Here is a 100,997-nt window from a genome sequence, read left to right as displayed (position 1 = left end):
CGATGGTACTTGGACCGAAGGGTCCTGGGAGAGTAGGACGCCGCCAAGCAATATTCCCTGATAGCTCAGTTGGTAGAGCACTCGACTGTTAATCGAGTTGTCACAGGTTCGAGTCCTGTTCGGGGAGTCCATCCTGGAAGGAAGCATGTATGCATTGCATATTTGCTTCTCTTCTGGGGAAACCAACTCATATGGAGAGGTGTCCGAGTTGGCCGAAGGAGCACGATTGGAAATCGTGTAGGCGTCACAAGCGTCTCGAGGGTTCGAATCCCTCTCTCTCCGCCAGCAAGGACTTTGTTTGTGGCCCGTTGGTCAAGGGGTTAAGACACCTCCCTTTCACGGAGGTAACAGGGGTTCGAATCCCCTACGGGTCATTCTTTATCTTCCCAGATATGGAGGCTTAGCTCAGCTGGGAGAGCATCTGCCTTACAAGCAGAGGGTCGGGGGTTCGATCCCCTCAGCCTCCACCATATCGATTCTCTTTTACTGACGCGGGGTGGAGCAGCCCGGTAGCTCGTCGGGCTCATAACCCGAAGGCCGCAGGTTCAAATCCTGCCCCCGCAATTATCCTCGAATGAGGATGGCATGATCCAAGTGTGGAGCCGTGGTGTAGAGGCCTAACATGCCTGCCTGTCACGCAGGAGACCGCGGGTTCGAATCCCGTCGGCTCCGCCATTATTTTATGCCTCTTTGTACGAGCCATTAGCTCAGTTGGTAGAGCACCTGACTTTTAATCAGGGTGTCGAAGGTTCGAGTCCTTCATGGCTCACCAGTTTCATATTCTTTATGCGGACGTGGCTCAGCGGTAGAGCATCGCCTTGCCAAGGCGAGGGTCGCGGGTTCGATTCCCGTCGTCCGCTCCATCTAAATACGCGCCCTTAGCTCAGCTGGATAGAGCGTTTGACTACGAATCAAAAGGTCAGGAGTTCGAATCTCTTAGGGCGCGTTTCCTTGCCGGTGTGGCGGAATTGGCAGACGCGCGCGACTCAAAATCGTGAGGGAAACCGTGGGGGTTCGAGTCCCTTCACCGGCATCAAACCAAACAGATTTATAAATTCACCCTAGTGTGATATTTATGAATCTGTTTTTTATTTTGCCTTTTTTCATGTTCCAAGCAATGTTTCTTCAGAAGGTGAATCGAATCATCCCCTCCCCATTTCTCCAAATCTGACAATGGCCATCCGGAGAGTGGAGGGTGCCCGCCCACTCCTTATCAGACTTTTCTTTATTGAAAAATCAAATCGTACAAGCATATAATGAAGACTCAAAGCAGATCAAGTCGTTATGGGTCAGGCTTGGATGAAATCGTAAATGATTACAGGGGGAAGCTGCTTTGTTAAGTAGTTGGTATCAGACTTTTATTAAAGACAAGACGCTCTCAAAGATGGTGGTTATATATAGTCTGATAGCCATCGTTACTGTGATAGGCATCGCCCAAGCGATCTTTAGGAGCATGTTGGATTCGGCCGTGCAAAGTCAGATGGAAATCCAACGCAGAGCCTTGGACAGTATAAATGACTACGTGCAGAAAAATGTGGACTATGTGGAGCAGATTACAAACGAAATATATAGTCAATCAGCGCTTGCGGATAATGTGTCTTTTTTTCTCATGCACAACTACAACGAATATGTGAACTACAGATTGGAGAAACTCACCGGTTCCGGCGCCTCATACTGGGATGCCGCGAGTTTCTTTGTTAGGAAAATGGATGCCAATCCTGCGATTAAAGAGCTTATTCTTTATGGGGAGGATAGTCAGCAAGTATACGATTTCTGGCATGGGCGATTGAAGTCCTATCAAGTAAACGCCGAGAAGTCCTATGTGCCTGGAGCCATCATGAATGAATCCGCTCGAATCTCTGTTCCTAATCTATGGCTTGAGAAGCTCGTCGATAAGAACCAGGAGCGGATGTACACGGCGCGTACGAACATCACAAACCGGTACAATCTAAAGACGGTTGGACATCTGCTGGTATACTATGATTCCGACCAAATCGGCTCAGCCATAGCCCCATACGAAAATAAGCTTAAAGGTAATTTATTGGTGCTCACCCCAAAGGGCAAGGTGATTTATGATCGGTCCGGCCAATATTATAACGAACCGTATCCATATGGCGAGCAAGTTCTATCTTACAATGGTTCGGCCATTTTGAAGGAAAATTCATGGATTAGCGCTGTCCAAAATAATAATGGTTACATTGTGCTAAGTGTCGTTCCCAAGGCGGAAATCAATGCCGGATTAGTGGATATTCAGCGAACTATTGTGATTTTGAGCATGGCTTGCATACTTGTCATCATTTTGATTCCCTTTGGATTCGTGATGAATTATACCAAACAGATGCATCTGATTATCCATTCAATGCGCAGTGTTGAAACAGGGGAATTGAGCGTTCGCATTCCCGTTAAAAGGAAGGATGAATTAGGGCTGATCGCAGGCAGTTTCAACCAAATGCTGAATAAACTTACCCACCATATTAACCGAAGTTATAAGGCGGAAGCAGAGCAAAGCCGGGCGGAAATGACCGCGCTTCAGGCTCGCGTGAACCCGCATTTCTTGTTCAATACACTGGAAGTCATCCGAATGAGAGCCGTCTCGTTGGGCGTAACGGAAGTAGGGGACATGGTCTACAATCTGGCGAACTTATTTCGGAATCTAGTCGAGGAAGAGATGTTTGTAAGCCTTCAGCAAGAGATGGAGAACAGCAGGATGTATCTGGAATTGTTCAAGTCTCGTTACCAGGATAATTTCAGCTATGAGATCCGATTGGACCCTCGAACGGCGGACCATTGCATTGTAAAGTTGTCGCTACAGGTCATCATTGAGAACTTTATCGTTCACGGTTTGCGCGACGACGATATCATCAACCGCATTGAGGTGAGTTCCGAACTAAAGGACGAATTTGTATCAATTGTTGTCAGCGACAATGGAGTAGGGATGAGCGAGGAGAGGTTAAATGCAATCCGACAATCTTTGTCACAACCTGATTCAGGCAGCAAATCCTTCGGACTTCGTAGTGTATACCAACGGCTGATTTATATCTATGGCGATGAATGTACCATGGATTTGGACAGCAGGTATGGCGAAGGAACAACGGTAATAATCAGTATGCCTTACGTGAAGGGAGATTTATAGGTGTACAAGGTTCTTCTTGTAGATGATGAGAAATATATTCTTGAAGGTCTAAGCAGCTTAATCGATTGGGGAGCAATGGGACTGGAAATCGTGGGAATGGCAAAGGGAGGAAGGAAAGCCCTTGAACTGCTTGCCACCACGAAAGTGGATGTTTTGATTACGGATATCTCCATGCCGGGAATGAACGGGTTGGAGTTAATCCGCAAGGCACGTCAAGACGATGATCAACTCAAGGTCATCATTTTGAGTGGTTACAATGAATTCGACTATCTCAAGGAAGGGATGAGTCTGGGCATTGAGAATTATCTCTTGAAGCCGGTCAATGTGTCTGAACTCACCCAAACTTTGAGCACGCTCATGGACAAGTTGGAGGCTGCCAGACCCAATTACGATGATTTAAATGACATTTACATTATCAGAAATAACACCCTTCATCGCTGGATGACCAGGCAAATCGCGGCAGCTGAGTGGAAAGAGCGCTGTAAGCTGCTTCAGCTTGGCCCTACTCGCCAATACAGATTGGCCGCAGTTGCCAGGAAGGGAGACTATGACGACCGGTTATTTGATGAATTGGACGAGACGAAGGGCAATCAAGCCCCGTGGGTCTACCGCGATCTTGATGGGGATGTGGCCATCATATTTCAGTCGGACAATGAGGGAGGGTTGAGCGAGTTTGCCCAAAGGTTTCTGCAAGAGTGGTGCTCGAGAGTTGGACAGGAAGAGCGAAACGATATCCGGATCGGACTTGGACGAGTCGAGGCTACGGAGGACTCTGATTCTCTGAGCTATGACGAGGCGAAACAGGCATTGGATTATTTCCTGCTGTTTCCCAGAGAAACGATTTTCCAATATGAGAAAATGAACATGTCTAAAGTGTTGATACGTTCGGAAAGCAGCATCAGCTGGGAACAGTATATCCAATTGCTTCATACCCGGGACGCCGATAGACTGAAAGACGTGATTCAAGAAGATTTTGTCAAGCTGCAGCAACAGGAGGGCATGACGCCTCGGCACTTATGGAGAATTGCCGCTGAGGTTATGATCCGCCTTAAGCTGGCTGTGGAAGAAGTAAGACCTGCGGATCCTGCGCTGGAGGAGAAGTTTTCCGATCATCTTGATCTTCTTCATAACACAGTAGAATGGGCAGGATTTATGGAAATACTGAGAAATATGGCGCAAATGTCAGTGGACACGTTACAGGCGGCCAATTACAGCCCTGTGATCCAACAAGTATTAAAGCTGGTGAAAGATACGTATACCGAGAACTGGACACTCATGCAGTTGGGGGATCGGTTTCACACGCATCCTGTCTACTTGGGCCAACTGTTCCGCAAGGAAACAGGTGTGAGCTTTGCCGGATATGTGAACCGCTACCGAATTGAGCAGGCGAAGAGATTACTGCGAGAAACGAACCTGAAGGTCAATCAAGTGGCTCGTGAAGTCGGATATTGGGAAGTTGCTTATTTTTATAGGCAGTTCCGAAAATATGTCGGGGTCTCACCAATGGAATATAAATCACTCGTATGAAAACGGGTGAGCAACGAAACGCCGTTAACGTCGATACATAAACGGCGTTTTTATTATGAAGTGCTGCTATGCTCCGAGGGGTATCGCACCTTTCTTTAGTTTGGTTAAGGTATCTTAGTTTTGTCTTCTGTTGGAACGGACGGATTTTTGATAGCCTGAAAATGTAAGAGTAAAGCGGTTTCAAAACAAAAGGGAGGTTAACGCAAGATGAAAAAGAGTTTCAAACTATCTCTGATTTTGGTCCTCGTATTGGCATGTACGACAATCTTGTCGGCCTGCGGCGGAACCGGCAAAGAGAAGGAGGCCGAAGGCACCGGCAACAGCGGGGCTGCAAAGCCGGTGGAGTTGATCTGGTATAACATTGGCACGCCTCAGAAGGATACCGATATGGTCATGGCTGAAGTGAGCAAGTATACCGCGGAGAAAATTGGGGTCACCGTAAAGATGAAACAAATCGACTTTGGCGATTACACGCAAAAAATGCAGGTTCTGACGCAATCCGGTGAGCCCATGGATATTCTGTTTACGGCTTCGTGGGGGTTTGATTATGTACAGAACGCAAGAAAAGGCGCATTCATGGAATTGAATGATCTTCTGGATCAATACGGGCAGGGAATCAAGGAGACGCTGGATCCCGCATTTCTGGAAGGATCCAAGGTGGATGGGAAGAACTATGGGATTCCCGCCAATAAGGAGCTTCCCGCCCAGGATGTCTGGCGTTTCAATAAGCAATGGCTCGACAAGTACAATTTGGATATTTCGGGCGTAAGAAGCCTGGAAAGTCTGGAGCCGCTCTTGAAAACGATTAAAGAAAACGAGCCCGGCGTAGTTCCGTTCATGATTGACCGAAACTTTATTCCTAATCTTCCCTATGATTACGTTATTCAGAATCTCCCAATGGCTGTGAAGCTCGATACGAACGACTTTAAAGTGGTTAATATTCTGGAAACTCCTGAGTTGAAGCAGTCTTTGGCGACAATGCGCAAATACTATCAGGCAGGATATATCGATCCTGAGGTAGCAACGACGACAGAAACTTCAGACTTAACCAAAACAGGCAACTGGTTTGTAGACCGTCCAACGACCCAACCGTTTGCTGATAATTTGTGGACGGCTTCCCTCGGCTATCCGGTAGTTTCTACACCGGCGACGGATCCTATCATTTACAATTGGTCGGTTATGGGATCCCTGCAGGCGATTTCCGCAAATTCTAAGCATCCGGTAGAAGCCATGAAGTTCCTCAATCTGCTGAATACCGATGCGTATCTGCGTAACTTGGTAGACTCCGGCATTGAGGGCGTGCACTATGAGAAGATCGGAGACAATGTTGCTAAAAATTTGGACAAATCGAGAGATTACGATATGCCTTCGTTTGCCATTGGAAACATGATGCTGACTTACTTGACTGAGGGGGATCCTGCAGATAAATGGGATGGCTTCCGCGAATTTAATGAAGAAGGAGTACCTGCTCCACTCTTGGGCTTTAATTTTAACGGCAATGATGTGTTACCGGAGTTAGCCGCATTGAATAATGCTAAGGATCAATTCTGGGCGCCGTTGATGACGGGTTCCGTAGATCCGGACAAATATTTGCCAAAAGCAATTGAGGAGCTAAAAGCAGCCGGATTGGATAAGATCATCGAAGAAACTCAAAGACAGCTGGATGAATGGCGCGCGACGCAGAAATAATGAATCAGAAACGGAGACAAGCGAACCAGACTGGGGTAACCCCAGTCTGGTTCGCTCCTAAACATCGAATAAAGTTTGGCTAGGAGGAACGAAATGCATGCGATCCGCCATTTTTTTAAAGACTTTCACAAGAATTTACCTATTTTGCTAATGGTTCTGCCAGGAGCCATCGGTTTTATTATTTTTTCCTATTTGCCGATGGGGGGGACGTTGCTTGCCTTCAAGCAGTACCGATATAACGGTGAGGGCTTTTTGTCCAGCTTTTTAAGCAGCGAATGGGTAGGGATCAGAAACTTTACCTTTCTATTTGGTACCAATGATGCCTATATCATTACCCGAAATACGCTACTTTACAATATAGCCTTTATTACGCTAGGCACTTTAGCTGCTGTCATTATGGCGATCCTATTATCGGAGATCGTGAACAAGCGCTTGTCCAAGCTATATCAGACGGGAATGTTTCTTCCTCATTTCATGTCCTTTGTGATTGTCGGTTTTTTTGTTTACAGCTTCTTGAATGCGGATAAAGGACTACTTAACAGCGTGTTGAGCGGTTTCGGTTTGCAAGAAATATCGTGGTACGCTACGCCTGAATACTGGCCTTACATTCTCATTATAACGAACCTGTGGAAAAGCATAGGTTATACCAGTGTGGTCTATTTAGCGGCCATTACTGGATTTGACCGTTCATTATACGAAGCCGCCATGATTGATGGAGCCGGCAAGTGGAGGCAGATTCGCAGCATTACGATCCCCCTCTTAAAGCCGTTGATCATTATCATGACATTATTGGCTATCGGTAGAATCTTTTATGCGGACTTTGGATTGTTTTACAACGTTCCGCGCAACTCGGGCGCACTGTATCCAGTGACGAATGTCATCGATACTTATGTGTATCGCGGATTGAATGCTACCGGTGAAATGGGAATGGCGACGGCGGCAGGATTTTATCAGTCCATCATTGGGTTTATTCTGGTCATCACTTCAAATTACACCGTTCGTAAACTCGATAAGGACAGCGCGTTGTTTTAATAGATTTATGGAAGCGAGGAAAGCTTGTGGCTAGCAAATCCAAAACATATCGGGATATTCATAGTCTCTCGCCGCGTATGAACCTGATACTTAATGTGATCGTCGCAATATGTGCCTTAATTTGTGTATTTCCGTTTGCTTTTGTCGTGATTCTCTCCTTCACCGACGAAAAAAGCCTGGCCTATCATGGCTATCGCCTGATTCCTGAAAAATGGAGCACGTATGCGTACGAGTATCTATTTCAGAATGGCTCTCAGCTTTTGCGATCCTACGGAGTCACCATTACCGTAACGGTAGTGGGGACAGTGATTAGTCTTTTAGTCATTGCCTTGTATGCTTATGGAATCTCTCGATCCAGCTTTAAATACCGCAGTTTTTTTTCGTTTTTGGCGTTATTCACCATGCTGTTCAACGGTGGACTTGTACCGACTTTTATCGTGGTCACCCAGGTACTTCATTTGAAGGATACACTATGGGCACTGATCTTACCCATGGCGATGAATGCTTTCTATATTATGATCATGCGTACATTCTTCAAAGGCCTTCCGGATGGAATTATCGAATCGGGAAAAATGGATGGAGCCAGCGAGTTTCAAATTTTCGCCAGAATTGTGTTGCCGCTTTCCTTGCCGGGCTTGGCTACCATTGGTTTATTCTGCACGCTCGGGTACTGGAACGACTGGTTTAATGCCCTGCTGTATATCGACAATCCCGACCTGGTTCCGTTGCAATCCATGCTGATGCGGATTGAGAGCAGCATGGCCTTTATTCTGCAGAATGCAAAAAACAGCGGTTTAGGGAGCGTGGCAGCGAGCTTGCCTCAAGAGACTTCGCGTATGGCCATGGTTGTACTGGCTACAGGTCCGATCGTGTTGGCCTATCCGTTTTTTCAGCGTTTTTTCATCCAGGGTCTAACCGTAGGCTCTTTAAAAGAATAATGGAAATGCAGCAATCGCTGTACACCGGGAATGGAGTGCAATGATGAATAGAATTGATCGACTAATCCGCCATTTAAGCGAACTGCAATGGAAGGATTCGCAAACACTGACTACCTGGAAAATCAAGCGGGGACGCTACCTTCTCCCCGGCGAATATGATTGGAAAGAGGAAATATCAGTTGAGTTTGCGGGAGCTGCACTGAACGGGGCTGCCGGAACTACGTATTTGCTGCGAAAAAGCGTGGTTGTCCCTGCGGAGTGGACCGCCGAGGATGTAGGATTGGTGTTCGAATTCAGCGGTGAAGGACTGCTGCGAATCAACGGACATTCCTATCATGGCTTGGACAGTAATCATTGCTTTATTCCTATGGATCCGCGTGAGGTCGGGTACCTTCCGGAATTGGAAATTGAATTGATGGACCCGGAACCGAATCCGGATGATCGCCTGAACCAACAATTCAATCCGCGAAGACAACCGATAGCCGACTTAAACGTTAGGCTCGTCATAGTAAACCGGCCCATCCGAAGTCTGTTGTATACGATAACTGTGGCGGCGGGATCCACAGCGTTGCTGCCGGAACGGAGCCTTGAGAAGAACCGCCTGATGGAGGCGCTTTACAGGGTACATGACGCCTTTGCGTATTTGTCCGGGGACGCGGAGGAGGATCGGGCGGTGTTTCCGGACCCGGAAGAGGTCCAACGGCTTGAAGAAATGCTGCTCCGTGCACTCCGCGAGGACTCGACGGGCAAAAAAGCGGGCGTGATGCACATGGTAGCCCAGTCCCATATTGATATTGCATGGCTGTGGCCTAAACGGGAAACCGTGCGGAAAGGCAGCCGCACGTTCTCGACGGCTCTTCGTTTGATTGAGGAGTTTCCGGAGTTTCATTACGCCCAGAGCCAACCGCAATTGTATGCCTATGTCAAAGAGCATGATCCCGAGCTCTACGGCCGCGTCAGGGAACAGATAGCCAAGGGACGGTGGGAGCTGGTAGGGGGGATGTGGGTTGAGCCGGACCTGAACATTCCCAGCGGCGAATCCTTGGTGCGACAAAGTTTGTATGGACAGAAGTTTTATATGGAGGAGTTCGGCAAACGCTCCTTGATTGAATGGTTACCGGATACCTTCGGATATTGCGCTTCCCTGCCGCAGATTTTAAAGCTTTCAGGGGTCGAGTACTTTATGACCAGCAAGTTGAATTGGAGCGATACCAATCCGTTCCCTTACGACATTTTTCATTGGGTAGGAATAGATGGAACGAGTATTCTTTCTTACCTGAATCATGGTTTAGGCGAGGATACCCGCCCGAAGGATATCAGAGAGCATTGGGACTTCTTCCGACAAAAAGACGTTCATGACGAAGAAATGCTGCTCTATGGTCATGGTGATGGGGGCGGCGGGGCGACTAGAGAAATGGTCGAGTACGTTGCGCGATCCGCCAATCTCCCCGGATTGCCTGTCAGTAAGTTCAGTACAGCCGAGGAGTACTTCCGCGGACTGGACGCTTCGGCAGAATCGTTTCCTAAATGGTATGGTGATCTGTATTTGGAATATCACCGCGGAACCTATACATCCCAGGCGAGAAACAAGCAGATGAACCGGAAGATGGAGCTGTTATTCCGGGAAGCGGAGGTATGGAGCAGTTTGGCGACTAGCGTGAATAGTGAATCCGCATCGAATAGGGGGTTCGCGACGTCTTTGGAAGAAGGCTGGAAGCTGATTTTGCTAAATCAATTCCATGATATTATTCCAGGATCCTCCATTCCCGAGGTATACGAGACTTCTTCAAGGGAGTATGCCATAGTGGCTCAAATCGGCCATTCGGTTTTGAGAAGCGGGATTGCCAGTTTACTTTCGAAAATTAGCGTTGCGGGAGAGGGCATCCCTTACGTCGTTTTCAACAGTTTGGGCTGGGAACGAAATGCCGTGATTCAACTTCGGTTGGAAGCAGCGACAGTTGCGTGGGTGGTTGACAGTCAAGGGAGAACCCTGAAATCCCAAGTGATTGAGGACGAGAATGGACGCTTTCTGCTGACGGAACTGCCTGCGGTTCCCGCATTCGGTTATACAACGGTATGGCTGCGTACGAAGCCATTGGATGTTACGCAGAATCAGATTGACACTGAGCAGCAAGCGGGTGCGGTTCAGCCGTTACGCTGGGAAACGGATACCTACGTACTTGAGTTTAACGAGCGCGGAGAGATTACTCGCTGGCGGGATAAGGAAGAGAAACGCGAACTGCTGATAGGCGGAAGGGTAGCCAATGAATTTCAGTTCTTCCATGACCGGCCCGTGGAGTGGGATGCGTGGGACGTAGATCATCGTTACGCCAAACAGTCTGCCGGTACGGCGAAACTGGAATCTTTCGAGGTCATAGAAAACGGAAGCGTCAGAGATGTGCTGCGTTTACGCTGGTCTTGGAGCCGATCTACGATTGAGCAGGATATCGTCTTCCAAAAGGGCATGCGAAGAGTGGACTTCAAGACTTCTGTGAGCTGGCAGGAAAGTCATAAATTATGGAAAGTGGCTTTTCCCGTGGATCTTATTGCTACCAAGGCCACTTATGAGATTCCGTTCGGCGCTTTGGAACGTTCCACGACGAATAATACGAGTTGGGATCAAGCCCAGTTCGAAGTTTGCGGGCATCGCTGGGCCGATCTATCCGAGGGCGGTTACGGAGTCAGCCTCCTGAACGACAGCAAATACGGATATGACATAAAGGAGGGTGTCTTGAGGCTCTCCTTGTTGAGAGCACCGAAATGGCCGGACAAGCATGCGGATTTGGGGCAGCATGAGTTCACTTATTCGCTATATCCGCATCGCGGGAACTGGCGGGAGGCGAGTGTCGTACGTACCGCTGCGGAATTAAACCAGCCAGTGGTCGTTGAGCAAGCCAAGATTCAGGCAGGAATTCTGCCAGGCGATAATTCGTTCTTCCGTCTAGTTAGCGATCATGTCATATTGGATACGATTAAAATGGCAGAAGACCAAAAAGGAACGATTCTGCGCTTTTACGAGTCGTCAGGGGCTCGTGAACAAATTCGCTTGAACTGGAAGCTTCCTATGCTTAAAGCCATGGTGGTTAATCTAATGGAAGAAGAAATAGAAGAAGCATTGGTGCATGACGGAGAGCTCTATCTTGATTTTCGTCCTTATGAGATCAAGACCGTAAAGCTGATTCATGAAAATGGCTGCTAATGGCTGTTACTAAAGAACGAGGATTTCAAATGAGTTATTCGCAGGAGGCGGAACATGACATTAAAAGTTGGGTTTATCGGATGCGGTGGGATTGCAAAGGGCAAGCATATGCCAGCACTTTCAGAGGTCAAAGAGGTAGAAATGGTGGCATTTTGCGATATCGTTGTGGAGCGAGCAGAAGAAGCCAAAGAAAAATTCGGTACCCAGGATGCACAGGTCTTTGATGATTTCAAGCAAATGTTAGCGAACACCGATTTGGATGTGGTCCATGTTTGTACTCCGAACTCTTCTCATGCCGAATTATCCATTGCGGCCATGGAAGCGGGCTGCCACGTGATGTGCGAAAAACCGATGGCGAAAACTTCCGAAGAAGCAAGAAGCATGGTTGAAGCGTCCAAGCGCACCGGTAAGAAATTAACGATAGGTTATCAAAACCGGTTCCGGACGGATTCAAGATATTTGCATGAGGTATGCAGAGAAGGCGAACTGGGAGAAATTTATTTTGGGAAAGCCCATGCGGTTCGTCGCCGCGCCGTCCCAACATGGGGTGTTTTCCTGGATGAAGAAGCCCAGGGCGGAGGACCATTGATTGATATCGGCACACATGCCTTAGACCTCACTCTTTGGATGATGAATAACTATAAACCTAAATACGTGGTCGGAAAAACCTATCATGCATTATCCCAAACTCCTAATGCGGCGAATGCTTGGGGATCGTGGGATCCTGCTCAATTTACCGTCGAAGATTCGGCTTTTGGTTTTGTTGTGATGGAAAATGGTGCAACGATCTTTCTGGAATCAAGCTGGGCCTTAAATAGTTTGGATACCAAAGAAGCCAAAACCACGCTGTGCGGTACTAAAGCGGGGGCCGACATGAACCATGGCTTAACCATTAATGGCGAAGATCACAGCTTGCTCTATGAGAAGAACATAAAGCTGCAACCGGGCGGTGCCGATTTCTATGATGGGGATATTGAGCGGCCGGAATTTCTAGAAGCGAATTCTTGGATCAATGCCATTCTCAATGATGCCGAACCTGTTGTGAAACCGGAAGAAGCCTTGGTGGTTACTGAAATTTTAGAGGCACTCTATAAATCTTCCAAGCTGGGCGAGCCCGTTTATCTATAAAAGAGGACCAAAGATTCCATTCATCCGCGATGGCTATGAACCACGTGTCAAATAGAAGGGAGTACCAACCATGAAACTGGGCGTGTTTACCCCGTTGTTTAACCATTTAAGCTTTGAAGAAATGATCGAGGAAGTTTCAAAAAAAGGGTTGCAAACGGTAGAAATCGGTACCGGGGGCTCTCCGGGCAACGCTCATTTGAATATTGACGAATTATTGGGAAGCCGTGATGCAAGGAATGAGTACTTAGCTAAATTAGCCGACAGGGGATTGGAGATATCTGCCTTAAGCTGCCATCATAATCCGATCTCTCCGATCCCGGAAGTGGCGGCGGAAGCGGACGAATTACTCCGTAAAACTATAAAGTTGGCAAGTTTAATGAACATTCCCGTGGTGAACGGTTTCTCCGGCGTTTCGGGCGGGAATGCATCGGACACCCAGGTGAACTGGCCTGTATTGCCTTGGCCGACCGAATATGACGACAGCTATAATTATCAATGGGAACAAAAATTGATTCCTTACTGGAAAGAGATGAACGCGGAAGCGGAAGCCGCAGGCGTGAAGATCGGAATTGAGCTTCACGGCGGCTTCTTGGCCCATACGCCATATACGATGTTGAAATTGCGGGAATCGACCGGAAAAGCCATTGGCTGTAATTTGGACCCAAGTCATTTATGGTGGCAAGGAATTGATCCGGTAGCGGCCGTCAAAATTCTTGGCGAAGCCGGCGCAATCCACCACTTCCACGCAAAAGACACCTATTTGGATCAAGACAATATCAATATGCATGGATTAACGGACATGCAGCCCTACGGAAACGTGAAAACTCGTGCCTGGACCTTTCGCACAGTCGGCTGCGGCCATGATTTGAAAACCTGGTCGGATATCATTTCGGCTTTGCGGATCTATGGTTATGATTATGTTCTGAGTATTGAGCATGAGGATCCGCTGATGACCGTCGACGAAGGATTGACGCGTGCCGTAGCCAATTTGAAGTCAATTCTGATTCATGAACAACCTTCAGCAATGTGGTGGGCATAATAGTAGATAAACCGTATCAACAGGCAGGTTCAACGTTTTGCTTTCGGGCAAAGGGTTGATCCTGTTATTTTTTCTTGACTTCTTCCTTGAAGTCGCTATAATAGTAAAAGTGACCCGATTTTGTGCGGACACAACTTTAGTTAACGGGACGTAGCTCAGCTTGGTAGAGCACCTGGTTTGGGACCAGGGGGTCGCATGTTCGAATCGTGTCGTCCCGATCATGGAAACAGTCATCCTTTAAGGATGGCTGTTTTTGTTTTGCTTTTTTTTATGAGGCGCCGTTGTCTTCTAGAATTGAATAAACGCTCTCGCTATCGGCCACAATAGAGACAAAAGTCCGATAGAAGGGGATAACCGTGAATATCTTCCATATCAAAAAACATCTAAAAAAACGATGGAGAAGATGGAGACGCGCCATATGGACCGCCAGCGCCTTTTGTTTGATTGCGGTTATGGCCTGGATGGGGCTCCCATTATCTAATCAAATGGAAAAGCTGATGGCCCGAGAACCGATGGCGATCGAAACTTTGGGGAAGTGGCAGGAAGCTGCACCGGATGCCGATAAAGCGTGGTTGTTAGAGCTGGATGAGGATAAATCGCGAATCGTTCATTTGACGAAAATATATACCTGTGGCGAAGAAAGCACCGTTCTTGGAATTATGACCCCGGAGGAAATTACAACGCTCATGAAAGATCACCCTTCATGGGAGGGAAGACTGGGCGCAGGCGGCGACGTTTGGGTTGAGGAAAAAATCAATGGTCTTTCCGACACCTGCAAGACGAGGGGTTACATCGGTTTGGACAAGGATGGCAATTTGACGTTGTTTGACGGTCCACCGAAGAAGGAAAAGGTGATTCGTACTTTTTTCCAAATGGACGTGGAGATGATGGAGAGTGCGCTTCCGGCCGAAGTGATTCAACAACTACAGCAAGGAATTCGCATTCAGGATGTGGAAGAGTACAACAGCGTGCTGTCGACCTTTAGCGATTATGCGATTGAGCCCTCGGAAAGGGTCATGCAGCAGGATGATGAGGCATCGCGGTAGATCATCTCTCGTTGCTCCACTTTCCACCGTATGACAAGAAGGGCGTTACTCCGTAACGTCTTTTTTGTGCTTTCTCCGGCAGTGCTCTCCTCTACAAAGTTTTTCCTCAATCTTTGCGATCTTTTGCTATAATAAAGTGAATACATATGTTCGCTTTACGCTGGAAGGGCTCCGTCTTAGGATCATGAGGAGTTTAGCAACGATAGGGAGAGATCAGTCTTGCGTATACTTGGAATTGACCCCGGCATCGCGATTGTCGGGTTCGGATTTATTGATAAACAAGGCAGTAAGGTGACGCCGGTGCAGTACGGCTGCATCCAAACCGAGGCTCATACGCCGGACGAAGAGCGGCTCATGCATGTTTATGAGGCGATGGTTCAGTTAATCGACAAATACAAACCGGAAGCGGTGGCGTTTGAGAAGTTGTTTTTTAATCGGAACGTCACGACGGCGATGTCAGTTAGCCAAGCAAGGGGCGTGTTGGTACTTGCTGCGGTACAGAAGGGGCTGCCGATTGCGGAATATACCCCAATGCAAGTGAAGCAAGCGATTGTGGGTTACGGAAAGGCAGAAAAACGTCAGGTCCAGGAAATGACGCGCATGTTCCTGAAACTACAGGCGATCCCCAAGCCGGACGATGTGGCGGACGCATTAGCCGTAGCCGTTTGCCACGCGCATTCATACACATTAAATTCTAAAATAAACGAGGTATTGCGTTCATGATCGATTTTTTACGGGGGCAGATTGCCCATTTGGAAACAGAGTACGTCGTATTAGATGTGCAAGGGGTCGGGTATCGGGTGTTTTGTCCAAATCCGTACGCTTTGGCAGCCAAAGGGCAAGAAACGGTGACGGTCTATACCCATCACCACGTGCGTGAAGATGCCATTCTGTTGTTTGGTTTCCCGACCCGTGAGGAGCAGAAGCTGTTTCGAAAGTTGATTGAGGTGTCCGGCATCGGCCCACGTGTGGCGCTCGGGATCCTAAGCGGCGGTAGCCCGGACCATGTGGTGGCGGCGATCCATCAAGAGAATATCGCATTTCTGACCAAGCTGCCGGGAATTGGGAAGAAGACGGCACAGCGGATGATTCTAGACCTTAAGGACAAGCTGGAGGGCGTCGGCGGCACATTATTTGATCCGGTGCCTGCTGTCATTGGAGAGGCCGGGCTAGACGCCGGCAATCCGGGGTGGCCAGAGGCTCGCGAGGGCCTGAAGGCGCTGGGGTACACCGAGGCTGAGCTGGACAGGGTATGGCATCGTTTGAAAGACGATGTCGGGCCGGACGAGGCGGTGGATTCCGTTATGAAGAAGGCGCTCAAGCTGCTGTACGCCGGTTAAGGATAAGGACAGGAAGGGGAGCTTAGCGCATGATGGAGGACCGGATCATCTCCGCGAATTTGATGATGGAAGACCAGGCGGTGGAATTAAGCCTGCGGCCTCGTTATTTGGCGGAATATATCGGACAAAACCAGATCAAGGAAAACTTGAAAATATATATTGAAGCGGCGAAAATGCGTAAGGAAGCGTTGGATCACGTGCTGTTATACGGACCACCGGGGCTTGGCAAAACGACGCTTGCGAATATCATTGCGAATGAACTTGGCGTCAATTTGCGGACAACTTCGGGACCGGCCATTGAGCGGCCGGGGGATTTGGCCGCGCTGCTGACCAATCTGCAGGAGGGGGACGTCTTATTTATCGATGAGATCCACCGTTTGCATCGGACGGTGGAAGAAGTGCTGTATCCGGCGATGGAGGATTTTGCGCTCGATATCATGATCGGCAAGGGGCCAAGCGCACGCTCTGTTCGGTTGGATCTGCCGCCGTTCACGTTGGTTGGCGCCACCACACGGGCGGGGCTCCTGTCGGCGCCGTTACGTGACCGTTTCGGGGTGGTCAGCCGCCTTGAATTTTATAATATCGATGAACTCAGCTATATCGTATCGCGGGGCGCGGACATTTTCGGCATTGAAATGGTTGGAGACGCGGCTACGGAAATCGCGCTTCGTTCGCGCGGGACGCCTCGGATCGCCAATCGCTTGCTGAAGCGGGTTCGCGATTATGCACAGGTTCGCGGCGACGGCATGATTACCACGGAGATCGCCAAAGAAGCATTGCAGCTCCTGCAGGTTGATCCCATGGGATTGGATTTGATCGACCATAAAATGCTGCGAGCGATGATCATGAGCTTCCGGGGAGGTCCCGTCGGGTTGGATACCATCGCCGCAACCATCGGTGAGGAGAGCCAGACGATCGAAGACGTGTACGAACCGTATTTGCTGCAAATCGGTTTTCTGCAGCGGACCCCACGAGGGCGGATGGTAACGCCGGCGGCGTATCAACATCTGGGTTTGCCGATGCCGGAAACGCCTTAACCTTAACTTGATTTAGCCCAACGGCATCATGAAGGAGGAGAAGCGGGTTTGAAACGTATAAAACGGACATTATCGTTAGGTCTATGGGGGAAAGGGATTCTTGCCGGCTTGCTGCTGGCCGGGGCTATGCACATGCCGGCATCTGCCGATCAATCGGACACAACGCGCGTGCGCGTGGCCATGTACTTGGATTTAGGCAGCACGTACAAATCGACGACCCCGGCAGTCACACTGAAAACAACGGCGGCCGCAGAAGCAGGGTTTGCAAACAACTCGATGTTGGACCCTTGGCTCCAGCTGGGGGCGGGAGGAACCACAAGATTTAGCATCAGCGGCTATAAGGTCAAAGCCTTGGAATCCGCAGATTGGGCCACGGTCGCGGCTGCGGTCAAGAAGCTGCAAAGCACGTCGGATAAGCCGGTAGCCTACGCGGTAGGCCAAGCTGGGAGTACGGCATACCGCGTGTATACGGGGCCCTACGTCAGTGCGGCAGAAGCGCAGAAAGCGGCTGACCGGGTCAGCCAAACGTTGTCTGCTTCCTTGAAGGGCGGCAAAGCCGAAGCACGCGGACCGTTGTACGTATCCGCGGGTTCGTTTGCAAGTCAGGCGGAAGCCGTGAATCTTCGCCAAACCCTATCCGCGCCGCATGCGGAGGCGGTAGTGGCAATGACCGGACCGCAGCAATATGCGGTATGGGTTGGCGGCGCGCTAAGCGCATCGGAGCAATCTTCGCTGCAAACCGAGCTGTCCGGACTGTATCCGGGGATTTCCTGGGCCCCGGTGAACGAGAATGTCCCGGCCCTACTGCTGCACCGCGACGTGACGTTGAATTTGGACGCTCCTGCAGGCGTCGACCACTACGAGCTTAGCGGAGAAGGCACCAAGTTAACGATCCGGGACGACGGCAATTCCCCGATCCAGGTCGTGGAGCGTTTTGCACGTAGTTACCGTGGTGATTTTGAGATCAGTAAAATGAACGGTCAGCTGGCTCTGGTCAACGAGCTGCCCTTAGAACAATATCTGTATTCCGTTGTCGCCGGTGAAGTCCCGTCGTCGTGGCCTCAAGAGGCGCTAAAAGCCCAGGCGGTCGCGGCGCGCAGTTATGCCCTGTACAATGCAGGACTAAACAAATTTAAAGTAGCCGGGCTTGTGGACACAACCTTAAGCCAAGTTTACAACGGTACGGAGAAGGAAGTACCCAGTATTGTCCAAGCGGTTGATGCCACGGCCGGTGAGGTGCTGGTTGCGGCGAATGGACAAATCGTGGAAGGCATTTTCGCGTCCAACAGCGGCGGCGTGACGGCGGATTCGAGCGAGGTTTGGGGGAATGTCAATCCGATTTACTCCAGCGTGACAAGCGATGGGGATGAATCGGCACAAGCCTCATTGAAATCGTGGTATCATGTACTGCTGTCCAGTGGGGTTACAGGATATGTTCGGGAGGATAATACGGCGTTAAACGGAACGACGCCAGCGGGCTTGCAGAAGTTGACGGTGACTACAAGCAACGTCTTGGTCCGTAAGCTGCCGCTCATTCAATCGGAAGTTGATCCGGTCGCCAAGCTGAATCCAGGTGACCTGGCCATCGTTTTGGACAAGGTGCCTGAATCCAGCTCCTATGCTTGGATTCGCGGACCTTTCAGCTCGGATGATTTAGTGAAGTCCCTTAAGGGAAAAACGTCTACGGAAGCACCGTCCCCTATTTTGAATCTGGAAGTCACCAAGCGTGGACCGTCCGGACGAGTAACGCAGGTCAAAGCTAACGGGCAACCGCTTGACGTCAAATATCCGGATTCGTATCGCTCTGCCTTAAACAGCTTACCTAGCACTTTGTTTGATATCGTTCAAACCGGACGGTATACTGTACAAGGTGCAGGAGGAAATACAGGAACAGGTACTGCCACGTCGGCAACGACGATACAGTCGGCATCAGGCAAGACGACGGCAAACAGCGGTTTAGTCGTGCTGAGCGGCGACAAGACGGCGCGCGTGATTGGGTCGACAAACCAATTTGTCTTCGTTGGCCGCGGTAACGGGCACGGCCTGGGGCTCTCGCAGTGGGGGGCTAAAGGATTGGCCGACGGTGGGTATGATTACCGGCAAATCTTGCAACACTACTACCAAAATGTGACTATCGTTAAGGAATGAATAAACCGATGAATGTGGATCTTTATGATTTCGAGCTCCCAGAAGAGCTGATCGCTCAAACGCCGCTGGCCGAACGAAGTGCTTCGCGCCTGCTGACGTTGAATAAACAAACCGGGGAAATCCGGCATCATACGTTTTCTGATATTCTGAATTATTTACAGCCCGGCGATACGTTGGTACTGAACGATACACGAGTCATTCCGGCCCGTTTGTTCGGAATAAAAGAGGATACCGGGGCCAAAGCCGAAGTGTTGCTTCTCAAAAATCTGGGCGATGACCGTTGGGAAGCCTTGGTCAAACCCGGCAAGAAGTTGAAGTCTGGCGCGGTCATCGTCTTCAGTGAGGAATTGCGGGCCACGGTCGAGTCGGAAGGCGAGATGGGCGGACGCATACTTCGGTTCACCTATGAAGGGATTTTTAATGAGATCCTGGATCGGCTGGGTCAAATGCCGCTGCCCCCGTACATTAAGGAAAAGCTGGATGATCGCGAACGCTATCAGACGGTGTATTCCAAACACGAAGGATCGGCTGCCGCGCCTACCGCGGGCTTGCATTTCACGGAAGATTTACTGGAGCAGGTGCGGGCTAAAGGGGTGACCCTCGCGTTTGTCACGCTGCACGTTGGGCTTGGCACGTTTCGACCGATGTCGGTGGACCGGGTTGAAGATCACGTCATGCATGAAGAATATTTTGTCCTGCCCCAGGAAACGGCCGACGTGCTAAACGAGACGAAAGCCAGAGGCGGAAGAGTCGTAGCCGTCGGGACCACTTCGGCTCGAACGCTGGAGACGGTGGCCCAGCAATGCGGGGACGGACCCATCGTCAAAAGCAGCGGCTGGACGGGGATTTTTATCTATCCCGGGTATCGATTTGGGTTGGTGGACGCACTCCTCACGAATTTCCATTTACCGAAGTCGACGCTGGTCATGCTGGTCAGTGCGCTGGCGGGGCGGGAGCGAATCATAAGCGCTTATCAGGAAGCGATTGACCAAAGATATCGGTTCTTCAGCTTCGGCGACGCCATGTTTATTTATTAAAAGAAGAGGACGGTTGATCAGATTGGCAGCAGCAATAACCTATGAACATATCAAGACCTGCAAGCAATCCGGCGCTCGGCTTGGACGTGTGCATACCCCGCACGGTTCGTTTGACACGCCGGTGTTCATGCCGGTCGGAACGCAAGCCACCGTAAAAACGATGAGTCCGGAAGAACTGAAGGAAATGGATGCTCGGATCATCTTGAGCAATACGTACCATCTCTTTTTGCGGCCAGGACACGAGATCATTCGCCAAGCGGGCGGATTGCATAAATTCATGAACTGGGACCGGGCCATTTTGACGGATAGCGGCGGGTTCCAGGTGTTCTCTCTCAGCGAGATGCGCAAAATCACGGAGGAAGGCGTACATTTCCGCTCTCATCTGAACGGAGACAAACTGTTCCTCTCTCCGGAAGTGGCCATGGAAATCCAGAATGCGTTAGGCTCGGACATCATGATGGCGTTTGACGAATGCCCGCCGTATCCGGCGGAATACGACTACGTCAAGAACTCGCTGGAGCGCACGACCCGTTGGGCGGAACGTTGCTTGCAAAGCCATGCCCGTCCTCAGGATCAAGGGCTGTTTGCCATTGTTCAAGGCGGCATGTATGAGGACCTACGTAAGCAAAGCGCACGCGATTTGACTTCGCTAGATTTCCCGGGGTATGCTATTGGTGGACTGAGTGTAGGCGAGCCTAAGCCGCTGATGTATGAAGTGCTGGAATATACCGTTCCCCTGTTGCCGGCGAACAAGCCGCGTTATTTGATGGGGGTCGGTTCGCCGGACGCGTTGATCGAAGGAGCGATTCGCGGTATCGACATGTTCGACTGCGTCTTGCCGACTCGGATTGCGCGTAACGGTACGACGATGACCAGCCAAGGACGGCTCGTAGTACGCAACGCTCAGTATGCCAACGATTTCGGACCGCTGGATCCCGAATGCGACTGTTATACCTGCCGGAATTACTCCAGGGCGTATCTTCGCCACCTAATCAAAGCCGACGAGACGTTTGGGCTGCGGTTAACTACATACCATAATCTGCATTTTCTGATCAATCTGATGGGTAAAGTCCGTCAGGCGATTATGGACGATCGGTTGTTGAGTTTCCGGGATGAATTTTTTGAACAGTACGGTCTGTTTGGCAATGACAAAGGATTTTAAGCTATACCGTTAGCGATTTTAGAAAGGGGGATAAGACATGTTCTTTCAGTATGCCGCACAACAGCCGGCCGGCGGTTCGCTGGTCACCATGATCATTCCGTTTGTAATTATGATCGCCGTTTTTTACTTCCTACTGATTCGCCCGCAGAAGAAAAAGCAATCGCAGCGCTCTACGATGCTGAACGCTCTTAAGAAAGGCGACAAGATCGTGACGATCGGTGGTCTGCATGGGACGATTATGGAGCTTACTAACGACACGGTAGTGCTTCGCGTCAATGATGTAACCAAGCTGACGTTTGACCGCAGCGCGATCAGTCACGCCATTAAAGAGTCGGAAGGTTAATCGCGATAAAGACAAACCAAGAAAGAGCCTGTTGCGAACAGGCTCTTTTTCTTATATACCTCAGATTATTTCCGACCCCAATTTACCCCGATCATTCCCCCAATGGCACCAATGACAAACCCCGGCAGGATCAAAGCCCATTCCTGAAAGCCTAGGGACGTATCCATGGCTAGAAAGCTGATCAGCAGCAAAAGCAGCACATAAAGCGCTCCGGTCAGAGCCCCTTGATACCATCCTTTCTGTTTCGCGCGCTTGCCGGATACGATCCCCCCGAACAAGACGGCAGCTACATGCACGAGATAGGTATATAACGTCATTTCGAACTCTTCCAGCATGTCTCCTTGGAGTAATAAGGATAAAATCAATGCGCCAATCATCATCCACAAAAATCCATACCATAACCCGGCAACGGTGGGTTGAGACAAACGAATCCCGAAAAATCGGCGGAACAAATGCATTGTGGTCGGCCTCCTGTCTTCAATGTCTACGACAGACGTTTTACCCCATTTTATGGTCAAGCTTTCCCAGATAGACCTGACTTGGCCAAATTGAGCGAGGAAGATTATTGCAAGCTTCCCGCATTTTAACCTGTGATATTTCGCATGGAAAGGAGAAGGGGCGGTCAGAATAGCTATACCATGTCTTGTGCGAACTTCTAGATCGAGGAGGGATTGCCCATGGTTGAGCATATGGCAAACCATATCTTCCGAACCGTCCTGATGTATTTCATGGTGTTCGGAGTCATGCGTATTATGGGAAAAAGAGAAATCGGCGAGCTATCCATCTTCGACCTGGTGATCTCAGTCATGATCGCGGAAATCGCCGTTTTTGCCCTGGAAGATATCGATCGGCCGATCTATGACGGAATTGTCCCCATGCTGACGTTGTTGCTGATCCAAATTGCGATCGCGATGCTGTCGCTCCGGTTTCGCAGGGTGCGGTTGTGGTTTGACGGCAAACCGAGCGTCATCATTCGAAATGGGCAAATCAACCGGAAAGAAATGAGGCGTCAGCGCTACAATTTGGACGATTTGCTGATGCAGTTGCGCTCGCAAAAGGTCGATAGCGTAGCCGACGTCGAATTTGCCGTATTGGAAACGAGCGGACAACTAAGCGTGGTTCCCAAGGACAAGTCCGAACAAGGGAAGGGGGGGCAACAAGCCCCAAAACGGGAAGCCAGTCTGTCCGCGAAAATCAAATTCGAGGCGCTTCCATTGCCGCTCATTATGGATGGCAAGGTGAACGATGAGAACCTGAAGCAAATCGGGAAAACCCGCTTTTGGCTGAAAAATCAAATCCAGTCGAAGGGATTGACGGATTTTAAACAGGTGTTCTTTTGCAGCATCGATCATAAAGGAAAGCTTTATATCAATGCAATGGACGAGAAATAATCACAGCGGATTACATTCGGTTTCGGAACCATTTGCCAAAGATGGGAAGCCGCTTGAGGTCCTGAAGATCAAACAATCCCATGATTCCGGCAAGAGCTAAATACAGCAACCCGGACAGCATCGCCGCTATTAAGAATTGCCATCCCATCTGTGAACTGAGGACAAGGTTCTTATAGAAATAGTCAGCGGCGGCAGCCATAATGACCATTGCAGCACTAACCTTGAGCATATCAAGGAAGGGCAAACGGTAGCGAAGTGTCTTGGACACGCTGTACCCGTGCATGACTGTAACGATGATAAAGTTGACGATAATCGCGATAATCGCACCGTAGATACCTAGCGCTGGATTGGAGGCAAGGTAGAAGATCAGGGAAATTTTGATAATAGCCCCAACCAGCGTATTGATGAGCGCACGCCCCGGTTTGTCCAGAGCCTGCAACGTGGCCTGGAGCGGTGTTTGGATATACAGCAAGAGGGCAAACGGCGCCATGATCTTAAGCATGCCTCCGATGGAGTCATCGTTATAAACCAGCCGACAAATCGGTTCAGCTAGCACGAACATGATCGCGGCAAACGGAGCACCGGTAACGAGGGCAAGCCGTATGGATTGATGCAGTCGTAAATGGATCGTTTTGACATCTCCGCGTGCCTGGGCTTCGGCCAGGGAGGGAACCAGCGATACGGCAAGCGAAGACGTCAGCGCCCCGGGAAGCAGAAGCAGTGGGATGATCATCCCCTGCAGCGCTCCGTACTGGGAGGTGGCCACGGCGACCCCTACACCGGCGATTGCCAGACTTCGCGCGGTCGTGATCGACTCCAGCAGGTAGGATAACGAACCGACTAGTCGGCTGCCTGTCACCGGTATGGCGATGCGCAGAATCCGGCGCAGTGTGGCTCCAAACGGAGATTCGGTGGAGGTTAAAGGTTCGTCCGAGTTGGCGATGTCCGTGGGGAGATCCGCGATGGCGCTTGGTTTGGAGGACTCCAATCGCTCCCGCCGCTGCAGTCGGCGGTATTGCCACAGCAAGACGCCCATGCCGACCACTTCGCCGGCTACGACGCCAAGCATCGCCCCTGCGGCTGCGTAGGCGATCCCCATAGGGAGGAGCAAGTAAGAAAACCAGAGGACACCGATGATTCGGGCGACCGTCTCCATGATCGAGGAAACCGCCGAGGGGATCATATCCTGCTTCCCCTGGAAATACCCGCGATAGACCGATGATACCGAAACGATGATGATCATCGGACTCATGGCGATAAACGTATGATAAACACGTGGATCGGTGAGAACATACTTGGTGACCCAGGGGGCGCCAAATAAACAGAGAAAAGTAAAAAGAAAGCCGGCTGCCGTTGTAAACACCAAGCTTGTCCGCAAAATCGACACAGATCGCTCCGGTTTGCCCGAGGATTCCGCTTCTGCCACCAGCTTAGCCACGGCGAGAGGAATACCGCCGGTAATAATCGTAACCAGCACGAGAAAAAACGGATATCCGAGCTGGTACAGCCCAACGCCTTCGGCCCCGATCACACGGGGCAGCATGATGCGTGGAATGAAGCCCAGGAGGCGGTTCACGATCCCTGCCACCAACAGGATCATCGTACCCTGGATAAAGGTTTGTTTATTCAATCGAAACTCCACTCCTCCTGCAGCGCTCGTTGGATCTGGCAAAAACTCGATGCCGATAAGCTGCCTAATAAACTCGTAAACGAGGCTGTACAACCTCTCTCTTCATGGATATGACAAACCTGTCCCGGTTCATGACTTGTCTTTTTTGCAAGTTTTGAAAATGGAAGAACTCTTCTAAGCAGGATTCGGAGATTTAGGGTAGAATGTAATAAGACGGGTTTTCGAAGGAGGCTTGAAGCGTGGCTGAAGATCAAATGACGGACCAACAATTGAACGAGGCTGTCGAAAGCTTGTGCCGTAGCAAAGCCGAAGAATTCCAGCTAATCGGGTACGAGCATATCACTGGACCTGACATTTGGGAGTGTATCAGCCATAAATACGAGAAGGGCGGAGTCCCTCCCTTGTATCAACTGGTCAATGACATTCTTTCTCTGAAAGTAACCCAGTTTATGAACTATATGACGATGTCCGCTTATCGGGGATCCCGTTTAGATTGAATGGGATCTTTTTTTTCGTGCCGGTCGTTAATCAAATTGACAATATTAGATAAATTGACTGGTTTTTCGGCCATCGCTATAATAGGAATATTGAGAAATTGAAAGGGGAAAGAAGTACGGGATGAAAAGAATTATCGCATTCATAACCGTCGTGGTTGTCTCGTTTGGCATCATGGCATGGACAACCCCCGACCTGTTAAACAACGTACGTCTCGGCCTTGATCTGAAAGGCGGCTTTGAGATTCTATATGAAGCCAGTCCGCTTGAAGGCGGAGGCCAGGTCACGAAGGAGTCCTTGATCCAAACGGCGAAGAGCCTGGAGGACCGGGCCAACAAGCTAGGGACAAGCGAACCGGAAGTAACGACGGAAGGCACAAACCGGATCCGTTTGAAAGTGGCCGGTGTGACCGACGAAGAGACGGTACGCAAGACGATGAAAGAACCTGCTTCGCTGACGTTCCGCAGTAAGGACGGTACAGAGAAAAATGCCGACGAGTACAACAAGATCGAAATGATCGGCACGGACTTTGCCGCCAACGGGGCTAAACTGGAATTCACTCAAATGAATGAACCGGTTGTCAGCATTAAAGTGAAAAGCAAAGAGAAGTTTGCCGAAGTAACCAAACGCTTGCTGGGCCAACCCTTGGCGATTTATATGAACGAAGAACTGGTCTCCGATCCGGTCGTTCAAGCGGTTTTGACCGATGGGTCTGCGCAAATCAGCGTTGGCGGTGATTTGGATAAAGCGAAGGAATTGCGCGATAAGATTAACCTTGGTGCGCTTCCATTGAACCTGACGGAGAAATATTCCCAAAGCGTCGGAGCAACCCTGGGTAAACAATCGCTGGACAGAACGATCGAAGCCGGTCTGATCGGCTCGCTGTTCATCCTGTTATTCATGATTGGGATGTACCGGGTTCCAGGTTTGATTGCTGCGTTTACGCTGATCGTGCATACTTGGCTGCTCATTCTCGTGTTCGTTTGGGCGGACTTTACATTAACCCTTCCGGGGATTGCGGCTTTCATTCTCGGGATCGGGATGGCGGTTGACGCCAACATTATAACCAATGAACGGATTCATGAGGAAATGCGGACCGGCAAAAGCATTATGTCTGCTGTCAAAGCCGGGGACAAGCATTCCCTGCGTACAGTACTGGATTCGCAGATTACGACGATCATCGTTGCGGCCGTTATGTATGCGTATGGTACGGGGGCCGTCAAAGGCTTTGCCTTGGTGCTCATCGTGGAAATCGTACTTAGTATCGCCACGAATATCTATCTCTCCCGTTTCCTGCTGAACCTGCTGCTTAAAGCCGGCAAGCTGTTGAAACCGAAGTACTTCGGTGTGAAGGAGCGTGACATTCGTGAGCTTTAAAAAGAATTTGGATTACGTCCATCTGAGTAAATACTTCTACACCCTGTCAATCGTTCTGACGATTGCCGGCCTTATCTGTTTGTCGTTTTTCGGCTTGAACTATAGCGTCGACTTCAAAGCGGGATCTAATGTAGATATCTCGCTGTCCAAGCCGTTGACGGCTGAACAAATCAGCCCGATTCTAAAGAATCTGGGCATCGATGAGAATGAGGCGACCATCAGTCCCGGACAAGACCGGATGAACATCCGTTTTACGAAAGTGCTTAGCGAAGATAATGACGCGAAGCTGAAAGCGGAAATTACGAAATTGGACGATAAAGCTTCGTTCGAGGTGAATACGGTTGACCCGGAAATGGCCAAGGAGCTGGCACGCAACGCAATTTATGCCGTTTTGATCTCCTGCCTAGGGATTATCATTTACGTCAGCATCCGGTTTGAGTGGCGGTTTGCTGTGGCCGCGATCGTAGCGTTACTCCATGACGCCTTTATGGTCATTGCCGTCTTCTCCATTTTCCGGCTCGAAGTTGATTTGACCTTTATCGTAGCGGTATTGACGATTATCGGTTACTCCATCAATGATACGATCGTTATCTTTGACCGGATTCGGGAAAATCTGCGTTTCTCCAAGCAGAAGTCTCGCGAGGATCTGATCAAACTGGTAAACCAAAGCGTAGCGCAAACGATCATGCGTTCCTTGTATACCGCGTTAACGGTGTTCGTAGCTGCGTTCTTCCTCTTCCTGCTGGGCGGGGAGTCGATCCGGATGTTCTCGCTGGCGATGGTAATCGGCCTGTTGTTCGGGGCATATTCTTCCATCTTTATCGCCAGCCCACTCTGGTTCGTCCTGAAGAGCAAGCAAAAGCATAAACCGGCCAAAGCATCCTAAGCGGCCGTTATGCCTGATTGAACCACCAATACATGAGCTGGATATGGATAGAGCCGCGTCTTATGACGCGGCTTTCGCAACTTTTCCGTTTTTACGTGCATCAGGAGGGTGATTATGACACGAGAACAAGCCGTAATTCCGGCACCCACAGCCTGGCCCGGCATCGTGGGGGATATCGTCCTAGCCGTATTCTTGGGGACGGTGGGTCTGCTGTATGGAAGCTTGGCTTTACTGGGCGGGGCTTTATATTCCGCGTATGATGCCGCCGCTGGCGTCGCTGCTAGGCTGCCCGGCCCGGGAAATCTCCGTTTACGGCAGTTCGGTTTGACGCCTACGGGCAAAGAGGCGCCCGAGCCGCTGCCAACCATTTTCTTCTCCGTCTTTCTGCTCATGGGCGGGGTGGAGCTAGGGATTGCGGCTTTCACCGACATCGTCGAGGCAGATACGGCTCCGCCGGAAACCTTCGTCTTGGCGGCCGTGCTCCTGTCCATGGCTTTACGGGAAGCCCTGTTTCAGATCAAGATGCGGTCTTCCCGCAGGAAGGCGGGTTTTGACTTGCAACCGATCGTCGAGAAACACCGTCATTCCCTGTTCTCCTCCGTCATTGTACTGGCCGGGGTCTTTGGAGCGATGGGAGGCCAAGCCTGGGATTTACCGGCCATGGTGTATCTTGAACCGAGTGCAGCGATTCTCGTAGCCTTGCATGTGCTGTTTCAAGTCTATCGGCTGGTGAAGCGCTCCATCTACGGTTCGTCTGCGCCGCAGCTCCGCGAAGAAGATGCCGCTTCATTGGTAGAAACGGTACAGCGCGTGCATGGTGTGATCACCGTAGACGATTTGAAGGCACAGGAGAACGGCCATTATGTGACCGTGACGGCCAAAATTTGCGTTAACCCCAAGATCACCGTTATGGAAGCCAATGACATCGCCAATCGAGCTAAAATGCTGTTACTAAACCGATTTTCCCATATCACTGATGTTCGGATTCATGTCGCGCCTTATGAGGCGGGTTATCCGTACAAGAGCAATACCGAGGTATCGGATAGCGATTTGCCGAACTTGCTTCAGTAAGCCGGCCCTGGGAAAGAACTGACAGGAAGAAAGAAGGTGCCGCTTTTGCTTCATTCCAAATACCGCTGGACACCGCTGCCCTGCGACGAAGAGGCTGCCAGCCGGCTCGCCGGTCATTTGAACATTTCCCCGCTGCTCGCGTCTTTGTTGGTTACGCGGGGGATGGAGAACTCAGCGGAGGCGGAGCTTTTCTTAAAAGGAAGCCTTGTGGATCAACATGACCCCTTACTGCTTAGCGGCATGAAGGAAGCCGTTCCTCGTATCCGCCGCGCGGTGGAAGAAGGCGAACGGATCTTGATCTATGGGGATTACGACGCCGACGGCGTTTCGTCCACGACGTTGATGATTTATCTGATGAGGCGCCTCGGCGCTACATATGACTTTTATATTCCGCACCGAACTAAAGAAGGTTACGGCCTGCATATTCCGGTATTAGAGCATTTTCATAAGAAGGGCTTTACGCTGCTCGTGACGGTAGATACGGGAATTAGTGCGGTTGATCAGGTGGCATACGCCAATGCGACCGGGATGGACGTGATCGTCACCGATCACCACGAACCCCCGGCGGTTCTGCCAGAAGCGTATGCCTTGATTAACCCCAAGCTTCCCTACTGCACCTATCCCTTTAAGGGGTTGGCTGGAGTCGGAGTAGCCTATAAGCTGGCTCAGGCGCTGCTCGGGGATGAAACCCCTGAAGCATGGACAGAGCTCGCCGCTTTGGGGACGATCGCCGATCTCATGCCGTTGACCGGAGAAAACCGCGTCATCGTCAAGGCAGGTCTCGCCTCAATGGCGCGATCGGCCTTCCCGGGAATGACGGCGCTGCTCGGGACCTCCGGCTGGTCCAGCGGAGAAGTGACTTCGACAGCGGTCGCCTTTGGATTGGCACCGCGGATCAACGCCAGTGGCCGCATGAGCCACGCTAACCGAGCTGTCTCCTTGCTGACGGCAGAGAGCATGGAAGAGGCTGAAGCGATTGCCGAGGAGCTGGATGTGCTTAATAAAGAGCGTCAAATGCTCGTTGAGGACATGGTTGAAGAGGCGCTTCAGCAATTGGAAGGCCAGGCGGAGGCGGAGGGATTACCCGACGTGATCGTCGTAGCCGGCGAAGGCTGGAACGCCGGCGTCGTCGGGATCGTCGCCTCCAAATTGCTGGAACGTTATTTTCGCCCGACTATTGTGCTGGGCATCCACCCGGAAACCGGGGAGTGTAAAGGCTCGGCCCGTTCCATCCCCGGTTTCGACATTTACGAAGCGTTAACGGATTGCGCCGACCTATTGGATCATTACGGCGGGCATCCTTCCGCGGCGGGCATGTCCCTTGGCCGGGAGCATTTGGAGGAATTCGGCCGGCGACTAAATGCATTTGCTGCCGACCGGCTTCGTCCAGAGCATTTCGTGCCGGTCTTGCAAACGGATTTGGCTTGCTCCTTGAAGGACGTCACGCTCCAAGCCATCGAGCAGCTTCAGCATCTTGCGCCGTTCGGTATGGCTAACGCTTGCCCAAGGTTGCTTCTGAAGGATCTGAAACTACTGGAGTGCCGACAGATGGGCAAAGACGGCAAGCACTTGAAGCTGATTCTCGGCCAAAACGGAAAGACCGTAGAAGCGGTCGCGTTCGGCAAGGGCGAATTGGCCTCACTGCTTGCGGAGGAAGCACGGGTTGATATCGTCGCCGAAGCCGGAATCAACGAATGGAATGGGGCCCGGAAGCCGCAGTTGATGATCCAGGACCTGGCAGTCTCGCACCTGCAGGTATTCGATTACCGCGGCTCCCGGAATCCGGCGCTTCTGCTGGAGGAGCTGCGCGGCAAGCTGGCAAAGCTACCCGCCTGCGGTTCGGGAACATCCGCCGTTGTGCTTAACGCGGGTTCCGCTTTTTACCAGTCCCGTGATTTGAAGGATACCGCGGTTTGGGTATATGATAAGAACGTTGGCGTGCTTCCTGGGAATGACCTCGCACAATCGGCGGGGAAAGACGCGATGACGACGCTGTTTGTCATGGAACTTCCGGAATCGCCGGAGGGATGGACCGGGATGATGTCCGCTTTTGCCGGATTGGAGCGCATCTATATGTTACATTCGCCGCGAGCGCCGCAGGAGCGAATCGAACCACCTTCTCGGGATCAGTTCAAGCTGGTGTACAGCTTGATCTATCGTGGGGCGGAACAGGGATTGCGCGAGGAAGATCTGTTGGCTGCGCTTGCGAAACGTACCGGCTGGTCCCAGCGAATGCTGGAGATGTCGCTCGGTGTGTTTGAAGAACTAGGATTTATCATCCGGGCATCTGGAATGATTCGGCTCCATCCGTCACCTTCCAAGCAGGCCTTGGAAACCTCAAGCCGTTATCGAGAGCTGGGAGTGCTGGCTGAGATCGAGCAGATGCTGCAATTCGGTCGGGTGCCGGAAATTACTGAATGGATGCTTACCCATATTCAGGGAGCTTCATAAATGATTTTTCGAGAAAATGAAATGATTTCGCACGCATTTGAACTAGGAGGAGATTGGTTTGGATTTTAAAGAGTACATTCGGGTGATTCCTGATTTTCCTCAGCCTGGCATCAGTTTCAAGGACATTACCACGCTGTTGAATGACGGCGCCATGTATCGCAAGGCGGTCGATGAACTGAAGCAGTTGGTGTCCCATCTTAAGATCGATCTGATCGCCGGTCCCGAGGCTCGTGGTTTCGTGGTTGGCGCGCCGCTGGCTTACGCGCTGGGCGTGGGGTTTGTGCCGATTCGCAAAAGCGGGAAGCTTCCCTATGAAACGATTGAGGTGGAATACGACCTGGAGTACGGTAAGGACCGTTTGGCGATGCATAGCGATGCGGTGAAACCGGGGCAAAACGTCCTAATCGCTGACGATTTGCTGGCAACCGGGGGGACGATTTCTACCTCCGTTAATCTGGTTCGCCAGTTGGGCGGCAACGTCGTCGGCACCGCGTTCTTGATCGAGCTCAGCGAGTTGAACGGCCGCAAGAAGCTGCCGGAAATCGATGTATTCTCGCTTGTGAAGTACGAATAAGCCGAAGAAGAGAAGGGGCTGTAGCCATGTGATCCATGGCTACAGCCCCTTGTTTGTTAAGTAAGTGAGCTTAATGCGCAGCGTCCTCATTGTCGTTGCTTAGCTTCAGGACCTGAATCAGCTTGAAGAACAAGCTAAGCAGGATCCCCGCGATCGTTGCCAGCGCCATGCCCTTCAGCGCGACATTGCCCATGGTCAGCGTGGTACCGCTAAGACCGATGACGAGCACGATCGTCGTCAACAACATGTTGGTCGGCTTGGAGAAGTCGACCTTCTGCTCAACGAAGATACGCAAGCCCGAGGCCGCGATCACGCCGAACAAGAGCAGGGACACACCGCCCATAACGGGAGGCGGGATCACGGCGATCAACGTGGAGAACTTCCCGGAGAAGGAAAGCAAAATCGCGAAGATGGCCGCGCCGCCAATTACGAATACGGAATACACGCGGGTTAACGCCATGACGCCGATGTTCTCCCCATAGGTTGTGTTCGGCGTCGATCCTACAAAACCGGAGAGGATCGTAGAAATCCCGTTCCCCATGAGCGATCGATGCAGGCCCGGATCCTTGGACAAGTCCTTGCCCACGATGTTGCTTGTCACCAGCAGATGGCCGATATGCTCCACGATAACGACCAGCGCGACCGGTATGATCGAGATGATGGCGGAGGTATCCCATTGCGGCGTCGTTACCGTCGGCAGGGTAAACCATTTCGCATTGGCAATAGCCGCGGTGTCCACCTCTCCCATGAAGTAGGCTAGTACATAACCGGCAACGATCCCGATCAGGATGTGGATGATCTTTGGAAAACCGCGGAACAAGACCGCGCCAAGTACCGTAACGCCTAACGTTACGAGCGACAGCGTGATGTACGTCCCGTTGGGCGTCCAGCCTTCCGAGCCATCACTGATCCATCCGGCCATTCCGGCAGCGACCGGAATCAACTCCAGACCGATCAGAGCTACGATGGCACCCATGGCTGCAGGCGGAAACACAACATCGATCCACTTGGTACCGGCATACTTGATCAGCAGGGCGACCAAGAGGAAGATGACGCCGGTGACGATGAACGCGCCGAGCGCTAGGGCGTAGCCGTTCCCCGGATGACTCAGCAGAACCGCCTGAACCGGTGCGATGAAAGCAAAGCTGGAGCCCAGATAGGCAGGGATTTTTCCTTTACAGATGAGGATGTAGAGCAGGGTGCCGATGCCGTTCATTAGCAGGATCATGCCGGGGTCTACGCCAAACAGGTTAGGCACCAGCACCGTACTTCCGAACATGGCAAACAAGTGCTGCAGGCTTAACAGCACGCCAGGTCCGAACGGGACTTTCTCGTTAACTTGAATTTCACGTTGCAACGCGTTCACTCCTCTATAGGTACGTTCATAAGATAACTATCCTTAATAGGATAATGACTATGCCGACAATTTTCAACAGAAAATTACTTGACTTTTGCCTTTGATCCTTCCATCATCATTCCCTAGGTTTGCCTGTAGGCATACGGCCAGGGTTGCATGAAGGCTCAGCCATGCCGATGTCCTTGGTGCAGGGACAATACCCGGAGTTGACGGAAGGGAACGCAAGAGTCATAATTATAGGAAATCAAAATGAGGCGAATTATGCTCTTGTATGCGTTTTTTCAGTATATTTTCATATAGAAAGGAATCAACAGGATCTCAATGGGCATAGAGCAATTACTCGAAAAGGCGTCTGCCTATATAAAGGAACCGGATCTCGATCGGATTCGGGAAGCGTACGAGTTTGCGGACGAAGCCCATCACGGACAGGTTCGCAAATCCGGAGAACCTTATATTCTTCATCCTTTGGCTGTGGCGGATATTGTTGTAAACATGCAAATGGATGCGCTGTCGGTCATTGCGGCCCTGCTTCATGACGTGGTCGAAGACACGACGGTGTCTTTAAAGGAGATACAGGAGCATTTCGGCAGCGATTGTGCTTTGCTCGTCGACGGGTTGACGAAGTTGGAGCGGATTAAATTCCAATCCAAAGAGGAGCAGCAGAACGAGAACTACCGCAAAATGTTCATAGCGATGGCACAGGACATTCGGGTGATCGTCATTAAACTGGCGGACCGACTGCACAATATGCGAACGCTCAAATACCAGTCGGAGGAGAGTCAGCGTCGAATCGCCTACGAAACGTTGGAGATTTTCTGCCCGATTGCCAACCGTCTGGGGATTTCGGCCATCAAATGGGAAATGGAAGATATCGCCCTGCGATACCTGAACCCGCAGCAATATTACCGGATTGCTAACTTGATGCGAAAGAAACGGGCGGAGCGCGAGGAGTACATCAAGAACGTCATCGCTCGCATCGCCGAGAAGTTAGAGGAAATGGGCGTGCAGGCGGATTTGTCGGGGCGTCCAAAGCATATTTACAGCGTCTATAAGAAGATGACGATGAAAAACAAGCAGTTCAACGAAATTTACGATCTGCTGGCCATTCGTATCATCGTTGACAATATCAAGGACTGTTACGCGACCCTGGGGATCATCCATACGTTGTGGAAGCCGATGCCGGGGCGGTTTAAGGATTACATCGCCATGCCGAAGGCGAACATGTACCAGTCGCTGCATACGACGGTCGTTGGCCCGAACGGGGAACCCACGGAGGTTCAGATCCGCACCTGGGAGATGCACCGGACGGCCGAATACGGGATCGCGGCGCACTGGGCATATAAGGAAGGCACAGGTACCGGCGGTTTGGAAAATAAAATCACGTTCTTTAACGAAATCCTGGAGCTTCAGCATGAAGCGAAGGATGCTTCGGAGTTCGTGGAATCGCTGAAAATGGATTTCTTCTCGGACCTCGTCTTTGTATTTACGCCGTCCGGGGAAGTCATCGAGTTGCCGGCGGGCTCGGTGCCTCTGGATTTTGCGTACCGCATCCATACCGAGGTCGGGAACCGGACGATCGGGGCCAAGGTGAACGGACGGATCGTGCCGCTGGATCATCGGCTGAAAACCGGGGACATTGTGGAGATTCTCACGTCCAAGCATTCGTACGGACCAAGTCAGGACTGGTTGAAAATCGCCCAATCCTCCCATGCCCGCAGCAAAATCAAGCAATGGTTCAAGAAGGAAAAACGCGAAGAGAACGTGGAAAAAGGCCGCGAGGCGATCGAACGCGAGCTGAAGCGGGCAGGAATCGAGCCTTTCCAATGGATGAGCGACGACAAGCTGCTGGAGGCGGCGAAGAAATACGCCTTCAACGACATCGACGACATGCTGTCGGCGATCGGGTTCGGCGGGATCACCGCCTCACAGGTCGTGACCAAGCTGACCGAGAAGCTGCGCAAGGAACAGGAAGAGGCGTCCGGGCATATCGAGTTGACCTCGGAGGTCAAGGAAGTAAAAGCACCGGAAGAACGCAGACACCGTCCAACGAATGGCGTTGTCGTTAAGGGCATCGACAATTTGCTTGTCCGCTTTGCTAGATGCTGTAACCCGGTTCCGGGCGACGATATTGTTGGCTACATCACCCGCGGCCGCGGCGTATCGGTGCATCGGAGCGACTGCCCGAACATTCCGGGCGGAGGTGACGGCGAAGAAGCCGCACGCGTGATTGACGTGGAATGGGAAGAGGCCATCGAAGCGAATTACAGCGTCGACATCGAAATTACCGGCCACGACCGCCGCAACTTCCTAAACGAAGTGTTACAGGCGGTATCGGAGAGCAAAACGAATATTTCGGCCGTTTCGGGCCGATCGGATAAGAACAAAATGGCTTTGGTGCATATGACGATCCTGATCCGCAATACCGATCATCTGCAGTCTGTTGTGGAGAAGATCAAACGGGTGAAGGATGTGTACACGGTACACCGGATCATGCAGTAACGGATAGAAAGGATTCGAAGATCGATGAGAGTAGTCGTGCAGCGCTGCCGCGAGGCGCGTGTGAACGTAGGGGGAGAAACGGTCGGAGCGATCGGCCCCGGTCTTATGCTACTGGTAGGCGTGACGCATGAGGACACCGAACAGGATGCAGCCTATTTAGCGGAGAAAATCGCCGGCTTACGGATTTTTGAAGACAAAGCGGGTAAAATGAACCTCGCGGTAACGGAGATCGGCGGGGCGATTTTATCGGTCTCTCAGTTTACCCTATACGGTGATAGCCGCAAGGGCAGACGTCCGAACTTTATGGCGGCGGCCCGGCCGGAAATGGCTGAGCCGCTGTACGAGCGGTTTAATGAATTGCTTCGAGCTAAAGGATTGACGGTTGAAACCGGGGTGTTCGGTGCGGAAATGGACGTTGGGCTGACGAACTGGGGGCCGGTCACCTTGATTGTGGACAGCCCTGGTGGCGAGATCTAAATATGAAGAGGCAAAAGCGGGCCAAGACGCAAAGAATCAAGTGCGTCTGGCCCGCTTCTCTTTATGAGGCCGAAATAAGGAAGGTTTTCTCATAAATGCTGATTTCATTTTCCGGTTTCATCCCGGCTTTCTCATAAAGGCGGTAAGCCCCCGTTGGATTAGCGGCGTCGACGCCAAGGGAGACGTTGATTTGCCCCGCCCGGTAGGAAGAAGCGAATACATTCTGCAGCAGGGCCAGTGCCAGACCACGACCTCGGTAACAGCGGCGGACGCCCAAATGTTCAATGAACAACAAGTCTTCACTCATGCGGCATAACGCAAAACCGGCAACGGTATCCTCCTCGGAATCCCAAGCGATCAGCCACCAGCGCTCTTCGAAAGTTGGCAGTTGCGTTCTTTCGATAAACTTCTCGATGGAAGGCACAGCAAAATCCCAATGGTCGGCGAATGCTTCCGTGTAGGCTTCGTAGACTGCCTGTTCGTCTCGTCCCTTAACGTACGGTACAATGGCGAAGCGTTCCGGCAAAACACCGGCAGCCGGTTCGGCTTCCAAACGGAGTGTCATCCGTTTGAAGTAGCGGATAGGGGCAAACCCTTGGCCCTCAAACAAGGCTGCGGCATCGCTGCACGAGGAGGGAATCATGCCTTGCAGGCGCTTGGTCTTGCCGGATTCGTCCCGGAGCGCCAGGGCACGCGCTTCAAGCACGGCCACGAGCGCGGCACCAACTCCTCGTCCGCGAGCGGAGGGCCGTACGCAGCCATAGCTGAACAGCTTCTCTTCGCTGTCCTCTTCTAGAAAGGCGTATCCGACCAGATCGTCGTTCTCATCCTCGGCCACCCATACGTTATGATCCAGGTCGAAGCCTGACCACATGTTCAGAACATCATCCAGAACGATGTCGGGCGCTCCGAGATCTTCGGTGTCGCAAACGGCAACCAGATCGCAAACGGCCTGGGCATCGTCTAGGGTAGGATGGCGTAGGCGAAAGCCCAAATGGTTCATGTGAGGAAACCTCCTTATGCGGGATTTGGACCCATTATACCTCAAGATGGAAAATTTTCCTCTAAATTTAATGAAGGATTTGCGGTTCTAAAGGATAAGCGGACCGTTTTTGGTACAACCTTGTGGTAAAGAGCTACACGACCAAAGGAGTTGCTGACCGTGCACCAATCCGCGAAATCGAGAGATTGGCAATCCATTCCGCTCATCCCGGTGGGACATCGCAGCGAAGCCCGGGTGTCGGCCCGCTTAGCCGAGCCGGAGCGCTTTGATGCTGTGATGCCGGAGGCGAAGCCCTCTACTGAATGGCTGCCTCGGCCGGGAAGCTGAAGTTGATCATAAGGAGGTATGGGGCATGACCCAACATATTCAGGCCTATTTCAATACGGAAGATCAGGTGGAAGGCGCGCGCATTACTTTGCGCGCCTACAATATCAATGAGGTTGAAGCAGGGCATGTATCAAACGAATGGGGAGAGGACGACCGGCTCCAGGTTCCGCTGTTACCTTTAAATAACGGGGTAATCAGCGCATCGGGCGCGAACAACCCGGGAATCGTTCCAGTGCCCGGAACGGTGCGGGGTGTCCAGAGTGTGCTGCCCGTTACGGTCATGGGAGAGCGATATGCGGGTGATTCATTAAACGGAGAGCGCAGCGAAGCCGTTTCCGGGGACCGGCCGATGGCGTCGGAATCCCTCATCGACACCAGTGACGAGCCCCAAGGATGGAAATACGTACTTAGCGCAAGCGTTAAGGATAGCGATTATGAGACCGTCGTGCGAAAATTGCGCGAGCAGGGAGCTTACATCGCCGAGCCGTAATCCGATTGGAGCTTTCAATACGCTCTGTAATATAACTGTAATATTAGATACATGTTCCCTTAACATTGCTTGTTTATAATAACAGCATGACCCCCTTTTAATATAATACCTTTTGGACCTGCACCCCGTTGGTGACAGGTTTTTTTCTTTGTTTAGACATTTTTCAAGGGTCCGGGCTTGACTTTAGCGCGGTGGTTTCATACAATCTAAAAATAACAGTGTGACCTTTTGAACTGCATCTAATATTCGATGACGGGAGAAAGTAGTGCAACCCCACATCCACAGAGAGGAATCCCCGACTTCGACGGCGGTCTAACGGACGTATCAGATCCGTTACCCGGGTGGCGAAGCAGGCTGGAAGGATTCCGGTGATGATTGAACGAAAGACTTCCCCGAGAACCGACGGCGAAATCCCAGAGCGACCCTTCGCTTAGAGAGTAGACGTACGGCGTAGGCGGGCGATAACCGCTTAAAGCGAAGGCGAACATGGAGGACGCCGCACAGTCAGTGTGACTGGGCAACCTCAGGTTTCGAATTCGGAATGTGGGTGGCACCACGGGTGATTGCGAACCGATCTCTCGTCCCTGTTTGAATCAAACAGGAACGGGAGATTTTTTATTTTGGCTTACGAGTCTGAGATGGAGGATGAACGATATGGCTTTTCAGAAACCGACGGGTACGCAAGATTTGCTGCCGGGAACCGTCGAGAAATGGCAATTTATCGAGGAGAAGGTCAGAGATTTGTGCCGGCGCTTTAACTACCGGGAAATCCGTACCCCGATTTTTGAGCAGACCTCGCTGTTCGAACGGGGCGTAGGAGAAACGACGGATATCGTCGAGAAGGAAATGTATACGTTTCTGGATAAAGGGGAGCGCAGCATGACGCTGCGTCCGGAAGGAACCGCCGGTGTCGTTCGATCCTATGTGGAGAACAAGCTTTACGGCGAACCGGATGTCAGCAAGCTGTATTATATCGGGCCGATGTTCCGCTATGAGCGTCCGCAGGCCGGGCGGCAGCGCCAATTTCACCAGTTTGGGGTAGAGGCGTTTGGGGCGACGGATCCGGCGATCGACGCCGAAGTCGTGGCACTGGGTTACCAGTTTTGCCGCGAACTGGGGCTGCAAGGCGTAAAGGTGGAGATCAACTCCGTTGGCAATCCGGCTAGCCGGGCGGCCTATCGTGAGAAGTTGCTTGCGTTCCTGCTACCGATGAAGGACAGCTTGTGCAAAGACTGCCAAGCTCGGATGGAACGCAATCCACTGCGCGTGCTCGACTGCAAGAACGATCAGGACAAGTTCGTCGGCGCACCGTCCATTCTGGATAGCTTAGATGAGGAATGTACTTCACATTTCGCGAAAGTGCAGGAGCTGCTTAGTGCGATGGAGGTCGATTATGTGATCAATCCTCGTCTCGTCCGCGGATTGGACTACTATACGCACACTGCGTTTGAATATAAGGCTCAAGGCATCGGTGCGATCGATACGATCGGCGGCGGCGGACGTTATAACGGACTGGTGGCTGAGGTGGGCGGCCCGGATCAGCCGGGCATCGGGTTCGGAATGGGACTCGAACGGATTGCATTGATTCTGGAGAAGCAGGAGATCGAAGTCGGCGCCGTCAAGCCGCTTGACGTATATCTCATCGCCTTGGGCGAAGCGGGGGATAAGGAAATTACGACCCAGCTGTTTAAGCTGCGGCAAGCGGGATTCTCCGCCGAACGCGATTATCTGGGCCGGAAGATGAAAGCGCAGATGAAATCCGCCGACCGGATGCAGGCGCGCTACACCGCGATTCTCGGCGACGATGAGCTGGAACGCGGAGAAATCGCGCTGAAGTCGATGGAAAACGGCGAGCAGCGCACAGTGAAGTTAAGCGAACTGATTCAAGAGCTAAAATAACCAAAACTATAAACAAAAAGAAAACGCGAAAAGGGGAGTTACGATGAAACGAACGCATCAATGCGGGACACTGAGTACCGCGAACATCGGAGAAACCGTTACATTAAACGGCTGGGTGCAAACCCGCCGCGACTTGGGGGGCGTCCTGTTCATCGATCTGCGTGATCGCAGCGGTATCGTACAGATTGTCTTTAATCCGGCTTATTCCGGAGAAGCGCTGCAAATCGCCGACCGGGTACGCAGCGAATACGTGCTGGCCGTCACGGGGAAAGTCGTAGCCCGGGACGCCGAAACGGTCAATCCGAATCTGCCAACCGGTGACATCGAAGTGCAAATTACGGAAATTGAAGTGTTGAATGCAGCGAAAACGCCGCCGTTCTTCATTGAAGACGGCGTCGAAGTCGATGAATCGCTGCGCTTGAAATACCGTTACCTCGACCTGCGCCGTCCGGAAATGCAGCAAACGCTGTGGCTGCGCTCCAAAGCGGCTAAGGTGTTCCGCGATTTCCTTGACGGAGAAGGATTTATTGAAGTAGAAACTCCGATCCTGACCAAGAGCTCGCCGGAAGGCGCGCGCGATTATCTTGTGCCGAGCCGCGTGCATCCGGGCGAATTTTTCGCTCTCCCGCAATCGCCTCAGCTTTACAAGCAACTGCTCATGGTCAGCGGAATCGAACGCTACTACCAAATCGCCCGTTGCTTCCGCGACGAGGATTTGCGTGCTGACCGCCAGCCGGAATTTACGCAGGTCGACATTGAGACTTCGTTCCTGTCGCGCGACGAACTGCTGGAGATGATGGAGAAGCTAGTGGTGCGTCTGTTCAAGGAAACAAAGGGAATCGATATTCCTACGCCGTTCCAGCGCCTGAGCTATGCCGATGCGATGGATAAGTACGGCTCGGATAAGCCGGATCTCAGATTCGGCCTGGAGCTCGTGAATGTTAGCGACCTGGTTGCTACAAGCGGCGTCAAGGTGTTCGCCTCCGTTATCGAGAAGGGCGGCGAAGTGAAAGTCCTGAACGCCAAAGGTTGCGGGACATGGAGCCGGAAGGATATCGACGATCTTGGACCTTATGCGGCCCGTTACGGCGCGAAGGGTCTCGCCTGGATTCAAGTGAAGGAAGGCGAATTCCGCGGTCCGATCGTGAAGTTCTTTACGGAACAGGAAATCGAAGCGATCAAGGAACGCACCGGCGCGGAAGAAGGCGACCTGCTGTTGTTCTCCGCGGATAATAAAAAGGTTGTCGCGGACGTTCTCGGTGCGTTGCGCCTGAAAATCGGCCGCGATCTCGGCTTGATCGACGACAGCGTCTATAAATTTGCTTGGGTGGTCGACTTCCCGTTGCTGGGCTGGGACGAGGAGCAAAAACGTTATATCGCCGAGCATCATCCGTTCACCCGTCCGCGTGAGGAGGATCTGCCTCTATTTGACACGGACCCGGGCAAAATCCTTGCTCAAGCTTACGACCTCGTGCTGAACGGCTACGAAGTTGGTGGCGGCTCGATGCGGATTTACAAACGCGATGTGCAGGAGAAGATGTTTAAAGCAATCGGTTTGTCGCAAGAGGAAGCCCAAGACAAATTTGGCTATCTAATGGACGCGTTCGAATACGGCACACCGCCGCACGGCGGAATTGCCTTCGGCTTCGACCGCTTGGTGATGCTGCTGACAGGCCGTTCCAACCTGCGCGAAACAATCGCTTTCCCGAAAACGGCCAGCGCGACGGATTTGCTTATGAACGCGCCTTCCGAAGTCGACGGATCGCAGCTTGATCAACTCCATATCAAGCTCGCGCCGAAGTTGGCGGAAGCGAAGAAGTAGAATTAGGCGTTTGAAGAACGAGCTATAAATTGGAAAAGACTCTCCTGTTGGAGAGTCTTTTGTTTAGCTGGAACAACTTGCTTCCAAGCCTAGATTTGTCCTATCATATATAAGATGTCAACCTATCGGGAGGTACACTAGACCATGCTTCATCAATTTTCGCGGACAGAACTCGCCATCGGGGCGGAGGGACTGGATATTCTTAAGAATAGCACGGTGGCCGTGCTCGGTATTGGCGGCGTAGGGGCGATGGCGGTCGAAGGGCTGGCCAGAACCGGGATCGGGCGGATCATCCTGATTGACAAGGACGTCGTCGATATCACGAACATCAACCGGCAAATTCATGCCTTGACGACGACGATCGGACAGAAGAAAGCTGATTTAATGTGCGATCGGGTCAAGCTGATCAACCCGGAGTGCGAAACGATCGCGCTGAATATGTTTTATACGGAAGAGACATACGAGGAACTGTTTAAACACGAGATTGATTACGTGCTGGACGCCTCGGATACGATCATTTACAAAATCCATCTGATCAAGGAATGTCTGAAGCGGAAGATCCCGATCTTGTCGAGTATGGGGGCCGCCAACAAAATGGACCCGACGAAATTCCAAGTCACGGATATCTCGAAAACCCATATGGATCCGATGGCTCGCGTGATTCGGACGAAATTGCGCGAGGACGGGATCAAGAAGGGCGTAAAGGTTGTCTTCTCAACCGAACCTCCGGTGAAGCCTCGCCAGGATGTCACGGAGAAAATCGCTCCGGCCGGCGCCAAAATCCGCAAGGCCAAGCAGCCGCCGGCCAGCAACTCGTTCGTGCCGCCGGTCGTTGGCTTGATCATGGTTAGCGTGGCGGTACGCGAATTGCTGGAACGCGGGAGCGTGCGCGCATGATTCAGGAGCTTGCCAAGAAGCTGAAGTGGGGCGCTTGAAGCGCCCATCGGATAAAGCATAGAGGAAGATGAGATCATGAAGACGCGGTCAGGGCGCCTAAGGCTAGCTGGATCCGTGTCTTTCTTTTTGAGAAAATTCGCCTTTTGGATGGAGGTAGTGGTATAATGAAACTCCTTTTGAGTCTGGAGTGCACAAAAACCTTAGGAGGTAACTGAAATGGATGATTTTCAAAGTGCCTATCAAGAAGAGAAGGCGCGGCTTGACCGCACCTTGGAAGAGATCGACCAGCAGCTTAAGCGACTGCGTTCGATTCCGGTGTACACCGGGCAAGACTTTACCGAACAACTTCTTGAAGAGAATCGGGAGGGCCAGCGTAAACAGCTGGAGCAATCGATCCATGAACCGTATTTTGGGCGGCTGGATTTCGAGGAGCAGGGAAGAAGAAAAACGCCGTTTTATATCGGCAAGGTTGGCGTTGGCGACCAAGACGGAAAAGACCCCATCGTCATCGACTGGCGCGCGCCGGTGGCCAGCCTGTTCTACTCGTTTACCGGCGGGGATGATGCCTCTTATGTGGCGCCTGAGGGCTTGATCGAAGGCTTGGTCTATTTGAAGAGGAACATCGTGATCCGCAAAGGGATTTTGGACCGGGTCGTGGATACGTATAACCGCGACGGCGATGGCCCGGCTGTATCGGATGAGTTTCTTGTTTATCGCCTCGGCGAGAACAAGGACAACCGCTTGCGCGACATTGTCTCGACGATTCAGGCCGAGCAGGACCAAATTATCCGTGCGGCGAAAAATACGGCGCTGATTATCCAAGGCGTAGCCGGCAGCGGGAAAACAACCGTGGCGCTGCATCGGCTAGCTTTTTTGCTGTATCAGTATAAGGAGCAGATTAAAGCGGAACGGCTGGTCATTTTTGCGCCAAACCATATGTTTATCGATTATATTTCGGAAGTGTTGCCCGAGCTGGGAGTAGGAGACATCCAGCAGAGCACATTCAGCGATTGGGCGGCGAAGGTATTGGAGCTGGATGAGGTCCCGTCCGATGGTTCCGAGGCGTTGTCGCGGTGGTTTGACGGCGGGGCAAGGGGCGCGGAAACATGGCAGGATGCGGAGTTGCCTGGACGCTTTAAGGGTTCGATGGCGTTTAAGGAGATCATCGATGCGGCTGTGAGCACGCTCGAATCCGGCTGCGTGCCCGAAGGCGATTTCGAGCCTTGGGAAGGGGCGCGACTGCCGCGCAAAGAAATCCTGATCTGGTTTGAAGGCGAATACCGCCACTATCCGGTGGCCCGCCGTAAGGAACGGGTGCTGGCACGCATTCATCGCTGGATCGAAATGGAGCTGAAGAAGGCACCGTCGGCGGCTGCGCTCAAGGATCGGAAGAAAAAGGCCCAGCAACGGGAAAAAAGCTATGCCAAAAAGTGGCCGGAGCTTACGCCGCTCAGCCTGTACCGGGAGTTGTTTGGCATTCGGAAGAGCGGCGGGACGGAAGGGATGGTTAATGTCTCGGACCGGATTCCGGCGGGCATTTGGAAGGATACGCAAGCTCGTTTGAAGAAAAATGCCGTTAAGGAAGAAGATCTGGCCGCCCTGTTGTACCTGTACACATTGATCAATGAGATCGACGGAAATCAGACCTTCGACCACGTCGTCATCGACGAGGCCCAGGACTTTGCTCCATTTCAGGTTCATGTGCTGGACCGTTTCGTTAAGGGGCATTCCTTTACGATTCTCGGGGATTTATCGCAGGGCATCCATTATTACAAGGGAGTGCGCCATTGGGATGAGATGAAGCAGTTATTCCGGCCGGACGAAACCGCTTATTTTGCGTTAACGCGCAGCTATCGATCGACGATGGAGATCATCCAATTCGCAAATGAGATTCTCGAGCGGGGCGTTGGGGCGGATTTGCTGGCTGTTCCGGTATTTCGCAGCGGGGAGCCGGTGCGGCTGCTGGAGGCGGCTGGCGAGAAGCGGCTGGCGCTGATTCGGAAGGCGCTGGATAAGGTGCAGGGCGGTTCGTTCCGTACGGCGGCGGTATTAACCCGAACGATGTGGGAGGCGGAAGAGCTATATGCCGCGTTAAGCGAAGGCGGGCTGGAAGCAAACCTGATTAACGGGGAGCTGACGCAATACGCCGGCGGCGTATCGGTGTTGCCGGTATACCTGTCGAAGGGACTGGAGTTCGATGCGGTGATCGTGACGGACGTGGATCAGGAGCATTATGGGCCTAAAGACGCCAAGCTGCTTTACGTCGGCTGCACCCGCGCGCTGCACGAGCTGTGGCTGTTGCATGGCGAGAGGCTGCCGGATTACGTCTCTGGCGATGAGGCGTCGGAGTATGCGGCCAAGGTGAGCATGGAAGCTTAAACTCAAGGGCGTGAGGGATGATGCTCAATAGGGGGGTGAGGTTTCCCTTCACCATTATCCCTTTCATTAAGGTGAAGAGTGAAGGGGGACGGTTGCTGCATTATCCCTTTCGTTCAGGAGAGGGAATCATGCATGCACGCACTCGGGCTTCCCTTGGAAACCTGCCTAGGTACAACGCGATGTTTTACGGGGGCGGAAATGTATACGATTTTTCATATATAACATACCGAAGATGGCGGAAAAACCGAATTGTATTCGGTTTTTCGCATAGATTCAGGACAAACGGCTCTAGCAGGTACGAATGTATATGAAATTTCATATATATTCGGTCAAAATCGCCAAAGCGGCCGGATTGTATTCGATTCTTCGAATAGAAGTGCACCAATAGGGTTGTTTGGAGCGCGTATTAAACGGAGCTTTACAGCGCGTCATCCTGCATAAAGTCGTCCAGCCACCGGTCGGCTTTACTCTGATTGCACAGGTTGCAGGCACATACGCAGTTGACCGGAGTCGTATGACCTCCCTTGGCCTTAGGCAACAGATGGTCGATCGTATCGCCGTATTCTCCGCAAAAGAAGCAAGTGTAATCATCCCGTTTCAAAATATACTGGCGGAACGCCTTGTTGGTATACAAACGCCGGATGGTAAACGGATTGACGACGACCGCCATATGCTCGCGCACGAGCGTGACGGCCAGATCAAAGTCGATCTCCTGCTGCCAGCGCCGACCTTTGTCGGTGCGTCCGCGCAGGCGGATCATGCCGTTCCGGTTCGGGCGCAGGGTCCGAACGTCGGGACCCTCGGCCTTCGGGGGCGGTGCAGGCAGCGCCCGCTTGATCCGCCGCTTGGGCAGCGCGGCGTCGGCGCTTAGCCGGCCCGCAGCTGCGGCCGGCGCCGCATTGGCGGCGCTTGCGCCGTCTTTCAAGGCCGCGACCTGTGCCGCGGCCTTTTTGCTGCGGCGCTTGCGCTTGCGTTTGCGCGCCGCCTTGGCCGTGCCGGCGGCGGCCTCCGCGCCCCGCGGCACGCTTGGCCCGGCCGCGGCTTCGCCTGCGCGGCCGCCGCGGCTTGGCGCCGCCGCGGCGGGCACTGCCGCTGGCGCCGCAAGCGCTGCGCCAGCGGGCTCGGGCACCGCGGCCTGGGCCGGCTGCTGCTTGCGCTGCGCCCGGCAGCTGCGGCAGGCGCCGCGGCGCGAGCCTTTGCCGGAGCGCTTGCCGGTGCGGCGCAGGAATTCGCCGAGCGGCTTCGCTTTGCCGCAATAGGCGCATATTTTTACCGCTTTCGCGGAGGTAGAAGCTTGATCGGGTTGCTGTTGCTGCGTCAAGGGGGTCACCTCAGTTTAGAATAGGCTACAAGTAGGATATGACTCCATTATACCTGATTCTACATAAATATAGCCAAGACCAGCCGGTCTTGGCTTATGGTTTATATTCAAATTTGTCATTGGATGATCCCTCATTGCCGGTTACTCGGTCACGGCTGCGGGTTGTCTTAGGCTGCGCATTTTGGTTAAAATTTTGCGGATGCTTTCATCGGAGAGGTGGAATCTTCCGGCTAAATCCCGAACCGTGCTCCCGGCGCGATAAAGGCGGAAAATCCCTTCGTTCCGCTTGGCGATGGAGATGCGGGATCCGCTCAGTTCTCCCCATAACGCCCTCGACCGTTCCGGTTTGGGAATGTACAGCAGCTCACCTTGAATATAGGTTTGGAGCTCCTGCAACAGCCTAGGGGGAAGAACATCCTTTCCATTTTTGTAATTCACGATCATGTACCTCCTTATTTCGTGGTCCGTCCTCAACTACTGTTACGACATAAGTCAACATGCTCGCTTCCCCCTTTCAAAATTTGATTTGGTCGTCGCTTCATCCTACCTTCTCGGTGTGGAAAAGCCGACTTTGTGACTTTTAATAAAGTCAAAATTTGGTTTTTACTGGATCTATCTTAACACAGGTATCGTCAAACATAAATAAGGGAGGCTGTTCCCAGCCCCCCGTTTTATTGCGGTGCCGCTTACGCGGCAGCCACCTCACTCACTGTAATCACTTCGATCAGCCCCCTTTCCCGTGATTCGTCGGCCCGACATCTATATTAACTCATATTTCCGGCCGCTGGAAAAGCGAAAGAACGACTATAAGTGTTTTTTACGTAAGGTATGCTAGAATAAGTTTGGGTTCATTCCATTTATCACGTTAATCATGCTAACGATCAAGGAAGTGACTTGAAGGTGGATTTGTTTTCTTTCAATCAGGAGCAAAGCCCGGCGGGGCGGCTTCTAGCCGACCGGATGCGGCCAACCTCCCTCGATGAATATATCGGACAGGAGCATATCGTTGGTCCGGGCAAGCTGCTGCGGCGAGCGATCGAAGCCGATCAGGTGTCCTCGATTTTGCTGTACGGCCCTCCGGGTTGCGGCAAAACGACGCTTGCCCACATTATTTCCAATCATACTCAGGCGGAATTCGTTCGGTTAAACGCGGTGGATGCGTCGGTGAAGGACGTTCGCGAGGTCATCGAAAAGGCGCAGAACGACAAAGCTTTCTACGGCACGAAAACGATCCTGTTCCTGGACGAGGTTCATCGATTTAACAGTTCGAGACAGGATGCCTTGCTGCCGGCGGTGGAAAAAGGAACGATCATCTTCATCGGCGCAACGACGGAAAATCCCTTCCATTACGTCAACGGCGCCTTAATGAGCCGCTCCACGTTGTTCCAACTAGAATCGCTGACGAAAGAGCATTCGCTGATCGCGATGCGGCGGGCCTTGGCGGATCAAGAGAAAGGGCTTGGCTTCATGCCGCTGCAGGTCGACGAGGAGGCGCTGCTGCACATTGCCGCGATGGCTAACGGAGATATTCGGCGCGCGCTGAATGCCCTGGAGCTGGCCGCGATGACCACGCCGCCGCAATCGGACGGCACGGTGCATGTCACGCTTGAGGTGGCGGAGGAATCGATCCGTCGGCCGCTGGTCAAAGCGGACGAGTCGACGCAATACGACGTGTTGTCTGCGTTCCACAAGTCGATTCGCGGTTCCAGCGATGCGGCGGTATTCTGGTTCCTCTATGCCGTGGAGAAGCTGGGGATGGATCCGATGACCTTTATCCGCCGGTTGATCGCCGCCAGCAGCGAGGATATCGGCCTGGCTAACCCGCAAGCGCTGGTACAGGCGATCAGTGCTTTGGACGCTTACCGGAACAACGGTTGGCCCGAAGCGCGGCTAAACGTCGTTCAGGCGATCCTGTTTGCGGTCGAAAGCCCTAAATCGAACGGCGTCGTGGAGGCGATCGGGAACGCTATGGCAGCTATCGAGGAGGTCAAATCCGCCGAGGTTCCGCTGCATTTGCGCGATACCCACTATAAGGGAGCAGTGAAGCTCGGGCACGAGGGCTACAAATATCCGCATGATTACCCTGGTCATTATGTGCAGCAGGAATACCTGCCCGAACGCTTGGCTGGTCGTTCGTTCTACCATGCCACCGAGCAAGGGAACGAAGCGAAGATCAAACACAACCAAGAGCTGCGGCGCAGAAACGGCAAGTAAGCCGAGTGCATGAGTGTAAGTGCCATGTCTATACACGCAAAAAAAAGCGGGAGGTTCGGGTCTAATGTAGACGCCGTAACTCCCGCTTTATTTCTTCCTGCTTAAGCTTGCGCTGCCGCAGCCTCCGCCCGCAGTTTCGCCGGGGCTTCGATCGTGCCACCGCCGAGGCATTCCTCACCTTGGTAGAACACGACGGCTTGGCCCGGGGTGATCGCCTTTTGCGGCTGATCGAACTCGACAAGCACGGTGCCGTCCGGCCGCTTCGTCAACGTCACGCCTTGGTCCGGCTGGCGATAGCGGAACTTCGCCATGCAGTGGAACGGACCCTCCGGCAGATGGTCAGCCCCGGCGATCCAATTGACGCCAGAAGCGATCAGCGACGTCGAGTACAAGCTGGGGTGCTTGTCGCCTTGCACGACGTACAAAAGGTTGCGCTCCAGATCTTTGTCAGCGACGAACCACGGTTCGCCGGTGCCGGAGCCGCCGATGCCAAGTCCTTGCCGTTGGCCTAACGTATAGTACATCAGGCCATCGTGGCGGCCCTTGACTTCGCCGGTGACGATATCAACCATATCGCCGGATTTGGCCGGTAGGTAGTTGCTTAAGAACTCCTTGAAATTACGTTCCCCAATGAAGCAGACGCCGGTGCTGTCTTTCTTCTTAGCCGTATATAAACCGGCTTCTTCCGCAATCCGACGCACCTCCGGTTTCGGCAGGTGACCGATCGGGAACATGGCTTTGGATAACTGCTCCTGATTCAGGGCATTGAGGAAATAAGTTTGATCCTTGTTGTTGTCGACGCCTCGCAGCAGCTTGTACGTCCCGTTCTCTTCCACGACTTGTGCATAATGCCCAGTCGCAACGTAATCCGCGCCAAGATCCAGCGCTTTGTTCAGAAATTCGCCGAATTTGATTTCCCGGTTGCACATGACGTCGGGATTTGGCGTCCGGCCCCGCTTATATTCTTCGAGGAAATAGGCAAATACTTTATCGTAGTATTGCTTCTCGAAGTTCACGGTGTAGTAAGGGATATCGATCTGCTCGCAGACGCGGCGAACATCTTCGGCGTCCGCTTCGGCCGTGCAGTAGCCGAATTCGTCGGTATCGTCCCAGTTTTTCATGAATATGCCGATGACATCGTAACCCTGCTGCTTCAGCAGGAGCGCGGTCACCGAGGAATCGACGCCGCCGGACATGCCGACGACGACGCGGGTTTCGCTGTTAGGCTTCGCCATGATTATCACTCCTTCGAGCGGCGTTCGCTCGCCGTTTATTTTACCATATTTGTTGCTTTATTTTCCAAAACACATATGATATGTTACGATAAGCACAGGGTAAAGATAGGAATAGGGAGGAATTCCCGGATTTGGGCACGGCTGTCGCGGAAGTACGCGGCGGATGGCCCGAGACTGTCTTTTTTAGGATCAAAGCTTAATTATATAAAGTTTACTCGAAAATTGAAAGAGGTGCCTTCTTTGAAGATTTCTACAAAAGGACGCTACGGATTGACCATTATGATGGAGCTCGCCGCCAAATTTGGCGAGGGGCCCACTTCTCTCAAAAGCATCGCCGAGAAAAACCAATTGTCCGAGCATTATCTGGAGCAATTGATCGCACCGCTGCGCAACGCCGGCTTGGTAAAGAGCGTACGCGGGGCTTACGGCGGCTATATTCTTTCCAAGGAAGCCAGTGAAATTACGGCTGGAGATATCATCCGCGTGTTGGAGGGGCCGATTTCCCCGGTGGACTTCACCGAGGAGGATGATCCGGCAAAACGCGATTTGTGGCTGCGCATCCGCGATAGTATCGCTGAAGTGCTGGATTCGACGACGCTGGAGAATCTGGTGAATTTCGAGGAGCACGGAGCCAAGGAAAATTACATGTTCTACATTTAATCTGCGAACCGACTTGTCATCATGAATGCGGTGGGATACAATCAACAAACGATTCGGTAGCCGTCCCGATCCCGGGGCGGTGATTTACGTTTTATACGTTAATAAAAAAAGTGATTTGGACAAGGTGAGAGCCATGAAGCATATCTATTTGGACCATGCCGCATCCACGCCGATCCATCCGGACGTCGCGGAAACGATGCTGAAGGTGATGCGGGGACAACTCGGTAATGCATCCAGCGTTCATTTTTTTGGACGGGAAGCCAAACGTCTGGTGAACGGGGCGCGAGATTCGATTGCGGCTCGGATCGGCTGCCGTCCGGATGAACTGGTATTTACCGGCGGAGGGACGGAAAGCGATAACCTGGCGTTGTTTGGCACGGCATCTGCCCGCAAGGCGGACGGTCGCCATATCATCACGACCGCCATCGAGCACCATGCGGTGTTGCATTCCTGCGAACGTCTGGAGAAGGACGGGTTCGAGGTAACCTATTTGCCGGTGGATCGCTACGGTCAGGTGCATCCGGATCAGGTACGGGAAGCCATTCGTCCCGATACGATCCTGATTAGCGTGATGTACGGCAATAACGAGGTTGGAACGATTCAGCCGATTGCCGAAATCGGCGCCATCGCCAGGGAGCGGGGCATCGTCTTTCATGTGGACGCCGTGCAAGCGCTCGGTTCGCTGCCGATTTCCTGCCGCGAGCTTCCGGTCGACCTGATGAGCTTCTCTTCGCACAAAATCAACGGACCCCAAGGCGTCGGAGCTTTATATGTACGGAAGGATCTTCAGCTGGATCCGATCCAGCACGGCGGACTGCAAGAGAGAAAACGCCGGGCCGGTACGGAAAACATGGCCGGGATCGCCGGTTTTGCCAAAGCCGTTGAATTGACCGCGGCGGAGCGAGAGGCTCGCACCGCGCATGATCGTCTGTTGATCCAGGAGCTACTGTCCGCTTTGGAACAGCGGATCACCCGCGAAGCCTTCCATGTGAACGGCCACCCGAGCGATCGACTGCCGCATATCGTCAACCTCAGCTTTCCGGAAGTGGATTCGGAGACGATGTTGATGAATCTGGATATGGAAGGCATTGCCGCCTCCAGCGGCTCGGCGTGCACCTCGGGCTCCTTGGAGCCGTCGCACGTGCTGGAAGCGATGCATCTTCCGGCAAGTTTTTTGCGATCCGCGATTCGATTTAGTGTAGGATTGGGTAATACTAGGGAAGAAATTTCCGAAACTGCCGAAAAAATTGGAACCATCCTGGAACGACTTCGTAGAAGAAAATAATGGGCACCTTTTTGGGCTCAAATCGGCTTTTGCGGAGAGGAGGTATAGGATTTTCGGCACCGTATGAAATGCCCAAGCAGGGAGTGTCTTATTCAACATGAGAATGCAAGAAATGATTGGCCTGACCGTTTATGATGTGGAGCATGGCAAGCAGGTCGGGAAAGTCGTTGACATCCTCCTAAACCATGACTGGTCGATCGTCGGCATCCAGCTGGAGAATCGATTATTTTGGACTTCCGGTGTCAAGGCGGTAGGGTGGGACGATATCGTGGCTTACGGCGATGATGCTGTGATGATTCGTAATCAACAGGCTGTCCGCAAATGGGGAGCCGAGAACATACAGAACACCTTTTTAACGGGAAATGGGAAATTAAAAGAGCTGCCGGTCCTGACTGAGGACGGAATTCGTCTGGGTCATGTGACGGATGTTTATTTTGAGCATGAATTGGGAAACACAATTACTGGAATTGAAATTAGCGACGGGTTTTTCACCGATCTCATGGAAGGGCGCAAGCTGCTGCCTTTTTTGCCGGAAATGACCCGAGGGGAAAATGTGATCATGGTGCCCCTGGGCAGCGAACAGCTGCTTGAAAAGCCGTGAATTTTGTGGATGGATAGGTGATGGTTCTATGATGAAATGTCCAAATTGCAATTCCAAGGATATCGGGAAAATCGGCTCCCACCAGTTCTACTGCTGGGGTTGCTTTATTGAACTAACGGTGAACGGCGACAAAATGTCCGTATATCAAGTCGAGGAAGACGGTACGCTCAGCTCGCTGGACGATCTGTTCTTCGGCGAGGAAATGGTGCAGGACTTCTCGCAAATGCACGCTTCCTCGTAACAATATATTCCTGCTAGGCTTTGGAAATGCAAAAGCTGTCCCCATTTGATCGTGAAGGGGATGGCTTTTTTTGTATAGAGGAATCGCTCTTCAAATGTTGTCAACAATAATCATGACGAAACCGTGTTTTCATTTGATTGAGAAAGAAAGCGCTTTGATTTAGGATGAGTCTAGAAGCACGGTAATCCAACAAGTCAACGTTGTTGATGGTCCGTACATCATTCTAAGGGGGTTTCTCTTTATGGCTATAGCACAAACGAAAAAACCGTCTGCAGGATCCGGCGGAGCAAGGGTCAAGGTTCAGCAGTTCGGTCGTGCGCTCAGCGGGATGGTTATGCCGAACATCGGCGCATTTATCGCATGGGGGTTAATCACCGCACTTTTCATTCCTACCGGCTGGATTCCAAGCGAATATCTCGCCAAGTTGGTTGATCCGATGATCAAATACTTGCTGCCGCTCCTGATTGGTTACACCGGCGGCAACATGGTACATGGCAAACGCGGTGCAGTAACGGCTGCGATCGTAACGATGGGGGTGATCGTCGGCAGCGATATTCCGATGTTCCTCGGCGCGATGATCGTGGGTCCGTTGTCCGCTTGGATCATCAAGCAGTTCGACAAATTGGTCGAAGGGAAGATCAAATCCGGTTTTGAAATGCTGGTCAATAACTTCTCGATCGGGATTTTTGGCGGCTTGATGGCTCTTGGAGCTTACAGCGGCATCGGTCCGGTCGTCACCGCGATTAGCAAAGGCTTGTCTTCGGGCGTTGACTTCCTGGTGGAGGCAAAATTGCTCCCACTGGTCAACCTCTTGATTGAACCAGGCAAGGTGTTGTTCCTGAACAATGCCATCAACCATGGTGTTATTACGCCGATCGCTTCGGAAGAAGCGCTGCGTGTCGGCAAATCGATGTTATACATGCTCGAATCGAACCCGGGTCCAGGTCTTGGCATCCTGCTGGCTTACTGGGTCTTCGGACGCGGCATGGTGAAACAATCGGCTCCAGGCGCAGTGGTGATCCACTTCCTGGGCGGGATTCACGAGATTTATTTCCCGTATATCTTGATGAAGCCGATCTTGATTCTGGCAGCCATTGCCGGTGGTGTGGCGGGTACGTTCACGTTCCAATTGACCGGTGCCGGTCTTGTAGGTTCTCCTTCTCCGGGTAGTATTTTCGCTTACTTCCTGATGACGCCGAAGGGCGGATATGTGCCGATGTTAAGCGGTGTAATCGTCGCAACGGTCGTTTCTTTCTTGATCGCTTCGCTACTGCTCAAGACGGGTAAACAAGACGAAGAGGATATGAACTTGGAAGAAGCATCGGCGAAAATGAAAGAGATGAAATCCGCAGGTTCGAAGAACCAGGTGGCAGCTCCTGCTGCTGTAGGCGGCGTGCAAAAAGAAACGGTGAACAAAATCGTGTTTGCTTGCGATGCGGGTATGGGTTCCAGCGCGATGGGCGCCTCGGTCCTGAGAAAGAAGATGCAGGATGCGGGCGTGAAGGTGACTGTTGTCAATTCAGCTGTTAGTGAGATCCCTAGCGACGCAGATATCGTTATTACGCAAAAAACGCTGACGGACCGCGCCATCGCGAACAAACCGGATGCGGAACATATCTCCATTGATAATTTCTTGAAGAGTCCCAAATACGATGAACTGGTCGAACGGCTGAAGGGCTAAGTAGCGCCGGTTACGATGCGGGGGCAGAACACTGGCGATTAGTCGCCGGTGTTTTGCGTCTATATTAGGGAGAGACTTGATATGAGGAAAATGACCGCAAGACAAAAGCAGATCCTCATCCTCCTCCTCGGGCGCAAGAACGGGATGACCGCTGCGGAAATCGCCGCGGAGATTAACGTCAGCGTCAGAACGGTCCACCGGGAACTGGACGAGATTGAAAAAATCCTGGCCTATTTCGGATTGATCCTGCACCGTAAGTCTGGTACCGGAATTTCTGTTTGGAGTAATGCGGCAGATAGCGAGGAAGGTGAGAAGCTTCAGGAAGCCAGGCGTTTGCTGCTGGTGGATAAGCCTAGTGACTACTCGGGAGAGGAGCGGCAGCTCTTGTTGATTTGCCGCTTGCTGGTGGAGCAGGAGCCATGCAAGTTGTTTACATTAGCTCATAGCCTGAAAGTCACGGTAGCAACGATCAGCAGCGATTTGGATGAGGTAGAGCCTTGGACCCGTCGCTTCGGACTGGAGCTGGTCCGCCGCCGGGGCTACGGCGTCGAGTTGATCGGTGATGAGCGGGAGATACGCGAGGCCTTATGCCAATTGGCAGCCGATCACCTGGATTACTCGGATCTGATCGGGGGATCGCCGGAAAGTCAAGTCTCCTCAGCTACCGCGAGGCTGCTGGAGGTCGTCGGCACACACAACCTGATGACGGTGGAGAATACGCTATGGGCCATGAATTGGAATTGGACGGAACATTTGTCCGAAAATGCCTACACTCAGCTGTTGATCCATCTCTCCGTTTCGGTGAATCGGATCAACGCGGGGAGATTCGTAAACGGTTTGAACAACTCTGGCAAGGTGGCCTCCACCGGGGGCGGAGAGCAAGACGCAGCTGAGACGGCCCGCTTTGCGCTACGTTTGGCCGACAAGCTCACGCTTACGTTCCCACCGGAGGAAATCACCTATATGAACGGGTTGTTCAGCCAGGCCAAGGAAGCCTCTCCTGAGCTGGTTCAAGCGGATTTAGAACTGGTTGATACCGTATACCGGCTAACGGAGAACGTCGTCAAGCGAACCGGCATCCCGTTTCAGGAGGACCGCCTGCTGCATAGCGGCTTACTTGAGCATATGGGCCCGGCGTTTAAGCGGATTCGCGAAGGCTCTCGCATCCGCAACCCGCTGCTAGGCGCTATCCGCAAGGATTACGAGGAGCTGTTCGGCATCGTGCGGGAGGCGATGAACGACAGCGCAGCCGGCCTGGACGTGCCGGATGAAGAGATCGGCTTCCTGGTGATGCATTTCGGCGCTTCGATTGAACGGTTGAATCAGCTAGGCCGCAACGTGCGGGCTATCTTGGTTTGCTCAAGCGGGCTGAGCTCCTCCAAACTGTTAGCTACGCGGCTCGCCAAGGAGATGCCGCAGATCGAAGTGCTGGGCAACGTCTCATGGTATGAAGCCAAGCGGCTTCCAGAGTCTGATTATGATTTAATGATTTCGACGATCGATCTGCCTCTTCCAGAGGATCGTTACGTCAAATTGAGCCCGCTGCTCACGGACGAGGACAGCGAGCGGTTACTGGAGTACGTGCAGCATACGACGCTGAAGGCTCGTAAGCCGGCATCCGAGCCGGAATCGGCCAAAACCAGGGCCTTTGATAAGGTACGGTCGTTGTCGATGGCGCTTAACGAAGTTGTCAGTCTGTTAGATCAGTTCGACGTGAGTACCTTGTATAACCGGGGGGCTTCGCTCCGAGACACGGTCACGGCGGCACTGGAGGAAATAAACCAATCGTTCGTTCCACCTTCCGTATCCGACATTGCGGCTGTAGCCGACCGTTTACTGGAACGGGAAAAAATGGCCAGTCAGGTTATTCCGGGTACTTCGCTCGCCTTGTTCCATACGCGAACCCGGTTTGTGAATACCCGTTCGCTGGCTTTGTTCCGGCTGGAGGAGCCTGTACTGCTCGACGGCGGGACGAAAGTAGGCGCACTGTTATTCATGCTTGCGCCACGCGAGCTGTCGCGTGAGAGCTTAGAGGTGCTTAGTGAAATCAGTGCGTTGCTGCTGAAGCCGGAGCTGGTAGAACTGCTGGAAACGGGAGAGCGTCAGGAAATCCGAAACTTTTTGGCGACTGAACTGTTGGTTTATTTTGAACATTTGTAAATCCGGAAGATAGGAAAATCAGTGGAAAGGGAGAGAACAATCATGAAATTACTGTCTAAAGAGAAAATTATATTAAATGGAAAAGCTAACGATAAATACGAGGCGATCCGCATGGCCGGGAAGCTGCTCGTTGACGCCGGTCACGTTACGGAGGGATACGTCGACAAAATGGTCGAGCGCGAAGAGATCGTCTCCACCTATATGGGCGGCGGCCTCGCGATCCCGCACGGAACCAAGGAGGCCAAAAGCCTGATTTCCTCGACAGGACTGTCGGTTGTTCGCTTCCCTGAGGGCGTTGACTTCGGCGGCGATGAGCCAGCTTTTATCGTCATTGGCATTGCCGCTGCCGGCGGGGATCATATGGAAGTCCTGACCAACGTCGCCATGGTGTTCACCGAGGAATCCAACTTGGAGCGGATCATGAATGCAAAGACGGAAGAGGAGATCGCGGAAATTCTCGAAGGGGGGATGGAGGCATGAAGGCGGTCCATTTCGGCGCAGGGAATATCGGGAGAGGGTTTATCGGCTTGCTGTTGTCCGGTTCCGGTTACGAGGTTTGTTTTGTCGATGTCAACGAGAAACTGGTTTCGGAACTGGCGCGGCGTAAGGAATATCCCGTCACTCTGGCCAGCGATCAGCGGGAAACCGTTCTTGTGAGCGGCGTGACGGCGATCAACAGCGTGAATGACCCTGTCGCCGCCGCCCGGGCAATTTCCGAAGCCGACTTGGTAACCACGGCGGTTGGGGTTTCGGTGCTGAAGCATATCGCCGGTACAATCGCCCAAGGGCTGATGCTGCGGAAAACCAATGAAGCGGCATCCCCACTTCATGTCATCGCCTGCGAGAACGCCATCGGCGGTAGCTCCCAGCTTAAGGAGCATGTCTATGCCCAACTGGACGAGGCAACGCGGCAGTGGGCCGACAGTCATGTAGCGTTCCCCGATGCGGCGGTCGACCGGATCGTTCCGCTGCAGCAGCATGAGGATCCGCTGCAGGTCGTTGTGGAACCTTTTTACGAATGGGCGGTGGATCAGTCCCAAATGTTCGAAGGCTTTCACCGGGTCGAGGGAGTGCACTATGTTGACCGGTTGGAGCCTTATATCGAACGCAAGTTGTTTACCGTAAATACCGGCCATTGCTCGGCCGCTTACATGGGATACCTGCAAGGCCATGCCACGATTCAGGAAGCCATGAACGATGAGAAGGTCGTTCATCATGTACGTGCCGTCCTCTCGGAGACCGGGGCGGTGCTTGTGGCGAAACATGGGTTTTCGTCAGCCGAGCATCAGGCATATATCGATACGACTCTGGAGCGTTTCGCCAATCCGGCGCTGACGGACGAGGTTTCGCGGGTCGGCCGTTCACCGATCCGCAAGCTGTCCGCCGGCGACCGGCTGGTCTCCCCGGCGACGCAGGCGTATGAACGGGAGTTTGGATACGGCTACCTGGCGCTGACGATGGCGATGGCGCTCCGTTTCGAGTCTCCGGACGATCCGGAAGCCGCGGAACTGCAAGCGTCGCTGAAAGAAGTCGGCGCTTCGCAGACCTTGGCCAAATACACCGGCCTCGACGCCGAGCACCCGATCCACCAAGCGGCGCTGGCGCATTATGAGGAATTGAAGAACCGCTGAGCGGCAATTAGTAGGGGGATTAGCTTATTCAACGCTATTTCCCTGCTTGACGCCAATATACTCGCTCGAACATCGCCGCTAGCGGGTGGATGAGATAGCAGCCCGGACGTATCTGTAGTACAAGTTGCGTTCGGGCTTTTTCGGTTTGCACGCGCGGCTAACGGCTAACGGACCTAGGGGACGTTATTGGCCGCGAGAACCGTACCATTGAAACCTAACGGACTGAGATGACCTTATTCCAGCGGAATTGTCTCGGTTGGCTGCATTTGCGGCTAAATAACGGCTGCTGAGTCCGTTACATCGGGAAATAGTCGGGAAATGACTCAATAACGTCTCTCAGGTCCGTTAGGAGTAAGAGGCCCACAGAGAAAGCACTCGAAGAGCGCAAAAGGCCAGAGGGAGAAATAATTCTGAAGAAACGGCAGTGGTCGCCTTTGCGAGCGGATTTCTACATCGTAGGAATCTAGTCCAATCAGAGAAATCCGCGAGCAACAGCGATCGGAAGAACATTTCACTTGTCGCCTCCAACGCTCTTCACCGGTTCTTCCGGCAATCAACTCCGAGGATTGCCGGGCTGCGGCTATGCCCCTCCCGGCTGCCAAGAGCCGGGGATCACCAAAGAAAGCACTCGAAGAGCGCAAAAGGCCAGAGGGAGAAATGATTCTGGAGAAACGCTAGTGGTCGCCTTTGCGAGCGGATTTCTACATCGTATGAATCTAGTCCAGTCAGAGAAATCCGCGAGCAACAGCGATCGGAAGAACATTTCACCCGTCGGCCCCTCAGCGCTCTTCTAATCTTTTTCCAGTTACCGGTTCTCGTCATCCCACACATCTCCGGCCCTTCGCAGCCACCCTCTCATAAATCTCCCTCTCCAGGCAAATACTGATCTATACGATTAACCGCCGCGAAGGGGGAGGAGGCATGGAGCCGATGGAACCGATGGAACCGATCGCCAAAAGCAAGCTGTTCCGATATGGCGTCTGGGTGCTGCTAGGGCTGGTCATCTTGTTTTTCGTGTGGCAGCTGCGCCCGATGTTTGCGCTCGTTTATGGATTTCTCAAAGCGGTGTTCGCTCCGTTCGTGATCGCCATTATCATCTCTTATGTCTTGAATCCGATCGTTCGCATGCTCGGCGGGCGCAAGGTGCCGCGGACGATGGCCGTATTGTTGATTTACGCGGTATTCCTGACCGGCCTTTCGGTGGTGCTCATGAACGTGATCCCGATGTTCGTCGAACAGCTGGAGGAGCTCGGGGAGCATTTGCCGGAGCTGACCATCCACACCCAGCAAATGATGAACCGTTGGGACAACGGCATTTTGCCCGGGAGCATCCGCATGGGGATGAACAACTGGTTTTATCAATTCGAAAACCGGCTGGCAAGTTCGATTTCCGGCTTTTTAGACAATATCGGGACAACGATCGGCGTGGTATTTAATGCGTTCATTATTCCATTTCTGATCTTCTACATGCTGAAGGACATCGAGCTGATTGAACGGCTGATGCTGCAGTACCTGCCGCGTTCGCGGCGCAAGTCGATCATGACGTTGCTGAAGGAAATCGACATGGCCTTGGGCAACTACGTTCGGGGGCAACTCCTGGTTTGCATCATCATCGGCGTGCTGGCCTACATCGGCTATATGCTTATCGGAATGCCGTTTGCTCTGCTGCTAGCGGGAGTGGTCGCTGTTTGCAATATCATACCTTACCTGGGCCCGTTTCTCGGGGCAGCGCCGGCCTTGATCATGGCGACAACGATATCGTGGAAAATGGTCCTGTTTGTCCTGCTCGTCAATATGCTCTGCCAAATGATCGAAAGTAACGTCATCTCCCCGCAAGTCGTGGGGCGGAGCTTGCATATGCACCCCATGCTGATTATTCTGGCGCTCCTGATCGGCGGGGAACTGGCGGGGGTACCCGGGCTGATTTTGGCTGTGCCGTTTTTTGCCGTGGTGAAGGTGATTATCCAGCATTTCTATACTTATTACGTTCGGCGCAAAGCGATGTGAATATGCCGCATTGACATGGCGTAACCCGCCTTATATACTTAAAATGTTATGTGCAAAATCTAAAAAACGTTGATGAAATCAAGTACGTTCGGCAAGCGGATTTGCCAGAGAAGGGTTCCGCTGCAAGCGGCGTCCCGCAAGGGAAGGCCACAGCGGCGGCTGAGAGAACCTGAAATCTCGCGTGGACGGAAAGCTAATTTCGGAGTGTGAGCTCTAAATTCACCGGCAGGTCCCCGTTACCGGGCCGACGAGGCGATCGCTACAGACGCTGGCGGACGAAGTCCAGCCGCATCAGGAGCGATAACCAGGGTGGTACCGCGATTTAATCGTCCCTGATTTTCAGGGGCGTTTTTGTTTTTTTTAGAGGATAAATTAGGAGGTCTATACGATGAAAGCAAGTGAAATTCGTTCCAAATGGCTGGAGTTCTTTGCCGGCAAAGGCCATAAAATCGAACCGAGCGCCTCGCTCGTACCGCATAACGATCCGTCCCTGCTGTGGATCAACGCCGGGATGGCTCCGCTCAAACCGTATTTTGACGGGCGGGTTAAGCCGGAAAATCCGCGCCTGACGAATTCGCAGAAATGCATCCGCACCAACGATATCGAAAACGTGGGCAAGACGCGCCGGCACCATACGTTTTTTGAAATGCTGGGCAACTTCTCGATTGGGGATTACTTTAAGGAAGAAGCGATCACATGGGCTTGGGAATTCCTGACCGACAAGAAGTGGATCGGCTTTGATCCAGAGCGTCTATCGGTCACCGTGTATCCCGAGGATGAAGAAGCATTTAAGCTGTGGAATGAGAAAGTCGGACTTCCGGCCGAACGCATCGTAAAGCTGGAGGACAACTTCTGGGACATCGGTGAAGGGCCTTGCGGACCTTGTACGGAAATTTTCTACGATCGCGGCGACGCTTACGGCGATTTGTCCGATCCCGAATGTTATCCCGGCGGTGAGAACGAACGATTCCTCGAGGTCTGGAACCTCGTGTTCTCGCAGTTTAACCATAATAAGGACGGCAGCTATACGCCGCTTCCGAACAAGAACATCGATACTGGGGCGGGACTGGAGCGGTTTGCGTCCATTCTGCAGGATGTGAACTCCAACTTCGATACCGACTTGTTCCAACCTATTATTAAGCAAACAGCCAAAATGGCCGGAGTAACTTACGGTACGGCGGAGGAAAGCGATGTGGCGCTCAAGGTCATCGCCGATCACATTCGTACGGTGACATTTGCCGTGGCCGATGGCGTATTGCCGTCCAACGAAGGCCGGGGTTACGTGATTCGCCGCTTGCTGCGCCGCGCGGTGCGTTATGGTAAGCTGATCGGAATGGACAAGCCGTTTATGTTCGGCTTGGTGGAAACCGTCGGTGACATCATGGGCACCTATTATACGGACGTTGTGACCAAACGGGAGTTCATCGAAAAAGTTATTCGTGCCGAGGAAGAACGGTTCCACGAAACGCTCAGCGACGGCTTGGCGATTTTGGCGGACATCAGCGGCGAAGCGAAGGCAGCCGGCCGCACACTGATCAGCGGGGCAGATGCATTTAAGTTGTATGACACCTACGGATTTCCGCTGGATCTGACCGAGGACTTTGCGGCGGAACAAGGGCTGGGTGTCGACCGTGAAGGCTTTGAAGCTGCCATGGAGGAGCAACGCGAACGTGCCCGGGCGGCCCGCCACGAGAGCGGCAGCATGAAGGTGCAAGGCGGAGTTCTGGCCGATTTTACGACTAAAACGGAATTCGTTGGATATAATGAGCTTGAAGTTACAACCAGCATCGTCGCCATCGTGGCTGACGACGCTTTCGTTGACACGCTTAGTGCCGGTCAATCAGGCCAAATCATTTTGGCTTCGACGCCTTTCTATGCAGAAAGCGGCGGCCAGGTCAGCGACCAGGGGACCCTGCGCACCGGCTCTGGCAGTGCGACCGTGGAAGGTTTGTATAAAGCACCACACGGGCAGCATGTCCATCAAGTGACGGTGGGGACCGGCGAACTGCGAGTCGGTTCAGAAGTTACGGCTTCCGTAAGCAAGGAACAACGCAGCCATACGGTGAAGAACCATACGGCAACCCATCTGCTGCATAAGGCGTTAAAAGAAACGCTCGGCGAACACGTGAACCAAGCCGGTTCTCTTGTTGAACCGCAGCGTCTGCGCTTCGACTTCTCCCACCTTGGCAGTATTTCGCCGGAGGAATTGGTGGAAATCGAACGCCGCGTGAATGAGCAGATTTGGAACGCGCTGCCGGTGACAACCTCGCTGAAAGCGATCGATGAAGCCAAAGCGATGGGGGCAATGGCGTTGTTCGGCGAGAAATACGGGGACATCGTTCGCGTTGTCCAGGTCGGCGAGTACAGCCTGGAGCTGTGCGGCGGTTGCCACGTGAACAATTCGGCGGAGATCGGCCTGTTCAAAATCGTCAGCGAAAGCGGCATCGGCTCCGGCGTGCGCCGGATCGAAGCGGTGACCGGACGGGGCGCCTACCAGTTCATGGATGGTCAGCTTGATTTGCTGAAGCAAGCGGCTGGCTTGTTGAAATCGAATGTGAACGACGTGCCGAAACGGGTCGAAGGATTGTTCCAGCAGTTGAAGGAGCTTGGTCGCGAGAACGAATCCCTGCAAAGCAAGCTGAGCGTGATCGAAGCTGGCGAATTGACAAGCCAGGTGGTTAACGTCGGTCAAACCCAACTCCTGGCTGCTCACGTTCAGGCCGGAAGCATGGACGCGCTGCGCACGTTAGCCGACGAGCTGAAAGCCAAGCTGCCGGATGCGGTGCTTGTGCTGGGTGCTCCAAGCGAGGACAAGGTGAATTTTGTTGTTGTCGTGCCTAAAGAGGAAGTGGCTCGCGGACTGCATGCCGGCAAGCTCGTCAAGGAAGTGGCGGCGGTATGCGGCGGCGGAGGCGGCGGCCGTCCGGACATGGCCCAGGCGGGGGGCAAGGATGCCAGCAAGCTGGACGAAGCTTTGAAGAAAGCTGCGGAATGGATTGCTTCCCAAGCCTAAAGGAACGATGAATTTGACGGGGTGAACCCGCGAAAATTTCCTTATGGAACCCATGATATGGTATAGTATGATTAGGCTAAGAGGAAATCAGCTGCGATCATAAAGGCGTATGTCGAAGAAGCGAGGTGTCATCATGGACTCCATGGATAAAACCGTCAAATTTAACGTCAAAGGCGATGAACTAGAGGCGTCGGCGCAGGAAATTCTTCTTACGGTTTACCAGGCGTTGCAGGAGAAAGAATACAATCCGGTTAACCAGATCGTCGGATATCTGTTGTCGGGAGATCCGGCCTATATACCGCGCCATAACAATGCGCGAAGTTTGGTCCGCAAGAAGGAACGGGACGAACTGATAGAAGAACTGGTACGCTTTTACATGGCGGGCCACCGATAGGAGCAATACATGAAAATCATGGGTCTGGATTACGGGGACCGTCGGATCGGAGTCGCCGTTAGCGATAGTCTAGGCTGGACCGCCCAGGGGCTCGAAACCATCGAGCGCCGCAGGGAAGGCAGCGAATTCGAACGCATCGCCGAGCTGGTGAAACAGCACGAGGTGGAGGAGATTGTCGTCGGTCTGCCGAAGAATATGAACGGCACGATTGGTCCCCGGGGAGAAATATGCATGGCGTTTGCCGAGGAGCTTCGGGGCAGGTTTAACCTCCCCGTGCATCTCTGGGACGAACGGCTGACCACCGTTTCTGCGCAGCGAACGCTGCTGGAGGCGGATGTCAGCCGGAAGAAGCGCAAGGGTGTCGTCGACAAGATGGCCGCCAGCTTGATTTTGCAAAACTATTTGGACTCTAAGAGTATAAAGTGAGGGTGATCGCGTATGTCTAAAGATCGTATCGGAAATGAAGAAGAACCGGAAATTATTTATATCCCCGATGAAGAGGGCAATGAAGAAGAGTTCGAAGTGATTATGAAATTCGAAGTCGACGGTTCGGACGCCAAGTATATGATGGTCGTTCCTCTGGATTCCGATGGGAATGAAGAAGAAGAGAGCGAAGAGGTATACGCGTTCCGTTACGAGGAAGACGGCGATGACCTGAAGCTGTACACGATCGAAAGCGACGAAGAATGGGAAATTGTCGAGGAGACGTTTAATACGCTCGTCGACGAATTTGACGGAGAAGATAACAATGACTGATTTTACGGCAGACCAAGCGGTCCTGACGTCGCGGGTTCGCGACGCTTTTGGCCCGATCGTGGAGCTGGAGGACGAATCAGGCAATGCCTCCTATTATCAAGTCGTTCAAGAGTTTGACGTTGCTGGAGCTTCTTATGCAGTGTTGATGCTGGAGAATGCTTCCAAGGACGAAGAGCCGGAGATCTTCAAGATTGTGATGACCGGCGACGAGCTAGAGCTGGTCACGATCGATGACGACGAGGAATGGGAGAACGTATCCGAGCTTTATGACGAATTGACCTTTCCGGAGTAAGGGGGAAGGTGTTGCAGGAGCACGATAGATCAGTCCGGGAAGAGCGGGATTTTACCGCTCTTTTTGGCTGTTAAGGGGGAAGCGGTCTTGAGGAAGGCGCTGAAATGGCTGACCGTCCTGCTCTTACTCGTGATCATTGGAGTAGGAGCGGCCGGAATTTATGTTTACACAGGCATGCAACCTGTCGAAGCGAAGGAGCAGCCGGTCAAGTTCACGATCGAACCGGGTACGGGGACGTCGGGAATCGCAGAGTTACTGGAAAACCAGGGACTAATTAAAAATTCCTTTTTGTTCGTTTCGTATTTAAAATGGAAATCGGAAGGCAGTCATTTTCAGGCTGGAGTCTACGAGATGAACCCGGGAGTGACGTATGACGAAATCATCGCCAAGCTAAACGGCGGCGACGTGGTCAAAGCGGAAATGATCCGGTTTACGATTCCCGAAGGCTTTACCGTGAAGCAAATGGCTGACAAGCTGACAGAGGAAGGCTTGGCCGACAAAGCTGCGTTTTTGCAGTTGGCGAAGAGTGCTGCCGAGCTTGACGATGAGCTGCTGACTCAAATCCCGGCGGACGAGCGATTAACCTATCGGTTGGAAGGGTACTTGTTCCCAGAAACTTATGAGCTAAAGAAAGGCAGCAATGAGCGGGATATTATCGCTCGCATGCTGCAGGAAACGGGAGAGCGGCTAGGTGAAATCCCTGATTTCACGCAAAAGCTGCAAGCTCGTGGTTTAACCTTAGGCGAACTGATGACGGTCGCTTCGTTGGTAGAGCGGGAAGTGGTAGTTGATGCCGAGCGTCCTAAGGTAGCCGGGGTCATTTACAACCGACTGAAAGACGGCATGAAGCTCGAAATCGACGCCACGGTGCAGTATGTGCTGGATAAACCGAAGGAGCGTTTGCTGAATTCGGATCTAAGAAGCGTGGATAGCCCCTACAATACGTATTTGTATGAAGGATTGCCACCGGGTCCAATCGCTGCGCCAAGCCTCAAATCGATCGAAGCGGCACTTACGCCGGAGCCGTCGGAGTACCTTTTCTATGTGACGAAGAAAGATGGCAGCGGGGAACACCTGTTTGCCAAGACCTATAAAGAACATTTGAAGAACATCGAGACTAGCAAGGCTATGGCCAATAAATAAAGGTGGTAGTAACAAATGAGTAAAAAGCCGGAACTCTTGGTCCCAGCCGGTTCGCTGGAAGAACTAAAGCGTTACTTCGCAGCGGGGGCTGATGCAGCCATCATCGGCGAGGCCAAATATGGAATGCGCCTTCCTGGCGAGATGACGACCCGGGACATCGCCGCGGCCGTTCAAGTGGCGCGCGAATACGGAGCCAAAATCTATGTTAGCCTCAACAACCTAATGACCAATGCCTTGTTGGACGGCCTGTCCGATTACGTGAAGCAGGTGGCGGAATGTGGTGTGGATGCTATCGAGTTTGGCGATCCTTCTGTCCTTCAGACGGTACGAAAGGTGGCACCGCAGCTGAAGCTGCATTGGAATGCCGAGATGACCTCCACTAACTATGCCACGGCCAACTACTGGGGGTCGAAGGGCGCATCCCGCGTCGTACTGGCGCGCGAGCTGAACATGGACGAGATCACCGCGATGCCTCCATCGCTGAATATCGAAGCGGAGGTTCAGGTCCATGGCATGACCAATATCTATCACTCGAAACGCAGCTTGGTGCAGAGCTATATGACGCATCAAGGACGGCCGGTCGCGCCGGGCAGCGATCTGGGCTTGAATCGCGGACTCTTCCTTGTCGAAGCGGAGCGGCCGGACGAGAAATTCCCGATTTTCGAGGATGCCAACGGGACGCATATTATGAGCTCGGACGATATCTGCATTTTGGAAGATTTGCACATGCTTATGGCTTCAGGCGTGGACAGCTTCAAAATCGAGACGATGCTGAAGTCGGCGGCTTATAATGAAATCGTGATTACTTCATATCGTAAGGCCATCGAAGCTTATTTTAGCGACCCGGAAGGGTACGAGTTCGATGAGAGCTGGATGGATGCCATCCGCGAGGTACAAGATCCGGAGCGGGAGCTAACCTTCGGATTCTTCTACAAAGAACAAGTCTTTTGAGAGGAAGTTCGGTGCTGAAAAGCCAACTTTTTGACCTATATTTAAAATATAATCCAACAAAATGATGAGAGGTGAACGAAGATGCAAACCGCGGAGAAGCATATCCCGAAATATGTGGGAAAACGTAACCGGTTGGCGAAACCCGAATTGCTCGCCCCGGCGGGTAATCTCGAAAAGCTGAAATTCGCCGTCCATTACGGCGCCGACGCCGTATATATCGGGGGACAACAATATGGCCTTCGTTCCAATGCGGATAATTTTAGTTTCGAAGAAATGCGGGAAGGCGTGGAATTTGCTAAAAAATACGGCGCAAAGGTGTTCGTCGCCACGAATATTTATGCCCATAACGAGGATTTGGAGGGCATTGAGGCGTATTTGCGCAATCTGCACGAGGCGGGGATCGCAGCGATTATCGTCGCTGACCCTGTGATCATCGAAACGGCGCAGCGCGTTGTACCCGAACTGGAGGTCCATCTCAGCACCCAACAGTCGACCGTAAACTGGCAGGCGGTACAATTCTGGAAGGATCAGGGCTTGCCGCGGGTCGTGCTTGGTCGTGAAACCAGCCTTGAGGAAATTGAGGAAATTAAACGCCATGTCGACATTGAGATCGAGTCGTTTATCCATGGGGCAATGTGCTCCTCATATTCTGGACGATGCGTGTTGTCGAATCATTTTACGGACCGTGATTCCAATCGCGGGGGCTGCTGCCAATCCTGCCGCTGGAAATACGATTTGTTTACGGACGCGCGCGCGGAAGGGGAATGGATCTCTGAGGAAGAAGCCCGCGATAACAAGGTGCTGGAGAAGTTCCGTCTTGGCGTAACCCAACTGCCCTTGTTCGAGGAAGACGACAATGCGTTTACGATGGGATCCAAGGACTTGTGCATGATTGGACATGTTCCCGATTTGATCGACGCCGGCGTGGACAGCTTCAAAATTGAGGGTCGAATGAAGTCGATTCATTACGTGGCGACGGTCGTGAATGTTTATCGCCAAGCGATTGATGCGTACATGGCGGATCCGGATCATTACGTGCTGAAGCCGGAGTGGATTGAAGAAATCAATAAGGCGGCCAATCGACCGCTAAACACCGGTTTCTTCTACGATACTCCGGACCATGAGGATCATATTTACGAGCCGGAAGAAAAAGCGGCGCCTTACGATTTCGCGGGATTGGTCATGGAGTATGACGAAACGACCGGTATGGCGACGATCCAACAGCGCAACCATTTTAAGCCCGGACAAGAGGTAGAGTTTTTTGGCCCCGGGGGGACATTCTTTAAGCAGACCGTTGGGACCCTATACGACGAAGCCGGAAATGAACTGGATGCGGCCCGTCACCCGCTGCAGCGGATCAAAATGAAGGTTGAACAACCAGTATCCTACTTCGATATGATGCGGAAAAAGAAGTGAATGTAAAAATCAATATGCTTAGGGGCCTGTTCGTTCATAGGACGAAAGGCCCTTTTTTGTGTTTTTTGTCAAGATTATTTAAAATCCGCTACATGTGAAACCGATATTATAGAGGAGAACGTCAGGTATTGTCGAATACATTGGATAGCTGACGAGAAGTGTGAATGACCAACAGGAATTATGCATGACCTCTAGCCTAAAAACTTGGGTCTGCAACTATTAAGAGTGGCGGGTGATCAACATGAGTCTGGTTCCAAAGAACGAGGACCAAGCAACTAACAACAAGAAGAAGGAAAAGAAACAAAAGGGAGAACGGACCAAGTCAAAGGCGGTTAACCCAACGAGCAAAACTCCGCTGAATTTCAAAGCTGTATTAGCTTCATTGCGGGACAAACTACCTAAACAAATTAATCCTTCAAAGTCGGTAGGCATTCGGTTGTTCCTGATTTTCTTTGTTGCAATTATGTTTTTCGTGTTGACCATCGGGATTATGTCTTCCCAAATGGCGAAGGGAACCATTCAGGACAATGCGGAACAGGCTAACCTGCAGACGATTGTTCAAACCTCGCAAAAGCTGGATATCGTCATGCAAAAGTATGAAGAAAATCTGCAGCAAATGTTCCTGGACGACGAAATGCAGAACGCCATCATGGACGCTTCTTTGTCGAACATCACGGACTATGACAAGTTTACCGCAACCAACAAAATGAGAACTCGCTTGAATACGCTAACATTCTCAACTAAGGGAGTTTCCGCGGTTTACATGTTGTCAGCAGACAAAATCGTGGATGATGTGACTTCGGGTAGCGCGGATATCAATTTCTTGAGCACCGTACGCGGAGAGGCTTGGTTCAAGGATCTAGCCGGCGCAACCAAGACAGTTTGGCTGCAAGTTCCATCGGAAGGAAAAAGCAATTCAGTTTTCCGCCTAGCTCGCTCGGTGCAAAGCGTAAACAGTATGAAACGTTTCGTTCTGATCACCGATGTGAATTTGGACGTATTGAACGGTTATTTGAAAGAAGTTAACCTGGGGAAAAACTCCAAGCTTCAAATGCTGACACAGGATAATATTGTGGTTGGTTCCTCCGTCGATGGCGATGAGGGGAAGGCTAGCGAATTTGATCTGGGGAAAAGCAGCGGCCCGTCGGGTAGCCTTCGGACCAAGGATGCAAGCGGCAACTCCGTTCTCGCTTCGTTCAATACCCAGGCTTCCGGGTGGAAGTTGATCGGTACCGTGGATTCGGCGGAACTGACGAAGAGCGCAGACCGCATCCTGATGTTTACGATGTTCTCTTTGGTTATCGTTGCAATCATCGCCATTCTGATCGGCATTTGGATGGTTCGGATGATCGCGCATCCGCTCGGCAAGTTGAGAAACCTGATGGAGGAAGGCTCCCGAGGGAATCTGAACGTTCGGATGAATACGAAAGCGAAGGATGAGATCGGTCAGTTGACGGTGAGCTTTAACGTGATGATGGAAAATATCACCGCCCTCGTCAAACAAACCAATAACTCCGCACAGGACGTATTGGATACAGCTACCGAATTAACGCAAGCTTCGAACAAAACGGCCTTGTCCGCCAAAGAAATTGCGGTGGCAACCGAAGAAATCGCTAACGGGGCGACCAGCTTGGCGAACGAAGCCGAACGCGGCAATGAGCTGACGGAAAATATTTCTCGTCAGATGGAACAAGTGATCCAAACGAACAAAGAGATGGAAAACTCGGCCCGTCAGGTGGAGAAATCCAGTCAGCAAGGGACCGAGTATTTGGGCGGCTTGATGGAGAAAACCAACATGACGGTCGAAATGATCAACGCGTTGACCGCCAAAGTTGACTCGCTCAAAGCGAGCACAGGATCCGTCTTGAAGGTACTCGACGTGATGCAGAACATTACGCAACAAACAAACATCCTGTCGCTGAACGCTACGATTGAAGCGGCTCGCGCAGGCGCTGCTGGCCGAGGGTTCATGGTCGTTGCTGATGAAATTCGCCAATTGGCGGATCAATCCCGTCAATCGATCACGATGGTCGGTGAAATTACGGATACGATCCAAAAAGAGATGAACGAAACGGTCAAAACCTTGTCCGAAGCGAGTCCGATCTTCCAGGAGCAAATCGCGTCGGTACAGGAGACAAGCCAAATTTTTGTATCCGTACAACAACAAATGGAAGGCTTCGTCCATCATCTCGATTCTGTGACGGCTTCCATCGACCAATTGAACGAATCGCAATCGGTTTTGTCCGAAGCGATGAGTAACGTCAGTGCGGTTGCGCAGCAATCATCCGCTACATCCGAAGAGGTTGCCTCTCTCTCCAGCGAACAGCAGACGGTCGGCGATCAGCTGGTGCAACTGTCGAACAAACTGGAGAACGTATCCACCGGCTTGAAAGAGTCGTTGTCGAAGTTTACCGTATAAGAAAACAGGCTCAGCGCCTGAAAGTAAGCTAGATCCGATTTCCCGAGGGTTCCGGGAATCGGGAGAAGCCCGGCTAATCTGCGATGCAGGTTTGGCCGGGTTTTGTTTTTGTTAGCGGAATCATCGGAAACGAATAACGATCTCGGGCCGCTCTTGTATGCCGCTTATCCATTGATGAACGAGGACTGAATCGCGTCAAATATACATGTTTGTTGCAATGCTACCAGCTAGGCTTTTCGGCGAGTGATTTTGAGTTCGGCAGGTCGGGGGTGCGGCGGTTTAGTCCGACTTTTCCCAGGAAATAATGGGAACAGAATGGAGGGCGAACGATGTCGTTATTGCGCAAAAAACGGATTTTTTACCTGTTGTTGTCCTTTGTGGTTGTGATGGGGTTGTTTGCGCTGCGCATCGCCTGGATTCAAACGGCTTCGGCGTTTAAGACAGTGACGGTTGGCGGCAAGACGATCAATGAATTGGCTGTTCGGCAACGTGAAGAGAGTATTGAACTGGACCCGGGGAGGGGACATATCTTTGACCGCAATGGGAAGCCATTAACGGGGGAGTTGGCCTGGACGCCAATTCTTTTTCCAGTTCGCAAATTGCCCTTAGAAACTCAGCTTGCTCGCTTGGCCAGCGCACTAGGGACGACAGTCCCGGAACTTCGAAGTAAGTGGGAACGGTTGGAGCGTCCTTATGTCTGGCCGAAGGCTGGAGGGGAGTCTGGCGAGCCGCTCCGGCTTGGGGAAGAAGCGGTCCGCAAATTGCCGAAACTTGAAGGCCTAGAGGTACTGCCGTATATGGCGCGATATGGGCCGGGCGAACGAGGGAATCAATGGCTGGGGTTTGTGACGCAGCGGCCGGACGTTATTCGTAAGCTCAGGGTGAACAAGCATCAACCGGACTTCGCGTTGACCTTGCAGGTCGGAGCCTCCGGCCTCGAAAAAACGCTCGATGGATTTTTACGGGGACTTGGCGGCGTCAGAGCTGCTTACACCGTGGATGGCCGCAAAGACCCGCTGGGCGGGACGGGCACGCGGGTGAATGCGGCCGCCAGCCGATATTACCCGCTTCAAATTCAAACGACGGTGGACGATAACCTACAGCAGAAGATTGAGCGATTGGCCGCGACGATGAACGTGACGGAAGGAGCGATCGTCGTGTTAGACGCAAAATCGGCCGATATCGTTTCGATGGTGTCGCTGCCTTATTACGATCCGCATCACGTTGATCCGGCGGCGGAGAATTGGGGGAACAAAGCGGTGAAGGCATTCGTTCCCGGCTCGATATTCAAGACGGTGATTGCGGCTGCCGCCCTGGAGGAGCATGCCACGGTTCCCGGTGAAGTGTTTCACTGCAATGGCCATTATGGCAAATACGGCCTATCTTGCTGGAAGAAAGGGGGGCATGGAAACATCACGCTGGAGGAGGGATTTGCTAAGTCGTGCAACGTTGTGTTCGCCACGTTGGGAGAGCGGTTAAGTGCGGACGCGATAGCTAGGACTGCCGCCAAGCTGGGGCTGGGTCGTCCGATTGGCTGGAGCGATCCTGCCTTCCTCGGCGGGGATGGATTACGGCCGCTCGATCATGAGGAGTCGGGGGCGGTGTTCCATAGTCTGGTTGCAGCGGATGGCGGAGTCCGGGCGCAAACGGCGATCGGCCAGCGGGATGTGCTGGTATCCCCGCTTCAAGCGGCTAATTTAGTCGTAACTCTGCTTCACGGCGGCCAAGTAATGACGCCGCGCTTAGTCAGCGAGATCCGTTATAAAGACGGATCCCTCTTATCCGACTTACCTTCGCAAGCTTCGCCTTCTTCCGTGGGGCAGATTAACCCACAGACAGCCAAACGGTTGCTGTCCTGGATGAGACTGGTGGTGACGGACGGCACCGGGCGAGCTTTACAACAAGCCAAGTGGCCACTGGCCGGCAAATCCGGTACGGCTGAGGTTATTCGAAACCATCAACAACTCAATAATCAATGGTTTATCGGTTACGGACCGGTAGAACAACCCAAGTATGCCGTGGCGGTTCTGGTCCAAAATCAGACTGAAGGGTCGAAGCATCTTGCCGCCGAGTTGTTCCGGCGGACCATGGATATTTTAGCTTCTCCAGGTTGACCGATTTCCTGTGCTTTCCCCAAAATAATGCGCCTAAACTAGGGACGTCTGTGATAAAATAGTGTAGATGCTATGCTTTTCACGGAGCATGCCAAAGTCATTGATCATAGAAAAGTGGGGAAAGCATATGGAGACTTTGCTGCTATGGTTATTTTATATCTCTACGCTGTACGCTTTTATACCCGGATTGATCACTCGGATCTTCGGTTTTCGCGTATTTAAGCACGGGACCAGCGATAAGGAGTTCGCGCTCACCTTCGACGATGGCCCCGATCCGAAATATACTCCGCAATTGCTTGATTTGCTCAAGCGCCATGGGGCGAAGGCGACATTTTTTCTCGTCGGCTCGAATGCGGAGAAATATCCCGAATTGATTAAACGGATTCACGAGGAAGGCCACTTGATCGGATCGCACAACTATGTGCACAAAACCAACTGGCTGATGGGACCGGCCGCAGTTAAGAAACAAATTCAGAAGACGAATAAGATCATCTACGACGTTACCGGCGTGGATTCCCATTATTATCGTCCGCCGTGGGGAATCGTCAACCTGTTTGATTTTACGAACCGGGGCAACACGCAAATCGTCCTGTGGTCGGCGATGTTTGCCGATTGGCGAGTGAAGGTTGGCGCCGACCGTTTAACGAAACGCATGATGAAGAAACTGCGGGGTGGAGAAGTATTTCTACTGCACGATTGCGGCGCTACCTTAGGTGCCAATGTCGGAGCGCCGGCTGAAATGCTGACCGCGCTTGAGCGCGTGCTGACGGAAGCGGATCGCCGCGGATTGCGCAGCATTCGCATCGACGAATTGATTCAAGTAACGGAAGAAGCGAAGCGTAAAAACAAACCCGCTGGGACTCCCGTACCAAAGGGAAGAACGCCGGTGAAGGTGTCCTGGTTCAAACGAAGTATCGTGGCCTTATGGCTGTTATGGGAGAAGATCTTCCACGTGATATTCCAGTTGAAAACGCCGGATACCCAGAATCCGTTCCTCCATTTCCGTATCCGCCCTTACCACGGGGAACCGGTAGCCTTAAACGATGGGAAAACCCTCCAAGCAGGGGATCAGGTCATGGAGCTCCATTTCGACAACAAGAAGTTGTACGAAATCGGGACTCGCTCCAGGACTACGGTGCAATTGGCGATTCAAATGATTCGCAATTTTGAGAAAACATTACCGAAGCTGGCCCAGTATATCTACGACCATCCCGAACTCAAAGAGGTCAAAGCTTTGTATGGCGTCAGCATGATTAATCGGGGACCCGAGCAATTTGGATTTATTATTACCGATTTGCCGAGAGGTTGGTTTGCAAGCTCGACTCAAATCTATTTGAAATTATTGATGAGCGTTATACATCCCGCAGGGAAGTCGAGATTAAAAGAGCAACCTCAAGAATTGGTACCCAAAATGATGGTGATGCCGATGGATCACCTCCTTGCAAGGTTCACCGAAACCGGTTCGCATCGCAGCCATTCGACCTTAGAGAAGACTGAGGTCGTAGAAGAGGAGTCATTACTTAGCATCTCCATGCCTACTCGGTAACGGATTCTTTCGATTTTCATCTGTGAACAGGAAAGGCCGTATCTGGATCATCATGATCCGGATACGGCCTTTTTGTAAATTTGTTAAACTAAATCTTCATGACGCCACCCGAACTGGCGTTGGTGACCAGTTTGGAATAACGAGCCAAGTAACCGGTTTTGACCTTCGGCTCAAAGCCTTTCCAATTCGCTTTGCGGCGTGCGAGCTCTTCGTCGCTGACATGCAGCTCGATCTTGCGGTTATTCAGGTCAAGCTCGATGATGTCACCATCTTCGACAAAAGCGATAGGTCCGCCTTCCGCTGCCTCCGGAGAGATATGACCGATGCTGATACCGCGAGAAGCGCCGGAGAAACGTCCGTCGGTGATCAAGCCGACCTTCGCGCCAAGCCCCATACCGACGATTTGCGAAGTCGGTGCCAGCATTTCCGGCATCCCCGGCCCGCCTTTAGGACCTTCATAACGGATAACAACGACGCAGCCTTCTTTGACTTTACCGCCGGCGATTCCTTCCAGTGCCTCCTCCTGGGAGTCGAAGCAGATGGCTGGACCTTTATGGTAGCCGCCAACCGAAGCATCTACGGCCCCTACTTTGATAACCGAACCTTCCGGAGCTAGGTTACCGTACAGAATGGCGAGGCCGCCTTTTTCCGAATGCGCTTTGTCGAGCGGATGAATGACATTCGGGTCGAGGATTTCGCAGCCTGCAACGTTTTCGGCTAGCGTCTTACCCGTTACGGTCATTTGATCGCCAAAGATCGCACCTGGCTTCTTCAGCAGCTCGTTAATGACGGCGCTGACGCCGCCAGCCCGGTGAACGTCTTCGATAAAGAGGTCAGATGCCGGAGCCAGCTTGGCGATATGCGGCACGCGGTTGGCAACTTCATTGATTCGTTCCAGCGGGTAATCGATGCCTGCTTCCTGGGCTAGTGCCAGCGTATGAAGCACGGTGTTGGTGGAGCCGCCCATCGCCATATCCAGCGCAAAGGCGTTGTCGATGGATTCCTTAGTGACGATGTCACGAGGTTTCAAATCGAGTTCGATCAGTTTCATCAGCTGACGCGCGGATTCCCGAACGAAATCGCGGCGTTCTTCAGCCACAGCGAGGATCGTGCCGTTACCCGGCATAGCCAGACCCAGCGCTTCGGCGAGGCAGTTCATCGAGTTTGCGGTGAACATACCGGAACAGGAACCGCAGGTTGGACAGCCGTATTGTTCCAGCTCCAGCAGGTCATTATCGCTGATTTGTCCAGCCTGATGCGCGCCTACACCTTCAAATACGGAGGTCAGGGACAATTTCCGTCCTTTGCTGTCTACGCCGGCTTTCATTGGGCCGCCGCTGACGAAGACGGTTGGAATGTTGACGCGCAGCGCGCCCATCATCATCCCAGGTGTGATTTTGTCGCAGTTCGGAATGCAAACCATGCCGTCGAACCAGTGCGCCGAAACGACGGTCTCGAGCGAGTCGGCGATGATTTCCCGGCTTGGCAGGGAGTAGCGCATGCCAATATGGCCCATCGCAATACCGTCATCCACACCGATGGTATTAAACTCAAACGGAACGCCTCCGGCTTCGCGAATGGCTTCCTTTACGATCTTGCCGAACTCCTGCAAGTGCACATGTCCTGGCACGATATCGATATACGAGTTGCAGACCGCGATAAACGGTTTGCCGAAATCTTCTTCTTTCACGCCGGCGGCACGCAGCAAACTGCGGTGCGGCGCACGGTCGAAGCCTTTTTTGATCATATCAGAACGCATCTTCTTGGCTGTCATGATCACCGATCCCCCCATGATTAGTTATAGTTTTGGAGCTTTACACCGCTAAAGGTTTTCTCTAGAGTCTATCACAAGTGGTTATGATTTTCTACCCGTTGATCACAGGAAATGGCTAGAGGACAGGGCGCTTTCACGGTCTATGAAAATAAAGAAATCTCCGGGGGGGGGCCGGAGATTCCACAAGGTTCACGCATTAAATCCTGGTTTACTGCGGGCGACCCCGCCTTTGCGGCCAATATCACGATAGAAACCGGTGTCGTGCTTCTGGGATGTTGCTTCGCCGCCCTTCTGACCGATTTCCTGATAAAAGTCGCGGTTATGGGTTTTCGAGGTCGCTTCGCCGCCTTTTTGTCCAATTTCTTGGTAAAAGGCTTTGCCGTGGTTCTTGGCCGTGGCCAGTCCTCCCAAACGTCCCGCTTCTTCTCGAGTCATTTTGCTTTGGCTTCGTGCCATCGAATCCCTCCTTGATCTTATTTTGGAGTACGTATGTTTTATTTACCACGGATTTCCATGATGAAACGAGTTTGTTCAAAAAATTCAAAATATCCAAAAAAAAGATACCTTTCGGTTTGAAAGGTATCTTCGAGCTCCTTCCATATTCCAAGTTACGCCTGGCCTATGGTTTACCGGCCGCTCCAAGCTGCCGCAAAGCTTGGTGTTCCAGCTTCAACAGCCATTCCACCGAGGGCTCGACCAACGGGGAGCTCCATTTGCGCACCCAGGGTTGGGCGAGAAGCAGGGTGAGCGCCACGGCTCCGGCAATGACCAGCAACCCGCCCGACTCGCCATGCACATATCCGTAAAGCGGAGATACGGCCGCCAAGCGCACGATAAAACCGTGCAGCAGGAAAACGTAAAGGGTGCGACGACCGAGCTTGGTGAGATGGCTGGCCCGGGATGGAACCAGGCCAAGAAAAGCGAGTCCCGACAGCAACTGCACGGGGTAGAGCAACAGACGGAACAAGCCGGCGTACCATTCGGGATGGCCGAGCTGGATGTAGGTCATACTGCCGTAAAGCCAACCCGGATGGATGCTTGATGTAGCGAGTCCTAAAGTGACCAGCAAACTGAGCGAAACGAGAGTGGATGCGATTTTGACAGTTGGATTCTGTAGAAATTGAAGCAAGTGATCGGAGAAATGATAGCCGAGCACGAAAAACGGCAAAAACACGAACGTCCGAGATACGCTAAACCACACGCCGTCGATTTGCAGATAGCCGACCAGTACCGCAAGCAGGATGGAGGCGGCAAGCTGTTGAAGAGGCGAACATTTTTGCATCAAGAGCAGCATCCATCGCCAGCCTAGATGACTGACCAGGAACCACAGCAACAAATACGGTGCGAAGAAGGAATGGTGAATGTGGTCTACACGGAACACCGCGACATCCAGCACGGAGTATAAGCTCTGAAAAATGAGGTACTGCAAGCCGATCTGCAGCATGATCTTTCTGCCCTTGCCGCCGGTCAAATTAGGTTTGGCAAAATAGCCGGTTACGAACACGAACAAAGGCATGTGAAAGGTAAAAATCCATTGGTAGAGGGTTTGCAACCCGTCAATCCGCAGGGTAAGCGGTTCGATGGCGTTGCCGACGAATACACAAAGGATCAGCAAGAAGCGTAAGTTCAAGAAAAATATCTCACCTTGCGGGTTGATTTTGGATGGCGTCATGACGGACCAGTTCCCCTCTTTCCAGTGAACTTCCCTAGCGGATATCATTTAAAATTTAAATAAATGAGTTCATGAATAACGTACTCTCTTTACAGATTTAAGCTTGTGACATTAATCACAAATAAAGCGTTCTCAATTTGGCGGGTGTGACTAACGTATGACAGCTTGAGGAGCCTTGGTAAAGTTGTAAAAATGGTATAATAAGGACATGGATGTACTGGAAGGGGGATCATGATGGCCACGATTGAAACACACGGGCACCAAGCGGCTTGCCGTGCGATTTTGTTTGACAAGGACGGGACGCTGTTGAATTTCATGGGCCTGTGGGGAAGCTGGGCGGTGGCTTTAACCGGTCTAATGGAGCGGAAGTTGTCCGAATTGGGATCCCCCGGAAGCTTAAACAAAGCAGGACTGCTTGGGTTACATACGGATGGGGAGAACCGGGTGATTGGTTACGACAAGACCGGTCCGGTCGCAATGGGTACGGAAGAAGAGGTCATCGCGTTGTTGGCTTCGACGTTGTATGCTGCGGGGCTTCCATGGAACGAAGCGATTACGGCCGTCAGGGAATTAAATGCCTCGGCTATGGCTGATCTCAAGCGGAGGCGAGAAGCCGTCCCTTTGCCAGGGCTGCGTGAATTCCTGCAGGATTGCCTGAATGCGGGACTGAAGCTGGCGGTCGTCACCTCTGATTCAACCTCGGAAGCGCTGGAGCATTTGGAATGGATGGGCATCCGGGATGCGTTCGTCAGCATAGTCGGGCGAGACCGGGTGACCCGGGGCAAACCGGGACCGGACATGGCGTTGTTGGCTTGCCATGAGCTTGGCCTCCAACCAGGCGAGGCCGTGGTGATCGGCGACAGCAATGCCGATATGCAAATGGGAAAACGTGCGGGAGTCGCCATGACGATTGGAGTAGCGGAGGATTACAGCGAAGACGCGCAGGGAGCGGGTTACTTGCGTGACGCGGACGTCATCATCGCCGGTTACCGTGAGTTGACGATCCATCATTAGGAGGTTCGATACGGATGACCAAGGAGACGGACAATTTAGCAGCTTGGATTCAGGAAAGCCATAATATCGTATTTTTCGGCGGGGCCGGGGTCTCGACCGAAAGTGGGATCCCCGACTTCCGTTCGGCGGCGGGCATCTATCAGATGGAGAAGGCTTCGCCTTACGCGCCGGAGGAGATTTTGAGCCGGCGGTTTTTCGACCGGCATCCCGAAGTTTTTTTCGATTTCTACAAGACGAAGATGATTCACCCGGAAGCGCAGCCGAATGCCGCGCACCGCTGCTTGGCTGAACTGGAGCGAGCGGGAAAATTAAAGGCTGTAGTCACGCAAAACATCGATGGGCTCCATCAGCAGGCGGGCAGCCGACGCGTGCTGGAGCTGCACGGATCGGTGCACCGCAACACCTGTATGGACTGCGGCCGCACCTATACGCTGGAAGACGTGATGGGCAAGGAAGACGACGTGCCCCGTTGTACCTGCGGCGGAATCATCAAGCCGGACGTGGTGCTGTACGGTGAAAGCTTGGATGAGCAGGTGATTCAGGATACGGTCGATGCGATAGCCGGAGCCGACCTGCTTCTGATCGGCGGCACCTCGCTGACGGTTCAGCCAGCGGCGCACCTGATCACCTATTTCCGCGGCGAACGGACGGTGCTGATCAACGCATCGTCCACCACCTATGACAACCGGGCCGACCTGCTGATTACCGAGCCGATCGGTGCGGTATTGGGGGCCGTCTCCCGGAAGCTGGGACTGGAGGAGTAAAGCAAAGCTCATTCCGCTGAGGGAGTCCGGGTTACGGCTCTGCGGTATTCGCTTGGAGATTCGTGATGGAACCGACGGAATTGCCGAGAGAAATAGAGCGGATCGGTGAGACCTACGGAAGCGGCGATCTGCTCGATCGACAGCTCTGGACGTTCGCGAAGGAGCTGTCGCGATTTATCGATTCTGAGCTTCAGGAGGTAGGTGACCGGAGTGTAGCCGGTTTCTTTTTTGAAAATGCGAGAGAGATAAGCCCGGTTATACCCCAAGGAAGCGCACATTTGTTCAATGGAAACCGGATGCGCATATTGGCTGGACATATAATGAATCATTTGCTTCACAATCCGCTGAACGCCCGATTCGCCCGACGGCAGCGCGGAAGCCATGCCGAGCGTCTCCTGGGCCTCGGCCATGATTTGATGCAACAGCCCCAGCGATAGCAGATGGGAGCTGTTTTTTTTGGTTTGAAAGGTCTGTAACACGCTGCTCAGCATGGATGGAATCGGGCTGCCATCACCCTGCCGAAATACCGGTTGCTCCGGGGTGAAGCCGGCCCGCGACACGAGATCGGTCGCCTTTGCGCCGGTGAAAGCGATCCAGCGATAACGCCAAGGATCGACGACATCGGAAGCATAACTGACGAGCTGATCGGGGAGAATCAGGAAGCCATCCCCTTCACTGAGCTCATAGGAGGCCGATTCGGTCCGAAAAGAGCCCTTGCCTTGTTCCACAAAGTGAAGAAGGTAATAATCATAGACTTTCGGGCCCAAGCGGTGATCGGGCAGGGTCTGGCTTTCGCCGGCGAAGAGGACATGCAGATCCTCCGCTTCGAACAAATCCGGGTTGGCGGCCGCACTATAGGTTTCTCGCTTCAAGGGTCTTGTCTCCTTTTTTGGCAAGGGCGAATACGCCCTGAAAGATATCTGTTCACATTATATTCCGGAAAGTCACATTTATCTATATAGTTCTCGCAAAGTTGCATTATCAAAGCAGAGCGATTTCATTATACTGGGTACAAGAATTAAAGATTCCATGAAGATGGGGTGGACGTTAATGAAGAAGAATGAAATGGAACAATTGTTTATATCCAAATACGGGGAAAGCCCCGAGCCGCTGCGCGTATTCAACGCACCGGGCCGCGTCAATCTGATCGGCGAGCATATCGACTATAACGGGGGATATGTGTTCCCCGCCGCGCTGGAGTTCGGAACGACGCTGGCGATTCGTAGACGGACGGACGATAAAGTTTCTTTCGCTTCTAGTAATCTGCCGTATACGGCGGAGCTGGAGCTCGGAGACCTCGGCAAGAGCAAAACCGGGGAGTGGATCGATTACCCAATCGGCGTCTACGTGGAACTGAAGAAGCTGGGCATCTCGCTTACAAGCGGTTACGACCTCCTGTTCCACGGCGAGATTCCGAACGGTTCGGGATTGTCCTCCTCGGCATCGATCGAAGTAGTGACGGCTTTTGCTCTCCTGAGCATGGAAGGGAAAGAGACGAACAAAGTTGAAATTGCCCGGTTATCCCAACGGGCGGAGAACCAGTACGTCGGCGTCAACAGCGGCATCATGGACCAGTTTGCCGTTGCAAACGGGGCCCAGGATCATGCGATCCTTCTGATGTGCGATACCTTGGAATACAAGCTCGTGCCATTCCGGACCGGCGCATATAAACTTGTCATCAGCAACACGAAGAAGCGCCGGGGACTGGTAGACTCCAAGTACAACGAACGGCGTTCGGAATGCGATGAAGCGTTGGCGATTTTGCAAAAACGCGAACCGAGCCTGGAGTTCTTGGCCCATCTGAAGCCGGATCAATTGGAGCGGTGGCAGGGAGATTTTGCGAATGAAGTTCTGTTGAAACGGGCCAAACACGTTGTGGAAGAGAACGCGCGCGTGTTGAAATCGGTGGACGCGCTGAGCGCGAACGACCTGAAGACCTTCGGCGAACTGATGAATGCTTCGCATGATTCGCTGCGCGATTTGTACGAAGTGAGCTGCCTGGAGCTGGACGTGATGGTTGAGGAGGCGCGGAAGATTGACGGCACGCTGGGCGCTCGGATGACCGGGGCAGGCTTTGGCGGTTGTACGGTATCGCTGGTGCATGAGGATTCCGTAGAGCGGTTCGTGGCTGAAGTTGGTCAGGCTTATAAAGAACGGACAGGGTTGGATGGCGAGTTTTACGTGTGCGGCGTAGGCGACGGCGTGCATGAGATGAAAGGGGAGAACTAACCATGGCGATATTGGTAACGGGGGGAGCCGGCTATATCGGCTCGCATACGGTAGCTGCGCTGCTAGAGCAAGGCAAAGAGGTCGTCGTGATCGACAACCTTCAGACCGGACATCGCGAAGCGCTGCTCGGCGGCAAGCTCTATGAAGGGGATTTGCGCGATAAAGCGCTCATGGCCAAGCTGTTTGCCGAGAACGAGATCGAAGCGGTGATTCATTTTGCCGCGAATTCCTTGGTGGGGGAGAGCATGAAGGACCCGGTCAAGTATTTCGACAATAACGTGTATGGAACGCTTTGTTTATTGGATGCCATGGATCAGGCGAATGTACGTAAAATCGTGTTCTCTTCCACGGCGGCCACTTACGGCGAACCGGAAAAGGTACCGATCGAAGAAACCGATCCGACCCGGCCTACGAACGTGTATGGCGAAACGAAGCTGACCATGGAACGGATGATGGCTTGGTTTGATCAAGTGCTCGGGATCAAATATGTATCGCTCCGCTATTTCAACGCGGCGGGGGCCCATGAAAGCGGCAAGATTGGCGAGGATCATCGCCCGGAAAGCCATCTGATCCCGCTGATTATTCAAGCGGCATTGGGACAGCGTCCGTCGATTCAAGTGTTCGGCGACGATTACAACACGGCTGACGGTACCTGCGTCCGCGACTACATCCATGTGAGCGATTTGGCCGACGCCCATCTGCGCGCAGTGAATCATTTGCTCGGCGGCGGAGAAAGCGACGTGTTCAACCTCGGCAACGGGCAAGGTTTCTCGGTTAAGGAAGTGATCGAAACCGTGAAGGACGTTACCGGCCACGACTTCCCGGTCGTCATCAGTCCGCGTCGCGCCGGGGATCCGGCGGTGCTTATCGCTTCCTCGGACAAAGCCCGTCGTGTGCTGGGCTGGAATCCAACCCGCAATCAATTGGCGAACATCATCGAAAGCGCGTGGCAGTGGCATAACAACCATCCAAACGGCTATAACGACTAAGGGAGTGTAACGCGATGGGAGCAGAAGAGAGAAATCGTCAAGAAACGCTTCATGCCATCGAACGATTGGTGAATTATGCGCTGGAGCAGGGCTTAATCGATTGGTGGGACGTGGACTACTCGCGCAACCGCCTTCTGGAGTTGTTTTCTTTCGATGAGCCGTTCGCCGGTGAAGTAACGGAGGAGGTGCTAACCGGTCCGCAGGAGCCGCTCGAAATTTTGATTGATTACGGGGTCTCGATCGGCCTGATACCAGAAGATACCGCTACTTACCGCGATTTGCTGGATGCTCAAATTATGGGCTTGCTGATGCCGCGCCCGTCGGAAACGATCGCGGCCTTCCGCAGAACGGAAACCGAGCAGGGAATCATCGCGGCAACAGACGCGTTCTATAAGCTGTCCGTGGACAGCAATTACATCCGGATGGACCGGGTTCGCCAAAACATCTATTGGGAACAGCCTACCTCGTTCGGGGATATGGAAATCACGATTAACCTGTCCAAACCGGAGAAAAATCCGAAGGAAATCGCCATGGCCAAGCTGCTTCCGCCGCCGGTGTACCCGAAATGTCAGCTGTGTCGCGAGAACGTTGGTTATGCGGGACGGATCAATCATCCGGCCCGTCAGAACCTGCGCGTCATTCCGCTGACCTTAAACGAGGAGCCGTGGTTTTTCCAATACTCGCCTTATGTGTATTACAACGAACATTGCATCGTATTCCACCACGATCACGTGCCGATGAAGTTGACCCGCGATACGTTTAAGCGTCTCCTTGATTTCACGACGTTGTTCCCGCATTATTTCATCGGCTCGAATGCGGACCTGCCGATCGTTGGCGGTTCGATCCTGACCCATGATCATTTCCAAGGGGGACGACATACGTTTCCGTTGGAGAAAGCCCCGGTGGAAGCCGTCTTCTCCCATTCGGACTTCGCCGGCGTGACCGTTGGTATGGTGAAATGGCCGATGTCCGTGCTGCGGGTGAACGGTCAAGACCGCGAGGCCGTGCTGGAAGCGGCGGACGATCTGTACGAGAAATGGAAGCAATACAGCGATCCCTCGGTCGATGTCCTGGCCTTCTCCGAGGAGAAGGGGGAATCCGTGCCTCATAACACGGTGACCCCAATCGTCCGTCGCAGTGCAGATGGCGGTTACGAGGCCGATATCGTCCTGCGGAACAACCGAACGAACGAGCAGCATCCCGAGGGGATCTTCCATCCGCACCGCGAAATGCACCACATCAAGAAGGAGAACATCGGTCTGATCGAAGTGATGGGGGTAGCGATCCTGCCAGGCCGGTTGAAAGAAGAGCTGGCGGGGGTCGCCGACATTCTGAGCGGGGACAAGACGTTGTATGAGGAGACCGTGTCCGATCCGGCGGCCCGTTTGGCCGTGCATGCGGATTGGGTGAAGGAACTGGCCGCACGCGTAGGCATGTCGATGGCGCGCGAAGACGCCGAAGCGCTGCTGCGTGACGAGGTCGGCAGCAAGTTCGCGGAAATCCTTGGACATGCCGGCGTATTCAAAACAACGACGGAAGGCCGCGAAGCCTTCGAACGCTTTGTCGTTTCGATCGGTTACCGCAGACAATAGAGCATAGGTTCCGGTTAGCTATTTCCGGGGCCGTCCCCAATCGATGAGATTTGGGACGGCCTTATTTCTGTTTGTTATTCCATTACAGTTGGAAGTATAATAATTTGGGAGCACGAAGAGGCTAAGGTAGCGAACCCCTTTTACATAACTGAATTTAGGAGGATTTTGGCATGGATCATTTCGTATTTCATAACCCGACGAAGCTCATCTTCGGTAAAGGCCAGTTGGCGTCGTTGCGGACCGAGGTTCCGGCTTATGGCAATAAAGTGCTGCTGGTCTACGGCGGCGGCAGCATCAAACGCAGCGGTCTGTATGATCAAGTGACAGCCATTCTGCGGGAAATCGGCGCCGAGGTGACAGAGCTGGCGGGCGTCGAACCAAACCCGCGTCTGTCTACGGTGCATCGTGGGGTCGAGCTGTGCAAGTCAAACGGCATCGAGCTAGTCCTCGCGGTCGGCGGCGGCAGCGTGCTGGACTGCGCGAAGGCGATTGCCGTAGGCGCTAAATACGACGGAGATATGTGGGACTTCGCGGAGCGGAAAGCCGTGCCAAAAGCGGCCCTGCCCCTCGGAACCGTGCTGACGATGGCCGCAACCGGCTCGGAAATGAACGGCAACTCCGTGATTTCCAACGAAACGACGAAGGAGAAGCTCGGCTGGGGCAGTAAGCTGGCGTATCCGGCGTTCTCCATCCTTGATCCGCAGTTCACCGCTTCGCTGCCGAAGGAGCAAACCGTGTATGGCATGGTCGACATCATGTCTCATGTGTTCGAGCACTATTTCCATCCGACGCCAAACACGCCGTTGCAGGACGAGTTCTGTGAAGCCTTGCTTCGGACAGTGATCGAGACCGCGCCGAAGCTCGCTGCGGATTTGGAGAACTACGACCTCCGGGAAACGATTCTGCTCTGCGGCACGATGGCGCTTAACGGGGTGCTGAACATGGGCCTGTCCGGGGACTGGGCGACCCACAACATCGAGCATGCCGTGTCGGCGGTTTACGATATTCCGCACGGCGGAGGCCTGGCGATCCTGTTCCCGAACTGGATGAAGTATAACTTGAAGCAGGATATCGCTCGATTCAAGCGTCTGGCGACTCACGTCTTCCACGTGGATCCTACGGGCAAGAGCGACGAGGCTGTCGCGCTCGAGGGCATTGAAGCGTTGCGGTCGTTCTGGAACTCGATCGGCGCTCCAAGCCGTCTGGCCGATTACGGTATTGACGACAGCCAACTGGAAGTCATGGCCGAGAAGGCGGTTCGCTTCGGCTCGTTCGGTAATTTTGCTGTGCTGGATAAACAAGACGTGCTTGAAATTTATCGCATGTCCCTGTAATTACTGTAATCTCACCCCATCACCGGTTTCGCGGCATCGCGCTGCGAGCCGGTTTTTCTTTTTCGAAACATATTTCTCCAAATTACGTATGTATTTGTAGAGTACATCAATATTTTGGGTAGAGGGAGGAACAGGATGGAAGCGCTGTTTTGGGGTTGTTTCGTCGGCGGTGCCTTGTTTGCCGTCATCAGCGCATTGCTTGGCGACTTGCTCGGAAGCTGGCTGGACGGCGTGTTCGATTTCCTGTCCGTGGATTTTCTCAAGCCGATTATCACGGCTTCGGCGATTACGTCGTTCGGCGGAGCCGGCATATTGCTGGACCGGTACACCGGACTTGGAGGGGCCGGCGTGGTGGTTCTCGCCATTGTGGCCGCCGTATTGTTATCCGCCGGCGTGTATTTCGCTTATGTCCGGCCGATGGAAAACAGCGAAAACTCCACCGGATTTTCCGAATCCGAATTGCCCGGCAAAGTCGGCGAGGTGACCGTACCTATCCCGGCACAAGGGTATGGCGAAGTGATGGTGAAGCTGGTTGGCGGCAACACCCTTCATATTGCGTCTAGCTGGGATCGGAAGGAAATTCCCGCCGGAACCGTCGTTGTCGTCATCGAGACGACGAAGGACGGAACGGTCCAAGTTTCCGAGCTATATCCCCACCCGATGTAACACCATTACAAGAAGAGGGAGCTGTTGTCATTGTTCGAAAGTATTCCGGATTTCCTGCTAATCCCCGTCATCGTGATTGCGGTCATTATCGTGCTCGGACTGGCGTTCTGGGCCCGATATAAGACGGTGAGCCCTGACGAGGCGATGATCGTCACAGGTTCTTTTCTAGGGGGCAAGAACATATCCGATGACCAATCCGGCCGTAAAATCAAAATCGTCCGCGGCGGCGGGGCGTTTATCTGGCCGATATTCCAAAAAGCCGAATTCATGTCGCTGCTCTCCCACAAACTGGACGTGATGACACCGGAGGTTTACACCGAGCAAGGCGTGCCGGTTTCCGCTGACGGAGTGGCCATTATCAAGGTGGGGAGCTCGATCGAGGACGTCGCAACAGCGGCCGAGCAGTTTATGGGCAAACCGATCGAATCGCTCAAAGGCGAAGCACAGGAAGTGCTTGAAGGCCATTTGCGTTCGATTTTGGGTTCGATGACCGTCGAGGAAGTGTACCGGAACCGCGATAAGTTCGCGCAGGAAGTACAAGGCGTGGCGGCTCGCGACCTGAAGAAAATGGGGCTGCAAATCGTCTCGTTCACGATCAAGGATGTTAGGGACAAACATGGTTACTTAGAGGCGCTCGGTAAACCGCGGATCGCTGCGGTCAAGCGGGACGCTGATATCGCTGAGGCGGAAGCCCAGCGGGATGCGCGGATCCAAAAGGCCCTGGCCGAAGAAGCCGGGCAGAAGGCCGAGCTGGTGCGTGATACGAACATCGCCGAAGCGGAGAAGGAGAAGGAGCTGAAGGTCGCCTCCTTTAAGAAGGATCAGGATACCGCCAAGGCTGAAGCTGACCAGGCTTATCACATTCAGGAAGCTCGGGCCAAGCAGACGATGGTGGAAGAGCAAATGAAGGTCGAGCTGGTGCGCAAGGAGCGGGAGATCGATTTGCAGGATAAGGAGATCACCGTTCGCCAGAAACAATACGATGCCGAAGTGAAGAAGAAAGCCGATGCGGATCGTTATGCGGTCGAGCAGGCGGCTGAAGCTGAAAAGGCGCGGAAAATGCGGGAGGCCGACGCGCTGCAATACTCCATCGAGACGCAAGCAAAAGCTTCCGCCGAACAGAAGCGCCTGGAGGGCTTAGCGATCGCGGATGCGGAACGGGCCAAAGGGACCGCGGATGCCGAGATCATCCGACTGCGCGGCTTGGCTGAGGCCGAAGCGAAGGAGAAACTGGCCGAAGCGTTCCAGAAATTCGGCGAGGCCGCGATCCTCGATATCGTGACGAAGATGCTGCCGGAGCTCGCAGGCAAAATCGCTGCTCCATTGTCTTCGATCGACAAGTTAACTGTCGTCGATACCGGCAAAGGCGAGGGGGCTGCCCGTGTCAGCAACTACGTCACCGAACTCATGGCTACTGCGCCTGATATGTTGAAGAGCGTCTCGGGGATCGAACTGGATCGGTTAATTCAAGGCTTGACTAAAGGCAAGATCGTCGCCACGCCACCGGCGGTTGAGGTTGCTTCTGTGAAGTCTACGGCTTCTGTGAAGGCGTCGGAGCCCGTTGCTTTGGAGACGGCCGCCTCGAAAGAAACGGAGCAAGACCGGAAGTAAGGCCTTTCGTCCGGCTTGACAACCGTCATCAATCCGTGTAATTTGTCATAGGATCAATCGCGAATCGGCGTCCCGCCCGGTCATTGGGCGAGGACGCCTTTGAAATGCCTGGGAATTGGCTGACGGGGCCCGGAAAATCCTTTATAATGGGCTTAACCGTTTTCGGACAATAGGAGAAAAAGAGGTGCTTATGTTGTGAACAGCCTGCGCGTTTCTAAAGTGTTAAATAACAATGTCATCATCGCGAATCACCCGGAGCGTGGCGAGGTCGTTGTGATCGGCAAAGGCATCGGATTTAACCGAAAAACGGGGGACTCGATCCTGCTTGAAGCCGTTGAGAAAATGTTTATCCTCACGAATCAGCAGGAACAAGAGCAATACAAGCAGCTCGTACCCCAGGTGGATGAACAATTGATCGAAATTATCGGCGAAATTATCATGTACATTTCCCAGAAGACGCAAACTGAGCTGAACGAGCATATCCATATCGCCTTAACCGATCACTTGGCGTTTGCGATTAAGCGAGCGGAGCAGGATATCGCTTTTCATAACCCGTTTTTGTTCGAGACGAAGGAGATCTATCCGGTGGAATTCGAACTGGCAGAATACGCGATTCGACTCATCAAGGAGCGGTTGGGTGTCGATCTCGGCGAGGATGAAATTGGCTTCGTTGCGCTCCACATTAACAGCGCCATGACCAACCGACATATCAGCGAGGTAAGGGGACATGCTCAGTTAATCGCTGACCTGGTTGGCATTATCGAGACGGAGCTTCGCTTTACGATCCTCCGCAACTCGCTGGATTATTCCCGTTTGCTGACCCATTTGCGGTTTGCGATCGAACGGATTCGACGCGGCGAGCAGGTTAGCGAAGTCGACAAGCTGGAAATGCTGCTGAAGCAGGAGTATCCAACCTTGTATTCGCTTGCTTACAAATTGACCAAAGTGATGGAACAACGGCTCAAGATGCCGGTTTATCAGGCCGAAGTCAGCTATTTGACGATGCATTTGCACCGGGTGGCCCCGGCGAATCTTCAGTAGCTGGCTTGCGCGAACTAGAAAGTCCTGCTATAATTCCTAAGTGCATTGGCAACAACTTCATAGATCACAATGTGTGACTGATTCGATCAGGCATGAGTTGATAAAGGTTTTTTTGGATTGTATTGGACGGTTACGGGGTATTATATCCGTAAGCGATCACGATACAGAACCAATGACCTATATTGGCTTATGCCTGTTTTTGTTTGTCACACGATGTCATAACAGGAGGTTATTTATGTTTAAGCGTTTATTTGGTGTATTACAACGGGTAGGGAAAGCGCTGATGCTCCCTGTGGCTCTACTTCCTGCGGCAGGTTTGCTGCTCGGGATCGGGAATATGCTGGTCAGTCCGGAGTTTCTGGATCTGGTGCCCGCCCTGGATAATCATGGCGTCCACGCCGTAGCCACCGTCATGATGAATGCAGGCCAAATTGTCTTCTCGAACCTGGCCTTGCTGTTTGCCGTAGGTGTCGCCGTTGGTTTGGCCGGCGGGGAAGGCGTAGCCGGTTTGGCTGCGATTATCGGTTACCTCGTCATGAACGTGACCATGGGCACGGTCATCGGGGTCACGCCTGCGATGATCGGAACCGATCCGGCCTATGCGAACGTGCTCGGCATCCCGACGCTTGCAACCGGGGTGTTCGGCGGGATTATCGTCGGGATCTTGGCTGCGGCCATGTATAACCGGTTCTTCCGGATCGAGCTCCCATCGTATCTCGGTTTCTTCGCCGGGAAACGATTCGTGCCGATTATGACGGCCGCAACTTCGCTTCTTCTCGGCTTGTTGATGGTCGTTATCTGGCCGCCAATTCAAGGGGGCCTCAACTCTGCTTCTCACTTCATGTTGGAGCAGAACCGGACGTTGTCCGCGTTTATTTTCGGGGTGGTAGAACGGGCATTGATTCCGTTTGGTTTGCACCATATTTTCTATTCGCCGTTCTGGTTCGAATTCGGTGAATACGTCAATAACGCCGGTCAACTCGTTCGCGGGGACCAATCAATCTTCATGGCTCAGCTGCGTGACGGTGTGCCATTTACGGCCGGTACCTTTATGACCGGTAAATTCCCGTTCATGATGTTCGGCTTGCCTGCCGCAGCGCTGGCGATTTACCACGAAGCTCGGCCTGAGCACAAGAAATACGTGGCTGGGATCATGGGTTCGGCAGCCTTGACCTCCTTCTTGACGGGGATTACGGAACCACTGGAGTTCTCGTTCTTGTTCGTCGCACCGGTATTGTTTGCGGTGCATACGATTTTTGCCGGTTTGTCTTTCATGACGATGCATATCCTTGGGACGAAAATTGGGATGACCTTCTCCGGGGGTTTGATCGACTATCTGATCTTCGGGGTGATTCCAAACCGGACGCCTTGGTGGAACGTGATCATCGTCGGTTTGATTCTGGCCGTGATTTACTACTTCGGTTTCCGCTACGTTATCCGTAAGTTCAATCTGAAGACGCCGGGCCGCGAAGATCCGGAGGTTGAAGGGGACGAAGTGAAAGCGGGAGGCGCAGTTAAACAGGACGAACTGCCGCAGAATATCTTGTCAGCCTTGGGCGGACAAGAGAACATCGTTCACTTGGATGCCTGCATCACGCGTCTGCGGGTTGAAGTGAAGGACAAAGGGAATGTGAGCAAAGACCGGCTCAAGAAGCTGGGCGCCTCTGGCGTGCTGGAGGTTGGCAACAACGTTCAAGCGATCTTTGGAACGCGTTCTGACACGATCAAATCGCAAATCGCTGACATTATGAGCGGGAAGACCCCGCGGGTTGCCGTCAAGACGGAAGAGATTAAACCTGCCGAGGTCGAGCAGCAAGCGGCCCAAGACGGCGACGCGATTATCAAAGAGGATATCGTGATGCCGGTGAACGGCGAGCTGATGGATATTTCCAACGTTCCTGATCCCGTGTTCTCGGAAAAAATGACCGGCGACGGGTTCGCGATTCTGCCGCATGACGGCGTGATCTGCTCTCCGGTTTACGGTAAAGTATTTAACGTCTTCCCGAGCAAGCATGCCATCGGCATTATGTCGGATGGGGGCAAGGAAGTGCTCGTGCATATTGGCGTGAACACCGTCAAACTGAAAGGGCAAGGCTTCAATGTGCTGGTCCAGGAAGGCGATCTAGTTGCCGCAGGACAGCCGATTCTGGAAGTGGATCTAGATTATGTGAAGGAACACGCTCCTTCGATCATTTCGCCGATCGTCTTCTCGAACCTGCCGGAGGGCGCGTCCGTGACGCTGCATAAGACCGGCAAGCTGCCGAAAGGCGAAGCGGATATCGTTACGATCAAGTAAATCATCAGAACCCGCCGCTGAGTCGGCGGCGGGCATTTGGCTTTGGTTATCGCGATCCCTTACAATGTGATAGGGAGCGTATCTTATATCTATTCTCAAAAATTCATAAATCAGAAAGCGAGAGGATCAATCATGGAAAAAATGTTTAAAATTACGGATGAAGACGGAATTCATGCACGCCCGGCAACGGCCCTGGTCAATACAGCAAACAAATTCAAGGGAGCCGAATCCTTCGCTGAAGCGGGCGGCAAGAAAGTAACGTTGAAATCGATTCTTGGCGTTCTGTCCCTGGGTCTGGAGCAAGGCGATTCGCTGAAGCTGATTGTCGAAGGCGAAGAGGCCGCAGAAGCACTTCAAGCGCTCACTGAAGTGATGGTTAACGAAGGGCTGGGGGAAGTGAATGCTTAAGATTGATGGCATTGCCGCTTCGGCCGGCGTGGCCATCGCCAAAGCCTTCAAATTGGAGCATCCCGATTATACGATCCATCAGCGGGATGCTTCCGATTCCGCAGCGGAGCTGGCACACCTGGACGATGCTTTGGCCAAATCTCAGCAGGAGCTTGAGGCGATCAAAGAGCGCACGCTTCAAGAGCTTGGCGAGAAGAAAGCGGAGATTTTCGAATCTCATTTGTTGATTCTGAACGATCCCGAGCTGCTAACCCCGGTTCGCGATAAGATTGCATCTGACAAGGTTAGCGCAGCATTTGCGTTAAATGAAACAGCAAGCGAATTTATTGCGATGTTTGAAAATATGAAAAGCGCCTACCTTAAGGAACGCGCCGCGGATATGCGGGATGTAACCAAGCGTGTGCTCACGCATTTGCTCGGTTTGAGCTATGTCAATCCGGCAGATATCAGCGAGGAAGTGATCGTGATTGCGGAGGATTTGACGCCGTCGGATACGGCGCAGCTCAATCGCAATTACGTGAAGGGCTTTACGACGAATATCGGCGGTCGCACGTCGCACTCGGCGATTATGGCCCGCTCGCTGGAAATCCCTGCGGTCGTCGGCACTAAAGAGGTGTTGGACAAGGTGAACGGCGGCGATCTGGTGATCGTCGACGGATTGGACGGCAGCGTCATCATCAATCCGACCGAGGACGTTCTGAACGAATATATGGCAAAACGCGATAAGCACCTGAAGCAAATCGAAGAGTGGAAGAAGCTGCGCGAGGTCCAAACGACGTCGAAGGACGGCGTCCACGTGGAGCTTGCAGCTAACATTGGCACGCCTAACGACGTTGTCGGCGTCATGGAGAACGGCGGAGAAGGGGTAGGCTTGTATCGGACAGAGTTCCTGTACATGGGACGCACCGAGTTGCCTTCGGAGGAGATCCAATTCAATGCCTATAAGACCGTGCTGGAAAAGATGGAAGGCAAGCCGGTCGTCGTACGGACATTGGATATCGGCGGAGACAAGGAATTGCCTTATCTCAATCTGCCGAAGGAAATGAACCCGTTCCTGGGCTTCCGCGCCATCCGTCTATGCCTGGAGCAGAAGGACCTGTTCCGCACGCAGCTACGCGCTTTGCTTCGGGCCAGCGTCTACGGATCGCTTCGAATCATGTTCCCGATGATCGCAACGCTGGATGAATTCCGAGCAGCCAAGGCGTTGCTAATGGAAGAAAAGGAGAAGCTGAAAGCCGAAGGCGTTCAGGTATCCGATGAGATCCAGCTCGGCATTATGGTGGAGATTCCTTCGACGGCCGTATTGGCCGATCAGTTTGCCAAAGAAGTGGACTTCTTCAGTATTGGAACTAACGACCTTATTCAATATACAATGGCGGCCGATCGTATGAACGAACGCGTTTCCTATTTGTACCAACCTTATAACCCAGCGATTTTGCGGTTGGTCAAAATGGTCATTGATGCCGCCCATAAGGAAGGCAAATGGGCTGGAATGTGCGGCGAGATGGCCGGCGATGCAACGGCGATTCCGTTGCTGCTGGGATTGGGTCTGGACGAATTTAGCATGAGCGCAACTTCGATTCTACCGGCTCGTTCGCAGATTTCCAAGTTGTCTAAAGCGGATATGGAACAGCTGGCAGCCAAGGCGCTGCAAATGCAGACCGCTGCACAGGTCGTCGAACTGGTTCACGCCATCGGCGAGTAGCGATACGAGATCTTTTCCAACCGAAAATGCGGGTTTCTTCATAGGCCGGCGCCTTCAGGGCGCTGGCTTTTTTTTAGGTGTAAGGTTTATTTTTGCCCGATTTTGGGATAAAGTGAGGTAAAACTGTTAGGCCGAGGAACCACAATTTCTATACATTACGGGAGCTAAAGTTCGTATGCCAAATAACCATGAGAACGTTGGAATCATCGACATTGGGTCAAACTCCATTCGTTTGGCCATCTATGAAACGGCCCCGCAAGGGTACTACCGTTTGATTAACGAATTGAAGGAATCCGCCCGGTTAAGTGAAAAAATGAATGCGAATGGGGCCATGGCAACAAAGGAAATCCATTCGATCGTTCCGATCCTGCGCCAATTTCATGAGGTGTGCAGAGCATATGGCTGTCATGCCATCCGGGTGGCGGCAACGGCGGCCATCCGGAACGCGGCAAATGCACAGGAAATCGGCAAGCTCCTGGAGCAAGAAACCGGTCTGCCGGTAGAAATCCTATCCGGCGAACAGGAAGCTTATTTCGGATTTATCGCTGTGGCCGGCGGAATGGCGACCGAGGACGGATTCATTATTGATATTGGGGGCGGAAGCACGGAAATCACTTTGTTTCGTGGCCGAAAGCTGGTAGAGAGCGTTTCTTTACCGATCGGCGCGGTCAACGCCCAAGTGAGATTTGGAGTGTCGGAGGAGCCCTGGCCGCCCGAGCAGATCGCCGATCTTCAGGCGGAAGTTGAAAGGATGCTGGACGGTTTGCCTTGGATCGGGACCCATCCGGGATTTCCGCTTATCGGGCTGGGGGGAACGATTCGGACGTTGGGCAAGCTGGATCAACGGCGCCGCAAGTACCCGCTCCGTTTGGCCCATCACTATCTGCTGGAGCCGGAGAGTCTCCGTCATTATGCGGAAACTCTGCCTGAGTTGCCGCTGGATAAACGCAAACGAATCGACGGGTTGTCCAAGTCCCGTGCCGACATCATTGTACCGGGGACAATCATTTTGAAGGCGGTCTTCGATCGCATTGGAGCGGCGCATTGCCTGGTCAGCGGCTCGGGGCTGCGCGAAGGATTGCTGCAGGATACGTTGGGTCTAGGTGTGCCTGCCGCTCAAGAAGTGCTGGAATGGCAAACCGGTACGCTACTCGCCTTTCATGCGCTGTCCCCCATTGCTCATTATCGTCAGGTTCGTCGGTACGCCGAGCAGTTGTATCAGTTACTGGAGAAGGAGTTGAATGACAGAGGCCCGATCAAGCTGATTCAAACGGCAGCTATGTTGTATAAAATCGGGGGCTCGATCCGTTACCACCAATACGACAAGCATACGTTATATTGGCTGTTGCAAGCGCCGCTGGGAGCTTTGACCCATCGGGAAGCCGTACTGTGCAGCCTGATCGCGGATTATCCGGCGAATCACGGGAAGAAAACAGGTTTCGAGGAGTATGGTGATCTGCTGCAGGAAAAGGATGATGAGTTGATTCAGAAACTCGGAGCCTTGTTGGAGGTAGCGATCGCCCTCGACGCCAGTGAGACGCAGACGGTAGAAGCAGTAGCGACGGTTTGGGAAGAGGAGGCGGTGTTATTGAAGCTGACGTGCCGCAGCCAAGCTTACCTGGAAATCAGGCAGCTCGAGGCTGCGGCCAAGAGCTTCAAGAAAGCGTGGGACCTTAGATTAGAGTGGGAGATTCGTGCAATTTCCACGCACTGATCTCTCGGGCGGCGAATTGGCTCCGGCAGGGAACTGCCTGAGAACCGCCGAGGATGGGTTCGTATTTACCGTTTGGCACCAGGCGTTTTGCTTTCACATTATCGGCCAGCGACAGCATAAGAATGCGCACCAGCGTCTCCCGGGTTTGTGGTTTGATGACAGGACACATCAGCTCCAGTCGGCGTGTCAGGTTGCGCGTCATCCAATCGGCGCTGGACAACCAGACCTCGGGGTTCCCGCCGTTCTCAAAATAATAGATGCGGGAATGCTCCAGGAAGCGGTCGACGATGCTGCGCACCGTGATTCGTTCGCTTAAGCCTTCAACACCGGGGCGCAAACAGCAGACGCCGCGAACGATCAGATCGATGTGAACGCCCGCTTCGGAGGCCTCGTATAATTCGTCGATCATCTCCTGGTTGGATAAGGAGTTCATCTTGGCGATAATCCGCGCCGGGCGGCCAGCGGCGGCATGCTCGGCTTCCCGCTGGATCAGCTCGAACAGCTTGTCCTTCATGACGGTTGGCGCAACCGTCAACGCCTGCCATTGCTCGGCTTCCGAGTAGCCCGTAATGAGATTAAACAGCTGAGAGGCATCCTCGCCGATTGCAGAATCGGTCGTAAACAATCCGATATCGGTGTAAAGCCGGGCGGTGATGTCGTTGTAGTTGCCGGTGCCCACATGGACATAACGCTTCAAGTCGCGACCTTCCTGGCGAACGACAAGCAGGATCTTGGCATGGGTTTTTAGCCCAATTAGGCCGTAGACGACGTGGCAGCCGGCTTTTTCCAGCGTCCGCGCCCAAGCGATGTTCCGCTCCTCGTCAAACCGGGCTTTTAGCTCAACGACAACCGTAACCTGTTTGCCTGATTCCGCGGCCTGCGCTAGTGCTCGGATCAGCGGAGAGTTGCCGCTGACACGGTATAACGTCATCTTGATCGCCATGACCGCCGGATCTTCCGCGGCTTGATCGATGAAATCGGTCACCGCGTCGAAGCTCTCGTACGGGTGATATACCAGTACATCCTTCTGTTTCAATACCTCGAAAAAATCGTCATTCTCATCGAATTCCCGCGGATACACGGGATCTACTTGCGGGAAGCGCAGCCGGGAATACCCTTTGACCGCGCCCGGGAGCCGGCCGAGAAAACCGAGATCAAGGGGACCTTCGATCTCGAAGACCGCGTCGGTAATTTCAAATTCTTCTTTGAGCACCTCGAGCGCGTAAGGGTGGATGCCCCTTTGTATTTCCAGGCGGACCGGCGCTCCCCAACGCCGCTTACGCAGTTCTTTCTCTATCTCCTCCAGCAAATCCTCGGCGCCTTCTTCGTCGAAAGCCAGGTCGGCGTTGCGCGTCAGCCGGAACTCATCGACGGCAAGCGGCGTATATCCGCTGAACAACGTTTGTATATTATGACGGATCAGTTCCTCAATCAGGATAAAAGACTGTTTCTTGCTGTTGGAATGATGCGGCAACGGGATGATCCGGGATAGGTTCGATGGGATTTGCACGATCGCGAAATAGGATTCCTTCTCTTCTTCCGTTTGCACTGCGCCGTTCCGTTCCAACACGACAGCCAAGTATACGAACCCGGTATGCACGAGGGGAAACGGACGACTTTGGTCTACGGCCATGGGCGTCAGCACCGGGAAGACGATGTCATGATAGTAGGTCTCCATCGATTTGCGCTGTGCGCTGTTCAGCTCGTCGTATTTCAGAAACAGGATGCCCTCCTTGGCGAGCAGTCTCGAGAGCTCCCGGTAAGTCCGGTATTGTTCGGCGATCATGGCCGAAATTCGGAGAATTAATCTTCGGTATAATCCGGCCGGAGTGTAGCCGGTGAAATCCTTCTTGGTATAACCGGCACGGATTTGATCCTGGATGCCGGCGACGCGTACGCTCATGAATTCGTCCAAATTGCTTGAGACGATGGACAGGAATTTGGCCCTCTCTAGCAAAGGCGTGCCGGAATCCTTGGCTTCCTGCAGCACACGGCGATTAAATTCCACCCAGCTGAGATCGCGGTTCAAATATCGCGGTCCTTGTTTTTTCATAACCATATCCGCCATGGATGTCAGACCTCCGCCTATTTTTTCTTTCATTTATCTTTCTATTTTACTATGTTGCAAGGTTTTGAAATGCATGCTTTTGTAAAATCTATGTAAAAATTATAACTCTATGTAAAGTCATTTCGGGAAATGGGCTTTTTCTGATTAGGTTGGCGGCAAAAATGGGTAATATACGGGTATGGCGTCTTTCGCCAATCGCCAAAATCGGCACAATTTCAAGGAGGTTGTTGCAAGATGAGTACGAACCATCACTCGTTTCAACTGAACGCCACGCCAAGAACGGAATTCCACCGTTCCACGCTGCGACAGCTGAGACAACAGGGACGCGTTCCTGCGGTCGTATACGGAGCGGAGTCCGGGAACCTCGCGGTTCATGTGGATGTGAAGGAGCTTGTGAAGGTCGTGCGTACGGGAAGATCGGAATTTTTTGACCTGAAGGTCGAAGGGGGTCAAACGATTCCGGCGCTGATTAAAGAAGTTCAACAGCAGCAAGGGAAGATCCTGCACGTCGATTTTCAGCAAGTATCCAAAAATAAACCGATCCGCGTTAAAATCCCGCTGCACTATACCGGTACGGCTGCAGGAACCCAGGTTGGCGGCGTTCTGCAGATTCAGGCAACGGAGTTGGAAGTGGAGGGCTTACCGGATGTTTTGCCGGCATCCCTGGACATAGACATTACCTCGCTGGACGCGGGGGACAAGCTGATGGCCGGAGACGTTAAGATGCCGGCAGGGGTGACGATGCACGCTCAGCCGGAGGAACTGCTGGCATCGATCGTGCTTCCGCGGGTGGCGGATACGGATCTGGCCCTGGATGCCGCGGCCGACGGGGAGCCGGCTGGCACGGTTGGCTCGGACGAAGCTGCTGCGGAATAATCGACAGCATCGCCGGATGGATCTTGGATGAAGGGCTGTTCCGGACGCCTTGGGGCGTTTGGGACGGCCTTTTTCGTGTGGAGCCCCCAGCTTGACGAATCCTGCTAATGTAACTAAAATGGTTGCAGGATAAGAAGAATCTTGAGTCTATTAATCTAATAGGAAAGTAGGGGTCGCATGCCGCCGAAAACGACAACAAACGCTTTGGCCAAGCGCAAAGCCGAACAACAAAAACAGCAGCAGCAAATGAAGAGAAGACGCCTGATTTGGTTCTCGACAGTGGGACTGCTTCTCGTCCTGATTATCGTTGTGCTGACCATTCAGCCGAAACCCAAGGCGGCCGAATTTGATTACGCCGCGCTTCCTGTGCTGGGACAAGCCGACGCACCGGTGAAGGTGCTGGAGTTCGGGGACTATCAATGTCCGTCGTGTAAACATGTGAATGAACTGATTAAGCCGGATTTGGTGAAGGATTATATAGATCAAGGCAAAGTCGCCTTTTATTTCATGAATCTGCCGTTTATCGGTTCCGATTCGTTTACGGCCGCTCTGGCCGCGCAATCGGTGTATCATCAAAGCAACGAAGCGTTCTGGACTTATTTCGATGCGATTTATGAACGCCAAGGAGCGGAAAACAGCGGTTGGGCTTCCCCCGAGTTTCTCGTGAATCTGGCTAAGGAATTGGAGCTGCCGATCGATTACGATCTGCTGCAGAAGGATATCGCGGAGGCAACGTACCAAGAAGAGATCGAAGCGCATTTGTCCCGCGGGGACAAGCTCGGTGTTAACAGTACGCCGACGTTCTTCATTAATGGCGTGGAATACGCCGGCAATCTTGGCGATTACGAGGCGCTGAAGAAGACGCTCGATAACGAATTGTCTGCAGAGGAATAGTGGGCGAAGGTTGAATGAAGCTAGGGACGAAAGTAGCGGAGCGTAGCTGGAGGCTACGTGAGTGGGCGGAGGGCCCGGGTGAATTCAAGATTCGACGCCGAATTAGCTTCGAAGGTTTTGCTTCGTGATCGAAAGATGACTTGTTCAACTACCGTTTCAATAAAGGTTGAAAAAGTCAGGTTTAGAGCACCAAGAAGGTTGAATGAAGCTAGGGACAGAGTAGCGGAGCGTACGTTTTGGGTACGTGAGCAACGGAAGTCCCGGGTGAATTCAAGATTCGCCGCCGAATGTTCTTCTACGAATCCGCTTCGTGATCGAAAGAGGACTTGTTCAACTACCTTATAAAGGGAGGGATGGGGAGTGCGGGGGTTTCTGAGAAACTACGGCATCTACCTCGCCTGGTTGGTCGCGCTGGTCGCGACGGCGGGCAGCTTGTATTTGAGCGAAGTGCTGCATTATGAGCCGTGCCGATTGTGCTGGTTTCAGCGGATATTTATGTACCCACAGGTCATTTTACTGGGCATCGCGGCGTACAAGAACGACCGCCAGATCATTCCATATGTGCTTCCGTTAAGCGTCATCGGCGGCTTGATCTCCATCTACCACTATAGTGAGCAAAAAATCCCCGGGCTTGCCAAGCTCCTTCCCTGCAAAATAGGCGTGCCGTGCAACGTGGATTACCTGGGTCAAGGCTGGCTCGGATTTATTACGATTCCGTTTATGGCGCTGGTCGCCTTCGTATTGATCGTGATGTTCTTGTTGGCGGCTCGGGGGATAAGAGAAGAAGCCGGGGAACGGTAACGTGGAATAAGGATAAGGATAAGGATAAGGAAAGGCGGGGCACCTAAGGGGGCCTCGCCTTTTTATGCACTCCTTGCCGGTATGCGGAAGCTGCAAAAATGCCCTACAGTGGCAACTTTTTTGAAGATTGAACGTCAGTGTATATGGGGGTGTTGATATTGCAAAACATGAGCTTGAAGAATGATAAATGGAAAAGAACGGCGGGTTGGTTGAGCATGATCCTGTTGGCCATATCGCTGACAGCATGCACCGGGAATGGTTCTGAACCTGGGCTAAATGCAGGCGGTGAAGCGAACGGGAATCCATCAGCGCCAGGCAACAACAGAGGCGAAACGGACCCTTCGAGCGATACGCCGGATAAGGATGCAAGCGAAACGAAGCAGGGGAATGGCACATTCGTCGGGTTGATTGACAACCATTCGGCGGAGATTGAGCTGGAGGGGACGCCAACCGCTTTTCAATTGGATGAAACCTTAAGCGCGATGGCGCAAAACTTGGAGCAAGGGACGTCCGTCTCTATTGAATACGTGGAACGGGCAGTAGAGGGCGATGCTACGCTGAAACAGTTGGTGTTGACGAAGCTGGAGGTGGCTCCCGCTAAAGGAACGACGAGCTCCGGTTCATCGGTGGAGTTGCCGGCTGAAAAATCGCTTGAGGTCGAGCTGGAAGGGACGAAGGAGACGCGAACCGCCACTTTGGCGAAGGGTGACGGGTACGCATTCTATATGTTCGACATCTTCTCTTTTGATGCTAAAACCAACAAGTTAATGATGAATTATGACTCGGCATATCATGTCGTGATCACTAAGTTGCCTTCCGGTTATGATGTCGAGGAGCTGGCTAAGACGACAAAGAATGAGTTGTCTAAGATCGGTAAAGTTGAGCAGATGTCCGGCGACCAAGTTTACGTAACGATGCGAGATGCAGAGCTGTTCCTGATCTCCCGGGGCGATGACGTGACCCAGGAATACATCGTCAAGAACATCGACGGGCAGGGATTTGCCTTCCTGATCAATATGCCTCACGGCGAGGCTTCGGAAGGTTTTGGCCCACTCGCGTTTGCATCGATCAACACAACGGTAGCAACGGATTGATCCCAATAGCAAATTTTTGAGAGCACATCCTAAATCTAACCGTCTGCGCAGGGCTCCTGCAGCGGACGGTTTTTATGTTGAAGGGGAGTAAAAAAGAGAAGAATTGTTGTATTTCTTGCAATATTCCTTATGTGGATTAGGCGGTAGAGCCCAAATGTTGCATAAAGTACAACAATTTCACCCCTCGCAGGGAAAATCGCCGAAAAAGTTGCACAAACTGCAGCAATTTACGGGTGTGGACCGAACGAGCCGTTGAATTGTTGCACTAAATGCAACAATTTGCGCGAATGAGGCGCTGTAGTCGCTGAAATCGGCCAGGCCCCCGAATATTGGACACTTTAGGATCAAACCTTAGTTCGGCTCAACTATACGGCGATTCTAAACGCGTTTACTTCGTTTCTCTCCAGTTTCACTGCAAATTCAGTGGGAGAGTAGCCATATAAACTCATGTGAATTCGGCGGTTATTGTAAAAGTCCATGAATTGGTCAAGAACATCGAATGCTTCTTCAAAACTCATAAAGATATGCCGCTTGAAACACTCACGCTCCAAG

The 100,997-nt window shown here is 52.7% G+C and carries 82 protein-coding genes and 11 tRNA genes; 80 read left to right on the top strand and 13 right to left on the bottom strand.

Annotation, left to right across the window (positions count from 1 at the left end; translation table 11 throughout):
- Positions 1-54: 54 nt before the first annotated feature.
- From KJS42_RS20490 to yajC, 27 genes are all read left to right on the top strand, one after another.
- Positions 55-127: transfer RNA gene (locus KJS42_RS20490), tRNA-Asn, on the top strand.
- A 66-nt stretch (positions 128-193) separates the two neighbouring features.
- Positions 194-285: transfer RNA gene (locus KJS42_RS20485), tRNA-Ser, on the top strand.
- 17 nt (positions 286-302) lie between these two features.
- Positions 303-374 (top strand) — tRNA-Glu (locus tag KJS42_RS20480).
- A 20-nt stretch (positions 375-394) separates the two neighbouring features.
- Positions 395-470: transfer RNA gene (locus KJS42_RS20475), tRNA-Val, on the top strand.
- Between the two features lie 20 nt (positions 471-490).
- Positions 491-564 (top strand) — tRNA-Met (locus tag KJS42_RS20470).
- A 34-nt stretch (positions 565-598) separates the two neighbouring features.
- Positions 599-675 (top strand) — tRNA-Asp (locus KJS42_RS20465).
- A gap of 21 nt (positions 676-696) precedes the next feature.
- A tRNA-Lys gene (locus KJS42_RS20460) sits at positions 697-772 on the top strand.
- A 16-nt stretch (positions 773-788) separates the two neighbouring features.
- Positions 789-863 (top strand) — tRNA-Gly (locus tag KJS42_RS20455).
- Between the two features lie 9 nt (positions 864-872).
- A tRNA-Arg gene (locus tag KJS42_RS20450) sits at positions 873-946 on the top strand.
- Positions 947-953: 7 nt separating this feature from the next.
- A tRNA-Leu gene (locus tag KJS42_RS20445) sits at positions 954-1,033 on the top strand.
- 300 nt (positions 1,034-1,333) lie between these two features.
- Positions 1,334-3,133, top strand: coding sequence for a sensor histidine kinase (locus KJS42_RS20440; protein WP_213623970.1), 1,800 nt, complete (start codon positions 1,334-1,336; stop codon positions 3,131-3,133).
- Positions 3,134-4,660, top strand: a complete 1,527-nt coding sequence (locus tag KJS42_RS20435) for a response regulator transcription factor (protein WP_213623969.1) — start codon at positions 3,134-3,136, stop codon at positions 4,658-4,660. It abuts the gene before it with no gap.
- 207 nt (positions 4,661-4,867) lie between these two features.
- Positions 4,868-6,349, top strand: a complete 1,482-nt coding sequence (locus KJS42_RS20430) for an ABC transporter substrate-binding protein (protein ID WP_213623968.1) — start codon at positions 4,868-4,870, stop codon at positions 6,347-6,349.
- 93 nt (positions 6,350-6,442) lie between these two features.
- Complete coding sequence (locus KJS42_RS20425) at positions 6,443-7,381, top strand: ABC transporter permease (RefSeq protein ID WP_213623967.1); 939 nt, start codon at positions 6,443-6,445, stop codon at positions 7,379-7,381.
- A gap of 77 nt (positions 7,382-7,458) precedes the next feature.
- A complete protein-coding gene (locus KJS42_RS20420) occupies positions 7,459-8,319 on the top strand; it encodes a carbohydrate ABC transporter permease (protein ID WP_213623974.1) in 861 nt (286 codons plus the stop codon).
- 43 nt (positions 8,320-8,362) lie between these two features.
- Entirely contained in the window at positions 8,363-11,518 is a 3,156-nt protein-coding gene (locus KJS42_RS20415) for an alpha-mannosidase (RefSeq protein ID WP_213623966.1), read from the top strand.
- Positions 11,519-11,572: 54 nt separating this feature from the next.
- A complete protein-coding gene (locus KJS42_RS20410) occupies positions 11,573-12,646 on the top strand; it encodes a Gfo/Idh/MocA family protein (RefSeq protein ID WP_193418964.1) in 1,074 nt (357 codons plus the stop codon).
- Between the two features lie 70 nt (positions 12,647-12,716).
- Positions 12,717-13,685, top strand: a complete 969-nt coding sequence (locus KJS42_RS20405) for a sugar phosphate isomerase/epimerase family protein (RefSeq protein WP_213623965.1) — start codon at positions 12,717-12,719, stop codon at positions 13,683-13,685.
- A gap of 144 nt (positions 13,686-13,829) precedes the next feature.
- Positions 13,830-13,903: transfer RNA gene (locus KJS42_RS20400), tRNA-Pro, on the top strand.
- A 279-nt stretch (positions 13,904-14,182) separates the two neighbouring features.
- Positions 14,183-14,731, top strand: a complete 549-nt coding sequence (locus KJS42_RS20395; RefSeq protein ID WP_239484122.1) for a BofC C-terminal domain-containing protein — start codon at positions 14,183-14,185, stop codon at positions 14,729-14,731.
- Between the two features lie 219 nt (positions 14,732-14,950).
- On the top strand, positions 14,951-15,454 hold the full coding sequence (gene ruvC, locus KJS42_RS20390; RefSeq protein WP_213623964.1) for a crossover junction endodeoxyribonuclease RuvC: 504 nt from the start codon (positions 14,951-14,953) through the stop codon (positions 15,452-15,454).
- Complete coding sequence (gene ruvA, locus KJS42_RS20385; RefSeq protein ID WP_193418958.1) at positions 15,451-16,071, top strand: Holliday junction branch migration protein RuvA; 621 nt, start codon at positions 15,451-15,453, stop codon at positions 16,069-16,071. The genes ruvC and ruvA overlap by 4 nt, the downstream gene beginning before the upstream one ends.
- A gap of 32 nt (positions 16,072-16,103) precedes the next feature.
- Positions 16,104-17,108, top strand: a complete 1,005-nt coding sequence (gene ruvB / locus KJS42_RS20380; RefSeq protein WP_155608760.1) for a Holliday junction branch migration DNA helicase RuvB — start codon at positions 16,104-16,106, stop codon at positions 17,106-17,108.
- Positions 17,109-17,234: 126 nt separating this feature from the next.
- On the top strand, positions 17,235-19,256 hold the full coding sequence (locus KJS42_RS20375) for a SpoIID/LytB domain-containing protein (RefSeq protein WP_213623973.1): 2,022 nt from the start codon (positions 17,235-17,237) through the stop codon (positions 19,254-19,256).
- Positions 19,257-19,264: 8 nt separating this feature from the next.
- Positions 19,265-20,293 carry a tRNA preQ1(34) S-adenosylmethionine ribosyltransferase-isomerase QueA gene (queA, locus tag KJS42_RS20370; RefSeq protein ID WP_213623963.1) on the top strand — a complete coding sequence of 343 codons (1,029 nt, stop codon included), beginning with the start codon at positions 19,265-19,267 and terminating at the stop codon, positions 20,291-20,293.
- A 22-nt stretch (positions 20,294-20,315) separates the two neighbouring features.
- Positions 20,316-21,455, top strand: coding sequence for a tRNA guanosine(34) transglycosylase Tgt (tgt, locus tag KJS42_RS20365; RefSeq protein WP_155608751.1), 1,140 nt, complete (start codon positions 20,316-20,318; stop codon positions 21,453-21,455).
- 37 nt (positions 21,456-21,492) lie between these two features.
- Positions 21,493-21,798, top strand: a complete 306-nt coding sequence (gene yajC, locus KJS42_RS20360) for a preprotein translocase subunit YajC (RefSeq protein ID WP_155608750.1) — start codon at positions 21,493-21,495, stop codon at positions 21,796-21,798.
- Positions 21,799-21,863: 65 nt separating this feature from the next.
- Here yajC and KJS42_RS20355 read toward each other — a convergent pair whose 3' ends face one another.
- Positions 21,864-22,256 carry a TIGR04086 family membrane protein gene (locus tag KJS42_RS20355; RefSeq protein ID WP_213623962.1) on the bottom strand — a complete coding sequence of 131 codons (393 nt, stop codon included), beginning with the start codon at positions 22,254-22,256 and terminating at the stop codon, positions 21,864-21,866.
- A 219-nt stretch (positions 22,257-22,475) separates the two neighbouring features.
- Between KJS42_RS20355 and KJS42_RS20350 the strand changes: the two genes are divergently transcribed.
- The gene (locus KJS42_RS20350) at positions 22,476-23,189 is read left to right on the top strand and encodes a DUF421 domain-containing protein (protein WP_193418956.1); all 714 of its coding nucleotides are present in this window, start codon (positions 22,476-22,478) and stop codon (positions 23,187-23,189) included.
- Positions 23,190-23,199: 10 nt separating this feature from the next.
- On the opposite strand, the gene spoVB is transcribed toward KJS42_RS20350, so the two are convergent.
- Positions 23,200-24,819 (bottom strand): stage V sporulation protein B, encoded by a 1,620-nt coding sequence (gene spoVB / locus KJS42_RS20345; RefSeq protein ID WP_193418954.1) that lies wholly within the window; start codon positions 24,817-24,819, stop codon positions 23,200-23,202.
- Between the two features lie 254 nt (positions 24,820-25,073).
- Between spoVB and KJS42_RS20340 the strand changes: the two genes are divergently transcribed.
- From KJS42_RS20340 to KJS42_RS20315, 6 genes are all read left to right on the top strand, one after another.
- Positions 25,074-25,316 carry a post-transcriptional regulator gene (locus tag KJS42_RS20340; protein WP_155608758.1) on the top strand — a complete coding sequence of 81 codons (243 nt, stop codon included), beginning with the start codon at positions 25,074-25,076 and terminating at the stop codon, positions 25,314-25,316.
- A 121-nt stretch (positions 25,317-25,437) separates the two neighbouring features.
- Positions 25,438-26,691: a protein translocase subunit SecD gene (secD, locus tag KJS42_RS20335; protein WP_155608746.1), complete on the top strand. Its 1,254-nt coding sequence runs from the start codon at positions 25,438-25,440 to the stop codon at positions 26,689-26,691.
- Positions 26,681-27,577, top strand: a complete 897-nt coding sequence (gene secF, locus KJS42_RS20330) for a protein translocase subunit SecF (RefSeq protein WP_213623961.1) — start codon at positions 26,681-26,683, stop codon at positions 27,575-27,577. Before secD ends, secF begins: the two co-directional genes overlap by 11 nt.
- Positions 27,578-27,691: 114 nt before the next feature.
- On the top strand, positions 27,692-28,648 hold the full coding sequence (locus KJS42_RS20325) for a cation diffusion facilitator family transporter (RefSeq protein ID WP_213623960.1): 957 nt from the start codon (positions 27,692-27,694) through the stop codon (positions 28,646-28,648).
- Positions 28,649-28,693: 45 nt separating this feature from the next.
- A complete protein-coding gene (gene recJ, locus KJS42_RS20320) occupies positions 28,694-31,099 on the top strand; it encodes a single-stranded-DNA-specific exonuclease RecJ (protein WP_213623972.1) in 2,406 nt (801 codons plus the stop codon).
- 58 nt (positions 31,100-31,157) lie between these two features.
- Entirely contained in the window at positions 31,158-31,673 is a 516-nt protein-coding gene (locus tag KJS42_RS20315; RefSeq protein WP_155608744.1) for an adenine phosphoribosyltransferase, read from the top strand.
- A 70-nt stretch (positions 31,674-31,743) separates the two neighbouring features.
- On the opposite strand, the gene uraA is transcribed toward KJS42_RS20315, so the two are convergent.
- Positions 31,744-33,030, bottom strand: a complete 1,287-nt coding sequence (uraA, locus tag KJS42_RS20310) for a uracil permease (protein WP_155608743.1) — start codon at positions 33,028-33,030, stop codon at positions 31,744-31,746.
- Positions 33,031-33,351: 321 nt separating this feature from the next.
- On the opposite strand from uraA, the gene KJS42_RS20305 reads away from it, so the two are divergent.
- Both KJS42_RS20305 and dtd read left to right on the top strand, forming a co-directional pair.
- Complete coding sequence (locus KJS42_RS20305) at positions 33,352-35,529, top strand: RelA/SpoT family protein (RefSeq protein WP_213623959.1); 2,178 nt, start codon at positions 33,352-33,354, stop codon at positions 35,527-35,529.
- 24 nt (positions 35,530-35,553) lie between these two features.
- Positions 35,554-36,006 carry a D-aminoacyl-tRNA deacylase gene (gene dtd, locus KJS42_RS20300; RefSeq protein WP_213623958.1) on the top strand — a complete coding sequence of 151 codons (453 nt, stop codon included), beginning with the start codon at positions 35,554-35,556 and terminating at the stop codon, positions 36,004-36,006.
- A 61-nt stretch (positions 36,007-36,067) separates the two neighbouring features.
- Here dtd and KJS42_RS20295 read toward each other — a convergent pair whose 3' ends face one another.
- Positions 36,068-37,009 carry a GNAT family N-acetyltransferase gene (locus tag KJS42_RS20295; RefSeq protein WP_213623957.1) on the bottom strand — a complete coding sequence of 314 codons (942 nt, stop codon included), beginning with the start codon at positions 37,007-37,009 and terminating at the stop codon, positions 36,068-36,070.
- A 159-nt stretch (positions 37,010-37,168) separates the two neighbouring features.
- Between KJS42_RS20295 and KJS42_RS20290 the strand changes: the two genes are divergently transcribed.
- From KJS42_RS20290 to KJS42_RS20265, 6 genes are all read left to right on the top strand, one after another.
- A complete protein-coding gene (locus KJS42_RS20290; RefSeq protein ID WP_193418939.1) occupies positions 37,169-37,336 on the top strand; it encodes a hypothetical protein in 168 nt (55 codons plus the stop codon).
- A 25-nt stretch (positions 37,337-37,361) separates the two neighbouring features.
- The gene (locus KJS42_RS20285; protein WP_155608738.1) at positions 37,362-37,826 is read left to right on the top strand and encodes a hypothetical protein; all 465 of its coding nucleotides are present in this window, start codon (positions 37,362-37,364) and stop codon (positions 37,824-37,826) included.
- 654 nt (positions 37,827-38,480) lie between these two features.
- Positions 38,481-39,725 carry a histidine--tRNA ligase gene (gene hisS, locus KJS42_RS20280; RefSeq protein WP_213623956.1) on the top strand — a complete coding sequence of 415 codons (1,245 nt, stop codon included), beginning with the start codon at positions 38,481-38,483 and terminating at the stop codon, positions 39,723-39,725.
- Positions 39,726-39,768: 43 nt separating this feature from the next.
- Positions 39,769-41,547 carry an aspartate--tRNA ligase gene (aspS, locus tag KJS42_RS20275; RefSeq protein WP_213623955.1) on the top strand — a complete coding sequence of 593 codons (1,779 nt, stop codon included), beginning with the start codon at positions 39,769-39,771 and terminating at the stop codon, positions 41,545-41,547.
- A 144-nt stretch (positions 41,548-41,691) separates the two neighbouring features.
- Positions 41,692-42,444: a tRNA threonylcarbamoyladenosine dehydratase gene (locus tag KJS42_RS20270; RefSeq protein WP_155608735.1), complete on the top strand. Its 753-nt coding sequence runs from the start codon at positions 41,692-41,694 to the stop codon at positions 42,442-42,444.
- Between the two features lie 216 nt (positions 42,445-42,660).
- Entirely contained in the window at positions 42,661-44,823 is a 2,163-nt protein-coding gene (locus tag KJS42_RS20265; protein WP_213623954.1) for a HelD family protein, read from the top strand.
- 418 nt (positions 44,824-45,241) lie between these two features.
- Here KJS42_RS20265 and KJS42_RS23250 read toward each other — a convergent pair whose 3' ends face one another.
- Positions 45,242-46,144, bottom strand: a complete 903-nt coding sequence (locus tag KJS42_RS23250) for an HNH endonuclease (RefSeq protein ID WP_244868562.1) — start codon at positions 46,142-46,144, stop codon at positions 45,242-45,244.
- 141 nt (positions 46,145-46,285) lie between these two features.
- Positions 46,286-46,588 carry a CD3324 family protein gene (locus KJS42_RS20255; RefSeq protein WP_213623953.1) on the bottom strand — a complete coding sequence of 101 codons (303 nt, stop codon included), beginning with the start codon at positions 46,586-46,588 and terminating at the stop codon, positions 46,286-46,288.
- Between the two features lie 456 nt (positions 46,589-47,044).
- On the opposite strand from KJS42_RS20255, the gene KJS42_RS20250 reads away from it, so the two are divergent.
- Complete coding sequence (locus KJS42_RS20250; protein ID WP_193416570.1) at positions 47,045-48,358, top strand: replication-associated recombination protein A; 1,314 nt, start codon at positions 47,045-47,047, stop codon at positions 48,356-48,358.
- A 101-nt stretch (positions 48,359-48,459) separates the two neighbouring features.
- Here KJS42_RS20250 and mnmA read toward each other — a convergent pair whose 3' ends face one another.
- Positions 48,460-49,593 (bottom strand): tRNA 2-thiouridine(34) synthase MnmA, encoded by a 1,134-nt coding sequence (mnmA, locus tag KJS42_RS20245; protein WP_213623952.1) that lies wholly within the window; start codon positions 49,591-49,593, stop codon positions 48,460-48,462.
- Between the two features lie 240 nt (positions 49,594-49,833).
- Here mnmA and cymR point away from each other — a divergent pair, with 240 nt between their 5' ends.
- The 20 genes from cymR (at position 49,834) to KJS42_RS20145 (ending at position 73,903) form a co-directional block, all read left to right on the top strand.
- A complete protein-coding gene (cymR, locus tag KJS42_RS20240; protein ID WP_068784637.1) occupies positions 49,834-50,253 on the top strand; it encodes a cysteine metabolism transcriptional regulator CymR in 420 nt (139 codons plus the stop codon).
- A 133-nt stretch (positions 50,254-50,386) separates the two neighbouring features.
- Complete coding sequence (locus KJS42_RS20235; protein ID WP_213623951.1) at positions 50,387-51,538, top strand: cysteine desulfurase family protein; 1,152 nt, start codon at positions 50,387-50,389, stop codon at positions 51,536-51,538.
- Between the two features lie 97 nt (positions 51,539-51,635).
- Positions 51,636-52,139, top strand: a complete 504-nt coding sequence (locus KJS42_RS20230; RefSeq protein WP_155605820.1) for a PRC-barrel domain-containing protein — start codon at positions 51,636-51,638, stop codon at positions 52,137-52,139.
- A gap of 31 nt (positions 52,140-52,170) precedes the next feature.
- Complete coding sequence (locus tag KJS42_RS20225; RefSeq protein WP_193416592.1) at positions 52,171-52,380, top strand: hypothetical protein; 210 nt, start codon at positions 52,171-52,173, stop codon at positions 52,378-52,380.
- Positions 52,381-52,621: 241 nt separating this feature from the next.
- The gene (locus KJS42_RS20220; RefSeq protein WP_155605818.1) at positions 52,622-54,061 is read left to right on the top strand and encodes a PTS mannitol transporter subunit IIBC; all 1,440 of its coding nucleotides are present in this window, start codon (positions 52,622-52,624) and stop codon (positions 54,059-54,061) included.
- Positions 54,062-54,142: 81 nt separating this feature from the next.
- A complete protein-coding gene (locus tag KJS42_RS20215; RefSeq protein WP_213623950.1) occupies positions 54,143-56,221 on the top strand; it encodes a BglG family transcription antiterminator in 2,079 nt (692 codons plus the stop codon).
- A 42-nt stretch (positions 56,222-56,263) separates the two neighbouring features.
- The gene (locus KJS42_RS20210) at positions 56,264-56,701 is read left to right on the top strand and encodes a PTS mannitol transporter subunit IIA (protein WP_155605816.1); all 438 of its coding nucleotides are present in this window, start codon (positions 56,264-56,266) and stop codon (positions 56,699-56,701) included.
- Positions 56,698-57,852 carry a mannitol-1-phosphate 5-dehydrogenase gene (locus KJS42_RS20205; protein WP_213623949.1) on the top strand — a complete coding sequence of 385 codons (1,155 nt, stop codon included), beginning with the start codon at positions 56,698-56,700 and terminating at the stop codon, positions 57,850-57,852. The genes KJS42_RS20210 and KJS42_RS20205 overlap by 4 nt, the downstream gene beginning before the upstream one ends.
- Positions 57,853-58,791: 939 nt before the next feature.
- Positions 58,792-59,859, top strand: coding sequence for an AI-2E family transporter (locus KJS42_RS20200; RefSeq protein WP_155605852.1), 1,068 nt, complete (start codon positions 58,792-58,794; stop codon positions 59,857-59,859).
- A gap of 388 nt (positions 59,860-60,247) precedes the next feature.
- Positions 60,248-62,872, top strand: a complete 2,625-nt coding sequence (alaS, locus tag KJS42_RS20195; RefSeq protein ID WP_213623948.1) for an alanine--tRNA ligase — start codon at positions 60,248-60,250, stop codon at positions 62,870-62,872.
- A gap of 133 nt (positions 62,873-63,005) precedes the next feature.
- Positions 63,006-63,266 (top strand): IreB family regulatory phosphoprotein, encoded by a 261-nt coding sequence (locus KJS42_RS20190; RefSeq protein WP_155605813.1) that lies wholly within the window; start codon positions 63,006-63,008, stop codon positions 63,264-63,266.
- A gap of 9 nt (positions 63,267-63,275) precedes the next feature.
- Positions 63,276-63,692, top strand: a complete 417-nt coding sequence (ruvX, locus tag KJS42_RS20185) for a Holliday junction resolvase RuvX (protein ID WP_155605812.1) — start codon at positions 63,276-63,278, stop codon at positions 63,690-63,692.
- Positions 63,693-63,704: 12 nt separating this feature from the next.
- Positions 63,705-64,022, top strand: a complete 318-nt coding sequence (locus KJS42_RS20180; RefSeq protein ID WP_193416563.1) for a DUF1292 domain-containing protein — start codon at positions 63,705-63,707, stop codon at positions 64,020-64,022.
- Complete coding sequence (locus KJS42_RS20175; protein WP_155605810.1) at positions 64,015-64,314, top strand: DUF1292 domain-containing protein; 300 nt, start codon at positions 64,015-64,017, stop codon at positions 64,312-64,314. Before KJS42_RS20180 ends, KJS42_RS20175 begins: the two co-directional genes overlap by 8 nt.
- An 87-nt stretch (positions 64,315-64,401) precedes the next feature.
- Positions 64,402-65,457 (top strand): endolytic transglycosylase MltG, encoded by a 1,056-nt coding sequence (gene mltG, locus KJS42_RS20170; RefSeq protein WP_213623947.1) that lies wholly within the window; start codon positions 64,402-64,404, stop codon positions 65,455-65,457.
- Between the two features lie 15 nt (positions 65,458-65,472).
- Positions 65,473-66,408 carry a peptidase U32 family protein gene (locus tag KJS42_RS20165; protein WP_213623946.1) on the top strand — a complete coding sequence of 312 codons (936 nt, stop codon included), beginning with the start codon at positions 65,473-65,475 and terminating at the stop codon, positions 66,406-66,408.
- A gap of 81 nt (positions 66,409-66,489) precedes the next feature.
- Positions 66,490-67,824, top strand: a complete 1,335-nt coding sequence (locus KJS42_RS20160; RefSeq protein WP_213623945.1) for a peptidase U32 family protein — start codon at positions 66,490-66,492, stop codon at positions 67,822-67,824.
- 241 nt (positions 67,825-68,065) lie between these two features.
- A complete protein-coding gene (locus KJS42_RS20155) occupies positions 68,066-70,243 on the top strand; it encodes a methyl-accepting chemotaxis protein (protein WP_213623944.1) in 2,178 nt (725 codons plus the stop codon).
- Positions 70,244-70,572: 329 nt separating this feature from the next.
- Entirely contained in the window at positions 70,573-72,357 is a 1,785-nt protein-coding gene (locus tag KJS42_RS20150) for a peptidoglycan D,D-transpeptidase FtsI family protein (RefSeq protein ID WP_213623943.1), read from the top strand.
- 127 nt (positions 72,358-72,484) lie between these two features.
- The gene (locus KJS42_RS20145; RefSeq protein ID WP_155605804.1) at positions 72,485-73,903 is read left to right on the top strand and encodes a polysaccharide deacetylase family protein; all 1,419 of its coding nucleotides are present in this window, start codon (positions 72,485-72,487) and stop codon (positions 73,901-73,903) included.
- Between the two features lie 88 nt (positions 73,904-73,991).
- Here the strand turns inward: KJS42_RS20145 and ilvD are convergent, their stop codons facing one another.
- From ilvD to KJS42_RS20130, 3 genes are all read right to left on the bottom strand, one after another.
- Positions 73,992-75,677, bottom strand: coding sequence for a dihydroxy-acid dehydratase (gene ilvD, locus KJS42_RS20140; protein WP_155605803.1), 1,686 nt, complete (start codon positions 75,675-75,677; stop codon positions 73,992-73,994).
- A gap of 189 nt (positions 75,678-75,866) precedes the next feature.
- A complete protein-coding gene (locus KJS42_RS20135) occupies positions 75,867-76,133 on the bottom strand; it encodes a KGG domain-containing protein (protein WP_155605802.1) in 267 nt (88 codons plus the stop codon).
- Between the two features lie 163 nt (positions 76,134-76,296).
- Positions 76,297-77,349: an acyltransferase family protein gene (locus KJS42_RS20130; RefSeq protein WP_213623942.1), complete on the bottom strand. Its 1,053-nt coding sequence runs from the start codon at positions 77,347-77,349 to the stop codon at positions 76,297-76,299.
- 234 nt (positions 77,350-77,583) lie between these two features.
- Here KJS42_RS20130 and KJS42_RS20125 point away from each other — a divergent pair, with 234 nt between their 5' ends.
- Positions 77,584-78,363, top strand: a complete 780-nt coding sequence (locus tag KJS42_RS20125) for an HAD family hydrolase (RefSeq protein WP_193416553.1) — start codon at positions 77,584-77,586, stop codon at positions 78,361-78,363.
- Positions 78,364-78,377: 14 nt separating this feature from the next.
- Positions 78,378-79,127, top strand: a complete 750-nt coding sequence (locus KJS42_RS20120) for an NAD-dependent protein deacylase (protein ID WP_155605799.1) — start codon at positions 78,378-78,380, stop codon at positions 79,125-79,127.
- Positions 79,128-79,135: 8 nt separating this feature from the next.
- Here KJS42_RS20120 and KJS42_RS20115 read toward each other — a convergent pair whose 3' ends face one another.
- Positions 79,136-79,999, bottom strand: coding sequence for an AraC family transcriptional regulator (locus KJS42_RS20115; RefSeq protein ID WP_155605798.1), 864 nt, complete (start codon positions 79,997-79,999; stop codon positions 79,136-79,138).
- A 178-nt stretch (positions 80,000-80,177) separates the two neighbouring features.
- Here KJS42_RS20115 and KJS42_RS20110 point away from each other — a divergent pair, with 178 nt between their 5' ends.
- The 11 genes from KJS42_RS20110 to KJS42_RS20060 all read left to right on the top strand — a co-directional run bounded on the left by KJS42_RS20110 (position 80,178) and on the right by KJS42_RS20060 (position 94,712).
- Positions 80,178-81,356 (top strand): galactokinase, encoded by a 1,179-nt coding sequence (locus KJS42_RS20110; protein ID WP_213623941.1) that lies wholly within the window; start codon positions 80,178-80,180, stop codon positions 81,354-81,356.
- 2 nt (positions 81,357-81,358) lie between these two features.
- Complete coding sequence (gene galE, locus KJS42_RS20105) at positions 81,359-82,345, top strand: UDP-glucose 4-epimerase GalE (protein ID WP_155605796.1); 987 nt, start codon at positions 81,359-81,361, stop codon at positions 82,343-82,345.
- A 14-nt stretch (positions 82,346-82,359) separates the two neighbouring features.
- Complete coding sequence (locus KJS42_RS20100) at positions 82,360-83,937, top strand: UDP-glucose--hexose-1-phosphate uridylyltransferase (RefSeq protein WP_213623940.1); 1,578 nt, start codon at positions 82,360-82,362, stop codon at positions 83,935-83,937.
- 170 nt (positions 83,938-84,107) lie between these two features.
- Positions 84,108-85,271, top strand: a complete 1,164-nt coding sequence (locus tag KJS42_RS20095; protein WP_213623939.1) for an iron-containing alcohol dehydrogenase — start codon at positions 84,108-84,110, stop codon at positions 85,269-85,271.
- Positions 85,272-85,406: 135 nt separating this feature from the next.
- Entirely contained in the window at positions 85,407-85,937 is a 531-nt protein-coding gene (locus KJS42_RS20090; protein WP_213623938.1) for an NfeD family membrane protein, read from the top strand.
- 42 nt (positions 85,938-85,979) lie between these two features.
- Positions 85,980-87,548 carry a flotillin lipid rafts scaffold protein FloT gene (locus tag KJS42_RS20085; RefSeq protein ID WP_244868563.1) on the top strand — a complete coding sequence of 523 codons (1,569 nt, stop codon included), beginning with the start codon at positions 85,980-85,982 and terminating at the stop codon, positions 87,546-87,548.
- A 195-nt stretch (positions 87,549-87,743) separates the two neighbouring features.
- Positions 87,744-88,589, top strand: a complete 846-nt coding sequence (glcT, locus tag KJS42_RS20080; RefSeq protein WP_193416546.1) for a glucose PTS transporter transcription antiterminator GlcT — start codon at positions 87,744-87,746, stop codon at positions 88,587-88,589.
- A gap of 235 nt (positions 88,590-88,824) precedes the next feature.
- A complete protein-coding gene (gene ptsG / locus KJS42_RS20075; protein ID WP_213623937.1) occupies positions 88,825-90,885 on the top strand; it encodes a glucose-specific PTS transporter subunit IIBC in 2,061 nt (686 codons plus the stop codon).
- Between the two features lie 132 nt (positions 90,886-91,017).
- Positions 91,018-91,293: an HPr family phosphocarrier protein gene (locus tag KJS42_RS20070; RefSeq protein ID WP_155605791.1), complete on the top strand. Its 276-nt coding sequence runs from the start codon at positions 91,018-91,020 to the stop codon at positions 91,291-91,293.
- Positions 91,286-92,998, top strand: a complete 1,713-nt coding sequence (gene ptsP / locus KJS42_RS20065) for a phosphoenolpyruvate--protein phosphotransferase (RefSeq protein WP_213623936.1) — start codon at positions 91,286-91,288, stop codon at positions 92,996-92,998. Before KJS42_RS20070 ends, ptsP begins: the two co-directional genes overlap by 8 nt.
- Positions 92,999-93,173: 175 nt before the next feature.
- Complete coding sequence (locus KJS42_RS20060) at positions 93,174-94,712, top strand: Ppx/GppA phosphatase family protein (protein WP_213623935.1); 1,539 nt, start codon at positions 93,174-93,176, stop codon at positions 94,710-94,712.
- Here KJS42_RS20060 and ppk1 read toward each other — a convergent pair.
- The gene (ppk1, locus tag KJS42_RS20055) at positions 94,672-96,780 is read right to left on the bottom strand and encodes a polyphosphate kinase 1 (RefSeq protein WP_213623934.1); all 2,109 of its coding nucleotides are present in this window, start codon (positions 96,778-96,780) and stop codon (positions 94,672-94,674) included. The two genes, KJS42_RS20060 and ppk1, sit on opposite strands and share 41 nt — an antisense overlap.
- 234 nt (positions 96,781-97,014) lie before the next feature.
- On the opposite strand from ppk1, the gene KJS42_RS20050 reads away from it, so the two are divergent.
- From KJS42_RS20050 to KJS42_RS20035, 4 genes are all read left to right on the top strand, one after another.
- Positions 97,015-97,656: a 50S ribosomal protein L25 gene (locus KJS42_RS20050; protein ID WP_155605787.1), complete on the top strand. Its 642-nt coding sequence runs from the start codon at positions 97,015-97,017 to the stop codon at positions 97,654-97,656.
- A 177-nt stretch (positions 97,657-97,833) separates the two neighbouring features.
- Entirely contained in the window at positions 97,834-98,550 is a 717-nt protein-coding gene (locus KJS42_RS20045) for a DsbA family protein (protein ID WP_155605786.1), read from the top strand.
- A 360-nt stretch (positions 98,551-98,910) separates the two neighbouring features.
- Positions 98,911-99,351 (top strand): disulfide oxidoreductase, encoded by a 441-nt coding sequence (locus KJS42_RS20040; protein ID WP_193416539.1) that lies wholly within the window; start codon positions 98,911-98,913, stop codon positions 99,349-99,351.
- A 158-nt stretch (positions 99,352-99,509) separates the two neighbouring features.
- Complete coding sequence (locus KJS42_RS20035) at positions 99,510-100,445, top strand: hypothetical protein (protein WP_213623933.1); 936 nt, start codon at positions 99,510-99,512, stop codon at positions 100,443-100,445.
- Positions 100,446-100,810: 365 nt separating this feature from the next.
- Here KJS42_RS20035 and KJS42_RS20030 read toward each other — a convergent pair.
- Positions 100,811-100,997, bottom strand: a 187-nt coding sequence (locus tag KJS42_RS20030; protein ID WP_213623932.1) for an IS3 family transposase, incomplete at its 5' end; no start/stop codon positions are given.

Origin of the sequence: Paenibacillus sp. J53TS2 (assembly GCF_018403305.1) — a bacterium.
GTDB lineage: Bacteria > Bacillota > Bacilli > Paenibacillales > Paenibacillaceae > Fontibacillus > Fontibacillus rhizolycopersici.
The sequence above is the reverse complement of the archived record's forward strand: the minus strand, read 5'-3'. Positions and strand labels throughout refer to the sequence as shown.

Excerpts from the sequence above, each read along its gene's own strand:
- alaS (WP_213623948.1), top strand. The coding sequence starts at position 60,248 with ATGAAAGCAAGTGAAATTCGTTCCAAATGGCTGGAGTTCTTTGCCGGC.
- ruvX (WP_155605812.1), top strand. The coding sequence starts at position 63,276 with ATGAAAATCATGGGTCTGGATTACGGGGACCGTCGGATCGGAGTCGCC.
- KJS42_RS20265 (WP_213623954.1), top strand. The coding sequence starts at position 42,661 with ATGGATGATTTTCAAAGTGCCTATCAAGAAGAGAAGGCGCGGCTTGAC.
- KJS42_RS20285 (WP_155608738.1), top strand. The coding sequence starts at position 37,362 with ATGACCCAACATATTCAGGCCTATTTCAATACGGAAGATCAGGTGGAA.
- KJS42_RS20225 (WP_193416592.1), top strand. The coding sequence starts at position 52,171 with ATGAAATGTCCAAATTGCAATTCCAAGGATATCGGGAAAATCGGCTCC.
- KJS42_RS20325 (WP_213623960.1), top strand. The coding sequence starts at position 27,692 with ATGACACGAGAACAAGCCGTAATTCCGGCACCCACAGCCTGGCCCGGC.
- KJS42_RS20420 (WP_213623974.1), top strand. The coding sequence starts at position 7,459 with ATGAACCTGATACTTAATGTGATCGTCGCAATATGTGCCTTAATTTGT.
- KJS42_RS20110 (WP_213623941.1), top strand. The coding sequence starts at position 80,178 with ATGAAGAAGAATGAAATGGAACAATTGTTTATATCCAAATACGGGGAA.
- KJS42_RS20100 (WP_213623940.1), top strand. The coding sequence starts at position 82,360 with ATGGGAGCAGAAGAGAGAAATCGTCAAGAAACGCTTCATGCCATCGAA.
- KJS42_RS20305 (WP_213623959.1), top strand. The coding sequence starts at position 33,352 with ATGGGCATAGAGCAATTACTCGAAAAGGCGTCTGCCTATATAAAGGAA.
- KJS42_RS20175 (WP_155605810.1), top strand. The coding sequence starts at position 64,015 with ATGACTGATTTTACGGCAGACCAAGCGGTCCTGACGTCGCGGGTTCGC.
- KJS42_RS20125 (WP_193416553.1), top strand. The coding sequence starts at position 77,584 with ATGGCCACGATTGAAACACACGGGCACCAAGCGGCTTGCCGTGCGATT.
- ppk1 (WP_213623934.1), bottom strand. The coding sequence starts at position 96,780 with ATGGCGGATATGGTTATGAAAAAACAAGGACCGCGATATTTGAACCGC.
- KJS42_RS20375 (WP_213623973.1), top strand. The coding sequence starts at position 17,235 with ATGCACATGCCGGCATCTGCCGATCAATCGGACACAACGCGCGTGCGC.
- KJS42_RS20295 (WP_213623957.1), bottom strand. The coding sequence starts at position 37,009 with ATGAACCATTTGGGCTTTCGCCTACGCCATCCTACCCTAGACGATGCC.
- KJS42_RS20230 (WP_155605820.1), top strand. The coding sequence starts at position 51,636 with ATGAGAATGCAAGAAATGATTGGCCTGACCGTTTATGATGTGGAGCAT.
- KJS42_RS20165 (WP_213623946.1), top strand. The coding sequence starts at position 65,473 with ATGAGTAAAAAGCCGGAACTCTTGGTCCCAGCCGGTTCGCTGGAAGAA.
- ilvD (WP_155605803.1), bottom strand. The coding sequence starts at position 75,677 with ATGACAGCCAAGAAGATGCGTTCTGATATGATCAAAAAAGGCTTCGAC.
- KJS42_RS20120 (WP_155605799.1), top strand. The coding sequence starts at position 78,378 with ATGACCAAGGAGACGGACAATTTAGCAGCTTGGATTCAGGAAAGCCAT.
- KJS42_RS20215 (WP_213623950.1), top strand. The coding sequence starts at position 54,143 with ATGAGGAAAATGACCGCAAGACAAAAGCAGATCCTCATCCTCCTCCTC.
- KJS42_RS20145 (WP_155605804.1), top strand. The coding sequence starts at position 72,485 with ATGGAGACTTTGCTGCTATGGTTATTTTATATCTCTACGCTGTACGCT.
- KJS42_RS20155 (WP_213623944.1), top strand. The coding sequence starts at position 68,066 with ATGAGTCTGGTTCCAAAGAACGAGGACCAAGCAACTAACAACAAGAAG.
- KJS42_RS20395 (WP_239484122.1), top strand. The coding sequence starts at position 14,183 with ATGGCCCGAGAACCGATGGCGATCGAAACTTTGGGGAAGTGGCAGGAA.
- KJS42_RS20425 (WP_213623967.1), top strand. The coding sequence starts at position 6,443 with ATGCATGCGATCCGCCATTTTTTTAAAGACTTTCACAAGAATTTACCT.
- KJS42_RS20340 (WP_155608758.1), top strand. The coding sequence starts at position 25,074 with ATGACGGACCAACAATTGAACGAGGCTGTCGAAAGCTTGTGCCGTAGC.
- KJS42_RS20355 (WP_213623962.1), bottom strand. The coding sequence starts at position 22,256 with ATGCATTTGTTCCGCCGATTTTTCGGGATTCGTTTGTCTCAACCCACC.
- ruvA (WP_193418958.1), top strand. The coding sequence starts at position 15,451 with ATGATCGATTTTTTACGGGGGCAGATTGCCCATTTGGAAACAGAGTAC.
- secD (WP_155608746.1), top strand. The coding sequence starts at position 25,438 with ATGAAAAGAATTATCGCATTCATAACCGTCGTGGTTGTCTCGTTTGGC.
- KJS42_RS20050 (WP_155605787.1), top strand. The coding sequence starts at position 97,015 with ATGAGTACGAACCATCACTCGTTTCAACTGAACGCCACGCCAAGAACG.
- yajC (WP_155608750.1), top strand. The coding sequence starts at position 21,493 with ATGTTCTTTCAGTATGCCGCACAACAGCCGGCCGGCGGTTCGCTGGTC.
- KJS42_RS20205 (WP_213623949.1), top strand. The coding sequence starts at position 56,698 with ATGAAGGCGGTCCATTTCGGCGCAGGGAATATCGGGAGAGGGTTTATC.
- KJS42_RS20095 (WP_213623939.1), top strand. The coding sequence starts at position 84,108 with ATGGATCATTTCGTATTTCATAACCCGACGAAGCTCATCTTCGGTAAA.
- KJS42_RS20350 (WP_193418956.1), top strand. The coding sequence starts at position 22,476 with ATGGTTGAGCATATGGCAAACCATATCTTCCGAACCGTCCTGATGTAT.
- ruvB (WP_155608760.1), top strand. The coding sequence starts at position 16,104 with ATGGAGGACCGGATCATCTCCGCGAATTTGATGATGGAAGACCAGGCG.
- ptsG (WP_213623937.1), top strand. The coding sequence starts at position 88,825 with ATGTTTAAGCGTTTATTTGGTGTATTACAACGGGTAGGGAAAGCGCTG.
- KJS42_RS20415 (WP_213623966.1), top strand. The coding sequence starts at position 8,363 with ATGAATAGAATTGATCGACTAATCCGCCATTTAAGCGAACTGCAATGG.
- galE (WP_155605796.1), top strand. The coding sequence starts at position 81,359 with ATGGCGATATTGGTAACGGGGGGAGCCGGCTATATCGGCTCGCATACG.
- KJS42_RS20405 (WP_213623965.1), top strand. The coding sequence starts at position 12,717 with ATGAAACTGGGCGTGTTTACCCCGTTGTTTAACCATTTAAGCTTTGAA.
- KJS42_RS20135 (WP_155605802.1), bottom strand. The coding sequence starts at position 76,133 with ATGGCACGAAGCCAAAGCAAAATGACTCGAGAAGAAGCGGGACGTTTG.
- KJS42_RS20060 (WP_213623935.1), top strand. The coding sequence starts at position 93,174 with ATGCCAAATAACCATGAGAACGTTGGAATCATCGACATTGGGTCAAAC.
- hisS (WP_213623956.1), top strand. The coding sequence starts at position 38,481 with ATGGCTTTTCAGAAACCGACGGGTACGCAAGATTTGCTGCCGGGAACC.
- ptsP (WP_213623936.1), top strand. The coding sequence starts at position 91,286 with ATGCTTAAGATTGATGGCATTGCCGCTTCGGCCGGCGTGGCCATCGCC.
- aspS (WP_213623955.1), top strand. The coding sequence starts at position 39,769 with ATGAAACGAACGCATCAATGCGGGACACTGAGTACCGCGAACATCGGA.
- KJS42_RS20160 (WP_213623945.1), top strand. The coding sequence starts at position 66,490 with ATGCAAACCGCGGAGAAGCATATCCCGAAATATGTGGGAAAACGTAAC.
- KJS42_RS20255 (WP_213623953.1), bottom strand. The coding sequence starts at position 46,588 with ATGATCGTGAATTACAAAAATGGAAAGGATGTTCTTCCCCCTAGGCTG.
- KJS42_RS20220 (WP_155605818.1), top strand. The coding sequence starts at position 52,622 with ATGGCTATAGCACAAACGAAAAAACCGTCTGCAGGATCCGGCGGAGCA.
- KJS42_RS20200 (WP_155605852.1), top strand. The coding sequence starts at position 58,792 with ATGGAACCGATCGCCAAAAGCAAGCTGTTCCGATATGGCGTCTGGGTG.
- KJS42_RS20430 (WP_213623968.1), top strand. The coding sequence starts at position 4,868 with ATGAAAAAGAGTTTCAAACTATCTCTGATTTTGGTCCTCGTATTGGCA.
- queA (WP_213623963.1), top strand. The coding sequence starts at position 19,265 with ATGAATGTGGATCTTTATGATTTCGAGCTCCCAGAAGAGCTGATCGCT.
- KJS42_RS20210 (WP_155605816.1), top strand. The coding sequence starts at position 56,264 with ATGAAATTACTGTCTAAAGAGAAAATTATATTAAATGGAAAAGCTAAC.
- KJS42_RS20090 (WP_213623938.1), top strand. The coding sequence starts at position 85,407 with ATGGAAGCGCTGTTTTGGGGTTGTTTCGTCGGCGGTGCCTTGTTTGCC.
- KJS42_RS20130 (WP_213623942.1), bottom strand. The coding sequence starts at position 77,349 with ATGACGCCATCCAAAATCAACCCGCAAGGTGAGATATTTTTCTTGAAC.
- KJS42_RS20150 (WP_213623943.1), top strand. The coding sequence starts at position 70,573 with ATGTCGTTATTGCGCAAAAAACGGATTTTTTACCTGTTGTTGTCCTTT.
- KJS42_RS20190 (WP_155605813.1), top strand. The coding sequence starts at position 63,006 with ATGGACTCCATGGATAAAACCGTCAAATTTAACGTCAAAGGCGATGAA.
- KJS42_RS20180 (WP_193416563.1), top strand. The coding sequence starts at position 63,705 with ATGTCTAAAGATCGTATCGGAAATGAAGAAGAACCGGAAATTATTTAT.
- KJS42_RS20270 (WP_155608735.1), top strand. The coding sequence starts at position 41,692 with ATGCTTCATCAATTTTCGCGGACAGAACTCGCCATCGGGGCGGAGGGA.
- KJS42_RS20045 (WP_155605786.1), top strand. The coding sequence starts at position 97,834 with ATGCCGCCGAAAACGACAACAAACGCTTTGGCCAAGCGCAAAGCCGAA.
- KJS42_RS20410 (WP_193418964.1), top strand. The coding sequence starts at position 11,573 with ATGACATTAAAAGTTGGGTTTATCGGATGCGGTGGGATTGCAAAGGGC.
- KJS42_RS20070 (WP_155605791.1), top strand. The coding sequence starts at position 91,018 with ATGGAAAAAATGTTTAAAATTACGGATGAAGACGGAATTCATGCACGC.
- KJS42_RS20235 (WP_213623951.1), top strand. The coding sequence starts at position 50,387 with ATGAAGCATATCTATTTGGACCATGCCGCATCCACGCCGATCCATCCG.
- dtd (WP_213623958.1), top strand. The coding sequence starts at position 35,554 with ATGAGAGTAGTCGTGCAGCGCTGCCGCGAGGCGCGTGTGAACGTAGGG.
- mnmA (WP_213623952.1), bottom strand. The coding sequence starts at position 49,593 with ATGGCGAAGCCTAACAGCGAAACCCGCGTCGTCGTCGGCATGTCCGGC.